Raw genomic sequence first — 88,843 nt, 5'->3', positions numbered from 1 at the left:
GTCCTCGGGTCGGGGGGGGGGGGGGGGTGGGGGCCCCCCCGGCAGCGTCCCCCCACCCCGCTCCGATCAGTGGGCGGCGCTGGTGTTCACTTCGCCGTTGACGCCCTTCGGGAAGAACCCGCCGGACTTGGCGGCCTTGTTCGTCAGGTAGACGATGTTAAGCACCTGACCCGGCGAACGGCTGTATGCGATGCCGTTGGCGTCCGTGGGGACGATGTTGGCGTTGCCGTGGCTGTCGATGACACCCTGGTCGTCGTCGGTGGGGCCGTCAAGGCTGTCGCGGGCGGCCGAGAGCTTGAGCGTGGCCTTGCCGTCACCGCGCTGGTAGAGCGCGCTGCGGATGTTGGCCGCGTGGTAGGCCTCCACCGCGAGGATCCCCGCCGCCGCTTCGAGGTACGTCTTGTTCGTGATCAGCGGCGCGGCGCCCTTGTAAGCGGTGACGCCGACGTCTTCGAAGAGGAACGCGGCGAGCAGGAAGTTCTCCTCGCAGGAGAACGCGTCGAAAGTCTGGCCGGGCTTGACGAGCCCGGCGGCCTGTGCGGCGGCGGTGAAGCTCGACTGCAGGTCGATGGCCGGGCGGCTGACCGCGGCGGAGCCCAACGCGGACCGCAGGAACTGGACGTGCGCCTTCTCGTCGCCGGCGATTTCCTGGGCGTACTGCTTGGCGGCCTTGGTCTGGAACCGGACGGCGCGGCCGCCGGTGACACCGCCGCGGGTGCCGGTCCCGGTGGTCATCGAGTCGGCGAGGCCCTTGCCGGTGACGGCGTGCAGGTAGAACTCGGCTTCGAGGTACTCGAGGTTGAGGGCGAAGTTCAGGACGGCACCGTCACTGACCTCAGCCGACGCGGCGGCGGCCGCAGCCGTGGGCCGGGCGGTCGCGGCGGACGCGGTCCCGGTGGCGAGGCCGCCGAGCGCGCCCGCGCCGACCACCCCGAGCCCGGTCATCCCGGCCGCCTTGAGGAAACGGCGGCGGTCCTGGTCGTTTTCGGCGCTCCGGTTGATCATCGAAGCGGCATAACGCTTGCCAAACACGGATGAGCTCCTCCCCGCCCGCGCGCGTACGGCGGGCGTCACCCGACGCCGGCTCCCGGCGCTGGGGCGGATCTGTCGCGGACAGTCCACTTTCGAGGCTGGGCACGGAGCGGATGGGTTGATGCCCTGACCGGGTGACGATCCGGGTGCCCACCGTGCGAAATTAGGCGTTTTGTGCCGTTCGCTGCCGAAAAGCGCGAGGAATACCCGTTACTGAGCGGTAGAAAACTCGTTCGGCGGAAATCTTTGATCTACCCCAATCCGGTGAAGTTCATCGTCCCGAAATACGACTTTCCTGGTTCAGGCTTCGAAACCCGCCAGCGGCCGCACCTCGATCGGCACGCCGATCGCCGCCGTCACCCGGCCGGCCCACCCCAGGGCGGCGTCGAGGTCCGCGGCCTCGACGAGGTAGAAGCCGCCGAGGTGCTCCCTGCCCTCGGCGAACGGACCATCGGTGATCAGCACCTCGCCGCCGGACTCCCGCACCACCCGCGCCGCGCCGGGCTCGCTCAGGCGGGCGCTGAAGAGCCAGGTCCCAGTCGACTTCAGATCCTTCTCGACCTCGCCGAGCAGCTGCATCGACCGCCGCATCTCCTCTTCGGTGGGCGGTTCACGAACATCGCCGTCGACGCTGTGCACGGACAACAAGAACTGGGCCATGACTTCACTCCTCCGGCGGACGTCCGCCGCCGCTCACCGTCGATACGAACGAGCATGCCCTGGATCGACAGGTTTCCGTGAACGACTGGATTGGGCAACTGCTCGTCCGGCTCCCGCGTCCGAAGGGGATACAAGACATGGCGGTGGATCCCCGCGGCGAAGCCGAGCAAGGCCAGGACTGGGACGCCGTCCTCCAGGCGACAACACCTTGGCCGCCTGCTGGGGCTTGACACCACACCGGCCGGCAGGCCGTCGAGGCGATCGTGGGACACATGACCGACCGCAGGGTCGCCGATTCGGAAAGCTCGGACCGGGCTGTCGAGTTACGGTCGATCCGTTCGTCATCCTCTTCGACGACAGCACCACGGCTCGAGCTGGAGGACCTGTGCAGTACATGCTACTGATCTACAACTGCCACCGCCCCGAACCCGGCGACCCGGCCTTCCCCGACGCGCTGGCCAGGGTGAACGCCTTCGCCGAGGAGTGCCGCCGGCGGGGCGCGTTCGTCTCCGGCCACCCCCTCCAGGGTGAGCACACCGCCACCACCGTCAGCGTCCGTGACGGCAAGACGCTGATCACCGACGGCCCGTTCCCCGAGACCCACGAGCACCTCGGCGGCACCTACGTCCTGGACTGCCGCACCCTCGACGAAGCCCTCGAGCTGGCCGCGCTCTGTCCCATGGCCGCGGACGGCACGATCGAGGTCCGCCCGATCGCCGGGGTCCCGGACCTCGACCACCGCGCGTCGACGGGCGTATGACGGCCGCGCCCGTCCTGCAGGAGGCCTATCGCGAACACCGGACGAAGATGCTCGCCGCCCTGGTCCGCGTGCTGGGCGACTTCGAACTCGCCGAAGACGCGCTGCAGGACGCGTGCGCGCTCGCCCTGCGCAAGTGGGACCAGCCGCCCGACGACCCGGTCGCCTGGCTGCTGACCGCCGCCCGCAACGCCGCGATCGACCGGCTCCGGCGCGCCCGCCGAGGTCGCGAAAAGCTCGCGCAGCTCGGAGAACCACCGGAGGTGGCGACCGTGGACTTCGACGAAGATCGCCTGCTCAGCGTCGGCGACGAGCGGCTCAGCCTCATCTTCACCTGCTGCCACCCGGCCTTGGCCGAAGAGGCGCGAGTCGCGCTCACGCTACAAGCCGTGGCCGGGCTGACCGCCGGCCAGATCGCCCGGACCTTTCTGGTCGCCGAACCGGCCCTGGCCCAGCGGCTCGTGCGGGCCAAACGCAAGATCCGCGACGCGGGAATCAGCCTCGAAGTCCCCGCCGACCGCCTCCTGCCCGAGCGGCTCTCCGGCGTCCTCGCCGTGATCTACCTGATCTTCACCCGCGGCTACACCGCCGGCGGCGACCAGCCGGAGTACCGCGAGCTGCAACAGGAGGCGATCCGCCTCGCCAAGCTCGTCGCCACCCTCATGCCCGACGAGCCGGAAGCCCTCGCCCTGGTCGCGCTGCTGCTGGTCCACCACTCGCGCTCGGCCGCCCGGTACGCGCCGACCGGCGACCTGGTCCTGCTCGACGACCAGGACCGCTCACGCTGGGACCACGCCGAGATCGCCGAAGCCGTCGGCCTGCTGGACCGGGCCCTGCGCCTCGGAACGCCCGGGCCGTACGTGCTGCAGGCGACCATCGCGGTCCTGCACGCCCAGGCGCCGACGGCCGCCGACACGAACTGGGCCGCGATCGCCGCGGTGTACGAGCAGCTGCTCGGGTTGACGCCGTCGCCGGTGGTCGCCCTCAACCACGCCGTGGCCGTCGCGATGGCCACCACCCCGGCCGAGGGGCTGGCCTTGATCGACCGGATCGGGGGTCTTGACGGCTACCACCTGCTGCACGCGGCTCGCGCCGATCTCCTGCGTCGCCTCGGCCGCGCGGACGAAGCAGCCGCGGCGTACCGGCGTGCCCACGACCTCGCCACCACCCCCGCCGACCGGCGTTATCTCGCCGGCCGAATCCAGGAAACTTGACGGACGAAGCTGTCGAGAAGCCGAGCGGCCGCTCGTCCTCTGGTGAGTCAACCGACGACTCGCCGAAAGGACACACCCGTGAGCAGCACGTCACCGGCCGCCACCTCGGTTCGGGCCGACATCGTCGTCGAGCTTCCCCTCGAGCAGGCCTTCCGCGTGTTCACCGAGCGGTTCGACGAGGTCAAGCCGCGCGAGCACAACCTGCTCGCGGTGCCGATCGAGCGGACCGTTCTCGAGCCCCAGGCCGGCGGCAGCGTGTACGACGTGGGCACCGACGGCAGCCGGTGCGCCTGGGCGCGGGTGCTCGCCTTCGAGCCGTCGGAGCGGCTGGTCCTCAGCTGGGACATCAGCCCGCGCTGGCAGCTGGAGTCCGATCCCGGCCACACCAGCGAGGTGGAGATCCGGTTCATCGCCGAAGGCGCCGGCCGCACCCGGGTCGCCCTCGAACACCACCACCTCGACCGGCACGGCGAAGGCTGGGAAAGCTTCACGAGCCTCGGCTCCGGCTCGGGCTGGCCGCTGTATCTCGACCGGTTCCGCGCGGCGACGCAACGGGATGCCGCGGAGGCGTGAAGCGGATACCGTCCCCTGATCCTGGCAACAACGGAGAGGCCACATGAGCACACACCGCGATCGAGCGGAAGAACTGCGCGCGGCGGTGGGCGGCACCACCGGAGTCACCGATTCCGCGCTCCGGACCGCGGTGGCGGCCCGGGCGGCGGGCGGGCCGCCGGTGGCCGAACCGTACGACGAGCTGGCCCGGCAGATCGGTGCCGCCTCCTACCGGGTGACCGACGACGAGGTCGCCGCGGTCCGGCAGGCTTCCGGCAGCGACAAAGCTGCGTTCGAGGTCGTCATGTCCGCCTGCATCGGAGCGGGCCTGGCTCGCTGGGACACCGCGACCCGGATCATCGAGGAGGCGACCGATGCGCCTGCCTGAGGTCGAACGCGGTGACGGTCTCCGCAGCAAGCTGCTGATCCGGGTCATCTCCCTGGCACTGGGTGCGCGTCTCCCGGACGCGGCCCGGGTTGCCTTCTACCACAAGGGTTTCGTCGGCACGGCCCTCGGCGCGTGGACGCAGGACGTGATGCGCGGGCCGAGCGAGTGGTCGGTGGCGGAACGGGAACTGATGGCCGCGATGGTCGCCCAGTGGAACTCGTGTCCCTTCTGCATCGGGGCGCATCGGGCCATCGCTGTGCACGGGATGGACAAGGCGGTCGCCGACGCAGCCCTCGCCGACTACCACACCGCGCCCATCTCGGATCCCTTGCGCGCCACGCTCGCCGTCCTGGAAACCATCACCGTGCGCCCCGATGACCTGCAGGGCGACCAAGTCCGGGCGGCGCTGGCCGCGGGTGCCACCCGGGGACAACTCGAGGATGCGGCAGCGGTCGCGGCCGTGTTCAACATCGTCACCCGCTACGCCAACGCGCTGGGCTTCGCCATCCCGACCGACGCCGAGTTCGACAAGGCCGCCGGCATGATGCTCAAACGCGGCTACGCCTGAGCAGCTGTCTACATGTTCCGGGCCCCCGCCTGGATCGCCTCCCGGATCCTGGCGTAGGTCCCGCACCGGCAGATGTTGCGGATCTCGTCGAGGTCGGCGTCGGTGATCGCGTGGCCCGCGGCGGTCGCCTGCTTCACCTTCGCCACCGCGGCCATGATCTGGCCCGGCTGGCAGTAGCCGCACTGGGCGACGTCCAGCTGCAGCCACGCCTCCTGCATCGGGTGCAGGTCCTTCCCGACGGTCGCGGGCAGGCCTTCGATCGTGGTGATCTCGTCGGTGTCCTTGATGTCGGCAACCCGCACCGAGCACGGGTTGAACGCCTTGCCGTTGATGTGGCTGGTGCACGCCTTGCAGACGTCGAGCCCGCAGCCGTACTTCGGGCCGGTGATGCCGAGCAGGTCGCGCAGGACCCAGAGGAGGCGGAGGTCGTCGTCGGCGTCGACGGTGACCTGCCGGCCGTTGACCTTGAACGTGTGTTGCGGCACGGCTGGCTCCTAGTAGGCGTGGTCGAGGCCGTCGGTGGGCGACGGCGGCGTGGACGGCTGCAGCGGCAACGGCTCGAAGCTCAGCGTGCCGTGGTTGATCGGGAACGACGTCGGCATCTTGCCCACCGCCCGGGCGTAGGCGCAGGCGACCGCGGCGAACGACGGCGCGACCGCGAGCTCACCGGCGCCGCTCGGGCTGGTCGACGTGTTCGGCATGACGACGACCTGCGTCTCGGGCGGGGTGTTCCACTCCCGGGTGTAGAAGTAGTTGTCCCAGCTGCCTTCCAGCGGAATGCCGTCCTTGATGTGCACGCTCGAGGTCAGGCACATCGCGATGCCGTCGTTGAGCCCGCCGATCATCTGCGCTTCCAGGCCGCGCGGGTTGATCGCGAACCCGGGGTCGACCACGACGAGCGCCTTCGTCACCCGCGGACCGGTGACGGCGTCCGGGATCTTGCGGTTGACTGTCTCGGGGCGGCAGTCGATCTCGACCAGCACGGCGATCGCGCCGCGGTACTCGGAGTGCACCGCGATTCCCTGTGCGGTGCCGGCCGGCATCGCCCGGCCCCAGTTCCCGACCTGCGCGGCCTTGTCGAGGACCGCGCGCAGCCGGGTGTCCTTGAGGAACTCCCGGCGGAACACGACCGGGTCCTTGCCGAACTTCTTCGCCAGCTGGTCGACGACGAGCTCCTCGGCGGTGACCACGTTGGGCGAGTAGATGTTGCGCATGCTGCCGGTGTTGAACTTCAGCGGGATCTCGTTGAGCAGCTGGGTGGTCACGCCGAAGTTGTAGGGCGAGGACTGGGTCAGCAGGAAGATCGACTCGGCGAAGCTCAGGTTCCCGGCGATCGGCAGCCGCGACGCGAAGGCCGTCAGCATCTCGCCGAGCCCGTGGCTGAACTCGGTCTGCACGCTGGTGTGCCGCTGTTCGAAGCTGATCACGTTGCCCAGCAGGTAGGTGGCCCGTACCCGCGACACGCACATCGGGTGGATGCGGCCCTGGCGGAAGTCGTCGGTGCGCGACCACATCAGCTTGACCGGCTTGCCCATCTTCTGCGACGCCTCCGCCGCTTCGGCGGCCGCGTCGTGGAACAGGTGCCGGCCGAACGAGCCGCCGCCCTGGGTCACGTGCACCTTCACCGCGTCCTGCGGCAGGCCCAGCTGCTTGGCGATGTCCTCCTGCGCGACGATCGGCACCTTCAGGCACGACCAGATCTCCGCGCGGTCCGGCCGGACGTCGGCGATCGCGGCGCCGGTCTCCAGCGGGCTGTTGCTGGCGGCGGCGAAGGTGAACTCCGCGTCGATGTACTGGTCGAGCAGGCCGGGCACGACCATCGGCAGCTGCGCGGCCTTGAGCTTCTTGAGCACGGTCGCGTCGGACTCACCGTCCACCGTGCCCGGTCCCCAGGTGACCTTCAGCGCGCGGATCGCGTCGATGCACTGGCCGAACGTGCGGCCGCGCACCGCGACGCCGTGCGAGATCGCGGCGACGTCGGTGATCCCGGGCATCGCCTTGACCTCCGCGGCGTTGGCGATCGTCCGCGGTGTGCCGTTGATCGTCGGTGGCCGCGCGACCATGGTCGGCAGCGCGTCCGGGACGTCGACGTCGAGGGTGAACTGCTTGCGGCCGGTGACCGCGGCGTGGGCGTCGACCCGGTTCTGCGGGGTGCCGAGGACCTTGAACTCCGAGCGCGCCTTCAAGGTGGCGACCACGCTGATCGTCGTGGCCGACGCAGCGGCCTTCGACAGGGAGCCGTACCCGGCCTGGCGGCCGCTGGGGTGCCGGACCGTCCCGGCCGACGTCGTCAGCTGCGACACCGGGACGCCCCACTGCGCGGCGGCCGCGGCGAGCAGCCGCTGCCGGGCGATCGAGGCGGCGGTGCGGACCGGGGTGTAGATGCTGCGCATCGAGTTCGACCCGCCGGTGAGCTGGTTCATCAGCAGTTCGGGCCGCGCGTCGGCGAGGGTGACGTCGATCCGGTCCAGCGGCAGGTCGAGCTCCTCGGCGATCATCATCGCGACCGCGGTGGTCATCCCCTGCCCGACCTCGGCCCGCGGGACGGCGAAGGACGCGCGTCCGTCGGTGCCGATCCCGACGGTGACCAGGCCCGAGGTCGGGAGGGCGGCGAGGTTCTGCAGGTCGCCGAGGTCGAAGATGTCCTCCGGCTGCGGCAGGGACGGGATCGACGCCTCGGCCCGCCCCGGCGCGAGTTCGGCGGCGCCCAGCTGCGCGGCGACCGCGAGCGTCGGCGCGGCGAGCACGAAGCCGAGGAAGCGGCGACGGCCCAAGCTGCGTGGTTCGGGTTCGGGTGGCTGCGCGGCGGGGACGTGGTGGGCCATGAGCGGCTGGTTCCTCTCGAACAACGGTGTCGGAGAAGTGCGGGGCTGGGACGCCGCCGGCCGGAGTGTTACACAGATCACGCCGCCGAAAGAATGCCCCGAGTGCCTACGTTTGGCCTAGTGCCGTTGTGCACCGTGCACAGCCCGCGCCCGTCAGGGCACGCGCGGTGGCGGGAGGAACGGGAGCGCGCGGACGATCAGCGCCAGCTCCAGCGGCACTTCCCCGCCGGTGAGCCGCTGCTCGATCAGTCCCTCGATCCGGTGGATCCGGTTCAGCACCGTGTTGCGGTGGCAGTGCAGCGCCTGCCCCGAGCGTGTCGCCGACCCGCCGGTGCCCACCCAGGTCGCGAGGGTCTCCAGCAGGAGACCGCGTTCGTCCCCGCCCAGGTCCAGCAGGCCACCCAGCCGGGTCTGCAGCAGCGAATCGGTCAATTCCGGCGAGCTGAGCAGCAAGGCTTCGGGCAGGCGTTCAGCCAGGCAGACGACGCTCGTCCGCCCCGGCGGCACGGTCCGCATCGCCAGGACCGCTTGGCGGTAGGCGATGTGCACGGTGGCGAGCCCGTCGACGACCAGTGAGACGCCGGCCGCGGTGGCCAGCACGGACCCGACGGCCGTCGTGGCCTTCGCGACGTCGCGGCCGGGCAGCGAAACCAGGCCGACGAGCACGTCGGCGCGCAACTGCCAGGCCGACGCCGAGCCCAGCTTCTCGAGCGCGACACCCAGCGGTTCGACGCAGTCATCGCCCCCGGGACCCGCGGCCGCGACCACGACGTAGGGCCCGGAGATCGGCAGGCGGAGGGTACGGCCGGCCTCGTAGGCGAACCCGGCGTCGGCGGCTCGCCCCTGCAGCAGTCCCTCCCACAACGACGCACGTCGTTGCTCGTCCGCGCGCACCAGACTCCGTTCGGCCGCGTGATAGGCCTGCGCGACCTGGGCCGAGATCGCGTCGACGACCTCCCACACCCGGGTCGCGAGGTCGAGCATCGCCTCGTTGTTCACCTCTCCGGTGGCCCGAGCCTGGTCGGTCAGGGCCTGCCAGACCAGCCGCCCGCCGATCCGGAAGGACCGCAGCACGTCATCGAGCGGCAGCTGCTGCTCGGCGCGGCGGCGTCCGGTCGCGCGAGCCGCGTCGTAGAAGTCGCCGGCGTCGCCGGGGTGCCCGATGAGCTGCAGCACCCGCCGGAGGTTGTCGTGGCACGAGTGCCACAGGTCGTCCCGCGGCACGACGTCGACCAGGCGGTAGCCGGGGTTCTGGTCGCCGATCACGGAGACCAGGAGGTCGGTCAGCTCGTCGAGCCCGCGCAGCACGCTGGCCGCGAGCGACCGCGCCGTGTCGCCGCTGTCCTCCCGCACCTCGGTCATTCTCACCCACCGTCGCCGCCCGCGCAGGGGTTCGGAGCCGGCGGCCGCGCGGATCGGTCCTCGATCACGTGAGCCGGATGATCACCCTACGTCGGATGAAGGCGCTCGGCTGCTCGCCGTGGATCCACAATGGAATACGACTGGCATCACCGCTGGCGCAGCCATCGCGTTCGACCACACGGGGCTGGCGAACTCGGGCTCCGACCGCGACGGTCACCCGCCGGGTCGACGTCGGCGAGCAGAGCCGTCGTCGCCGCGCTCGACAGTCATCAGCCGGGAGCTCGCGCAAGTCCTGGCCGTCGGGGTACCAGCAGTACCTCCCTTCGCCCGCCGACAGGGCCTACCGTGACGAGATGGCCAAGATCGACCTGCGCACCGAGATCAAGGAGTTCCTGCGCTCGCGTCGCGCGCGGATCGCGCCTGAGCGGGCCGGGCTGCCTGCCTATGGGGGCAACCGGCGGGTTGAAGGGCTGCGTCGTGAAGAGGTGGCCCTCCTGGCCGGGGTGTCGGTCGACTACTACGTGCGGATGGAGCGCGGCAGCCTCGCCGGTGCCTCCGACGGGGTGCTCGACGCCCTGGCCTCGGCCCTGCAACTCGACGAGGCCGAGCGCGATCACCTGTTCCACCTCGCCCGGCAGTCCAGGGCGCCGAGCGCTCGCCGGCGGGCCAGCGTGACGGTGCGTCCGGCGCTTCAGCGGGTGCTCGACGCCGTCACCGATGCGCCGGCGTGGATTTGTAATGGGCGTTATGACGTGCTGGCCATGAATCACCTTTCTCGCGCGCTGTATTCACCGATGCTGGCCGACACACGACGGCCGGCGAACACCGCGCGGTTCGTCTATCTGGATCCCGAAGCGGCCAAACAATTCTTCGTCGACTATGACGAAATCACCAGCATTGTGGCCGCGAAGCTCCGCATGGAAGCCGGGCGCGATCCGCACGATGAGGAACTGATCGCCCTGGTCGGTGAGTTGTCGACGCGCAGTGAACTGTTTCGGCGGCGGTGGGCGACTCAGGATGTTCAGCTCCACCGGTCCGGACGCAAGCGTGTGCACCATCCGGTGGTCGGCCGGCTCGACTTGGACGTCGAGACGATGGAGCTGCCCACCGACCCCGGCTTGCACCTGAACGTCTACACCGCACCCGCGGGCACGGCAACCGCCGACGGTCTGGCCCTACTGGCGTCGTGGGTGGCCGGCTAGGTCCCTGTTGCGGTGGTGGCGATGCCGCCGTCGCTCGGGATGATCGTGCCCGTGGCCTGACTTGGCTCAAGATCGCTGATCTTGGGTAGGGTGCTGGCTGTTGAGCTGCGGTTTCGTCGTGTGAACGGCGAAATCTGCGACAAGCCGACCGCGCCGGGGTGGGGATCGAGCGGATATCCGACGCGTGGTGCGAGCTGATGGCCCGGCTCGGCTACCGGCGGTTCGGCGGCCAGGGCAGCGACTGGGGCGCGAGCATCGGTCAACGGCAACCCGATCGGGTCGCCGGCATCCATCTCATGCCGCCGCTCGCACCGCCCGATCCGGCCACGTTGGACGACCTCACCGGTGCCGAGCGGGCGGCGCTCGCGACACTGCGGGAGGCGGACGAATGGGGCTCCGGATACCCGGCGCAGCAGCCGACCCGGCCGCAGACGGCCGGCTACGGGCTGGTCGACTCGCCGGCCGCCCTCTGCGCCTGGATCGTCGAGAAGTTCTGGTCGTGGACCGACTCCGGTGGCGACCTGCATCGGGTCATTACCCGGGATGAGCTGCCCGACAACCTGATGCTCTACTGGCTGCCCGGCACCGGTGCCTCATCCGCCCGGCTGTACTGGGAAAGCCTCCGGCAGGTCAACGAATGGATCTCCGGGTCGGCCGGCGCGCCGGTGACCGTACCCACCGGCTGTTCGGTCTTCCCCAAGGAGCTGCAGCGCCCGTCTCGGCGGTGGGCGGAGCGCCGGTTCCCGAACATCCGGTACTGGAACGACGAGGTCCGGTCATTCTTCCGGCTGGTCCGCTGATGGTCACCCGGACTCGGTAAGCGGCTGGCTAAAGATCAACAAGTGCCCATCGGGTGTCCGTACGTTGAAGTCGCGCATCCCGTAGGGCCGGTCAGCCGGTGGCTCGACGATGTCGGCGCCGCGGGCGCGCAGCTCGTCGTGGCAGGAATCGACGTCGTCGACGATAACTGTCACCCTGGCCGGGCCGACGCTGCTTTCGGCGTACAGGTGGAACTCGGCGGTGTCGCGGATCACGGCCGCGTAGCTAGGTGGGGTCTCCCAGGTGAATATGGTGTCGAATCCGAGCACGTCCGTGAAGTACGACCGCGCTGCCTGCACATCTCGGCACGGCAGCACGGGAATCGCCACCCGCATGACCATCCCGTCACCTTACCCGACTTTGGCTCAAGATCGCTGATCTTGGGTAGGCTAGGTCCCTGTTGCGGTGGTGGCGATGCCGCCGTCGCTCGGGATGATCGTGCCCGTGAGGTAGGACCCCGCCCGGCTGGCCAGGAACACGGCGATGCCTGCCATGTCGTCGTCGCGGCCGAGCCGGCGCAGCGGGGCCTTCGCCGCGATCGTGTCGCCGATTGCGTCGAGCGTGGACGCCATCATGTGCGACCGGAACGGGCCTGGGGCCACCGCGTTCACCGTGACGTGCTGCGGGCCCAGTTCCCTGGCCAGCACCCTGGTGAGCTGGTGGAGTCCCGCTTTGCTGCTGGCGTACGAATAGTTCGGCGACTCGGCGACGTGGATGCCGGCGATACTCCCGATGTTGATGACCCGCGCGGGATCGTCGGCGGTGCCCGCCTTGCGAAGTGCGGGCAGCAGCGCCTGCACCAGCCAGAACGGCGACTTGAGGTTGAGGTCGAGCACCGTGTCCCAGGCCTCGGCCGGGAACGTCTCCAGCGGCTCGCGCCACATCGCTCCCGCGTTGTTGACGAGGATGTCCAGGCGTCCCGAGTCGGCCTGGACGAGATCAGCGAGGCGCTGACACTCGTCGTAGCTGGACAGGTCGGCGGGAATTGCCCGGACGTCGCCGAGTTCGGACAGCAGGTGCTGCGCCTCCGCGCACGTTTCCGCGTTGCGTGAGCTGATCACGACGCGCGCGCCCGCCTGAAGAAGACCGCGCGCTATCATCATCCCGATGCCCTTGGTGCCACCAGTGACAAGTGCGTATTTCCCGCTCAGATCGAAAAGCTCTTCGTGAGTGGTGGACTTGTTGTCCGCCATTGGTATTTGTCCTCTCTCTTTCCCAGTGCCGCTGAATTACAGACTGACAGGCGTGCTGGACGTCCGGGAGATCCTGGTGATACAGGTACCGGGAGGGCCACCTTGACCGGGCCGAGGGGACCCGGGCCGGGACCGCCGGGAATCATCTACCCATGCCGACCTCATCACCCCGGGCGCGAGTCCAGCGGACCGAACGCTGGTTCCTCCGGCGCGGGACCCCGACGATGATCGCCGGGTACGGCTTCACCGAGCACGTCCTCCCCCGGATGCTGCCCGTGCTCGTCTTCGTCACGCTGGCCAGCCTCGCCTGGCTCGTCCCGCTGAAGACGGCCGGCTCGGGCCGGTGGGTGCTGCTCGGCGTCGTCGTGGCGGTGACCCTCGCGGCATGGGTGACGATCTCCCTGTTCGTCCGGCGCCTCCCCCGCTTCTCCCGCGCCACGACCGTCGTCATCCTGGTCACCTACGCCGCGATGCCGGTCGCCGTCCCGCTGCTGCAGTTCGCCTTCGACGGCGCCATCACCCTCCCCGGCGCCCGCGCGCTGGGCGTTCTGGCCTTCCTCCTGTTCTTCGCCGTCGTCTTCGCGGCCACCTGGGTCGCCACCGTCTACGGCTTCGGCACCCTCGTGCGCCAGGGCATCAAGCAGGCGGTCACGGACCTCCGCAACAGCGTGCAGGTCCTCGGCCGGGCCTTGCCGGTCCTGCTCTTCGTCACCCTGTTCCTCTTCTTCACCGGCGAGCTGTGGCAGCTGATGAACCAGCTCGCGTGGTGGCGCCTCGCCCTGGTCGTCGCCCTCTTCGGCGCGGTCACCGTCCTCGCCGCGGCCGCCCGCCTCCGCGAAGAGATCGGCCGGGTCGAACAGGACTTCAGCCCGGCCATGCTGACCGCCGCCTGCGCCGGGACCCCGCTCGCCGCCGTCACCATCGACGGGCCCGTCCGCGCGGTCAGCCTCAACGGACGTCAGAAGCGCAACCTGCTGTTGATGCTCGCCACCCGCCAGCTCGTCCAGGCCGCGGTGATCGGTCTCGCCCTGTTCGCCTTCTTCGTCCTGCTTGGCGTGATCATCGTGACCCCGCCGCGGCCGAACAGTGGATCGGCACGACACCGGCGATCTCGCCGCTGCTGCCCGGTGTCCCGGTCGCCCTGCTCCGCAACGCCACCCTGCTCGCCGGGTTCGGCAGCATGTACTTCGCGGTCACGTCGATGAGCGACAGCGAGCACCGCAAGCAGTTCTTCGCCCCGATCATCGACGAGATCGAGCGCACCCTGGCCGTCCGGGCCGTCTACCTCACCCTCCAGGCGAACACCGCGAGCTCCTGACGCTACCCGGCGGTGATGCTCTCCGTGCCCAGCACGTTCAACAGCGCCAGCGCTTCGGCGTCGCGGGAGCCCGCCGCCGCGGTGTAGAGCACCAGGTGCTGGTCACGGTCGGTGAGCGCGAGCGAGTCGCAGTCGACGGTGACGTCCCCGACGACCGGGTGGTGGAAGGTCTTCGTGAGCATCGGCGCGGCCTGCACGTCGTGGCGCTCCCACAGGCGGGCGAACTCGGGGCTGCCGTCGCGGAGCTCCTCGACCAGGCCGGTCACCGCTGGGTCCGCCGGGTAGCGCGCGAGCGTGGCCCGCAGCGCCATGACGACGTGGTGGCGGAACTCGGCGGCGTCGGAAACGCCGTAGAGCGTGGTCGCCGGGCGCAGGAACGCGCGGCGGGCGAGGTTGCGCTCCGCCACGGGCAGCTTGCCGAAGTCCTCCATGAGCGCGGCCGCGAGGTCGTTCCACGCGAGCACCTCGAACGTCGCCGACGTCACGAACCCGGCGGTCTGCGGAAGCCGCTCGAGGAGCGTGAGGATGCTCGGCCGGACGTCGCGGCGGTGCAGCCCGGTGCGGTTGGGTGAGGTGCCCGCGAGGACGTGCAGGTGGTCCGATTCGGCGTCGGTGAGCAGCAGGGCGGCCGCGATCCCGGCGAGGACCTCGCCCGACGGCCGCGGCGCGCGGCCCTGTTCGAGGCGGACGTAGTACTCGGTGGAGATGTGCGCGAGGACGGCGACCTCCTCGCGGCGCAGCCCGGGCGTCCGGCGGCGCGGGCCCGACGGCAGCCCCGCGTCCTCCGGCCGGAGCCGCTCCCGACGGCTGCGGAGGAACGTGCCGAGCTCACGCTTGTCCATACTCCGAGTATGCGCGCCGCGCGGGGGCGCAGCCTGGTACACCCTGTGCCTGTCTCGGGCCGGCGACCGCTCCGAAACTGGAGCCATGACCACGAACACCACTGCTCTCGGCCTGCTCACGGGCAAGGTCGTCTTCATCACCGGCGCTTCCCGCGGGATCGGCGCGGCCGCGGCCCGGCTCTTCGCCCGCGAGGGCGCCGCCGTCGTGCTCGCCTCCCGCGGCGCCGACGCCCTCGACGGGATCGTCACCGAGATCCGCGGCGACGGCGGCACCGCCGACGCCGTCACCATGGACCTCGCCGACCGGGCGAGCGTGCGCGCGGCGGTCGCCCGCGTCGAGGAGCTCCACGGCCGGCTCGACGGCGCGTTCAACAACGGCGCGGCCATCCAGCGCCGGCCCGGTCCGCTCGACACGACCGACGACGAGGACGTGGACGAGCAGTTCGCGGTGAACTTCCGCGCGCACTGGACCGCGATGAACGCCGAGGCCGAGCTCATGCGCCGCACCGGCGGCGGCGCGATCGTCAACACCTCGAGTATCGGCAGCCGCCGCGCGAACCCCGCGTTGCCTGCCTACGGCGCGATGAAGCGGGCGCTCAACAGCCTCACCGAAACCGCGGCGGTGTCCTGGGCGCCGGAGGGGATCCGCGTCAACGGCATCACCCCGGGCGGCACGGCCACGGAGATGATCGACGCCTGGGAGGCCGCGACGCCCGGCGTCGTGGCGCGGATCAGCTCGTCGACCCCGCTCGGCCGGATGGCCGACCCGCACGAGATCGCCGAGGCGGCGGCGTGGCTGTTGTCGGACCGCGCGTCGTTCGTGACGGGCGCGATTCTGCCGGTTGATGGAGGCGCTGGGGCCTGAGGCGGAGGGTGCAGTGCGGCCTTCGGCGCGGGCCGGCTTGGGATCAGGCGCGTTTTTGCGGACCGGCCGCCACGGCTGGGACTCGAACGGGCCCGGCTCGATCGCGCGCCTGATCTCAGCGGTCAAATACCCATCACCTGTCCACAGTGGACGGGAAGCGGCAGATCATGATCGTCGCTCTCCGGTATCTGGGCACCTTCGTGAAGGTCCTAGCCCGCCGTGCCGGGTTTGCTGTTCAGGGACTCCTGATAGATCTCCGCGTAAGTGCGGGAATCCCTGATCAGGTCGTCACAAAAGGCAGCGACGTCGTTGCCGGTGAGTTCCAGGACTCCCTTGCCCGCCGCGACACCCTCCTCGAAGAAATCGACGATCCCGGAAAGCAGCTGCCCCTCGGACAGGTCGACCGGTCCGACCTTGAAGAAGTACTTCTGCATCTCCTTGTAGACGATCTGGTAATCCGACGGGAGCGCCTTCACCCGCGCCAGGCGCGCCCGCCATTGCTTCTTGCCCTCGATGATGTCCTGGATTCCCACGTCAGCCTCCCAGCCGGCCCAGTTTCCGCGCCACGTTCCTGTTCACCTGCTCGCGCCACCGGTCGCGGTAGCTCCGGGCCTCTTTTCCGCCGGCCAGTGCCACGCAGAAACCCTTGACGTCATCACCCAGCACGTCCTGGATGCGCTGCCCGTCCGCCGCGGTCTCTTCGAGCAGTCCCAGTGCGCCGTCGAGGATCGGCATCAGGTTGCGGCCCGTGAAGCTCCCGTACGGGAACAGATGAACCGTGATCTCCCCCCCACGCCGCCCGGAATTCGGCGGGCAGGGCTTCGGCCCTGGCCTCGAACTCCTTCCATTCCCGGGTCAGGTCACTGCCGGTCATGGTCTCCCACAGGTTCATCTGCCGCCCTCCTTGAGCTTGTCGATCCGCGAGGAGAGGTACTCCCACTTCGCCCAGAACCTCCCGAGCTCTTCGCGTCCCGCGTCGTTGAGCGCGTAGAACTTCCGCGGCGGGCCCAGTTCGGACGGTCGCTTCGTCACCTGGACGAATCCACCCTTCTCCAGTCGCAGCAAGATGGTGTAGACCGTCCCCTCGACGACGTCGGCGAAGCCGAGGTCGTTCAGCCGGCGCGTGATGGCGTACCCGTAGGTCTCCTCGTTGCCGATGATTTCCAGCACGCAGCCCTCGAGCGTGCCCTTCAGCATCTCCCTCAGGTCGTCCACCACAAGCTCCTCGGGTCTTGCCAGTACTACGTAGTACCGAGTACTACTAGATAGTATCACCGAGTAGTGGCCCCCTCAACCAGACCTCAGGAGCATCGATGACTGCACCGGCGATCCGGGTGCGCGGACTGCGGAAGTCCTACAAGACGCTCGAAGTCCTGCGCGGAGTGGACTTCGACGTGGCGCGGGGCAGCATCTTCGCCCTGCTCGGCTCCAACGGGGCCGGCAAGACCACCGTCGTGAAGATCCTCTCCACCCTGCTCAAGGCGGACGCGGGAACAGCCGGCGTCACCGGCTTCGACGTCGTCACCCACGCGGCGGACGTGCGCGCGGCGATCAGTCTCACCGGGCAATTCGCCGCCGTCGACGAGATCCTCACCGGGCGGGAGAACCTCGTGCTCATCGCGAAGCTGCGGCACCGGAAGCGTCCGGGCGAGATCGCCGACGACCTGCTCGCGCGCTTCTCGCTGACCGACGCCGCCTCGCGGAAGGTCTCGACGTACTCCGGTGGCATGCGCCGCCGCCTGGACATCGCCATGAGCCTGCTCGGCGAGCCCGCGGTGATCTTCCTCGACGAGCCGACCACCGGGCTCGACCCCGAAGCCCGCCTCGAGGTGTGGGACGCGGTGAAGGGCCTCGCCGCGCGCGGGACGACCGTGCTGCTCACCACCCAGCACCTGGACGAGGCCGAGCAACTCGCCGACCGGATCGCGATCCTGCACGAGGGCCGGATCATCGTGAACGGCACGCTCGCCGAGCTCAAGCAGCTGCTCCCACCCGCCGAGGTCGAATACGTCGAGAAGCAGCCGACCCTCGAGGACGTCTTCTTCGCCGTCGTCGGCTCTCGCCAGGAAAAGTGAGGAGACCACGATGAGCACGCACGTCCTCGGCGACACCACCGTCCTGCTCGGGCGGTCCCTGCGCCACATCACCCGCAGCCTGGACACCATCATCACCACCGCGGTCATGCCGATCGCGATGATGCTGATGTTCGTCTACGTGTTCGGCGGCGCCATCACCACCGGGTCAGGCTCGTACGTGAGCTACCTGCTGCCCGGCATCCTGCTGATCACGATCGCCTCGGGCATCGCCTACACCGCGCTGCGGCTCTTCACCGACCTGAAGAGCGGGATCTTCGAGCGGTTCCACTCCATGCCGATCGCCCGGTCGGCCGTGCTGTGGGCGCACGTGCTGACCTGGCCGGCCGCCAACCTGATCTCGCTCGTGATCGTGGTGGGTGTCGCCCTGCTCATGGGCTTCCGCTCGGACGCCGGCCCGGCGGCCTGGCTCGCGGTCACCGGCATCCTGCTGCTGTTCACCCTCGCGCTGACGTGGATCGCGGTGCTCGCCGGCCTCACCGCGAAGACGGCCGAAGGCGGGAGCGCGTTCTCCTACCCGCTCATCTTCCTGCCGTTCCTCAGCTCGGCGTTCGTGCCCACCACGACGATGCCCGGCCCGGTCCGCGCCTTCGCCGAGCACCAGCCGGTGACCTCCATCGTCAACACCGTCCGGGACCTGTTCACCGGGCACCCGATCGGCAGCGACATCTGGACCGCCCTCGCCTGGTGCGCGGGAATCCTCGTTGTCGCGTACGTCTTCGCCACCGCCGCCTACCGCCGGCGGATTTCCTAACCTCGCCTGCCGAGCAACGTCGGCACCCCCGTGGACGTCTTCACGTCGTGGGAGACGGAGATGCGCCCGTGCCGCACCGGCGGCGTCGTCGTGTTGTGGTCGTTTTGCTCGTGGCGCTCGTGGCGATGGGCGCTCTTGTCGGCATCGCGTTCCTCCCCGTGGTGGCGAACCACTTCGGCTATGCGCTGCCGGGCGAGGACGGGCTGCCCTACCGCGTGCACCACGACGGGCGTGACTACCGCAGCCACCTCACCTGTGCGGGCGCGGACTGGTGCGAGGCGGAGAAGACCGCCGCCGATCGGGCGAGGCCGTTCTGTTCGTCGCGAGCCGAACTGCGGGTGGGTCCGGACGAGTCGCTGGCCGAAGTCGACGAGGTCGGCACGTTGTTCGGGCCCTCGCACGGGGTTTACGTCATCCGGAACAACGTCACCGGCCAGGCGCCCATGGCGATCCTGGTCGAAGCGTCCGCCGGTTGTTATGTGTCGTACTCGTTGATGGGCGGGCCTTGACCGGCCACCGGATGCCGGACGCGCACCCGGTGGCCGGCGGGAGTGCTCAGATACCCATGCTGGTGCCGAGGCTGTCCAACGCCTTCTGCACCAAGGCCTGGGCGTTGGCGTTCAGGGCGGAGTTCGCGCCGTTCACGACCCAGGACGAGCCCGAGAAGATCACCACCGTCACGCCGTTGTCGACGCCGCCGGTGGTGCCGCTGCTGGGAATGCCGAGCGACGAGGCCGCCTTCACCGACGCCTCCCCCAGTTCGCGGGAGTCGTTGTCCGAAGTGGTCTGGTCGTTGCCGGTCTGGGTGTCGCCGAAGATCGCGCCGATCACCTTGCTCTTGTAGAACATCAGCGCGAACTGGCGGCCCTTGATCCCGTGCTCCTTGTAGAAGAAGTGCGGGCACGGGCTCTTGCGGTCGTAGCAGTCGTCGCCCAGCACGTAGAACGGGACGTGGTGCGCGGCCAGCTGCTTGCCGTTGCTGTCCTGGAAAGTCGTCTCGTCCTGGTGGTCGGGGTCGGAGTCGGGGTCACTGCCGTCGTCGTCGACGGCCAGGCCCGAGCTGTACGCGTACACACCCGACGACACCTGGAACACGTTGACGTTCTGGGACCGCGTCATGGTGTTGATGTGGGGCTTGGAGTTGACCTTGTTCGCGGTGGTGCTGTTCTTCTTGACGCCGGCCAGCACCTCGGCCGCCGTGTACGTCTTGTCTGCCGTGGCCGGGGAAGCCGTGGTCGTGGCCGCGTCGGCGGCCTTCACACCGAGCGGCGGCGCGATGAGCGTCAGAGCCGCGGCGGCTACCACGGCGAAGCGCTTGCGGGATGACATGGGCGGGGGCCCTCCGTCGTTAGTTAGGAAAGTTACCTAACAGAGGGAACCACTTGTGACACCGGTCACGTGAAAATTTTACCAACATTTTGGAGAAATGTTCCGCTCGCCGGGGCATGCCCGGGCAAAAACCCCTTGCCCGACCGGAAAAGGTGGATGCTCAGCCCAGCGACGCACTCGCCGCGCGCAGCTCGTCGAGCGCCCGGAGGAGGTGGACGGCGAACCCGTCTTCGGAGACCCGGTCGCCGTCGGCCCACTCGACGTACCCCCGCTTGAAGGCGAGGACGCCGAGCTCGCCGGCCAGCGCGGCGGTTGCGTCGGGCACCCCCCGGGCGACGAGGGCGGCGGTCATGGCGGCCGCCAGGCTGACGCTCTTCAGGGCGTCACGCTCCTGGAGCTCGGCGCTGGCGGCGACGGCCGCCTTCAGCCGCGGGGCGATCTCGCGGTTCATCGGGCCCATCGCGGTCGACGCGCGGACGAGGCCGGCGGCGACCGCGTCCAGCGGGCTCGCGTCGCCGGGCGCTTCGGCGATGCCCTCGCTCAGCAGCCGGCTCAGCGTCTCCTGGCCGGCGACCAGCAGCTCACGCTTGTCGGGGAAGTGCCGGAAGAACGTGCTCTTGGTGAGCCCGGCGCGCTCGGCGATCTGCGCGACCGTAGTGGCGTCGTAGCCCTGCTCGGCGAACAGGTCGACGGCCGCCATGACGAGGCGTTCGCGCGCTCCCGGTTCCCATCGGCCCATGCGTCCATCTTAAGCGATAAGACTCTTGTCCCATCACTCTGGTACCGTGACGAGACAAGAGTCCCATCACTCGCGGGAGCGTTCCATGCACGTGTTCATCACCGGCGGCACCGGCCTGATCGGCTCCGCCGTCGTCGCCGAACTCCTCGGCAACGGCCACACCGTCCTCGCCCTCGCACGCTCCGACGCCTCGGCACAGGCCGCCGAAGCGGCCGGCGCCGAGCCCATCCGGGGCGGCCTCGCCGACCTCGACGTCCTGCGCGCCGGCGCCGGCCAGGCCGACGGGGTGATCCACCTGGCCTTCGCCAACGACTTCAGCAGCCCCGAGGCGCTGGCGAACGCCGTCGCCGAGGAAAGCGCCGCCCTCGCCACCCTCGGCGAGGCCCTCGCCGGCAGTGACCGCCCCTTCGTCACCTGCTCGGGGACGCCCGCCGCCCCGGGCCGCGCCGCCACCGAAGCCGACCCGATTCCCACCGACGGACCGGTCGGGGGCCGCGGCCGTGCAGTGCAGGGAGTGCTCGACCTGGCTTCGCGCGGGGTCCGGAGCTCGGCCGTGCGCCTCCCCCGGACGGTCCACAACAACGGCGCCGGCGGGTTCGCCGGCGTGCTGACCGGGATCGCGCGGCAGAGCGGGGTGTCCGGCTACCCGGGCGACGGAACGCAGCGCTGGCCGGCCGTGCACGCGCTCGACGCCGCGGTCCTGTTCCGGCTCGCGCTGGAGGGGGCGGAAGCCGGCACGTCCTGGCACGCCGTGGACGACGAGGGCGACCAGGTGCGTGACATCGCCGCCGTCATCGGCCGACGGCTGGGGGTGCCCGTCGAGTCCGTGCCCGCGGAGAGCTTCGGCGCCCTCGGCGTGATCTTCGCGGCCGACCAGCCCGCGTCGAGCGCCCACACGCGGCAGGCGCTCGGCTGGGAGCCGAAGCACCCGAACCTGCTGGCGGATCTGGAGAACATCCGGCCCTGAAAGTGGCCCGTCCCCGTTGCGCGAAAAGAAATTTCGTGTCCTCTGTGGAGGGCCGCTAGCTTCAAATCATGGAATGGAGCTATCGGACGGCCGAAGAACTCGTTGCCGCGATGCGTGCCGGTGAAGTGTCCTCGGCGGAGCTGACCGACGAGGCGATCACCCGCATCGAGCGGGACGACGAGGTGACCAACACGATCTGCGTGCCGGACTTCGACCGCGCGCGGGCCGCCGCACAGCAGGCGGACCAGGCCCGCGCCCGCGGTGAGGACCGGCCGCTGCTCGGCGTTCCGATGACGGTCAAGGAGTCCTACGACATGGCCGGGCTGCCCACGACCTGGGGCATGCCCCAGCATCGGGACTACCTGCCGGCCGAGGACGCGGTGCAGGTGTCGCGAATCAAGGCCGCGGGCGCGGTGGTGCTGGGCAAGACCAACGTTCCGTTGGGGCTGCAGGACATCCAGAGCTTCAACGAGATCTACGGCACCACCGCCAACCCGTGGGACCACGACCGCACGGCGGGCGGCTCCTCCGGCGGGTCGGCGGCGGCCCTGGCGTCCGGGTTCGGCGCACTGTCGATCGGCTCCGACCTCGCCGGGTCGCTGCGCACCCCCGCGCACTTCTGCGGCGTCTACGCGCACAAGCCGACGCTCGGGCTGGCGGCGCCGCGCGGCATGGTCGCGCCGCCGGCACCGGCGTTGCCGGTCGACCTCGACCTCGCCGTTGTCGGTCCGATGGCACGGTCGGCCCGCGACCTGACGCTCCTGCTCGACGTCATGGCCGGACCGGACCCGCTGACGCTGGGCGTGGCGCACCGGCTGGCGCTGCCGCCGGCCCGCCACGAGCGGCTGTCCGGCTTCCGGGTCCTCGTCATCGACGACCATCCGCTCATCCCGACCGGGTCCGCCGTGCGGGCGGGCGTCAACCGGGTGGCCGAGGCGCTCGCCGGCGGCGGCGCCCGCGTCGAACGGCACAGTCCGCTGCTGCCCGATCTGACCGAGGCAGCGACGCTCTACATGCAGCTGCTGATTTCGGGCGCCACCGCGCGGTTTCCCATCGCATCGCTCGAGCGGTTGCGGGCCCGCGCGACCGGGCTCGACGCCGTGCGGCTGCGCGCCATGGAGTTCAGCCACGCCGACTGGCTCGAGGCCAACCACCGCCGCGAAGTCCACCGCCACGGCTGGCGGCAGCTGTTCGCCGAGTTCGACGTCGTGGTGTGCCCGATCACGCCGACCCCCGCGTTCCCGCACGACCACCACCCGAACCCGATGGAACGGCGGATCGACGTCGACGGCGTCGAGTACCCGTACTTCGACCAGCTCGTCTGGGCCGGGCTGGCGACCATGCCCGGCCTGCCCGCCACCGCCGTGCCCGCGGGCCGCTCCCCCGAGGGCCTGCCGGTCGGGGTCCAGCTCATCGGCCCTATGTCCGAGGACCGGACGCCGTTGCGGCTGGCCGAGCTGCTCGAGCGGGAGATCGGCGGCTTCCGGCCGCCTGCGGCTCGCGACCGTCAGGACGCGAACCCCGTGAGATAGTCGGCCAGCAGCCGGGGTTTCCGGCCCGTGAGGTGTTCGAAGCGGCCGGGCTCGACGGCCATCGTCGGGCCCGCCGCGGCCACCAGCGCGCCGACCGCCGGGATGTGGGCCGCCATCTCGCGGGTGATCAGCGGGTGGTCGGCACCCTCCAGCTCGCGTCGCCACGTCGGCGCGTCCACCGGCTCGAAGCGCACCGGCCGCCCCAGGACCGAGGTCAGGGCCGAGGCGATCTCCGGGTGGCTCACCGTTTCCGTGCCGCCGACCGGCACCACCGGGCCGTCGAACACAACGGGCCGCAGCAACGCGGTCAGGGCCAGCTCGGCCGCGTCCGCGCCGCTGATCCACGTCACCGGACCGGGGCCGAACGAGTTGCGGATGACGCCGTCGGCGGCGACCGTGCCGCCGTGCAGCAGGCCGAGATTCTCGTGGAACAGCGCCATCACCTTCAGCACCAGCAGGTCGATCCCGGCCCACTGCAGGACCTGCTCGGCGAGCCACTGGCTGCGGCCGACCGGGCTCGGGCTGCCCGGCTGCGCGGGCGCCATCGACATCATCACCGTCCGAAGTGGACCGGAGCGGCTCCGGGCCGCCTGTGCCCAGCTCGCCGCGGCCGTGATCACGCTCGCTTCGAGCGGGTAGGTGAAGTAGGCCTGGGTGACACCGTCGAGCGCGGGCACGAGGGTCCGGAAGTCGAGCAGGTCGCCGACGACCACCTCCACGCCCGCGGCCGCGAACTGCCGCGTCGTCTCGGATTCGCGTCGGACCAGGATGCGGACGGGGACGTCGTGCGCAAGCAGGCCGCGGACGAGGTGTGCGCCGGTGCCGCCGTGCCGGCCGCCGGCGCCGGTCACCAGGATCGGGCCGGTCACTTCGCCGCCACGAAGTGGGGCCCGCTGGTCTCGAAGTCCGCGCGGCGGTCCCGGACGAACTCTTCGACCGACAGCGGCACCCGGCCGCCGATCTTCTCGACGACGGTGTTGGTGCCGGCGAAGATCCCGTTCCGGTAGTCGACGGCGACGTTGCTCAGGTGCTGCACCAGGTGCGCGGGCAGCCCGCGCGCGCTCATGGCCGACGCGAACTCCTCGACGCTGATCGGCTCGTAGTGCACCGGGATGCCGAGCGTCTCAGCCATGGCGGCCGCGATGGCGTGGTGGTCGAGCTCGACCGGGCCGTGCAGGGTGTAAGCCGCGCGGTCGTGCGGTTCCGGCTCGCGCAGGACGGCCGCGATGACGTGGGCCTGGTCGCTCGCCGCGATGGGGGCGTGCCGGCCGTCGCCGAACGGGAGGCGCAGGTAACCCTCGCCGTCGCGGCGTTCCCACCACGTCGTGAGCCACTCGGCGAAGAACGTCGGCCGCAGGTGCGTGGTGAGCAGGCCGGTGCGGTCCAGGACCCGTTCGGCGAGCCAGTGCTGGCGGGCGGCGTTGCTGCCGGCGTCGCGGCGTGCGGAGATCTGCGACATCGTCACCACCGACCGGACGCCGGTCTCGGTCGCTGCCTGCGCGAAAGTCACGGTCGCGTCGAGCAGGCCGGGCCGGATCGGGTAGCAGAAGTACGCGCCGCTCACTCCGGTCAGCGCGGTGGTGACGGCGTCGAGGTCGAGGAGGTCGCCCACCACCACCTCGGCCCCGGCTGCGGCCAGGGCGCGGGAGCGTTCGTCCTCGCGGTGGACCAGCGCGCGCACGCGGTGCCCCTGGGCCAGCAGCTGCTCGACCGTGCCGCGGCCGGTCTTGCCCGCCGCCGCGGTGACCAGGAAGAGCCGGGTCATTTCGCCACTCCCGCCGGGTCGCCGACGAGAGTGCCCTTCATCAACCACGTCGGTCCTTCGGCGTAGGCGCCGGCCTCGGCGAAGAACGTGGCGAAGGAGGGACCTTCGGCGTGGGCGGCGAACGCCTCGGCGTCGGCGTAGACCTCGTTGAGGTAGTAGACGTCGGGGTTCTCCGCGTCCGCGATGACCTCGAACCGGAGTGAGCCCGGCTCGTGCGCGAGCGAGTCGCGCGCGACGGTCCGGGCCGCCCGGACGAAGTCGTCGTGGTGCTCCGGCGGGACGGTGAACGACACCAGGAACTGGTACATCGCAGTGGCCTCCACAGGGGGTAGTTCATTCACTGAACCGACCGTAGCACAGCCAGTTCACTGAACGAACTACCGAGGTAGACTGGCCGCATGGCCCTCCCCAGCACCTACGCCGAGCGCAACTGCTCGATCGCCCGCTCCCTGGAGGTGATCGGCGAGCGGTGGACGCTGCTGATCATCCGCGACGCCTTCTTCGGCGTCCGCCGGTTCGGCGACTTCGCGACCCAGCTCGGCATCCCCCGCGCCGTGCTGACCAGCCGTCTGAAGTCCCTGGTGCAGGAGGGCGTGTTCGTGCGCGAAGACGACGGCGCCGGCGTGGTCGAGTACCGGCTGAGCGACCGCGGCGTCGCGCTCTGGCCGGTGGTGCGCGCGCTGATGCACTGGGGCGACGAGGCGTATTCGCCGTCCGGCGCGAAGCGCGTCCTGCGCCACGAAGCCGACGGCGGGCTGATCGACGGGCAGAGCCGGTGCGGCGCCTGCGGCGCGGACGTCCCGGTGGCGGAGACGGTGATCGAGCCGGGCCCGGGGTACGACCCGGCGGCCGGGGTCCCGGACCCCGTGTCCACCGCGATGAACCGGCCGCGACGGCTGCTCGAACCGATCACCATCGCCGGGCGGTGACCGGGGCCGGGGCGGGGTGGCCGCCCCGGCCCGGAGCGCTCACCGCACCAGGGCGTCGTGCCCCAGGAGGTCGCCGAACACCGAGACCGCGCGGTCCACCGCGTCGTCGTCGACGCCCGCGTGGGTCACCGCGCGGATCTTGTCCGTGCCCAGCTCCTCCACCCGGATCCCCCGCCGCCGGGCCGCCTCGATCAGCGTCCGGGTCGTGTAGCGGTCGTCGCGGACCTTGAAGAACACCATGTTCGTCAGCGGCGGCCCCGGGTCGAGGCGGACGCCAGGGATGCGCGACAGGCCGCGGGCCAGGCGCGCCGCGCGGGCGTGGTCGTCGGCCAGGCGCTCGGTCATGTCCGTCAGCGCGACGATGCCGCAGGCCGCGATCATCCCGGCCTGGCGCATGCCGCCTCCGAGCATCTTGCGCATCCGCCGCGCCGCCGCGATCGTCACGCGGTCGCCGACCAGCACCGACCCGATCGGCGCGCACAGGCCCTTGGACAGGCAGATCTGCACGGTGTCCGCGTGCTTGGCCACCTCCGCCGCGCTGACGCCGAGCGCCACGGCGGCGTTGAACAGCCGGGCGCCGTCGAGGTGCAGGGCGACGCCGTGCGAGCGGATCAGCCGGGACACCTCGCTGAGGTAGTCCAGCTGCAGGGGCAGGCCGCCACACCGGTTCTGCGGCGTCTCCAGGCTGAGCACGGCCGGCGGCGCGATCTGCGGGTCGCTGCGGTCGACCGCGCACGCCTCCGCGATCGCGGCCGGGTCGATCGTGCCGTCGGGCAGGTTCGGCAGCGGGTCGTAGACGATGCCGCCGCACAGGGACGCGCCGCCGGCTTCGTAGACGTACACGTCGGACTCGTGCCCGACGATCGCCTTGCCGCCGCGCGGGCAGTGCGCGAGCAGCGCGGTCAGGTTCGCCATGGTGCCGCTCGGCATCAGGCAGCCGGCCTGCTTGCCGAGCAGCTCGGCGGCGAGCTGTTCGAGGCGGTCCACGGTGGGGTCCTCGCCGTAGACGTCGTCGCCGAGCGGGGCGCGCGCGGCGGCCTCCAGCATCGTCGGCGTGGGCAGGGTGAAGGTGTCACTGCGGAGTTCGACGTAGGTGTCCTGGGTGGACGCGCTCTCCGGGCGGAGGGTCGCGAGGTCGTCGGCGAACGTGGTCACAGGAGGCTCCTCGAGGTCAGCGGGTGGCCATGCGTTCGCGGAGGCTCCGCGGGCGCATGTCGGTCCAGACGGTGTCGATGTGCGCGAGGCACTCCTCGCGGCTGCCGGTGACGCCGGCGCTCAGCCAGCCCGGCGGCAGGTCCCGGCCGGCGGGCCAGATCGAGTACTGGTCTTCGTCGTTGCGGACGACGGTGAAGGTCATGGGAGGCTCCGGGGGTCGGCGAGGGATCGGACGGCGTCGTCGAGGCCGACTTCGGCCTGGCTCCAGCGCCAGCGGCGTTCCTCGGCCGCGGCGCGGATCCGGGCGAACCCCGTCTCGGCTTCGGTGACGGCGGCGAGCACGGACGCCCGCGCCGGGCCGCCGCCGTGGGCCGCGTGCTGGGCGACCTCGGCGGGGTCGAGCGCGGCGAGGACGTGCGCGGGCTGCCCGGCCAGCCGGACGCGGGCGACGTCGTGCAGCGGGACGCCCTCGGCCAGCGCTTCCTTCGCGATGGCCCCGACCTCGTGGTGGGCCTGCCGGAACGGGACGCCGGCGTCGACGAGCCGTTCGGCCAGGTGGGTGGCCGCGGTCTGGCCGTCGACCGCGCGCTCGTACATCCGCTCCGGCACCGGCTCGGCGCCCTCGACCACCAGCCGCAGCAGGACAACGGCGTCGGTCGCCGCCTCGAGCGCCGACCACGCCGGGGCGACGGCTTCGGTGCCGACGGCGATGGCGTTGGTGAAGCGGGCGGTGGCCATGGCGCTCGCCGACGCGGTGAACGCGCCGAGCGGGGCCAGCGCCCGGCCCTGGACGTGTTCGAGCAGGAACGGGTTGCGCTTCTGCGGCATCATCGAGCTGGACCCGACGACGTCGTCGGCGAGCCGCAGCAGCCCGGCCTCGGCGCTGGTCCACGCCTGCAGGTCGTGCGAGACGCGGCAGAGCAGCACCCCGAGGACCGTGGCCGCGGAAAGCTGGCGCAGCACCAGGTCCCGCGACGCGACGGCGTGCAGCGAGTTCGGGATCGCCGTGGCGAAGCCGAGCAGCGCGGTGGTGCGCTGCGGGTCGACCGGCAGCGACGTGCCGCCGACCGCGCCCGCGCCGAGCGGGTTCTGGTCGATCTCGGCGCCGGCCTGCCAGACACCTTCGACGTCGCGCACGAGCGCGCCCGCGACGCCCGCGAGGTAGTGGCCGTAGGTGATCGGGACGGCGGGCTGGTGGTGGGTGTAGGCGGGCATGGTGACCCCGGCCCAGCGCCGGGCCCGCTCCAGCAGGGCGCGGCCGAGCGCGTCGGACTCGGCGAGCAGGCGCTCGTGCGGCTCACGCAGCCGCAGCCGCACGACGGTGGCGTTGAGGTCGTTGCGGGAACGTCCACTGTGGAGGATCCCGCCGACCTCGGCGCCGAGGGTGCCGATGAGGTGGGACTCGTAGGCGAGGTAACGGCCGCGGGGCGCGGGGACGTCGTGCAGCGGCGCGAAGCCTTGCCGCCGAAGGCTTTCGATGCCGCGCAGCAGTTCACCGGCCCGTGCCCGGTCGACGATGCCGCGTTCGGCGAGCATGACGACGTGGGCGCGGTCGACCTGGCTGATGAGCCCGAGCTCGGCCGCGACCGGGTCGGGCGCGGGGGCGGTGTCGCGGTCGAAGAGGATCTCCCGGGCCGCGGCGGAGACGGGGCTGGTGAGCCGGCCGGTTCCGCCTGGGGCGATGGTCATCGAGGTGCTCCTTCCGGGGTGTCCGGGTGGGGTTCGGGGCGGTCTTCGTCCCGTTCTTCGTGGGCGCGGTCGGTCTGCGCCACGGTGGCGATGAGGAACCGCAGGGTCATCGGGTCTCTCCTCTCGACGCGGGCACCAACGCCGCGCGCAGCCGGTCCAGCCCGGCCACCGCCGCCGCACGGGCGCCGCGAGGGCGATCGGCCACGGCCAGGACGTGCCCCGCGCGGTCGCGGTAGTCGCGGGCCGGCCGCACGAGCGTGCCGTCGGGCCGGTACAGCCGGGCTTCGACGACTCCCGGCACGGTGGCTGCCTTCGCCACCGCGTCACCGGCCGAAAGCACCGAGGTCGCTGTGGCCGTGAGGAAGCGCAGCGACGCGCAGGCCCGCCGCGTCGGGCGCAGGTTCGGCGGCAGCCCGAGCACTGCGGCGAGCTGAGCCGCGACCAGGTCGACACCCGTGGCCGCGCGGACCAGCTCCGGGATCATGCCGCCCGCCGGGCGCGGGTTGACCTCCATCAGCCGCGGCCCGCCGGGGGTCAGCCGGATCTCGACGTGCGCCGCGCCGAAGCCGAGGCCCAGCGCGGTCACCGCCGCCCGGGCCGTGTCCGCCAGCTCAGCCTCGTCCGACGGCGGCAGCGCGGCCGGGACGTCGTGGCCGACCTCGACGAAGAACGGCGCCGGCCCGAGGTGCTTGCGCACCACCGCCACCACGACCTCGCCGAACAGCTCCACGGAGTACTCCGGCCCGCTGGCGTACGGCTCGACCAGCACCTGCGGTGGCACCGGCAGCCCGCGTTCGTTGTGGGTCACCGAAAGCAGCGCCGCCGCCTGGGACGCGACGGCGTCGGGCGTCTCGCACCGCAGCACTCCGACGCTGCCCGAGCCCTCGGCCGGCTTGAGCACCACCGGGAACTCGACCGCCGCCGCGACGGCCGCCTCGACCGACGTCGCCACCGTGCACGGAGCCCCGAGGACCGCGCGCTGGTGCGCCTTGTTCCGTGACTCCGTCACGGCCACCGGATCCGGCCCCGGCAAGCCGAGCTTCGCCGCGATCCGCGCCGCGACCGGGATGAAGTACTCCGAGCTGCTCGTCACCCCGGCCGGCTCGCCGATGTCCGAATCCAGCACCGCGCACGCGTCCGCGGTGTCGCACCGGACGACGCGGACGCCGTCCTCGGCCGCGTACGGGTAGCGCGCCGGGTCGGCCGCGGCCAGCACCGGCTCGAACCCGAGCGAACGGGCCTGCCGCGCGAACAACCGCCCGGTGCCGGTCGTGTTGCTCTCCACGAGCAGCAGCGTGGGCGTCACGACGCGTCGGCCAGCGAGCGCCGGCCCCAGTTCAGCCACGTCCACGAGCCGCCCGGCTCGGCGGGCGCGACGACCTCGTACGGCTCGGCCGCACCGGCGTGCGCCAGCCCCTGCGCACGCAGCCACTCGTCGGAGTAGACCGTGTCCTGGTAGCGGTAGCCCTCGTCCGGCAGGAGCGCGACGACCGTGGCGTCCGGGTTCCGGCGCGAGAACCAGTCGGCGACCTTGAACGACGCGCCGCTGGTCGGGCCCATGAACAGGCAGTGCCGGGCGTACAGGTCGCGCGTCGCGGCGAACGCTTCGGCCGCGCCGATCCAGTGCACCTGGTCGTAGCTTTCGTGGGAGACGTTGGGCGGCACCAGGCTGTTGCCGAGCCCGCGCAGCACCCGCGGCCCGTCTTCCTGGCCGAAGATGGCGCTGCGCTGGGTGTCGACGCCGACGAGCGTCATCTCCGGCACCAGCATCCGCAGGAACGAGCTCGTCCCGGACGTCGAGCCGCCGGAGCCGACCGCGCCGACCAGGCAGTCCGGGACGCCGATCGTCTCGGCGAGCTGCTCGGCCACCAGCGCGTACGAGCGCGGGTTGTCGGGATTGCTGTACTGGCCGGGTACCCAGTGGTTCGGGTACTCGGCACGCAGCTCTTCGAGACGGTCCAAGCGGGCGCGCTGGTAGCCGCCGACCGGGCTGGGCGTCGGGCAGATCTCGACGCGGGCACCGAGGTGTTCGAGACGGCGCTTGAGCGGTGCGTCGATCGCCGGGTCGCCGACGATCGTGAGCGGGTAGCCGCGCAGCCGGCAGACCATCGCGAGGCCGAGGCCGAAGGTGCCCGACGACGTCTCGAGCACGGTCGTGCCGGGACCGACTTCACCGCGTTCTTCGGCGCGGTCGAGCATGAACCGGGCGGGCAGCAGCTTCATCAGGCCGAAGGCGGCGACGTGGAAGTTGGGCCGGATGCGGATGATCCGGGGCAGCTCGGTCGCCTCCACGACGGACCGGCTGACGGGTGCGGCAAGGGTCATCGGACTCACCTCTCGGTTTCGAACTGCCAGGTCTCGGTCACGTCGAGCCGCGTCGCGGCGAACTCCAGCCGCGCCGGGGTTTCGGCGTCGGTAGCGTCGAAGAGCAGGCCGGCGACGTCGCCGCTGTGGGCGACCTGCACGCCGGCGGCCCCGGCGGCGCGGGCGACCGCGAGGATGTCGTCCAGCCCGGGGACGGGCAGGTGCCGCTGGTTGAGCAGGGTGCTGGCGGTGGCGACGCGGCCGAGCAGGCCCGCGTCGCCGTCGCGCACGGCCCGCCGGAGCAGGCCGCGCAACGGCCGGAACGCCTCGATCTCCCACGACGTGTAGCGCGCCGGGGTGAGTTCGAGGGTGTCGACGCCGCGGCCGCCCGGGCTGGTCCCGAACCCCAGCACGGCCAACGGCATCAGCTCGCCGAGGTCTTCGATGGGCTCGCCTTCGCGGTGGGCGAAGACGACCGCCCGGCCGCCGTACATCAGCGAGTCAGACGCGGTTTCGGCTTCGACGGCCAGCGCGCCGACCTCGGCCGGGGACAGCCGCCGGCCGGTCGCGGCGAGGACCGCGCCGATCGCCGACGTGACGTCCGCGGTCGAGGAGCCGAAGCCGCGGCACAGCGGGATGTCGCTGGTGATGTCGAGCAGGCCGCCGGGGACCGGGTGCCCGAGCCGGGCCAGGGTGAGGTCCGCGGCGCGGCGGGCCTTGGTGCGCCACGCGGGACGCACCGTCGTGCCGTCGTCGTCGGTGGGCAGGAAGGTGGCGCGGGTGCTGTAGAGCGGGCACGGCAGCGTCACCAGGCCGCGGCGCAGCCGGCCGCCGGCGACGAAGACCCCTTGCAGGATTTCGCCGTGGTGGGCGTCGACGCGGAAGCTGCCCGCCCGCGGGTCGGTGACGGTGGCGGGGGCCGGTGCGGCGACCGCGAGGTCTTCGGTCATGGCGTTCTCCTTCACTCGTCGGCGGTCACGGCGAGCCCGGCCAGCACGGCCCGGGCCAGCTCCGCCACGTGCGGCGGTTCGACCATGTCCCAGTGGTGTCCCGGCACCGGCGTCACCGTGAGCTCGCCGCGCGTGCGGGTGCGCCAGCTCTCCGGCCGCACCTCCGGGCGGCCCTTCACCGGGTGGGTGCCGGTGGAGGTGATGAGGTGGATGCCGGTGTCGACGACCGCGCGGCACCGGTAGGCCTCGACGGCGTCCTTGCCGGCCAGGTAGACCCGGGCCATCTGCTCGACGACGGCGTTGCCCGCCACCTCCGAGACCATGCCGCGGTCGCGGGCCTCGGCGAGCATCTCGTCGAGCGTGTCGACGGCCCCCGGGGCCAGCTTCAGCACGGCCTCGCCGAACCACGCGAGGGGGTCGCTGGTGTCGACCTCCGGGAGCGGGTTGCCGTAGTCGTCGACACCGAGGACGGTCGCGTCGATGACACACAGGTGCTCGACCGCGCGGCCTGCTTTTTCCAGCTGGGCGGCCATTTCGAACGCCACCGACCCGCCCTGGGACCAGCCCGCGAGCCGGATGGGCCGGTCGCCGGCGACCGGCAGCAGGTCGGCCACGAACGCCGCGGCCAGCTCCTCGATGGTGTGCACCGGGTCCTCGCCGGGGGCGAACCCGGGCGCCTGCAGGCCGAACACCGGCAGCGCCGGGTCGAGCTCGGCCACGAGCTGCAGGTACGGGAACGGGCTCCCGGCCGTCGGCGGCAGCAGGAACAGCGGCGCGACACCCGCGCGGCCCGGCGAGAGCGGGACGACCAGTCCCCCGCCGCTGTCACCGGCGCGGATGAGGTCGGCCAGCGCCCGGATCGTCGGGGCGCGGAAGACCTCGGCCAGCCCGACGGTCGCGCCCAGCTCGGCCTTGATCCGGTCGACCAGCACCACGGCCAGCAGCGAGTGGCCGCCGACGTCGAAGAAGCCGTCTGTGACGCCGACGCGCCGGCCGAGCAGGTCCTCCCAGAGCTTCGCGATCGCCATCTCCAGCTCGTCGCGCGGCAGCACTCCGGACGCCGACACCGGCGCGGCCTCCGGGGCGGGCAGCGCGACGCGGTCGATCTTGCCGTTCGAGGTGAGCGGCAAGGTGTCCAAAGTGGTCAGGGTCGACGGGACCATGTACTCCGGCAGCCGCTCGGCCAGGTGCGCCCGCAGCTCCTCGGCGTCCACAGTGGACGGCGCGACGTAGCCGGCGAGCGCGCCGTCGCGGACCACGGCGACCGCCTCGGTGACGCCGGGGCCGCCGACCAGCGCGGCCTCGATCTCACCCAGCTCGATGCGGTAACCGCGCACCTTGACCTGGTGGTCGGTGCGGCCGACGAACTCCAGCCGGCCGTCCGGCAGGTACCGGGCGAGGTCGCCGCTGCGGTAGAGGCGGCCGGTGCCGAACGGGTTGGGCACGTACTTGGCCGCGGTCAGGCCCGGGCTGCCCGCGAAGCCGCGCGCGACTCCCGCGCCGCCCGCGTACAGCTCACCGGTGACCCCGGCCGGGACGGGCCGCAGGTGCTCGTCGAGGAGGTAGACCTCGGTGTTCCAGATCGGCCGGCCGACCGAGATCGGCGTGGTGACGCACTCGGCGGCGGGCAGCAGGTTGATCACGTTCGCCACGGACGTCTCGGTGTGGCCGTACTCGTTGGCCACGACGACGTCGGGGGCGTTCTCGCGCCAGAACTCCAGGGCCTCGGCGGTGAGCTGCTCGCCGCCGACGACCAGGTGCGCGGCCGCGCCCGCCGCTGCGGGCTCCAGACAGCGGCGCAGCGGTTCGAGGTGGGCCGGGGTGAGCTTGACGAAGCTGAACTTCCGGCCGCTCGACAGCACGTCCGCGAGGCCCGCCACCGGGTGCTCGTCCTCCGGCACCAGCGTCACGGTCGTGCCGCACAGCAGCGGCAGGAACAGCCCGGTGACGGTCAGGTCGAAGGCGAGCGACGAGTGCACGGGCGCGCCGTCGCCCTCGTCGGCGCGGTAGGCCTGGCGGCACCAGTCCAGGTAGTGCAGCACCCCGCGGTGGCTGATCATCACGCCCTTGGGCCGCCCGGTCGAGCCGGAGGTGTAGATGACGTAGGCGAGGTTCTCCGGGTCGACCACCGGGTCCTGCCACGGCGCCGGGTCGTCGGCGACCGGCTCGTCGGCGTAGACGACGACCTCACCGAGGTCCTCGCCGGCGTACCGGCGGGTGGTGACGAGGACGCGGGCGCCGGCCTGGCGCAGCATGTACTCCTTGCGGTCCTGCGGGTAGGCCGGGTCGAGGGGGATGTAGTGGCCCCCGGTCTTGAGGATCGCCAGCAGGACCGGCAGCAGCAGCGGGCCGCGTTCGCAGAGCACGCCGACCGGGGTTTCGACGCCGACGCCGTGGGCGCGCAGCCGCTGGGCGAGCCGGGTCGCCCGGGTTTCGAGATCGGCGTAGGTCAGCTCGGCCGCGCCGCAGCGGACGGCGATCGCGTCCGGGTTCGACGCGGTCTGCTCGGCGATCCGGCCGTGCAGCGTGCCGCGCAGGTAGGGCTCGGCGGTGGCGTTCCAGGTGTCGAGGAGCAGCGTCCGCTCGTCCGCGCCGAGGACGTCCACTTCGGACAGCCGGGCGCCGGGCTTCTCGGCGAGCTCGGTGAAGAGCCGGACGAAGTGCTCGCCCATGCGGTCCATCCGGGCCTGGTCGAACAGCGCCGTCGCGTACTCGAGGACACCTTCGACGGATCCGTCGGCCTGGCGGACGAAGGAGATCATCAGGTCGAACTTGGCGGTGCTCGAAGCCAGGTCCACCGGCGAGACGGCGAGGTCGCCCAGGGAGGCCTCCCCCGACGACGAGTCGTACACGGCGAACATCACCTGGACGACCGGGGTGTGCGCGAGGTCGCGTTCCGGGGCCAGCTCCTGGACGAGGCGCTCGAACGGCAGGTCTTCGTGGGCCTGGTCGGCCAGCCGGGCCACGCGGACGCGGTCGGCGAGGGTGCCGAAGTCCGGTTCGCCGGAGAGGTCGCCGCGGGCGACGACGGTGTTCACGAAGAACCCGACCATGTGCTCCAGCTCGGCCCGGCCACGGCCCGCGACCGGGGTGCCGACGGCGATGTCCTCCCGCCCGGTGTGCCGCCCGAGCACGACGTACGCGGCGGCGAGCAGTGTCACGAACGGCGTCGCACCCGTGCTCTTTCCCTGGTTCAGCACCGCTTCGGCGGCGGCCGCCGGAATGGTGAAACGGGCCGACGCGCCGTGGGGGTCACGCTGGGCCGGCCGCGGGCGGTCGGCGGGCAGCTCCAAGGTCTCCAGGCCGGCGAGCCGCTCCTTCCAGTAGGCGAGATCCGCGTCGTGAGCGTCCACCCGGGACTGCTCCCAGACGGCGAAGTCCGCATAGGACAGTTCGATCGGCAGCAGGTCGGCGCCGGTGTAGAGCTTGCGCAGGTCCTCGAGCAGGATCGGCAGCGACCAGCCGTCACAGGCGATGTGGTGGACGTTCAGCGCCAGCACGTGCCGTTCGGGCGCCTCGCGGACCAGCAGAGCGCGGAACACCGGCCCGGCGGCAAGGTCGAACGGCCGGCCGACGTACTCCGCCAGCACGGTGTCCAGGTCACCCTCGACCACCGGCAGCTCGACCGGTTCCGGCGCCCCGATCACCTGCCGCGGCTTGGTGTCCTCCGCGAGGTAGGTCGTGCGCAGGATCTCGTGCCGGGCCACGAGGGCGTCGAGCGCGTGCTGGAGCGCGCCGACGTCGAGGGCGCCGTCCAGCCGGAGCAGGAGCGGGACCGCGTACTCGGCGCTGTCCGGGTCGAGGCGGTCGAGGAACCACAGGCGCTGCTGCCCGGCCGACAGCGGGAGCGGGACGTCGCGGTCGGCGCGGCCGAAGGTGCGGACCGGCGCGGTGGCGCGTCCGCGCAGCCGCTTCGCGAGCACCGCGGCCCGCAGCCGGGCCGCCCGATCGGCGTCGGCGGGGCGGGTGTCGAACGTGGTCATGCGCTGGCCTCCTCGGTGAGGGAGTCGAGGAGCTCCTGCTCGGACATGCCGGCGAGCTCGGCCTCGATCTCGGTGTGGACCACGGCGGCGAGCGCGGCGACCGTGGTGGTCTGGAACAGCACGGGCAGGGGCAGGTCCACGCCGAAGGCGGCCTGCAGCCGCATGCGGACCTTGGCGGCGAGCACGGAATGCCCGCCCAGTGCGAAGAAGTCGTCACCGAGCCCGACGCGGGGCACGCCGAGCACCTCGGCCCAGATGTCGGCGATCAGCTGCTCCTCGGGACTGCCGGGAGCGACGTAGTCCGCCGTCTCCTCGGCCGGTTCGGGCAGCGCGGCCCGGTCGAGCTTGCCGCTGGCGTTGACCGGCATCGCGTCCAGCACGACGAAGGCCGACGGCACCAGGTGGTCCGGCAGGCGCCGGGCCAGGAAGGTCCGCAGATCGGCGGCGGTGACGTCACCGACGGTGTAGGCGACCAGGCGTTTCTGCCCGGCCGGATCCGGTTTGGCGAGCACGACCGCCGCGGTGAGCGCCGGGTGGGCCCGCAGCGCGGACTCGACTTCGCCGAGCTCGATGCGGAAGCCGCGGATCTTGACCTGGTCGTCGGTCCGCCCGAGGAACTCCAGGTTCCCGGCGCGGGTGCGGCGGACGAGGTCGCCGGTCCGGTACATCCGGCCGCCGGCCGGGTTCGCGACGAACCGCTGGGCCGTCAGTCCCGGCCGCCCGAGGTAACCGCGGGCCAGGCCCGGGCTCGCGACGTACAGCTCCCCCGCCACGCCCGGCGGCACCGGCTGGAGCCGGTCGTCGAGGACGTAGGCGCGGGTGTATCGCAGCGCGCTGCCGATGGTGACCTGCTCCCCCGGCACCAGCGGCTCGCTGACCGTCGAGACGACCGTAGCTTCCGTCGGGCCGTACATGTTGAGCATCCGGCGACCCGGCGCCCACTTCGCGACCAGCTCCGGCGGGCAGACGTCGCCGCCGACCACGACCGTGCGGAAGTCCGGCAGGTCCGGGTCCTCGACCGTGGCCAGGGCCGCGGGCGGGATCAGCGCGTGGGTCACGCGGCCCTCGGCGAGGACGTCCCGCAGCTGGTCGCCCAGCAGCGGGCCCGGCGGGGTGACGACCAGCGCGGCACCGGTCATCAGCGACGCGCACAGCTCGAGGATCGACGCGTCGAAGCTCGGGGACACGTACTGCAGCACCCGGTCGCCGGGGCCGACCCGGTAGGCGTCGACGGTGTTGGCGACGAGCGTGGCGAGTCCGGCGTGGCTGACGACGACACCCTTCGGCCGTCCCGTCGAACCCGACGTGTAGATCACGTACGCCGCGTTCTCCGGCTCGACTTCGACGTCCAGCGGACCGTCGTCCATTGTGGACTCCGGCAGCTCCCGAAGCGTGAGCACTGGGTTCGCGTCCTCGAGCATGTAGCGGATGCGCTCTTCCGGGTAACTCGGGTCGACCGGCAGGAAGGCCGCGCCGGTCTTGACGACCGCCAGCTGGGCGACGACCAGGTCGGCCGAGCGCGGCAGCAGCAGCGCGACCACCGTCTCCGGAGCAGCACCGCGGCTCTGCAGGACGCGGGCCACGCGGTTGGCGGCCTTGTCCAGTTCGCCGTAGGTGAGGGAGTCCGGTCCGGCCACCACGGCCGGGGCGTCCGGATCCCGTCGCACCTGGGCTTCCACCAGTTCCGCGAAAGTCCCGCCCGGAGCGTTGCCGTCGAGCGGAGTGATCTCGGCCGCGTCGAGCATCCGGACCCCGTCCACCCGCCGGTCCGGCTCGGCGGCGAAGCCGGTCAGGAGCCGGACGTACCGGTCGGCGAACGCGGCGACCGTCTCCTCGTCGAACAGCGCGACCGGATATTCGAGGACGCCGTCGACCGCGCCGGTGGGCTGCTCGCGCAGCACCATGGCGAGGTCGAACTTGGCCGCGCCCGTCTCGACACCGAGCGGCTCGCAGTCCAGGTCGCCGAGCTCCCAGCCACCCTCGGACACCGTCTGCAAAGCGAACATCAGCTGCACCAAAGGGTTGCGGCTCGGGTCACGCTCGGGCCGCAGCTCGGCGACGACCCGGTCGAACGGGACCTCCTGGTGGCTGAAGGAGTTCAGCGCGGTTTCCCGCACGCGTCCCAGCAGTTCGGTGAAGCCGGGCGAGCCGGTCAGGTCCGCGCGCAGGGCGAGCGTGTTGACGAACTGGCCGATCAGCCGCTCGGTGTCCGGGTGGTCGCGGCCGGCGACCGGGCTGCCGACGGCGAACTCGCGGAGCCCGGTGTGGCGGGAGACGAGGACCTGGAACCCGGCGAGCAGTGTCATGAACAGGCTGGCCCGGGCTTCCGCGCCCAGCTCGCCGAGCCGGTTCGCCAGCTCCGCGGGAACGCTGAACTCGTACCGCGCGCCCCGCGGGTCCCGGACCGGCGGCCGGGGCCGGTCCGTGGGCAGCTGCACGACCTGCGGCACCCCGGCGAGCTGCGTCCGCCAGAACTCGACGTCCGCTTCGGTCGGCTGGGACCAGGCCGCGACGTCGGCGTACTGCACCGGCAACGGCGGCAGGGTGACGCCCGCGTAGAGGTCGCGCAGCTCCTCGGCGAGGAGGCCTTCGGACCAGCCGTCGAGCACGATGTGGTGGGCCGACAGCACGAGGACGTGGTCGTTCTCGGCCAGCCGGCCGAGCGCCGCCGAGAACACCGGTCCGGTGGCGAGGTCGACGGGCCGCGCCTCCAGGACCTGCGCCACCTCGTCGATGTCGGTCACCGGCAACGGAACCGGGCCGGCGGGGTCGACGACCTGCTTGGGCTCGCCGTCCAGCTCGACGAACCGGGTCCGCAGGATCTCGTGCCGCTCGACCAGCTTCGTCAGGGCGGCCGCCAGCGCGTCGACGTCCAGGGTGCCGCGAAGGCGGACCGCGTTGGGCACCAGGTACTCCGCGCTCGACGGCGCCATCCGGTCGGCCAGCCACATGCCCACCTGGACCCCCGCGAGGGGCGCGGGACCGTCGGGCCGCTTCGGGATCGCTTCGAAGTCGCGCTCGCTCGCGCGGCCGACGGCGTCGGCCAGCTCCGCGACCGTGGGCGAGTCGAAGATGAGCCGGATCGGGATGTCCGCCGAGAGCCGTTTGCGCAGCTCGGCGACCACTCGGACACCCAGCAGGGAGTGCCCGCCCAGGTCGAAGAAGTTGTCGTCGGCCCCGACCCGCTCGACCCCGAGAACGTTCTGCAGCACCTCGGCGACCAGCTCCGCGACCGGGCCTTCCGGCGTGCGGTACTCGGCTCCGGCCGCGGCGGGCGCGGGCAGCGCCTTGCGGTCGATTTTGCCGCTCGTCGTGGTCGGGAACTCGGGCAGCACGCTCAGCGCGGTCGGCACGAGGTAGACGGGCAGGCGCTCGCGCAGCTGCTCGCGGATCGTGGTCTCGGTGAGCGTGACGCCGGCCTGCGCGGTGACATACCCGGCGAGGCGCTTGTCACCCGGCGACGGCTGCCACACCGTGACGGCCGCTTCGCGCACGCCCGGCAGCTCCAGCAGCACCTGCTCGACCTCGCCGGGTTCGACGCGGATGCCGCGGATCTTGACCTGCGAATCCTGGCGGCCGAGGAAGGTCAGCGCGCCGTCGGGGGTGCGCAGGCCGCGGTCGCCGGTGCGGTAGAGCCGCTCGCCGGGGTGGAACGGGCTGGGCAGGAACGCCGCCGCCGTCTTGCCCGGGTCGCCGAGGTAACCCCGGGCCAGGCCGACACCGCCGATGTAGAGGTCACCGGGGACGCCGACCGGGACCGGCCGGAAGTGCTCGTCCAGGACGTGGATCTGGTTGTTCGCGATCGGCGAGCCGACGCTGACCGAGCCCGCGCCGTCGAGGTCGGACCGGAGGCACTCGCGCATGGTCGAGTCGATCGACACCTCGGTGGCGCCCCACTGGTTGTGCAGGGTGGCGTGCTCGCCCAGCCGGTCGAAGAACAGCTTGAGCAGTTCCGGCTGGAGCGCCTCGCCGCTGGTGATGACGTTGCGCAGCGGCTTGAGGGCCGCGCGGTCGGCCGGGGTCAGCTGCTCCAGGAACAGCGTCAGCATGCTCGGCACGAACTGCAGGTTCGACACCTGGTGCTTGATCGCTCCGGCCAGGATCGCGGCCGGGTCACGGTGCAGGCCCGGCGGGATCAGCGCGACGCGGCCGCCGACGATGAGCGGCCACAGGCATTCCACGGCCGCGTCGTCGAAGACCAGCGTCGTCTTCTGCAGGACGCCTTCGCCCGGCTGGAGGCGGTAGGTGTCCTGGTGCCAGCGCAGCCGGTTGACCCAGCCGCGGTGGGTGCTCGCGACGCCCTTCGGCTTCCCGGTGGAGCCGGAGGTGTAGTAGATCGACACCAGGTTGTCCGGGTGGGTGGTGTCGTCCGACTCTGGCGCTTCCCCGTCCAAATCGGACACTTCGAGGAAGGTGATTCGGCTGTCGGCCGGGGTCTTCGCGCCTTCGTCGACCAAGCAGACGGGCGAGTTCGCGTCGCCGAGGATGCCGAGGACCCGGGGTTCGGGCGCGTCGGTCTCGATCGGGACGAACGCGCCGCCGGCCTTGAGGATCGCGACGAGGCCGACGATCAGGTCGATCGAGCGGTCCATCCGCAGGCCGACCGGGACGTCCGGGCCGACGCCGTGCTCGGTCAGCCGGGCGGCGAGGACTCCGGCCCGGCGTTCCAGCCCGGCGTAGTCGAGGTGGTCGTCCAGGTACTCGACGGCGACGGCGTGCGGGGTCTTCGCCGCCTGCCGGGTGATGAGGTGGTGCAGGCAGACGCTCTCGTCGTAGGCGACGCCGGTGCTGTTGACGCCCTGCACCAGGTGCGTTCGCTCGGCGTCGCCGAGCAGGTCCAGCTCGCCGACCGGGGTTTCGGGGGCGTCGGCGATCCTCGTGAGCAGGGTGGTGAAGTGGCCGGCCAGCCGCTCGATCGTGGTGGTGTCGAACAGCGCGGTCGGGTACTCGAAGATGCCGGTCAGGGCGCCGTCGGCGTCTTGGGCGAGAGCGAGTTCGAGGTCGAACTTGCTCACCCGGGTGTCGACGGCGAGCTGTTCGACGTCGAGGCCCGATAGCGCCCAGCCGGCCTTCTCGTTGTTCTGCAGGGCGAACACGATCTGCACCAGCGGGGTGCGGGTGAGGTCGCGCTGCGGGCGCAGGAGCTCCACGATCCGGTCGAACGGGACGTCGTCGTGGTCGAACGCGGCGAGGGTGCCGGCACGGACCCGGCGCAGCAGCTCGGTGAACGCCGGGTCGCCGGTGAGGTCGGCGCGCAGGGGGACGGTGTTGACGAAGTGGCCGACGAGCGGCTCGGTCTGCGGATGGCTGCGGCCGGACACGGGAGTGCCGATCGCGAAGTCCCGCATCGCGGTGTAGCGGCTGATCAGGACCTCGAAGGCGGCGAGGACCGTCATGAAGAGGCTCGCGTCGTGCTCGGCGCCCAGCGCGGCCAGCTTGCCTACTGTTGCCGCGGGCACGTGCACCGGGGTCTTGGCCCCGGCGATGTCCCGGGTGAGCGGCCGAGGCCGGTCGGCGGGCAGTTCCGCGACGTGCGGCATGCCGTCGAGGGCCTCCTGCCAGAACGCGAGCCCGGCTTCGTCGGAGGTGGCGGCTTGCCACGCCGCGACGTCGCCGAACTGCACCGGCAGCGCCGCGGGGCGGATCCCGGCGAAGTGGTCGCGGAGCTCGGCGGCCAGGACGCCCATGGACCACCCGTCGGCGACGATGTGGTGCAGGAGCAGGACGAGAACGTGCTCGGTGCCGGAGATCCGGCCCAGGGCGGCCCGGAAGACGGGGCCGTGTTCGAGGTCGAGCGGGGTGTCGACCCGGGACCGGAGGAAGGCTTCGACGTCGCTCACCTCGGTGACCGGGAGCGGCACCGGCCGGACCGGGTCGACCACCTGGGCCGGCTCGCCGTCCACCTCGACAAACCGGCTGCGCAGGATTTCGTGCCGGGCCACCACCGCCGACAGCGCGCCGGCCAAGGCCTCCTCGTCCAGGTCGCCGTTGATGCGCAGGGCGAGGGGTACCAGGTACTCCGCGGACCCGGGCGCGAGCCGCTCGGCGAACCAGAGTCCGCGCTGCACCGGCGAAAGCGGTGTCCGGACCCCGTGCCCGCGAGCCGGGATCGGCTCGACGTCCACAGTGGACGCCTCCGGCACGAGCCGGGCCAGGGCGGCGATCGTCGGGGCCTCGAACAGCGCCCGGACGCCCAGCCGCACGCCGAGCTCCGTGCGCATCCGGCCGGTCACCTTCGCCGCCAGCAGCGAGTGGCCGCCCAGCGCGAAGAAGTTGTCCTCCACTCCGGGCTCCGGAACGCCGAGGACGTCGGCCCAGATCGCGGCCAGTGCGACCTCCACCGGGTTCCGCGGTGCGACGTGCCCGGTGACGACCCGCTGCGGCGCGGGCAACGCGGCCCGGTCGAGCTTGCCGTTCGCGGTCCGCGGCAGTTCCGCCAGCGGCACGATCACCGACGGCACCAGGTACTCCGGCAGCCGCGCGGCGGCGAGATCGGTGAGCACCGCCGGGTCCGCCGTGCCCACGACGTAGGCGACCAGAAGCCCGTCCCGGACCACGACAGCGGCCTGCGTGACCCCCTCGAAGCCGGCCAGGACGGCCTGCACCTCGCCGGGCTCGACGCGGAAGCCGCGGATCTTCGCCTGGTCGTCGGCTCGGCCCGCGTACTCGAGGACGCCAAGAGTGTTCCACCGGGCGAGGTCACCGGTGCGATACATCCGCTCCCCCGCCCCGAACGGTGAAGCCACGAACCGCTCCGCGGAAAGCCCGGGCTGCCCGAGGTAGCCGTGCGCGGTGCCGACCCCCGACAGGTACAGCTCGCCCACCACCCCGGCGGGCACCGGCCGCAGCCGCGCGTCGAGGACGTACGCGTGCTTCCCGATCACCGGCCGCCCGATCGGGACCGGCCCGTCGACCGCCGTCACCGCGTGGACCGTGCTGAAGCCCATCGTCTCGGCCGGCCCGTACCCGTTGACCACCGCGACGTGCGGGTACGACCGCAGCACCTTCGCCAGGTGCGCGGGCGAAGCCGCCTCGCCGCCGGTCATCGCGCGGCGGACCGTCGCGAACACCGCCGGGTGCTCGTCGACCAGGAAGTTGAACAGGCTCGCCGAGACGTCCAGGACCGTGACGCCGTGCGCCACGACCAGGTCCTCGATCAGGGCGGGCTCCGGACGCTGGCCGGGCTGGAGCACAACCGTGCCCCCGGCCAGCAGCGGCCCGAGCAGCTGAGTGCCGAACGCGTCCCACGACACCGGCGCGCACTGCAGCCAGACGTCGTCCGGCCCGAACCCGGCGTAGTCCTGGCCGGTCAGCGTGCCGACGACCGCGCGGTGCGGGGCCGCGACCGCCTTCGGCACGCCGGTCGACCCGGAGGTGAACATGACGACGGCGAGGTCGTCCGGGCTGCCGGGCAGACCGAGGACACCACCGTCGCGGACGGCGATCGCGGCCGCGTCGGCGACGACGTCGATCCGCTTCCAGGGCAGCTCGCGTCCATCGGTCAGGACGACCGCCGCCGACGTCCGCCGCAGGGCGCCGACCAGGCGTTCGGCCGGGAAGTCCGTGTCCAGCACGGTGTAGGCGGCCCCGGCCTTGAGCACGGCGAGCAGCGCGACGGCCAGTCGCGGCGACCGTCCGATGTGGACTCCGACCAGGTCCCCGCGCCGGACGCCCTCGGCGACGAGGTGCCGGGCGAGCCGGTTGGCCTCGGTGTCGAGCTGTCCGTAGGTGAGCGACGAGCCCTCGAAGACCAGCGCGGTCGCGTCCGGCGCCCAGGCCGCCTGCCGCTCGACGAGTTCGTGCAGCCGCATCGCCGGGGCCGTGGCCGCCGTGGTCCCGAAGGCCAGCAGCTCGGCCCGTTCCGCGGTGGCGAGCAGGTCCAGGTCGGCCAGCGGAACGTCCGGAGCGGACACAGCCGCGGTGAGGAACCGCGCGAACCGCGCCGCGATCGACTCCGCGGTCGCCGCGTCGAACAGGTCGGCGGCGTACTCCAGCTGCCCGGTCAGCCCGGCCGGGGTGCCATCCGGACCGTGGTTCTCCTCGATACCCGCGGTCAGGTCGAACTTGGCGACGTCACGGCGGACCGTGACGCCCTCGGTGACCAGACCGGGCAGGCCGAGCTGCGCGGTGGCGTTGTTCTGCAGCACCAGCATCACCTGGAACAACGGGTGCCGGGAGGCCGACCGCGCCGGGTTGAGCTCTTCCACGACCCGCTCGAACGGGACGTCGGCGTGCGCCAGCGCGGCCAGCCCGGCGTCGCGGACACGGGCCAGGAGCTGCCGGAACGTCGGCTGCCCGGAGACGTCGGTGCGCAGGACGAGGGTGTTGACGAAGAACCCGGCGAGGTCGTCGAGGGCGGTGTCGCCGCGGCCGGCGACGGCGGTCCCGAGCGGGACGTCGTCGCCTGCGCCGAGTCGCGACAGGAGGGCCGCGAACCCGGCCTGCAGCGCCATGAACAGCGTCGCACCCCCGGAGCGGGCCAGCTCGACGAGCGCGGTGTGGACGTCCGCGCCGAGCGCGAACTCCACCGAGCCACCGCGGTGGCTCGCCACGGCCGGGCGGACCCGGTCGGCGGGCAGCGCCAGTTCCTCGGGCGCCCCGGCGAGTGCGTCGCGCCAGAACGCGAGCTGGCCGGCGATCTCCGCTTCGTCGAGGACTTCGCGCTGCCACAGCGTGTAGTCCGCGTACTGCACCGGCAGGGGCGTCCACTTCGGAGCGTCGCCATCGAGGCGGGCCGCGTAGGCGGTGGCCAAGTCACGCCACAGCGGCGCGGCCGACCAGCCGTCGGACGCGATGTGGTGCAGCACCAGCAGCAGCACGTGGTCATCGGCGGCGACCTGGACCAGGTGCGCCCGGATCGGCAGCTCGGTCCGCAGGTCGAACACGTGCGCGGCGGCTTCCGCGAGCACCTTCGGCAACGAGTCCTCAGTGGACTGGGTGAGCGTCCACGGCACCGCGGGCGCGGTCAGGATCTCCTGCCACGGCTCGCCTTCGTGGGCCGGGAACACCGTCCGCAGCGACTCGTGCCGCTCCACGACATCGGCCAACGCGGCTTGCAGAGCGGCCACATCCAGGGAGCCGCGCAAGCGCAACGCACGCGGGACGTCGTAGCCGGCGTTGGCCTCCTCGGCCTGGTCGACGAACCACAGCCGCTGCTGCGCGAACGACAGCGGCAGCCGCTCGGGCCGGTCGCGGCGGGTCACCGGCGGCCGCGCCGGGGCGGCGTCACCGAGCACCTCGGCGAGCCCGGCGACGGCCGGGGTGCGGAACAGGTCGCGGATGCCGAGCTCGACCCCGAGCACGGCGCGGACGCGGCCGATCAGCCGGGCGGCCAGCAGTGAATGCCCGCCCAGCTCGAAGAAGCCGTCGTCGAGACCGACCTCGGGCAGCCCGAGCACCTCCGCGAAGAGTCCACAGAGGACGTTCTCGGTGACGGTCCGCGGCCGCCGTCGCGAACCCGCGGCGAAGTCCGGTGCGGGCAGCGCGCGGCGGTCCAGCTTGCCGTTCGCCGTCCGGGGCAGCTCGGCCAGCGGCACGATCGCCGACGGCACGAGGTAGTCCGGCAGCCGGTCGGCCAGATAGGCCCGCAGCTCAGCCGGTTCGGCCGCACCGACGACGTAGCCGATCAGCCGTCCGTCGCGGACGACGACCGCGGCCTGCTCGATCCCGTCGTGGCGGGCCAGCACCGCCCGGACCTCACCGGGTTCGACGCGGAAGCCACGGACCTTGACCTGGTCGTCGGCGCGGCCGACGTACTCGAGGACGCCGTCGGCGTTCCACCGGACCAGGTCGCCGGTGCGGTACATCCGCTCCCCCGCCACGAACGGCGACGCGACGAACCGCTCGGCGGTGGCGCCGGGCAGGCCGCGGTAGCCGTCGGCGAGGCCGTGGCCCGCGAGGTACAGCTCACCCGTGACACCGGGCGCGGCGAGGGCGAGGTGCGCGTCGAGGACGTAGGCGCGCTTGCTCGCCACCGGCCGGCCGATCGGGATCGCGGTCCCGCCGAGGTCGGCGGCGGTGATCGGGTGGAACGTCGTGTAGCCCATGCTCTCGGCCGGGCCGTAGCCGTTGATCAGCGCGACGTCCGGGTATTCGCGCAGCGCCTTGGTGACGTGCTCGACGGACGCCGGCTCGCCGCCGGTCATGGCGCGGCGCAGCACGGTGAAGACCTGCGGTTCCTGGTCGAGGAGGTAGTTGAACAGGCTCGCCGAGGCGTGCAGGACGGTCACGCCGTGCTCGACGACCAGCGCGGCGATGCGGTCCGGCTCGGGGTTCTGGCCGGGCTGCAGGACCGTCCGGCCGCCGTAGAGCAGCGCGCCGAACAGCTGGAGCGCGAAGCCGTCCCACGACACCGGCGCGCACTGCAGCCACACCTGGTCCGCGTCGAAGGTGGCGTAGCCCTGGCCCATGGTCGCGACGACACCGCGGTGCGACGTGGCGACGCCCTTGGGCACGCCGGTGGAGCCCGAGGTGAACATGACGCAGGCCAGGTCGGCCGGGGTCAGCTCGACGTGTGGGTTCGTCGTGTCCGGGTGGTCGGGAATCGCCGTCAGGACCCGCCGCACGCCGGCCTGTTCGGTGACGGCGGCCAGGCGCTCGGCCGGGTAGCTCGGGTCCAGCAGGGTGTACGCGGCCCCGGACTTGAGCACGCCGAGCACGGCGGCGGCGAAGTCGAGGCCGCGGTCGAACAAGACTCCGACGACCTCGCCGCGGCGGATGCCGTCGTCCAGCAGGTGGTGGGCGACCCGGTTGGCGCGGGCGTTCAGCTCGCCGTAGGTCAGCGCTTCGCCCTCGAACAGGATCGCGACGGCGTCGGGGTCCTGGCGCTCGACGATCGTGTGCAGGCACTCCTCCGGCGCGGCGCTCACCTGGACCGCGTGGCCCGAGGTCAGCACAAGGTCGCGTTCGGCGGCGGTGAGCACGTCGAACGCCGCGACCGATGTGGTGGGCGCGTCGGCGATCTGCCCCAGCAGCCGGACGAACGCGGTGGCCAGGCGCTCCGCGGTGGCGGCGTCGAACAAGGCAGTCGCGTACTCGAAGGCGCCGGTGATTCCGTCGCCGTGGTCCTCCAGCGCGACGGTGAGATCGAACTTGGCGACCGAGCGGGTCACCTCGTACGGCTCGGTGTCCACACCGGACAGTGCGACGGGCGGGTTCTCCTGCTGCAGCACCAGCATCACCTGGAGCAGCGGGTGCCGCGACGCCGAGCGGGCCGGGTTCAGCTCCTCGACCAGGCGCTCGAACGGGACGTCGTCGTGCTCGAACGCGCTCAAGTCGGCTTCCCGGACGCGGGCCAGCAGCTCGGTGAACGCCGGGGCGCCGCTGAGGTCCGTGCGCAGGACAAGGGTGTTGACGAAGAAACCGACCAGGTTGTCGAGAACCGGGTCCGGACGGCCCGCGACGGGGGTGCCGATCGGGATGTCGTCGCCGGCGCCGAACCGCGCGAGCAGGGTCGCGAGCGCGGCCTGCAGGACCATGAACAGCGTCGCGCGCTGCCCGGCGGCCAGTTCCAGCAGCCGGGCGTGCAGCTCGGCCGGGATCTCGATCGCCGCCGAGCCGCCGGTGTGGTCCGCGGTGGCGGGCCGGACGCGGTCGTACGGCAGTGCCAGCTCCTCGGGCACCCCGGCGAGCGCGGCCGTCCAGTACGCGACGTCGCTGTCGAGTTCTCGTTGCCACAGCGTGTAGTCCGCGTACTGGACCGGCAGCGGCGCCCACTCCGGCGCGCGGCCGTCGAGACGGGCCGCGTAGGCGTCGGCCAGGTCGCGCAGCAGGACCGGGATCGACCAGCCGTCCCCGGCGATGTGGTGGGTCAGCACGAGCAGGACGTGCTCGTCACCCTCGCCGAACAGCCACGACCGGACCGGCGGCGCGGCGGCCAGGTCGAACGGCGTCCGAGCGGCGTCGGCGACCGAGCCGGTGCCGACCTCGAACGGAACCTCGTAGGAGTCGAGGACGACCTGGTACGGGCCGGATTCGTCCTCGGCGTAGTACGTGCGCAGGGCTTCGTGCCGTCCGGCCACATCGGACAGTGCGGTTGCCAGCGCCGCAGCGTCGACGTTTCCTCGCAGCCGCAGGGCGATCGGCATGTGGTACGCGGTGTCGTCACGGTCCATCCGGGCCAGGAACCACAGCCGTTCCTGGCCGGACGTCAGCGGAAGGCGGTCCGGCCGCTCGCGAGGGGTGATCGCCGGGCGCGCCGCGACGGCGTCGCCGAGGCTTTCGCTCAGTCCGGCGACCGTCGGGTTCGCGAACAGCGCCCGCACGGTGACGTCGAGGCCCAGCACCGCGCGGATCCGCCCGGCGAGCCGGGTGGCCAGCAGCGAGTGGCCGCCCAGGTCGAAGAAGCCGTCGTCGATGCCGACCTCGGGCGCGCCGAGGACCTCGGCGAACAGTTCGCACAGTGCGTGCTCACGAGCGGTGCGCGGAACCCGGCCGGCAGCGGTTTCGAACGCCGGCGCGGGGAGGGCCTTGCGGTCGAGCTTGCCGTTCGGCGTCCGTGGCAGCTCGTCGAGCAGCACGAACGCCGAGGGCACCATGTACCCGGGCAGCGCGGCGGCCAGGTGCCGGCGCAGCTCCTCGGCCTCGACCGGCTCGCTGGGCAGGACATAGGCGACCAGGCGCTTGTCGCCGGGCCGGTCTTCGCGGACGACGACCGCGCGCAGCGCGACGGCCGGGTGCGTGGCCAGCACCGCTTCGATCTCGCCCAGCTCGATGCGGAAGCCGCGGATCTTGACCTGGTGGTCGACGCGGCCGAGGAACCGGATCTCGCCGTCGCGACGGCGGGCGACCAGGTCGCCGGTGCGGTACATCCGCTCCCCCACCGCGAACGGCGAGGCGACGAACCGGTCCGCGGTCAGGTCGGGGCGGCCGAGGTAGCCGCGCACGACGCCGTCACCGGCGATGTACAGCTCACCCGGCACGCCCGCCGGGACCGGCCGCAGCGCGCGGTCCAGCACGTGGACCTGGGTGTTCGCGATCGGCGTGCCGATGGTCGGCGCGCCTTCGCCGACGCGGGCGGTGGTCGACCAGATGGTCGTCTCGGTCGGGCCGTACATGTTGGTCACCGACGCGGCCCGGGCCCGCAGCGCGACGGCCAGGTCGTCCGGCAGGGCTTCGCCGCCGACCAGGACGTGCACGCTCGTGAGGTCGACCGGCTCGGCCAGCAGCGCGTGGAAGAGGCTCGGCGTGGCTTGCAGCAGCGTGACGCCGTCCTCGGCCAGCGCGGCCAGGGCGCGGGTGTCGCGGACGTCGTCGCGGCTCGCGAGGACGACGGTGGCCCCGGCCAGCAGCGGCGCGAAGATCTCCAGGCCGGCGATGTCGAAGCCGACGGTCGTGACGGCCAGCAGCCGGTCGCCCGGGCTCATGGCGAAGCGGTCGACCATGTCCAGCAGGAAGTTCAGCAGCGGCCGCCGCGGGACGACCACGCCTTTGGGGCGGCCGGTCGACCCCGACGTGAAGATCACGTACGCCGGGCTGTCCGGCGACGCGGTGTGCGGCAGGTTCTCGGCCGATCCGTCGAAGACGAGGTCGTCGCGGCTCAGGACCAGGGCCGGGGCGGCGTCCTCCAGCATCATCGCCAGCCGGTCCGCCGGGTACTCCAGGTCGAGCGCGAGGTAGCCGGCGCCGGTCTTGAGCACAGCGAACATGGCGACGATCAGCTGTTCGTCGCGGGGCAGGGCGAGGGCGACGTACTGCTCGGGCCCGGCGCCGCGGGCGACCAGGTGGTGGGCGAGCCGGTTGGCTCGGGTGTTCAGTTCGGCGTAGGTCAGGGTCGTGCCGCCGAACTGCAGGGCGGGCGCGTCCGGGGTGGCCGCGGCCTGCGTCTCGAACAGCTCGATCACCGAAGTGTCCGGCAGCGACCGGGCCGTCTCGCTGTTCGCCGTCTCGATGGCCACGCGCTCGCCGTCCGACAGCAGGTCCACAGTGGACAGCGCGACGTCCGGGGCGGCGACCGCGGCGGTGAGCAGGCGGACGAACCGGTCGGCCAGGTCGGCCGCGGTACCCGGGTCCAGGAGGTCGGTCGCGTACTCGAGGTACCCCCCGATCCCGGCGGTGGTCTCCTCCAGGTTCAGCGTCAGGTCGAACTTCGCCGTCGCGGTGGCCACCGGCACGTCGGCCACGGCCACGCCGGGCAGGGCCAGGTTCGCCGCGACGTTGTTCTGCAGCGCCAGCATCACCTGGAACAGTGGGTGCCGCGCGGTCGAGCGGGCCGGGTTGAGCCGCTCGACGACCCGCTCGAACGGGACGTCGGCGTGGTCGAACGCCTTGAGCGAGCTCTCCCGGACCCGGCGCACGAGCTCGGTGAAGCTCGGGTCGCCGCTGAGGTCGGTCCGCAGCACCAGGGTCGTGACGAAGAAGCCGACGAGGTCGTCGAGCGCGGCGTCCGGCCGACCCGCTGACGGGGTGCCGACGGCGACGTCGTCCCCGGCGCCGAGCCGGGACAGCAGGGCCGCGAACCCGGCCTGCAGCACCATGAACAGCGTCGCGTGCTCGCCGCGGGCGAGCTGCAGGAGCCGGGCGTGCAGGTCCGCGTCGAGGGTCACCGGAACGGTCGCGCCGCGGTGGCTCGCGACCGGCGGCCGTGGGTGGTCGAAGGGCAGGGAGATCTCGTCGGGCAGCCCGGCGAGCGCGTCGGCCCAGTAGTCGAGGGAGTCGTCGGTGAGGTCCTGTTGCCACAGCGCGTAGTCCGCGTACTGGACCGGCAGCGGTGTCCACTTCGGACATTCGCCGACGAGGCGGGCTGTGTACGCGGCCGACAGGTCGCGCAGCAGCGGGCCGAACGACCAGCCGTCGCCGGCGATGTGGTGGGTGACGAGCACCAGCACGTGGTCGTCGCCGTCGGGGATCAGCGCGGCGCGGATCGGCAGGTCGGCGGCCAGGTCGAACTCGCGGGCGGCGAAGCCGGCGACGTCCACCGCGGCTTCGGTCCACGGCAGCTCGGTGAGCGGGCGGATCTCCTGGCGGGGCACACCGTCGGTGTCCGGGAAGACCGTCCGCAGCGCCTCGTGGCGCTCGACGACGTCGGCGAACGCCTGGCGCAGCGCCGCGACGTCGAGGGCGCCGGTCAGCCGCACCGCGCGCGGGACATTGTAGGTGGCGCCGGCCTGGTCGAGCTGCTCGACGAACCACAGGCTGCGCTGCGCCGACGAGAGCGGCAGGACGTCCGGGCGCGGCCGGGCCACGACAGCCGAGCGGGCCGCGCGGGCGGTGTCGAGCACCGCGGCCAGCCCGGCGACGGTCGGGGCGCGGAAGACGTCCGCGACGCCGATCCGGACCCCGAGCACCGCGCCGACGCGGGCGACGAGCCGGGCGGCGAGCAGCGAGTGTCCGCCGAGGGCGAAGAACCCGTCGTCGACACCGACCGTCTCGACGCCGAGGACGTCGGCGAAGAGTCCACAGAGGACTTCTTCCCGCGGGGTGCGCGGCCCACGGCCGGTGGCCGTGCGCTCGGGCGCGGGCAGGGCCCGGCGGTCGAGCTTGCCGTTGGGCGTCAGGGGAAGCGCGTCGAGCAGGACGAACGCGCTCGGCACCAGGTGTTCCGGCAGCCGCTCGGCGAGATGGGCGCGGAAGTCGGCCGGCTCGCCGACGACGTAGGCGACCAGCAGCTGCTGACCGGGCCGGTCCTCGCGGACGACGACGGCGGACTCGGTGACGGCCGGGTGGGTGCCCAGCGCGGTCCGGATCTCGCCCGGCTCGACGCGGAACCCGCGGATCTTGACCTGGTCGTCGGCGCGGCCGGCGTACTCGAGGACACCGTCGGCGCGGCGGCGCACCAGGTCGCCGGTGCGGTACATCCGCTCTCCCGGCTCGAACGGCGACGCGACGAACCGGACGGCGGTCAGGTCGGGACGGCCGGCGTAACCGTCCGCGATGCCGCCGCCCGCCGCATACAGCTCGCCGACGACGCCGGGCGCGACCGGCCGCAGCCGCTCGTCCAGGACGTACGCGCGCTTGCCGTTGAGCGGCGTGCCGATCGGGATGGGCGCGCCGGTGAGGTCGGCCGCCGTGACGCGGTGGCAGCTGACGAAGATCATGTTCTCCACCGGCCCGTAAGCATTGTGGAACGCCACCGCCGGGTGGCTTTCGAGAGCCTTCGTCAGGTGCGCGACCGAGGCGACCTCACCGCCGGTGTAGACGTCGCTGACCTGTGAGAACACTGCCGGGTACTCGTCGAGGAGGAAGTTCAGCAGGCTGGCCGAGGCGAACATCGTCGTGACGCCGTGCCGCTCGACCAGGTCGGCGATGAGCGCGGGCTCGGGCTTCGGGCCGGGCTGCAGGACGCAGGTCGCGCCGGTGAGCAGCGCGCCGAACAGCTCGAACGCGAACGCGTCCCAGGAGACCGGCGCGGTCTGCAGCCAGACGTCGCCGGTGTAGCCCTGGCCGAGGATGGTCGTCACGACGGCTTCGTGGGAGGCGACAACACCCTTCGGCGTGCCGGTCGAGCCGGAGGTGAACATGACGCAGGCGGGCCCGGCCGGGTCGGTGTGCCGCACCGGCGCGGTCGCGACGGCGTCCACAGTGGACAAGTCGTCGAGGACCAGCGGAGTGCCGACCTGGTCGGCCAGCAGCTGCCGCCGCTCGGCCGGGAACGACGGGTCCAAGAGTGTGTAGCCGCAGCCGGCCTTGAGCACACCGAGGATCGCGGCGACCAGCTCGGGACCGCGGTCGAGGCAGATCGCGACGATCCGCCCGGCCGGGACGCCGGCCAGGTGGGCGGCCACGCCGTTCGCGCGCGTGTCCAGCTCGGCGTAGGTGACGGCCTCGTTTTCGAACAGCAACGCGGTGCGGTCCGGGGTGCGGCGAGCGTGGCTTCCGACCAGCTCGTGCAGGGTGGCGGCGGGCGCGGCGGGGGCGGGCATGCCGCCGGTGACGGCCTGGGCGTGTTCGGCGGCGTCGAGGAGGTCGAGGTCGCCGAGGCGCGTGTCCGGGTTCGCGGCGACGGCGGTGAGGACGCGCACCAGCCGGCCGGCCAGCGTGGCGGCGGTGGCGCGGTCGAACAGGTCGCTCGCGTACTCCAGCAGGCCGGTCAGCTCGCCGTCACGCTCCTCGAAGATCGCGGCCAGGTCGAACTTCGCGTAACCGATGTCGACGCGCTCGCCGGTGGACCGGACGCCGGTGACGGCGAGCTCGGCGGCGAGGTTGTTCTGCAGGACGAGCAGCACCTGGAACAGCGGGTGGCGGCCCAGCGAGCGGGCCGGGTTCAGCTCTTCGACGACCCGCTCGAACGGCACCTCGGAGTGCTCGAACGCGGCCAGGCACGTCTCGCGGGCGCGGTCGAGGAGCTCGCGGAACGTCGGGTCGCCGCCGGTGGCGGTGCGCAGGACGACGGTGTTGACGAAGAACCCGACGAGGTCGTCGAGGGCGGCGTCGGTCCGGCCCGCGACCGGCGAGCCGACCGGGACGTCGTCGCCGGCGCCGAGGCGGGTGAGCAGCGCGGCGAACGCGGCCTGCAGGACCATGAACAGCGTCGCGCCTTCGGCCGCGGCCAGGTCCGCGAGGCTGCGGTGGACGTCCGCGGGCACGTCCACCGGGACGACGCCGCCGCGGTGGCTCGCGACGGCCGGGCGCGGGCGGTCGGCGGGCAGCGGCAGCTCTTCGGGGAGTCCGGCGAGGGCCTCGCGCCAGTAGGCGAGGTCGCGCTCGACGGGGAGTTCCTGTTGCCACAACGTGTAGTCCGCGTACTGGACCGGCAGCGGTGTCCATTTCGGACGTTCCTTGGCCACCCGGGCGGCGTAGGCGGTCGAGACGTCGCGCAGGAGCGGGGCGAACGACCAGCCGTCGCTCGCGATGTGGTGCACGACCAGCAGCAGCACGGCGGTGCCGTCGGCGAGGCCGAAGAGCGTGGCGCGGATCGGGAGTTCGCGGGCGAGGTCGAACTCGGCCTCGGTGGCGGCGGTCAGGTCGGCGGCGAGAGTGTCCTCGGTGGACTCTTCCTCGGTCCAGGAGACCTCGCCGGCGTCCAGGATGTGCTGCACCGGCTCGTCGCCGTCGCGGGTGAAGATCGTGCGAAGGGTTTCGTGGCGGGCGACGACGTCTTCGACGGCGCTCCGCAGCGCCTCGGCGTCGATCGGGCCGTCGAGGCGGATCGCCTGCGGGATGTGGTAGCCGGAGTTCCGGGTGTCGGCCTGGTCGAGGAACCAGAGCCGGCGCTGCGCGAACGACAGCGGCATCGGTTCGGGACGCGGGCGCGGGGTCAGAGCCGGGCGCGCTTCCGGGGCGTCTTCGAGCAGTTCGGCCAGGCCGGCCGGGGTCGGCGCGCGGAAGACGTCACCGATGCCGGCCTCGACGCCGAGCGTCGCGCGGATGCGGGAGACGAGCTTGGCCGCGAGGAGGGAGTGGCCGCCGAGGGTGAGGAAGCCGTCGTCGATGCCGACGCCGTCGACACCGAGGATCTCGGAGAACAGCTCGCAGAGCGCCGCTTCACGCGGGGTACGCGGGGCGCGGCCGGTGCGGGCGGCGGACCAGTCCGGCGCCGGGAGGGCCTTGCGGTCGAGCTTGCCGCTCGGGGTCAGCGGCAGCGCGTCGAGCACGACGAACGCCGCGGGCACCATGTACTCCGGCAGGTTCTCCGCCAGCGCCGCACGCAGGGCTTCGACGTCCGGGGTGCCGTCCGGGACGACGTAGCCGACCAGGCGCTGGTCACCCGCGCGGTCCTCACGGGCCAGCACGCACGAGCCGCCGACACCGGGCTGCCGGTCCAGGACGGCCTCGATCTCGCCCAGCTCGACGCGCAGGCCGCGGATCTTCACCTGGTGGTCGGTGCGGCCGAGGTACTCCAGGGCGCCGTCTTCCGTCCAGCGCGCGAGGTCGCCGGTGCGGTACATCCGCTCCCCCGGCTCGAACCGCGACGCGACGAACTGCTCCGACGTCAGACCCGGGCGGCCGTGGTAACCGCGAGCCAGCTGGATCCCGGCGATATACAGCTCTCCCGCGACACCGGGCGCGACCGGGTTCAACTGGGCGTCCAGGACGTAGGTGCGGGTGTTCCACACCGGACGTCCGATGGGGACTGTCCTTTGCGCCGGGTCGCACGCCCAGTACGTCACGTCGACGGAGGCTTCGGTGGGGCCGTAGAGGTTGTGCAGCTCGACAGCCGGGAGCGTCTCGAAGAACCGGGCCTGCAGCTCGGCGGGCAGCGCTTCACCACTGCAGAGCACGCGACGCAGGCCGGTGCAGGTGGCGGCGGCCGGGTCGAGCAGGAACGCCTGCAACATCGACGGGACGAAGTGGACGGTCGTCACCCGCTCGGCGCGGATCAGCCCGGCCAGGTAGGCGGGGTCACGGTGGCCGCCGGGGCGTGCGATGACCAGCGTGGCGCCGGTCAGCAGCGGCCAGAAGAACTCCCAGACGGAGACGTCGAAGCTGGACGGCGTCTTCTGCAGCACGCGGTCGGTCTCGTCGAGACGGTACTCGGCCTGGGTCCAGGCGAGCCGGTTGACGATGCCTTCGTGCGGCACCAGCACACCCTTGGGACGGCCGGTGGAGCCGGAGGTGTAGATGGCGTAGGCAAGGTCCTTTGTGGACGTCTCGACGGTGGTGGCCGGGCCGGTCGTCAGGTCGAGCTCGTCGAGGCAGAGCGTCTCGGCGTCGAAGAGGCTTCTGTGCCGGGTCTGGGTGAGGACGACCGGCGCGGCGCTGTCGGCGACCATGTAGGCCAGCCGGTCGGCCGGGTAGTCCGGGTCGAGCGGGACGTAGGCGCCGCCGGCCTTGAGCACCCCCAGCAGGGCGATGACGAGCTCAAGGGAGCGGTCGGCGCAGACGCCGGTGAGGACGCCGGGGCCCACGCCCCGCTCGACCAGGAGGTGCGCGAGCCGGCCGGCTCGCTCGTGCAGGGCGCGGTAGGTCAGGGTCGCGCCTTCGAACACCAGCGCCGTCGCGTCCGGGGTGCGGGCCGCCTGCTCGGTGAGCAGCCGGGCGAGCGTGCGGCCCGCCTCCGGGACGTCGGTGGTGGTGTCGTTCCAGGCCGCCAGCAGCTGCCGGGTGTCGTCGTTCACGTAGATCAGCTCCAGTTCGGGTCTGCCGGCGGGTGGGTGGTCAGCGCATCGAGGCGACGAGGCTCGCCGGACGCAGGTCGGTCCAGTGCGTCTCGACGTACTCCAGGCACGCGGCGCGGGTGTCCTCGCCGTGGACCTTCGTCCAGCCGGCCGGGACGTCCACGGTGGACGGCCAGAGCGAGTGCTGGTTCTCGGCGTTCACCAGGACCAGGAAGGTGCCGTTCTCGTCTTCGAAGGGATTGGTCATGACTGCTTCTCCTCTGTGAGTGCGGCCCGGCCGAGTGCCGGGGTGGCGACGAGCAGGGCGAGCGCGACGAGCGCGACCGCGGCGTGGGCGAACATGGTGAGCGGGACGCCGATGGCCTCGGTCAGGACGCCGATCAGCAGGTTCCCGACGGGAGTGGCGGCGAGGGTGAACAGCGCCAGGATCGACATGACGCGGCCGCGCATCTCCGGCGTCGCCCACCGCTGGGCGAGGCTGACGAGCACGAGCGCGGTGAGCCCGGCGACCAGCCCGAGGGTGAAGAAGGCGGCGATGCCGACAACGAGGTTTCCGGTGGCCAGCAGGGCGAGGCAGCCGACCTGCGCGGCGAGCCCGCCGGTCGCCAGCCGCCCGGCCTTCCCGCGCGGCGGCCACTTGACCGAGACGACGAAGGCGAGGGACGCCCCGAGCGTCATGGCGGTGAGCAGCCAGCCGGCGCCCCGGGTGCCACCGAGCAGCACCAGGCCGAGGTTGATCGGGCCGGCGCCGCTGAGCTCGAGGAGACCGGTGACGATCATGGCCGTCCGCAGGGCGGGCCGCCGGGCGACGTACCTCGCGCCTTCCGCGATTTCCTTGCCGAGTTCCCGGAGCTTGACGCGCTGCCGGGGTTCGTTGCCGGCCAGGGTCTTGGTCTTGCCGGCGGCGAGCGCGGAGATCCCGAAGCTGACCCCGTTGACGACGGCGACGGTGACCAGCCCGCCGAGCCCGGCCAGCCAGGACCCGAGTGCCCCACCGGCGGCTTGGCCGCCCCGCACGGCCGCGAGGTAGACGGCGTTGCCGCGAACGAGGTGTTCGGGCGGGAGGAGGTTCGGCCGGAGAGCGTCGGAGGCCGGGATGAAGAAGGCACTGGCGACGGCCATGACGACGATGAGCCCGGCGAGGAGAGGCAGCACCGGTCCGACGAGCAGGACGGCCGCCGCCCCGGCGAGCATGGCCCCGGCCCGGACGAGGTCGGTGGTGACGAGGACGCGCCGCGGACCGCTCCGATCGGCGACGGCGCCGCCGACGAGCAGGGTGAGGACCTTGGGGAGGGAGCCGAGGGCGAGGACGAGGCCGGCGAGGGCCGGTCCGGCCGTGCCGACGAGGGTGACGGAGAGGGCGATGAGCCAGACCGCGTCGCCGAGGGAGGACAGGCCCATGGCGAGGACCAGGCCGAGGAAAGGCGCGGGAAGGCCCTTGCCGGTGGTGGCGACGGGCTCGCCGGCCTTGCCCTGCCCGGCCGCAGCGGCAGTGGGCCCGGCCGCGCCCGGCTCGGCCGGCGCGGTGGCGTGCTGGGCGGCGGCACCGCCCAGCGCCCCCGTGACCTCCGCCGGTCCGGGCGCCACGTGCGGCCCGGTCGGCGGGTCGAGGTCCGTGGGGGTTCGCTCGGCCGCCGCCGTCATGACAGCACCTGCTCGCGGACCTGCTCCGGCGTCGCCGGGAACCACACGTCCTCGGGTGTCAGCGCATCCGCCCGGTACTGGCCCAGCGCGCTCAGCAGCATCCGCAGCTCCAACGCCAGCGCTTCGGCGAACCGGACCAGCCCGTCGATCGGGTCCGTGTCCACCGCCAGCAGCGCCGCCCGGCCCAGACCCGCCGCCGACGCGCCCAGTGCCAGGACCTTCGCCACCCGCGTGCCCTCCCACATGCGGCCGGACGCCAGCAGGCACCCCGCCGGTGATCCGATGCGGGACAGGCACTCCGCCAGCGGCAGCCCGACCGAGGCGAACGCGGTGGGCGCCCAGCCGGATCCGCCCTCGGCGCCGTCGACCGTCACAGCCGACGCTCCCGCCGCCCATGCCACCGAAGCCGCGGCCGCGACATCACGGCCCGGCGGGAGCTTCACCCACACCCCGGCCCGCGGGAAGTTGTTGCGCATCAAGCGGATCTGCTGCCGGAGGATCTCGTCGGTGAACGTCCCCGGTGAGCTGCTCCGCACCACCGAAGCGCCCAGCGGAACGTCCACTGTGTACAAGTCCGCCAGGGAAGCGGCAACGGAAGGCGAGACCAGCGTCATCCCGCCGAGCCCGGGCTTCGCACCCTGCCCGACCTTCAGCTCGAACGCCAGCCGCCCGGACTCCAGCAACGAGGCCGCCGACGGGTCCGAGTACACGAGGTTCCAGACCTCCGCGTCCGCGTCCTCGGTGCTCTGCTGGACGACCACCCCGCCGAGCCCGTCGGGCACCGCGTCCGCGTACGCCCGCATGCGCTCCAGCAGCGTCCCGTCCGACGCGCCGCCCGCACGGCCGTGCCCGTGCACCGGGACGACGTTCTCGCCGATCACCATCGGGATCCCGAGCCGCGCGGCCTGTGCCGACGCCGCCGCGCCCAGCCCGGCCCCCGCGACCTGCGTCGACCCGAAGGCCGACAGGTACAACGGCAGTGAAGACCCGAACCCGCCGATCGACGCCGACAGCGAGACGTCGCCGTACAACGGCTCGCGGCCCAGCTCGATCAGCTTCTCCAGCCTTCGCGGCACGAACACCGGCGGCACCAGCCGCGCCGACTCCAAGACGTCGCCCGAAGCCGAAGAAGATGCGCCGAACAAGGAAGTCCCGTAGGAAGAGGCGGCGGGAAACACCGCCGCGGCACCGTGCAGTGCCCGCTCCCGGACGAGGTCCTCCGGGAACCCGCCGGCGTGCACCGCGGTCACGGCGAGACCACCCCCGGCAGCTTCGGGAACGCCGTCGCCTGCCACACCGCGTCCAGCCCGGCCACGTACCGGGTGAACCGCTGCACGCCCAGGCCGAACCCGGCGCTCGCGGGAATGCCCGTGCGGACCAGGTCGAGGTACCACGCGTACTTCGCCGGGTTCTCCCCCGTCTCCCGCATCCGCGTGACGATCCGGCCGTAGTCGTGCTCACGCTCGCTGCCGCTGCACAGCTCGCCGTACCCCTCCGGCGCGATGAGGTCGAAGTTGCGCAGGACACCGGCGACAGAAGTGCTTTCGCGGTCGTAGAACCCGCGCGACCCCTTCGGGTAGTCGACCAGGAAGAACGGCCGCGCGTGCTTCTCCGACAGGATCGCCTCGCCCGCCCAGTCGATCTCGGCGTCCGCGCTCTGCGGGTGCCCGAGCTCGCGCAACGTCTCGACGGCGGTGGCGTGCGACAGCCGGCCGAACGCGCCGCCGAGCAGGTCGGTGAACGCGCCCGAGTCGCGGCCGAGCGCCTCCAGCACGTCACCGGCGTCCTCGACGACCCGGCGCACCACGTGCGCCACCAGGTCCTGCAGCAGGTCGAGCACGTCGTCGCGGGACGCCCCGGCGACCTCGACGTCGAGCTGGTGGAACTCGGCCAGGTGCCGGCTCGTGTTCGCCGTCTCCAGGGGCTCCAGCCGCACGTTCGGCGCGACGTAGAAGATCTTCGAGAAGCCCAGCAGCGACGCCTGCTTGTACAGGATCGCGCTGGTCATCAGCTTGTAGCGGTGGCCGTAGAAGTCGACGTCCACCTGCTTCGCGCCGCGGCCGCCCGGGTCGGTGACCGGGCCGATCACCGGCGGCAGCAGCTCGGTGAAGCCGCGCGCGCCGAGGAACGCGCGCGCCTCGGTGAGCAGCTTGTGCTGGAGGCCCAGCACGAGCCGTGTGGTCTCCGAGGTCAGGTGCGTGCGCGGGTCCGGCGGATCGGTGTGCTCCATGGCGTTTTCACTCCCAGCTGGTCGGGCGGTTCAGGACAGGACCGGGTCGAGCCTTCGGCGGTGGTAGGACAGGTCGGCGAGCAGCCGGGTCGCGCTGACCCGGTCGTGACCGCGGCGGCCACCCAGCTCGGGCGGCAACGGCATCCGGCCGGTGTGCCACCACTGCAGGCGGCCTTCGTCGTCGAGCACGCACCGGGTTTCGCCGCCGTTGTCGGGGTGCAGGCAGTACGGGACGTCGAGCAGCCCGCGTTCGAACGCCGCCGGCAGCGCCGCGGTCAGCGTCGGGGCGAGCGAGCGGACCTCGTCGACGAGCCGCCGCGCCTGCGCGTACACCTCGGTGTCCCCGGCGGGCGGCGGCCCGGGCGAAGGAGCGTCCAGAGCGGTGGCGTGGGCCAGCCGCAGGGCCTCGACGTTCTCTTCGACGGTCGGGATCCGGTGCGCTTCGGCGGTGGTCTTGACGATCAGCCGCTCGGTGCCGGTGCGCACGGCCAGCCGCACGCTCTCGGCGACCAGCTCCCGCGCCCCGGCCGCGGACTCCGGGAACAGGCCCATGTAGGTGTAGAGCACCACATGGTGGTCCACAGTGGACAGTTCCTCGGCGCAGAGCCGCCGCATCGCCCACAGCGCTTCGGCGTCCTGCTCCGGGCTGGTCTGCTGCGCGTAGCTGGCCGACACGCTGCGCACGCCGTGTTCGGCGAAGAACAGGCACTCCAGCACCGACAGCGCGACGAGCAGGCCCGGCGGGCACAGCTGGCCGAGCATGCAGCCGCCGAAGCTCTCCAGGTGGCAGTCCACACCCCGGTCGGCCTGCCCGGCCAGCAGCGACGCCGAGCGCGACCACGACTTCGCCGCCGTGCGCAGCGGCACGCTGCTGTAGGGCAGGCAGTAGGACACCGGCCCGCCTTCGGAGGCGTCGAGCCCGGCTTCGAGCATCACGGCGAAGATGTCTTCCGGCTGCGCCGAACCGTGCCGCACCTGGACCGGGAACCGCGGGCCGTACAGGCCGTCCACCAGCTCGGCGGTGACGGCCGCGCCCAGCGCCACCAGCGGGTAGCCGTTGAGCTGGACGCCGGAGGCGATCGACATGGCGGCGAGGTCGTGCTGCCCGGTGCGGGTGTAGCTGTCCAGGGTCACGGTGCCGATGGCGGGCACCCGGGCCCCGGCGACCGCGCGCAGCCCGCGGCGCATCGCGGCGGGGTCGGAGAACCCCATGCGCGGCTGGACGAGCAGCGTCCGGCGGCGCCGGTGCTCGGCCACGAAGCTGCTGAACACCGACCGGGCAGGGGTCACCGCAAGGTCCGGACGTTCGCCGCGACGAACTCGCGGAACGACTCGATCGCCTGGCCGGAGTCGCCGGCGCCGACGTGGAACACCGCGTCGTAGCCCAGCGCCAGCAGCTCGGTCTCCAGCTCGGCGTTGGCGTCGCCCTGCACGCCGAGCTTGCCGCCGATGACGGCGGGCAGGCCGGCCAGGCCGGGGTCGGCGCGCAGCGCGGAGATCACCCGGGCGCCGTCGACGTGGCCGTGGCCGTTGATGGTGCTGATCACCAGGCAGTCCGGCCGCTCGGCGCGGCAGGCGGCCAGCAGCCGCTCGACCGGGACGCAGGCGCCGAGGTTGACCACCTCGTGCCCCATCTCCTCCATGATCAGCTGGAGGGCGACGAGGTTCCACATGTGCGAGTCGGACTGGACGCTGGACAGGACGAACTTGAGCGGGGGCCCGGCGGCCACACCGGGCCCGTCGGGGGTCTGCTCGATCTGGAACGTGGTCATCGTGCGTCGCTCCCTGTGCGTTCGGGGAACGTCCGCGGGGCGAGCCGCGAACTTCTCACGACGAATCGTCATCGCCGCGGGGCTCGCGCACATGGGTGCGGCGGCCCCGCATTCCGGCGCCGGGGTCCGCCTCGCGCGCGGGCGACGCGGCCGCGCGCGCGAGGCGCGGAGTCGGGTGTGCCGGCGCTGCCCCGCATGGGGGATCAGGGCCGCGCGCGCCTTCGCCGGGCCCGCTTCCACCCGCCCGCCGAACGGAGCAACCGCCGAGTCCGTTCGGCGTAGTCGCGTGAATGATGACCAGGCGTTTCGCCGCCGACGCCCCCATGCGCCCCCAGGACGCCCCCATGCCGCGCGGGAATGCGGGCGTAGCACCCCCATGTAACCCACGTCACCCGCTGGCATGCTCGATCCCGTGATTCCCCCGCAGCCGAACCCGGCGACCACGACGCTCCCGCCCACCTGGTGGGCGGCGGCGCTGACCGCGCGGGAACGCCGTCCCGGCGCCCCGCTCCCCGAGTGGGCCGCCTTCGCCGAGACGGCGCTCGCGTCGGCCCGGCCGGAGCTTCCCCGGGAAAGCTCGCACTGGCGCACCGCGTTCGCCGCGGTGTTCCACCCCTTCACCGACGCGGCCCGCGCCGCGATCGCCGGTGCCGCAGCGGCTTCGCCCGCCGTCGACGCCGACGCGGTCGCCGACGGGTGCGCCGCGCGGCTGGGTCACCAGCTCGCCGGGCTCGCCGCCCGCACGCTGGTGCTGGAGCTGGGCCGGGCGCGCCGCGCGGAGGACCTGGCGGGCGAAACGCCGGAAGAGCGCTTTGCCGGCTTCGTGCGGCGGACCGGCACGCCGGCCGGGCTCACCGACCTGCTGCACCGCTACCCGGTGCTCGCCCGGCTGGCCGCGCAGACGGCGCTGCACACGATCGCGGCGGTCACCGAGCTGCTCGGCCGCTTCACCGCCGACCGCGCCGCCCTGACCGCGTTCCTCGGCGCCGACCCCGGTCTCCTCACCGAGATCAGCGGCGGCACCGGCGACGCTCACCAGCGCGGCCGTTCGGTCCGCGAGCTGCGGTTCGCCGGCGGCGCGCGCGTCATCTACAAGCCTCGTCCGCTCGACCTGCACGCGGCGTTCACCGGCCTGGTGGACTGGCTCAACCCGCGGGTGCCCGGTCTCGAGCTGCGCACGGTCGACGTCCTCGTGCGCCCTGGTTACGGCTGGCTGCGCTTCGTCGAGCACCGGCCGTGCGCCGACCTCACCGAGGTCGACCGGTTCTACCGCCGTCAGGGTGTGCTGCTCGCCCTGCTGCACGCCCTCGACGGCACCGACGTGCACTTCGAGAACATCATCGCCGCCGGCGACCAGCCCGTGCTGATCGACATCGAGACGCTCTTCCAGCCGGTGCTGCCGGCTGAAGAAACCGAAGCCGACCCCGCGACCGAGCTGCTCGCGCGGTCGGTGCACCGGACCATGCTGCTGCCGCAGATGATCGTCGGCGAGCACGGCGCGGTCGACATCTCGGGCCTCGGCGGCGGCCGCGCGGCGGCCCCGGCGCTGACCCGCGTCGACTGGCTCGACGCCGGCACCGACCGGATGCGGCTGACCCGGGTGCCCGGCGGCGTCGGCACCGGCGTCAACCGGCCCACCCTCGGCGGGTTCGACGTCGAACCGGCGGAGCACGGCGCCGCGCTGCTCGCCGGGTTCCGCGCGGGCTACGACACGATCGTCGCCGGCGCGGCGGAGTTCACCGCGCTGCTGGACCGCTGCGCCGGCGCGGGGATCCGTGTCCTGGTCCGCCCGACCAGCTTCTACACGCGGCTGCTCGACGAGACCACGCACCCGTCGCTGCTGGCCGAAGCCGACGAACGCGACGCGGCGTTCGGGCTGCTGGACGACGACAGCACCGACGACGTCCGCCGCGGGCTCGTCGCCGCCGAGCTCACCGACCTGTGGGCGGGCGACGTCCCGATGTTCACCGGCAGGCCCGGGTCCACGGACCTCTGGGACGCCGAGGGCAACCGCCTGCCCGGGCTGCTCGGCGAACCGCCGCTGACGACGGTCCGCACGAAGGTCGCCGGGATGACCACGATCGACCGGCGCGACCAGGAGTGGCTGATCTCCGCCGCGCTGGCCACCCGGCCGGCCGCCGAGACCCACGCCGGCACCGGCGTCACCGACACCGTGTTGCCGAGCAAGAGCCCCGAACCCGCGCACCTGCTCTCGGCCGCGTGCGGGGTCGCCGACGCGATCATCGCGCGCGCGTCGTCGGCCGGTGGCCGCGTGAACTGGGTCGGCCTCGAGCTCGTCGACGAAAAGTACTGGACCGTGCTGCCGATGGGCGCCGGGCTCGGTGAGGGGTACACCGGCGTGGCGCTGTTCCTGGCGCAGCTGGCCGAGCTGACCGGCATCGACCGCTACCGCGATCTGGCCGCGAAGGCCGTCTCCGGGCTGCCGTGGCTGGTGTCGGCGCTGGAGGACGACCCGGAGCTCGCCGCCGCGGCCGGTCCCGGCGGGCTGCTCGGGCTCGGCGGCGTCGCCTACGCGGCGGCCCGGCTGTCCCGGCTGCTCGACCGGCCGGAGCTGCTCGACCTGACCGCCCGCACCGTCGCCGTCATGCCGGCGCCGACACCCGAGACCTCGCCGCGGTACACCACCGGCCTGGCCGGCGGCCTGGTGGCGCTGCGCTCGGTGGCCACCCAGACCGGGTTCGCCGAAGCCACGCTGCTGGCCGACGCCTACGCGGCCGAGCTCGCCGTCCGCTCGCTCGACCCCGACCTCGCCGACCCCGGCTTCGCACACGGCGCGGCCGGCGTCGACTGGGCCCTCACCGGGTACCCGCGGGAGACCCCGACCCTGCCGCCCGCCGAGGCCGCCACCGGGCACGGCTGGTGCTCCGGCCTGGCCGGGCAGGTGCTGGCCTACGCCGGGCAGCCCGCGGTGCTCGGCCTCGACGAGCAGGTCGCGGCGCTCGCCGCCCAGGACCCGCTGCGCGACCTGAGCCTCTGCCACGGCGAAACCGGCATCACCGACGTGCTCGGTGTCCTCGCCGAAGCCGGGCACGAGGGCGCGGCCGCCGCGGTCGCCACCCGCACCGGGCAGCTGCTCACCGCCGTCGAGCAGGACGGCGCGCGCTGCGGCACCCCGGACGCCGTCCCGTCCCCCGGCCTGCTGACCGGCCTGGCCGGCATCGGCTACGGCCTGCTGCGCCTCGGCTTCGGCCGCCGTGTCCCGTCCGCCCTGCTCCTGCAACCCCCGACCCGCTGAGCACAACCGTCCCCACTCACGAGGAGAGAACGCACGATGCCCGAACCCACCGCCGAGACCGTCGAAGCCACCATCGGTGCCCTGGCGCTCCCCCGCGCGAACCGCTGCGGGGCCCGCAACCAGGCGCTGGCCGGCGCCCGGCCCCGGTTGTCCGGGATCACCCTGGAGACGCTCGGCGACCCGACCGTCGTCACCAACGGCACCTTCGCCCTCTGACGTCACTTTGAGTGCCGGCTTCGCCGATCAGCCCGTTTTCCGCCCAGCACGACCGAGAACCACCGAGAACTACCGAGAGTGGAGCCACCCGCATGACCGAGCACGACTTCGCCGCCACGGACAACCCGATCGGCGACTTGACCCTCCCCCGCACCTCCCGCACCGGCGCCCGCAACCACGCGCTGTCCGGCAAGGCGGCGCGGGTGAGCCAGAACTCCTTGACCACGATGGACATCACGGTCGTCACGGGCGGTTTCGCCGAACAGTGAGACACCCGGACGTCGGCAATTCGACCTACGTCCGGAGGGCGCGCATCCGGTTATAGTGACCGCGATGGGCATCCGGTCGACGCGTCTCATCGGACGCGACAGGGAGCTCGGCGCACTGTCGGAGGCTCTGGAGAAGGCCCGCACCGACCACGGTGGGGCCTTCTTCCTTGTCGGCGAAGGCGGGATCGGGAAGTCCCGGCTCGCCGCCGACATCGCCTCGCGGGCACTGGCGACCGGGCTCCCGGTGCTACGCGGACGAGCCAGCTCGATCGGCCCGATGGTGCCGTTCCGGCCCTTGGCCGAAGCGCTGCTTTCGCACTTCCGCGGCGGCCTGCCGCCCGCCGCGCCCGAGCTCGACCCGCTCGTGCCGGTGCTCGCCCGGCTCGTGCCCGACTGGTACCGCGGCGACCGGCCGCACGACAACGGCAACCTGCTCGTGCTGGCCGAAGCCGTGTTCCGGCTGCTGTCGGTGGCCGGCCGCGACGGCGGCTGCCTGATCGTGCTGGAGGACCTGCACAACGCCGACGCCGAGACGCTGTTCATCGTCGAGTACCTCGTCGACAACCTGGCCTCCAGCCAGGTCATGCTGATCGGCACCCTGCGCGGCGAGCCGGGCGAGGCGCTGCGGCTGGCGACCGCGGCGGCGCAGCGCTCGTCCAGCCACACCTTCGAACTGGCCCGGCTCGACGCCGAGCGCACCCGCGAGTTCGCGGCCGCCTGCCTGGAGACCGAACCGGCCGCCGTCCCCGCCGCCGTCGCGAACCTGTTGTGGCAGAACAGCGAGGGCGTGCCGTTCGTCGTCGAGGAGCTGCTGCACGGCATGCTCGGCGACGGCCTGCTCGTCGGCGGGGCGAACGGCTGGCAGGTCGTCGGCGAGCTGCAGGCCCGCGTGCCCGAGGCGCTGATCAGCAGCATCGCCGCCCGCGTCGACGCACTCGGCCCGGACGGCGAGACGCTGCTTTCGGTGGCTGCCGTGCTGGGCCGGCGGTTCCCGCTTTCGGTGGTGCAGGCGGTCACCGACATGGACGACCGCATGTTGCACAACCACATCAGCGCGAGTGTCGCCGCGCACCTGGTCACCACCGACGAGACCACGCCCGGCTGGTACGCCTTCCGGCACCCGCTCACCGCCGAAGCCCTGCTGGCCCGGCTCGTGCCGTCGACGAAGGCGAACCTGGCGCGCCGGGCCGCCGACGCCGTCGAGCTGCTGCACCCCGGCCTGCCGGGCGAGCTGTGCGCGCTGGCCGCGGCGCTGCGGCTGACGGCGATGGACCACCCCGGCGCCGGGCGGTTGTTCGCCGAGGCCGGCCGCCGCGCCCTGGACGGCGGCGCGGCCGACACGGCGGTGACCATGCTGACCCGCGCCGTCGAGCTGCTGGCCACCGCGAGCCCCGACGACCGGGCCGACGCGCTGGAGACCCTGCTGCACGCGCTCGGGCAGACCGGGCAGTTCGACCGGGCCGTCGGGTTCTCCGCCCGCTTCGCCGAGATCGGCCGCCTGGAGCGGGCGGTCGACCTGCACATCCAGCTGGCGTGGGCGGCCTACATCGGCGGGCGCCACGACGAGTGCCTCAACCAGATCGAGCAGGCCCGCACGCCGCTCGGCGGCGAGATCACCGAAGAGCAGAAGGCAGGCCTGGACGCCGTCGAGGCGACGCTCTGGCTGGACATCCCCGGCCCGTCCCACACCGAGCGGGCGCGCAAGCTCGCCGAGCAGGCGTGGGACGTCGCCGAGCGCGCGGGTGTGCCGTTCGTGTCGTGCCAGGCGCTGCAGGTCCTCGGCATGGTGGCGCTGGAGACCGACCTCGCCGAGGCCGAGCGCTTCCTGCAGCTGGCGCGGCGGCTGGCCGAGCAGCACCAGCTGACCCACCTGCGCACCCAGGTGCTGGTCCGCCTGGGCGGGCACCGGATGCTGGCCGAGGGCGACGTCCGCACGTTCGACCTGGCCCGCGCGGAAGCCCAGCGCACCGGCGCGATCACGCTGACCTGCGCCGTCGACGCGAGCCGCGCGGTGCACGCGGCGATGCGCGGCGAGTTCGCGCAGGCCGACACGATCCTCGAGGAGAACCTCGCGGTGCTCGGCCGGCTCGGCCTGGTCGCGTTGCTGCAGTACACGCACATGACCCGCGCGATGGTGGCCGCGCACCAGGCGGACCGCCCGCGGATGGAACGCGCGCTCGAGGACTTCCGCGAGGCGGGCGGCGCGAGCGCGCAGGAGCTCGTGCTGAGCGTCGGGCTGGCGCAGGTGTTCTGCTCCCTGCTCGAAGAGGACGCCGAACGGGCCCGCCGCGAGCTGGACCAGGTCCTGGCCCTGGAGGAACGGCAGCCGAGCCGGTTCCACCTGGCCGGCCAGCACGGCCTGCGGCTGCTGGTCGAAGCGCTCGACGGGACGGAGCCGGACCCGGCCCGGCCCCCGGCGGCGGTCAGCGGGATGCGCTGGAACCGCCAGTTCGTCCTGCTGGGCGACGCGGTCCGCCACGGCCGCGCGGGCGCGCCGGAGCTGGCCGACTCCGCCGTGGCCGCGGCGATCGAGGCGGCCGCGCCGTTCCCGATGAGCCGCCACCTGGGCCTGCGCATGGTGGCCGAGTCCGCGTCGGCCGACGGCTGGGGCGACCCGGTGACCTGGCTCAAGGAGGCCGAGGAGTACTTCCACCAGGCCGAGGTGAGCGCGGTGGCGAGCGCGTGCCGCGGCCTGCTGCGCAAGATCGGCGCCCCGGTGGGCCAGCGCCGCACGGGTTCCGAGCGCCTCCCGGCCATCCTGCGGACCGTGGGTGTGACGGTCCGCGAGTACGAGGTGCTGCAGCTGCTGGCGGACAACATGGGCAACAAGGACATCGCCCGCCGGCTCCACATCTCCCCGCGCACGGTGGAAAAGCACGTGGCGAGCCTGCTGGCGAAGGCGAACCTGCAGAACCGGGGCGAGCTGACGGAGTACGCCCGCAACACACCCCACTGACGCCGGGCGGGAAAGGGCACCCATCCGGCCGCCGTCCCGCTCCGAACCACCGGGACGACCGACACAAAGGGCTGCCCGATGGACGACCTGGAAGACCTCTCCCGCACCAGGGCCTGGTTGACGCGGTTCCTCGCCGAGCACGCGCCCCACGCCCCGCGGCACCGGGTCGTGGACGTCGTCATGGTGCTGGACGAGCTCCTCTCCCAGGCCCTCGCCGACGGCGGCGCGGCGGAGGACGTCGCGCTGACCCTGCAGCCGGGAAGCGTCCGGCTCGAAGTGACCGATCCCCGGCCCTCCTCGCCCGACCACGTCCTGCCCGTGCTGTCCTTCGCCTGCTCGCGCTGGGGTCGCCGGGCACGCTCCCGCGGCACGACGGTCTGGGCCGAGGTACCACTCACCTGAGGAGGCGGAACCCGCGTCATGAAGCTCCGGGACCGGATCACGGCGATGGTGATGCACGGCTCGGCGCGGTGGACCGTGCGCTACGGCGAGGGGTTGCGCTTCGCCGGCAGTGAGCTGCCCGGCCCCGCGGTCGTCCGCGTCCCGACCCGGCACGGGCCGGTCCGGGTCCACGTCTACCGACCGCCGGGCGCGGTCCGCGGTGGCGCGTACGTGCACTTCCACGGCGGCGCCTGGCTGATGCGGCACCCGGCGATGGACGACTGGTGGTGCCGCTACGTCGCCGCCGAGGCCCGGGTGACGGTGTACAACGTCGACTTCCGGTGCGGCCCCTACGTCGCGTTCCCGGTGGCGCAGCACCAGTGTTCCGACGTCGCCACCTGGGTGGCCACCGGCGACGCGGCCGCCGAGCGCGTGGTGGTCGGCGGCTTCTCCTCCGGCGGCGGGCTCGCCGCCGCCGTCTGCCTGCAGGCCCGGGACGCGGGAGCGTGGCGGCCGGCGCTGCAGGTGCTCGGGGTGCCCGCGCTGGACCTGGCGGCCGCCCCCGCCCCGGCGGCGGCCGGGATGATCTCGCCCGGCCTGCGCGAGCTGGTCCGCCGGGTCTACTTCCCCGACCCGGCGACCCGGTCGCACCCGTACGCGTCACCGTTGCTGGCGCCCGACCTGACCGGACTGCCGAGGGCCGTGGTCCTCACCGCCGAGCACGACGTCCTGCGCGAGGACGGCGAACGGTACGCGGCCCGGCTGCGCGCGGCGGGCGTCGACGTCGTGCACGACCGGACGCCCGGTGTGGACCACTACTTCCTCACCGAGGACCCGGTCCGGGCGCGCACCACGATGGCGCTGGTGGCCGCCGAGATCCGCCGGGCCGTCTCGGCGTGACGCGGTGGCCCGCACCGGCCTCTGTCGAACCGCCGGGCACCGCCCACAGCGACCGGCTCACGCGGCCCGGCGCCGGACGGCCGCGCACAGCGCCACTCCGACCAGGAGCAGCACGCTCGACTCGGCGAGCAGCCTGCCTACGTCCACACCGGTTTCGGCCAGCTCGTGCGGACGCCCGGGCGTCGGCCGCGCGGCGACGACCGGAACCTCGGCGACCGCGGGCCCGGCGGCGACCGGCGATCCGCCGGGTCCGGCGCCGGTCACCGTGGCGACGTTGCGCACCCGGCCGGCGGCCACGTCCGCGGCGGTGACCGGGTGCGCCGGCACCGTGCACGTCATCGCCTGCCCCGGCGCCAGCGCGGACGCCGGGCAGGTCACGGTGCCCGCGGCGGGATCGTCGACCCGGATCTCCCGGACGGTGACCGCACCGGTGTTGGTGACCGTGACGGTCCACTCGATCCGGTCGCCGGCGCCGGTCGAGCCGTCGCCGTCCACGTCGACCGGGTGGGCCGCCTTGGTGATCGCGAGCGCCGCGGCCGCGGTGACCCGCACGGTCGCGCTCGCGGGCGCCGAGTCCACCGGTGGTCCGCCCGCCGGCGGAGTTCCCGACGCGACGGCGGTGTTGTCGATCCGCCCGGAGTCCACATCGGACTGGGTGACGCGGTAGGCCGCCGTGCACGTCACGTGCCGGCCCGGCGCGAGCGAACCGGCCGGGCACACCGGAGCCGGTGGCTCCCCACTGCCGGTGAAGCGCGTTTCGCGCACCGACAGCGCGGTGAGCGTGACGTTGCCGGTGTTGGTGACCACGAACGAGTAGGTGACCTCCTGCCCGGCGGCGGAAACCGTTCCCGGCGAGACCGTCTTCACCAGGGTGAGCGCGGCGTCCGGCGGGGTCGGCACGACAACCGTCGACGGATCCGAGACCGGCGGCTCGCCCTGGGGCGGGGTGCCGGTGGCGACGGCCGTGTTGACCACCTTCCCGGCGTCCACATCGGACTGCGTGAGCACGTAGGCGGCGGTGCAGACCACCTGCTCCCCCGGCGCCAGCGCGGCCACCGTCGCGCCACCGCCCGGACAGGACGGCTCGGCCGGCCGGCCGGTGCCCGAGAACGCCGTCTCGCGCACCGTCACCGCGGTCAGCGTCCGGTTCCCGGTGTTGGTGACCACGAAGGAGTAGGTGACCGTCTGCCCGGCGCGGAAGTGCCCGTCGTCGGCCGGGTCCGCCGACTTGACCAGCGACAGCCCCGGGTTCCCGGGCACGGTCACCTTCGCCCGTGACGGCCCGGAGGTGACCGGCTCACCGCCGGGGCCGGTGCCGGTCGCCTCGGCGGTGTTGGTCACGGCCCCGGCGTCGGCGTCCGCCTGGGTCAGGGTGTAGGTGGCGGTGCAGGTCTGCGCCTGCCCCGGCGCCAACGTCCGCGCCGGGCACTCGACGACCGGCGCCGGGCCGGTGCCGCTGAACGCCGTTTCGCGCACGGACACGGCGGTCAGCGTGCGGTTGCCGGTGTTGGTCACGGCGAAGCGGTAGGTCACGGTCTCCCCCGCGCCGCCCACGGTCGCCGGTTCGACGGACTTGACCAGCGAGAGCGCGACGCCCCCACCCGCGGTGACGACCGCCGTCGCCGGTGGGGTGGTCACCTTCGGCAGATTCGCGGGCGGGGTGCCCTCCGCGGTCGCGCTGTTGGTGATCCGGCCCGCGTCGAGGTCGGCCTGGGTCACCGCGTAGTCCGCCGTGCAGGTGACGACCTGGCCGGGGACCAGCGTCCCGCTCCCGGCGGGACAGTCGAGGGCCGACAGCGGCCCGCTGCCGCTGAACGCGCCCTCGGTGATCGCCACCCCGGTCAGCGTCACGGTGCCGGTGTTCTTCATCGCGAACGAGTACCGGACCCGCTCCCCCACGGCCGTGACGGTGGCCGGGTCGGCGGTCTTCGCCAGGGTCAAGGCGGCCGAGCGGGTGGCGGTCACCTTCGCCGACGACGGCGCCGACGTGGTCGGTTCCGTCGCGCGAGGCGCCGTGCCGTGCGCGACGGCGGTGTTCTCGACCGCGCCCGCGTCGATGTCGGCCTGCGTGACCGGGTAGGTCGCGCGGCACGTCTGCGCGGCGCCGGGGGCGAGCACGGTGTCCGGACAGGTGATGACGGGCGCCGGCCCGGAGCCGGTGAAGCGGGTCTCCGCGACCCCGACGTCGCGCAACGTCACATCGCCGGTGTTGGTGACGACGAACGTGTATCCGACGGACTGGCCGGCGTGGTCCACGGTCGTCGGATCCGCGGTCTTGACCAGGGTGATCGCCGGGTGCGCGGGCGTCGGGACCGAGACGCTCGACGGGTTCGACATCGTCGGGTCCGGCGAGCCGGGCTGCTTGCCGTGCGCGGTGGCGGTGTTGTCCAGCCGGCCGGAATCGACGTCGGCCTGGGTCAGCACGTAGGTGGTGGTGCAGTTCGTGCTCGCGCCGGGGGCGAGCGTGGCGACCGGGCACGTCGCGGCGGGCAGGACACCGCTGCCGGAGAACGCGGTCTCGTCGACGCCGACCTCGGTCAGCGGCACGTTCCCGGTGTTGGTGACCCGGAAGGAGTAGGTGATCGGCCGGCCGGCCGTGTAGGCGTCAGGGTTGTCGGGCGAGGCCGACTTCTTCAGCGTTAGCGCCGGGGCCGCCTTCTCGGTCGGCGTGCGGGTCGACGACGGGTCCGACGTCACGCGCTTCGTGCCGCCCGGCGGGAGCGCCGAGGCCGTGGCGGTGTTGACCGCCGCTCCGGCGTTCTCGTCGGCCGGGGTGATGACGTACGGGGTCCGCGCGGTGCAGGTCTGCGACTCCCCCGGCGCGAGGCTCGGCCGAGGGCAGGTGACCGGTCCGGCCTTGGCGTCGGACACGGTGACGTCGTGCAGCGCCAGCGCGCCGGTGTTGGTGACGGTGAAGGTGTACGCGACGGTGTCGCCCGCGTCGGTGATCCCGTTGCCGTTCACGTCGACCGGCACGGCCGCGTGCTTTTCGAGCTTCAGCGTCGCGGGTTTCGCCGTGTTCGTGACCGTGCAGGACACGAAGTCGCCGATGTCGACGTGCACCCGCGCCGAGCCGCCGGCGTCGCCGTCGGGCAGCTCCGCGTCCGGTTTTCCGTTGCGGGTGCAGGACCACGCTCTGTCGTAGTTGGACTCCAGGCCCGAGGTCGCCGTCTCACGCAGGGTGTAGTCACCACCCCGGGCGCCGGCCAGCACGGTGACCTCGCCGGTGCTCGCCGAGGCGCCGCCGCCGGTGTCGGCGGCGCCGAGCACGCTCCCACCCGGCGCCGCGACCGAAACCGCGAAGGAGTCGCCGGGGAAGCCCCGCACGACCTTCTTCGTCAGCTGCAGGCTGGAGACCAGCACGCCGAACCCGACCGCCTGCCGGCCACCGCCCACCATGCGCTGGCTGAACGACGTGGGGTCCTCGGCGGAGATGATCGCGGTGCCGGTCTTGTTCGCGCCCGTCCGCCCGGCGCACCGCACCGTCCGGGTGCCGACGCCGGTGTACCCACCGCCGCAGGCGTTCCCGATCCCCGGGTCGGACCCGGTCGCGGTCAGCGATTCCAGCGGCGAGGACGAGGTCCACTCGATCGACTCGCCGGCGTCGGTCGACTCGGCGTCGGCGCCCACCAGCCCGTACCCCCGCACCACGGCCCCGGCGCTGTCGGTGGCCACGATGTCGCTCAGCGCGGCGACGGTCGTCGTGCCGAAGGCGGTCTGGTAGAGCGCCGGGCGTCCCGGCACTCCGGTGTAGTGCCCGGAGTTGCCCAGGTAGGCCGCCGAGTACGTCGGCAGCGGGTTCGCGGCGACCGGACCGCCGGACACCTTGAGCGTGACTGCGAGCCGGTACCCCCCGGGCAGCGCGAAGGTCAGCCGCTGGCCCGCCGCGGAGCCGGCCGCCGCGGCGTCGTACCCGGAGAGGTCGAACCAGCACAGCGTCCGCGCGTAGGTGCCGGTGCCCGCCGAGGCGAACCCGCAGCCTTCGGTCGCCGCGGTGGCGCGGGCGACCGGCCCGAAGGCGGCCACGCACAGCGCGAGCAGCGTCGCCACCACCAGGAGCGCCGGCCCCTTCCGCCCCGACACGCCACTCATCGACCGGCACCTCCGCCTCGGCTGCTGTTCCGGTCATCGTGCGCGAAGGGCCGGGAAACAGCTGGCGGAAAGATGATCATTCAATCGATCGTGGCGGCCGGGACGAATGCGTCCGTTCGGGGGACTTCACATTCGACGCCGGACCGTGGTGATATTTTCCGGTTCGAAGTGCCGCACCCGCCGAAAGGAACCCACTGTGCCGGAGCCCGACCCGGCACCGGACGCCGAGGAGATCGGGAACCGGCTCGCCGTCGCCGAAGAACGGTTCGCGGTGTTCTACCAGCATTGCCCGATCGGCGTTGTGCTCGCCGCGCCCGACGGCGTGGTCGGAGCCGCCAACCCGGCATTTCTTCGGCTGCTCCGAATCGACGAGGAAACCGAGCTGGTCGGCACCCGGGTCGAGGACCTGGGAGCCGGTGAGCACGACCGATCCACGCTGGCGAAGGCGATCGCGGACAGCGAAGTGGTGGCCGGCGAGGTCGTGATCCGGTCCGGGGCGGACGTCACCCGGCTCGTCCGGCTGACCGTCACGACCCTGCCGGGCAACCGCGGCCGCTACCCGATCCTCATGGTCGAGGACGTCGACGAGCTGCGTCAGCTGCAGGAGACGTTCCAGCACCAAGGCCTGCACGATCCGCTGACCGGCCTGCCGAACGCGGCTCACTTCCGCGCGCGGCTGGAGGCGCTGTGCGCCGCGGATGACCCGATCACCCTGTTCTACGTGGACATCGACGGGTTCAAGGTCGTCGACGACGCACTCGGCCCCGAAGTCGCGGACCTCGTGCTGCGCGGCGCGGCAGGCACCCTGCGCGCGGTGTTCGGCAGCCGGGGAACGTTCATCGCGCGGCTGTTCGGCGACAGCTTCGCCGTCGTGATGCCCGGCGAGCCGGACCGGGCCGCCCTCGTCGAGCGGGCCGAGCAGGCGATCCGCGAACTGGCCAAACCGGTTTACGCGGCCGACATCGGCATCGGCGTGAGCGCCAGCATCGGCATCGCCACCGCCGGTGCGGGCAGCGCCGCCCACGAGAAGCTGATGCGCTCGGCCCAGATCGCCCTGCACCAGGCGAAGTCGCTGGGCAAGGCGCGATGGGTGCTGTTCGACCCCGAGACCGGGGACGCCGACCGTGAGCGCTACCGGCTGGCGGCCGCCATCGCCGGGGCGATCGAGCTCGGCGAGATCACCGTGGCCTACCAGCCGCACGTCGTCCTGCCCGACGCGCACATCGTGACGTCGCTCAACGCCGCGCTGGTGTGGAACCACCCGGCCCGCGGCCGGCTCCGGTCGGCGGAGTTCCTCCCGCTCGCGGAGCTGACCGGGATGTCGGTGCCGCTGGGCCGGCACCTGCTGGCGCAGGCGCTGCGGACCAAAGCGGAGTGGCAGCTGCGTTTCGGCGACGGCGCGCCGGTCGTCTGCCTCACCCTGCCGCGCCGGATGGCCATCGACGCCGACCTGGTCGGCATCGTGCGCGCGGAGCTGGCCGAGAACGGCTTGGAGCCGCGGCACCTGATGCTGTGCGCGGAGGCGGAGTCCCTCGTCGACCCACGGGGCGACCTGCTCGACTCCCTCGGCCGGCTCGCCCGGCTCGGGGTGATCTTCGTCGTCACCATCACCGGCCTGCCGGACCTGGAGCTGCTGGCGGCCCACGAGGTCCCGGCGCCGGGCGTGATGCTGGCCGGGCCGATCGTCGAAGCCGTCGCGGCCGAAGACGCGCCGGCCTGGACCCGCCGCAACATCCGCCAGCTGGTCGAGCGGGCGGAGGAGCTGGGCATCAAGGTCGGGGCGTACGACGTGGCGTCGCAGAAGCAGGCGGAACTGCTCTACGGCCTGGGAGTCGTCGTGGCGGCGGGGAGCTACCAGCCCGAGTACCTGACCCGCACCGAGGCGGAGGTCTGGGCGGGCCGGACCTTTCCGATGGGCTGACCGCCGCCGCGGAGGTCAGTTGCCGGACTCTCCGGCGAGCGCCTCGTACACCGGCCGGAGCAGCTCGGTGACGTCTTCGCCGCCCGCCGTGACCGCGAACGGCGGGGCCTGGTCCAGGAGGGCGTCGAACGGCGTCCGCGGCACGTGCAGCGGCGCCGCGCCGCCCAGGCCGGGGGCCGGACCGCAGTCGAAGAAGGTGTCCATGACCTCGGTCAGCGCGGGCGACCGGTCGTCCGGGTCGAGCGGTTCGGCGGAGATGAGCCGGTTCTTCAGCTCCTCCAGCAGCGTTTCGCGGTCCCGGCCGCGCAGCGCGAGGAGGGTGAACGGATCTTTGGCCACCCGCGCCACGAGCGCCGAGAACACGGCGTTCAGGTGGCCGCACGGCACCTCGGCGTCCGGGCAGGTGCAGTCGAGCGACACCTCCCGCGCCGAAGACGGGAACAACGGCAGCCGGACCGCTTTGAAGATCTGTTCGACGTCCCGGGGCAGCTCACCGCTGAGCAGCTGGACGGTGACCGACGCTTTTGCCGCCAGGGCATGGGTGATCGCCGCCCAGTCCGCCTTCCCGAACGCCGTCAGGCCGATGCGCACCCGGTAAGGGACGCCATCCGCCACTTCGGCGTCGATGCGCCCGGCGCCGACCTCCACGGACACGACGCGCCCGCGGCCGTGCGCCGGGAGGAGGACGCCGAGCGCGGTCAACGCCCGGATGAACCGGGTCGCCCACCACGGGAGTGGCTCAGTCATCGATCGCCTCCTCCCCCAGGGTGAACGTCTCGCGCAGCGCGTCGGTGGACAGTTCGGTGAGCCAGCTTTCGCCCTCGCCGACGACCATTCCGGCGAGCGCGCGTTTTTTCGTGATCAGGGTGTCGATGCGTTCCTCGATCGTGCCCGGACAGACGAACTTCCGGACCTGGACGGTCCTTCCCTGCCCGATCCGGAACGCCCGGTCGGTGGCCTGGTTCTCCACGGCCGGGTTCCACCAGCGGTCCAGGTGCAGGACCTGGCTGGCGGCGGTCAGCGTGAGCCCGGAGCCGCCCGCTTTGAGCGAGAGCAACAGGATCCGCGGTCCGTCGCCGGACTGGAAGCGTTCGACGATCGTGTCTCGCGCCCCCTTTGCCAAGCCGCCGTGGAGAAACGCGACGTCGGCGCCGAGCCGGTCCGACAAATGGGGCACCAGCATGTGCCCGAACTCCGTGTACTGCGTGAAGCACAGGACCCGGTCACCCGACGCCAGGATTTCGGCCAGGATCTCTTCGAGGCGGCTGACCTTGCCGGAACGCTGCCCGATCGGGGAACCGTCGTGCAGCAGGTGCGCGGGGTGGTTGCAGACCTGCTTGAGTTTGGTGATCGCGGCAAGGACGTTGCCACGGCGTTTGATGCCGTGGCTGTTCTCGATCTTCTTCATCATCTCGTCGACGATCGCGCTGTAGAGCGTGCCCTGCTCGCGGGTGAGCCGGTATTCCTGCCGGATTTCGATCTTTTCCGGGAGCTCGGGGACGATCGCGGGGTCCGTTTTCACCCGGCGCAGCAGGTACGGCTGCGTGAGCCGGCGCAGCTCGGCGGCCACGGCGGTGTCGCCGCCGCGCTCGATCGGGGCCGCGAACCGTTGCCGGAACTCGAACCTGGTGCCGAGCAGCCCGGGGTTGAGCAGGTCCAACACGGACCAGAGATCCGCCAGCCGGTTCTCCACCGGGGTGCCGGTCAGCGCGAGCCGGTGCCCGGCGGGGAACCGCCGGACCGCCTTGGCCGTCGCGGTGTCGGCGTTCTTGATGGCGTGCGCTTCGTCGAGCACCAGACGCCGCCAAGCGAACGTCTCGAGCTCGTCGGCGTCACGGGCGGCGGTGGTGTAGGTCGTGACGACGAGGTCCGCCGCGGCGACCTGCTCGGCGAGCGCGTCCCCGTGCGCGCGTTCGCTGCCGTGGTGGGCGAGGACACGCAGGCCGGGGGCGAAGTTCGCCGCCTCCCGCTGCCACATGCCGACCAGCGACATCGGGCACAGCACCAGCGTCGGCCCGCGATCGTCGTCAGCCCGCTCGACCGCCTCGAGCGCCAGCGTCTGGACGGTCTTGCCGAGGCCCATGTCGTCGGCCAGGCACGCACCGAGCCCCAGCTCCGCCATGAACACGAGCCAGGCGACCCCCCGCTGCTGGTAGGGGCGCAGCGTGGCGCGGAACGACGGCGGCAGCTCGACCGGCCGCAGGCGCTGATGCACCTGCTCGGCCAGGACGTCGCCGACCCAGCCGTCGGCGCTGACGTCGACGACCGGCAGCGGCGCCGCCGACCCGAGGTGGACGAGCTCCAGCAGCTCGGCCGCGGTGGGGCGAAGGCTCTGCCGGTGCGGGTCGCGGCGCAGGTACTCGAGACCGGCGCGCAGGCGGTCGGCGTCGACGCTGATCCACCGGCCCCGCAGCCGCACCAGCGGCGACTTCGCCGCGACGAGCCGGGCCAGCTCTTCCTCGCCGATCTCCTCGTCGCCGACCGCGATCGACCAGCGGAACGCGCCCAGCTCGTCGCGGCCCACCCGGCTGCGGGCCACGACCTGCTCGGACGGCGTGCTGTGGACGGAGAGCCGCAGCCCGAGCCGGCGCCGGCCGTCCCAGGTGGCCGGCAGCTGCACTTCGAAGCCGGCCTCGACCAGCCGGGTCGCGCCGGACGTCAAGAACTGTTCGGCCTCTTCGACGCTCAGGTCGTACTCGGACGGCTGGGTGCGGCGCAGGGCCGGCGCCAGCATCGGCTCCACCAGCGCGGCCCGGCCCAGTTCGGCGACGAACAGCCCCTTCGGGTCCCGGACCAGCCCGGTCGCCTCGCCCGACCAGATCTGCCCCGCCGAAAGCAGCAGGCTGGAGTCGGCGGTCGCCCGCAGGAGGAACTGCAGCTGCCACTTGGTGCTGTCGCCGGTCTGGTCGTCGGGATCGTCCGGGTCCTGCTGCCGCAGGGTGCCGACCTCGGCCAGCCGGAAGCACGCCCGGCCGTCGACGACATCGGTGTCGGCGACCTCGTCCCACTTCGCGACGGCGTCGGCCAGGACGCGGAGCTCGTCCAGCGGCAGCTCGACCCGGGCGGCGCCGCCCTGCAAGGCGGACAGCCACACCCCGGCCGCGCCCCGGCTCGTGCGCAGGTCGACGGGCGGATCCGCGCGTCCCAGCCGGTCCCGGACCGCCGTGTCGACCAGCGTGTGGAGGGCATCGGTGACCAGCGCACGCGGCGAGCCCCCGATGAGCGGCGCGACCTGCTCGGCCCGCCCGACCGGCGGCATGGCCGCGACCAGGGCGTCGAACGCGACGAAGTCGACGCCCTGCAGCACCGGGCGCCACCGCGCCTCGGCCGCGTCGCCCTGGCGGACCAGCGTGGGCAGCACTCGCCCGCGCCGCACGAGATCCGCGGCCAGGCGGGCCACCGCGCGTAGGTAGGTGACCGAGGCGCCGTAGGAGGCCGAGTCGTCGAGGTCGTCCAGCTCGGCCGCGTCCACGACCAACGCGGGCACCGACCACGGCCGCAGCACCGGCGCCGGGCCACGCCGCTTGCCGCCCGCCGTCGCCTCGGCGGAGGCGAGCGGCCGGTTCGCCCGCGACGGCAGCAGCAAGGTCGCCGAGGTGGGCTTGCCGGGGTGCAGGGCGGTCAGGTTCGCGCTGGAGACGGCGAACGGATGCGGCAGCGCGATGTGCGCCGACCGGCTCGACGTCCCGGCCGGGCCCCGGTCGTGTTCCGCCCAGAGCAGCAGCCCCCGGCCCGGGGACCACAGAGCGTGCACCAAGGGCAAGGTCAGGCGCTCCTTCGTCCGGTCCGGGTTCCCCCCGATCGTCGCACGCGGCGGCTCACTCCGGTGACTTGGCGTTCTTGCGCTGGTTGGCGGTGAAGCGGGCTTTCTTCTGCCGGTTCCCGCACGTGTTCATGTCGCACCACCGGCGGGTGCGGCTCTGGCTGGTGTCGAAGAACGCGGCCCGGCAGGTCGGTGACGCGCACAGGGCCAGCTTCCCGTCCCGTTCGCCCGAGACGATGCTGATCGCGTCCGCGGCGATCACGCCCAGGGCGTCCTCCACACAGGACGCCGAGCTGAGCCGCCAGCGCCGCTCGCCTTCGGGCGTCAGGATCGCAGCGGCGCGGCCCTGCACGCTGCGGTCGTTGACGACCTGCACGGCGGACGCGGGAAGCGGGTCCTGGACCGCGGCCGCGGTCGCGACGGCGTGCACCGCCTCCCGCAGCTCCCGGGCGAGGGCGAACTGGGCGTCGGTGCAGGAGTCCACCGCGAGACCGCTCACCGCCAGCCAGTCGACCAGCCGCTGCGGCACGGGAATGCGCTCCACGGCGTCGCCACACCGCTCCGTCAACGTCGCCGTGAAGCTGGTCGCCAGCACGCTGCCGAGGCGAAAGTCGGGGAACTCACCACGCATGGAACCACCTTAGCCGGTTGCGTCACGCCGTGTCGGCCTGCTAGAACCGTCTAAGCCGGTTCACCGATGGCCGAGGAGGTCTCATGCCCAACAACGTCGAAGTTTTCGCAGCCCACACCCCCGATGCCGACCTCGAGGATCTGCGCGCGCGGCTGGCCGCCGCGCGGCTGCCGGAAGCCGAGACCGTCCGCGGCCCCGGCCGGTGGGACCAGGGCGTCCCGCTCGCCGACCTCGCCGAGGTCGTGGACTACTGGCGCACCAACTACGACTGGCGGTCGTTCGAAGAGCGTCTCGACCGGATCGGCCAGTTCCGCACGACGATCGACGGCCTGGGAATCCACTTCCTGCACCGCCGGTCGCCGCAGGCGGACGCCACTCCCCTGCTCATGACGCACGGCTGGCCGGGCAGCGTCGCCGAGTTCGTCGACGTCGTGGACGACCTGGCGGATCCGCGAGACGCCGGCGCGCCCGCGTTCCACGTCGTGGCGCCGTCGCTCCCCGGCTTCGGCTACAGCGACAAGCCGGCCACCACCGGATGGGGAACCGAAAAGATCGCGGCCGCCTGGGTGGAGCTGATGCGGCGGCTCGGCTACGACCGGTTCGCGGCCCACGGCGGCGACTGGGGCGGCAACATCACCACCGTGCTCGGCGGCCGGTTCCCGGACCACGTCCTCGGCATCCACACCACGTTCGCGGAAGGACCGCCTGGGCTGACCACGGACGGGCTGACCGCGGCCGAGCGCCGGTGGACCGAGGAGACGCACGACTTCTGGCACCACCGCGCGGCGTACGCGAAGCAGCAGGCGACCCGGCCGCAGACCATCGGCTACTCGCTCGTCGACTCACCGGTCGGGCTGCTCGCCTGGATCCTCGACAAGTTCGCCGAGTGGTCCGACACGCGGGACAGCCCGTTCGAGACGATCTCCCGGGACCGCGTCCTCGACGACGTCACGCTGTACTGGCTGACGCGGACCGGCGCGTCGGCGGCCCGCATCTACTACGAAAGCCACAACTCGCTCGACCCCGAGCTCCGGGTCGACGTCCCGGCGGCGATCACCGTGTACCCCCGCGACATCGAGAAGTACCCGCGCCCGTGGGCGCGGGAACGGTACCGGCAGATCGTCCGGTGGCGGGCACCCGAAGCCGGCGGGCACTTCCCGTCGCTGGAGGTTCCCGGGTACTTCGTCGACGACCTGCGCGAAGGCCTCGCGGCCGTGCTCGCCGCCCAACGGTGAGCCGCTAGGAGGTGACCCGCGCCCCGGAGTCCGGCACGTCGGCGTAGTCGGGCAGCTCGACGCCGTTGATCGCGCGTTCGGCGAGCGCCATCATCGCCTCCATGTCGGGTTCCGCGGCCGGCTCGGCCACCGGGTCCGGGCCGGGCGCGCCGCGCATGGCCGCGTGCAGCCGCCCGATCTCCTGGTTGGCTTCGACGAACGGGCGCATCCGCTCCTCGAACGCCGCGAACGCGGGCTCGGGGTCCCACCCGGCGGTGGCCAGCTCGCCGGCCAGCAGGTAGGCGCCGACCAGGGCCAGGCCGGTGCCCTGCCCGGACAGCGGCGACGAGCTGAACGCCGCGTCGCCGAACAGGCCCACCCGGCCGCTCGACCAGCGGTCCATCAGGACCTGGGCGACCTGGTCGAGGTAGAAGTCCGGGGTGTCGTCCAGGTGCTCGAGGATGCGCGGGGTCAGCCAGCCCAGGCCGGCCACCCGCTCGCGCAGCAGCGTCTTCTGGCCCTCGATGTCGCGGTAGTCGACGGCGAAGTCGGGCGAAACGAACGAGAACATGGCCATCGCCCGCGTCGCGTCGCCGATGGGCCGCAGCATGGCGGAGCGCCCGGGCTCCTGGTGCTCGAGCAGCCAGCGGTCCAGCCCGAACTCGTTGGGCACGCTGTAGAAGGCCAGCACGTGCCCGAGGTGGCGGACGAACTGCTCGTGCGGCCCGAAGACCATCGCCCGCAGCGCCGAGTGCAGCCCGTCGGCGCCGAACACGAGGTCGAAGCGGCGCCGGTCGCCGCTCGCGAAGACCACGTCGACGCCGTCCGAGTCCTGGGTGAGCTCGGCGATCCGGTCGCCGAAGACGTACTCGACACCGTCGCGGGTGTCGTCGTAGAGCACCTGGGACAGGTCGCCGCGCAGGATCTCGATCTCGGAGATGTAGCCGTCGCCGCCGTCGTCCTCGGCGCTGAAGGTCTCCAGCACGTTCCCATCCGCGTCGACGTTGTGCGCGCCGGCGGTCTCGGTCCGGGCGGCGCGGATCGCCGCGTCCAGGCCCATCCGCCGGATGACCTCCCTGGTCACGCCGCGCGCGTCCACCGCCTGCCCGCCGGGACGCAGCTCGGGCGCCCGCTCCACCACGGTCACCTCGGCCCCGCGCCGGCGCAGCCAGTGGGCCAACGCGGGCCCCGCGATGCTCGCGCCCGCCACCAACACCTTGACTTCGCTCACTGCGCCCCCAGGTCACCCGGTCCGGATCTCGGTCGGATTCTAGGGTGACTCACCCGGTTCAGGGGGTCGCCGCGTCGAGAAACCACTCCAGTTCGGACCGGAGGCCGGGCTCGCACGGCTGTCCGGAGTGGACCGTGAGGTGCCGCCGCTCGGTCGGTTCAGGGCAGGCCGGCGTGCGGAACCTCGACGTCGACCGCGAGCAGCTGGGCCTCCCGGACCGGACGGCGTTCGTGCTCCGGAAAGGACGGCGCCGCGCAGAGGAAGAGCGTGCGGCCGTCGCCGCCGCCGAGCATGCAGGCGAAGACCCCCGTACCGGCGTTGATCTCGTCGAGGATCCGGCCGCCCTCCTCGACCCGGAGGACGCGGTTGTGGACGGCGTCGGCGACCCAGATCGCGCCCTCGGCGTCGGCGCAGATGCCGTCGGGGGCCACTTCGAGCTGCTGCACCGCCTCCTCGACGTTGTCGGTCCGCGGAGTCTCGCCGAACTGCGCCCAGACGCGGCGCCCGCTCAGCTCGCCGTCCTCGCCGATGTCGAAGGCGGTCAGCCGGCCGGCGAAGGTCTCGGCGACGACCAGCACCCCGCCGGGCAGGATCACCATGCCGTTGGGGAACCCGAGGTCTTCGGCGGCGACACTGACACTCCCGTCGGCGTCGACGCGGGTCAGCGTGGTGTAGCGCAAAGGTGCGCCGCCCATCAGGTCGAAGCCGAAGTTGCCCACCCAGGCGCGGCCCCGGTCGTCGACGACCATGTCGTTGAGCGCGCCGGTCACCACACCCGAGAGGTCGGCGTGTTCGTCCAGCCGGCCCGACGCGTCACGCACGAGGAGGCGGTGGTCCCGCATCGACACGATGAGCAGGCGGCCGTCGGGCAGGAACCCGAGGCCCGACGGCTGTCCGGGGACTTCCGCGATGACTTCGGTGCCACCCGAGCTGTCGACCGCGACGACCTTTTCGGTGTAGAAGTCCGAAACCCACAACCGGCCGTCGTGCCATCTCGGGCACTCGAGGTAGGAGAAGCCTTCGACCACCACGGCCGGCTGCCTGGTCGCGGGCTGTCCCATCGCGACCCTCCTCACGTCCTCGTCGACAGGTTCGCAGGGTTCTCGGAAGAGCGTACTTCGAGTGCGTCCAGCACCGCATCGCCGTTCGCCCGGGCCCACTCCGTCAGCATGTGGATCGGGTCGATCAGCGTTGCCCCGAGCGGGGTGAGCTCGTACTCGACGCGGGGCGGCGCCTCGGCGTAGGCGTGGCGGCTGATGAGCCCGTGCGCCTCGAGCCGCCGGAGCGTCTGGGTGAGCACCTTGCGGGAGATGCCGCCGATCAGCCCGGCCAGCTCGCCGTGACGCACCGGGCCTTCGCTGAGGCCGTAGAGCACCACCGCCGTCCACTTGTCGGCGATCAGCTCGATCGCCAGCCGCGCCGGGCAGTCGGCGAGGAAGGTGTCACCGCTCATGGCCGCCAAGGTTACCTGCGGGTTCCCATCGGAAACCTAGCCTCGGAGACATGCGAATGATCACCCAGCAGACACTCGGCGGTCCCGGCGTGCTCACCGTCGTGGCCGCGCCCGAACCCCGGCCCCTCCCCACCGAAGTGCTCGTCCGCGTCCGCGCGATCGGGCTGAACCCCTTGGAGGCGCGCCTGCGCGCCGGCGAGTTCCCGCTGCTCGGCACCCCGCCGTTCGTCCTCGGCTGGGACATCAGCGGAGTGGTCGAGGACGCGCCGCGGACGTGGCGGTTCCGGCCCGGCGACGAGGTTTTCGGGATGCCGCTGTTCCCGCGGGCGGCGAACGCGTACGCCGAAGTCGTCGCGGCTCCGGCGTTGCACCTGGCCCGCAAGCCGGCGTCGCTCTCGCACACCGAGGCGGCGGCGCTGCCGATCGCCGGGCTGACGGCCTGGCAGGGCCTCGTCGACCTCGGCGGCGTGACCGCGGGCGACCGCGTCCTGGTCCACGGCGGCGGTGGCGGGGTCGGCCACGTCGCGATCCAGATCGCGAAAGCGCTGGGCGCGTACGTGATCACGACCGCAGGGCCGGGCAAACGGGAGTTCGTCGAGAGCCTCGGCGCGGACGAAGTGGTCGACTACACGGCGGTCGACTTCGCCGAGGTGGTCCGCGACGTCGACCTCGTGCTCGACACGATCGGCGGGGACGCCGTCGAGCGGTCGCTCGGGGTGCTGCGGCCCGGCGGGCACCTGGTGACGGCGGTCGCCGAGGAGGAGACCGAGCTGGCCGCCGAGTTCGAGGCGGCCGGGAAGCGCTTCAGCGGCATCGCGGTCGACCCGGACCCGGTCGCCCTGCGCGGTCTCGCCGGCCTGGCCGAGCAGGGCCGGTTGCGGGTCCACGTGCAGGAGACGTTCCCGTTCGACCGCGTCGCCGACGCGCACCGGCTGCTCGACGGCGGTCACCTCCAGGGCAAGCTCGTCCTCACCGTCTGATCCGGAATCGGCCGGGAAACAGCGTGCACTCACTGCATTTCTATACCGAGGAAACCAATGTCTGTGTAGCTCTTCCGGTTGCTGAAGCGGCCATACCGGTGAACTAGTCATCGCCTGCTTTCCGTGACCATTTCACAGCGTGACTCACTGAATCAGCCCAGTAACCGCCTGTCTCTTTCACGCGATTTTCACACTGCATCATCCCCCAGTGAAAGAGTGGAAAACGCATGAGACCCAGACTATGGGCGGCCGCCGGGCTGACGGGAATCGCGGGTTTGCTCGCGAGCACCGTTCCGGCGAACGCCGTTGACGGAAACCTCCCGGGCGGGACGAGCATCTCGGTGGACGTCACCGGGCCCGCCGAAAACACCGTTCTCCCGCCCGGCCCGGCGACGGTCACCGGAACGGCGGCGATCGGGACCGGCGTCGCGGTCAAGGACACCGCGCTGACCTACGTGCTGGACGTCTCCGGCAGCACGGCGTCGAGCTGCTCGACCACCAATGTGCTCGGCTGCGAAATCATCGCGGGCAAGAACCTCAACACCAATGCCGCGAGCCCGAACACGGTCGTCGGGCACGTCGGCGCCGCCGTGTTCGGCTCGAACGCGGCCGCCGCGGACGTCGGTCCCGCCGCCGGCGAGCAGCTGCTCACCGGCCCGGCCACCGACGCCAACACGAACGGCACCCGGGACGTCGACGAGGTGCTGAACTCGGCGGCCATCGGCAGTGTCGGGCAGTTCACCCCGAAGAGCGTCGGCACCGGCACGAACTACATCGCGGGCATCGGCTCCGCGACCACGGTCACCAACGCCCAGACCGAAGCCCGCAAGATCGTGGTGTTCATGTCGGACGGTGTCGCCACCGGCGACGTGCGGCCGGCCGCGGGCGCGGTCCCGGCGGACGTCACCTACTACACCTTCGCCGTGGGCGCGGGTTCGAGCTGCGCCGGCACCAGCTACAACGCCAGCCTGCAGGCGATCGCCGACCTCACCCACGGCACCTGCACCGAGGTGCCCGACCCGGCGAACCTGCCGAACGTGGTGCCCGGCCTCATCAGCGCGAAGCTGACCGGTCTCACCCTGAAGGTCGACGGCGGCGGCGCGATCCCGGTCACCAACGTGACACCCGGCCTGCCGCAGACCGGCCCGGCGTCGGTGAACTTCACCGTCGCCACCCCGGCGCTCGGCGCGGGACGGCACGAGCTGTGCGTCACCGCGGCCGGCACCGATGGCGGCGGCGCGGGCGCGGTCACCGACTGCACCCACGTCGTCATCAACGGACCGCCGGTGGTCTCCGCGGGCGGCCCGTACACCGGCAACGAGGGCTCGGCCGTGCCGATCGCGGGCACCGCGACCGACCCGGACACCCCCGGCGTCGGCACAACCTGGACCATCGCGCCGTCCACCGGTGTCGACCCGGGCACCGTGTGCGCCTTCGGCAACGCGAACGCGCTGTCCACCACGGTGACCTGCAACGACGACGGCGGCTTCACCCTGACGCTGACGGCGGACGACGGCGTCAACCCGCCGGTCGTGAAGACGACCACGGTGACATTGGCCAACGTCGCCCCGGCCGTCACGATCACCGCGCCGGCCGACGGCACCAAGGTGAGCCCCGGGACCCCGGTCGCGGTCACCGCGCCGTTCTCGGACGCGGGCGCCCACGACACGCACACCTGCGCCGTCGACTTCGGTGACGGCGGCCCGCCGGTGCCCGGCACGATCACCGGCGCCACCTGCCAGGCGAGCCACAGTTACCCGGCTTCGGGCACCCGCACCATCACCGCGCGGGTCACCGACGACGACGGCGCGACCGGCACCGCCGTGACCCACGTCGTGGTCAACGCCGCGCCGGTGGTCACCGCGGGCGGCCCGTACTCCGGCCAGGAGGGCACCGCGGTCGAGATCGCGGGCACCGTCACCGACCCCGACGGACCGAGCCTGACGACGCACTGGACGATCGCCCCGGACTCGGGCGTCGATCCGGGCGCGGCCTGCACGCTCGGCAACGCCGACGCGCTGTCCACCACCGTCACCTGCGACGACGACGGCGTCTGGACACTCACCCTGACGGCGTCCGACGGCATCGCCGCGCCGGTCGTCAAGACGACGACGCTCACGTTGAGCAACGTCGCCCCGCACGTGACGATCTCCGCACCGGCGGACAACACGGTCTTCGCCCACAACGCTCCGGTGGGCGTCACCGCGCCGTTCACGGACGTCTCGACGCACGACACGCACACCTGCACGGTGGACTACGCCGACGGCAGCCCGATCGTCACCGGCACGGTCGCGCAGGGCCCGGGCTCGGGCACCTGCACCGCTTCGCACGGCTACCCGGTTTCCGGCACGTACAACGTGCTGGTGAAGGTCACCGACGATGATGGCGGTTCCGCGACCGCCGTGGCCAAGATCATCGTCAACGACCCGCCCGTGGTGGTGCCCGGCGGTCCGTACACCGGCAACGAGGGCGCCGCGGTGGCGATCGGCGGGACGATCGTCGATCCCGACGGCCCGCCGTCCGCGACGCACTGGAGCATCGCCCCGCAGTCCGGAGTGGACAGTGGGACGGCGTGCGTCTTCGGCAATGCCGACGCGCTCGCCACCACGGTGACGTGTGACGACGACGGCGTTTTCACGCTCACCCTGAGCGGGAACGACGGCCTGCACCCGGCGGTCCTCCAGACGACCACGCTCACCTTGGGCAACGTCGCGCCGGTCGTGGGCATCACCGCGCCCACGACCGACAAGGTGTTCGGGCACGACGCTCCGGTGGCCGTCACCGCGCCGTTCACCGACGCGGGCAAGCACGACACGCACACCTGCACGGTGGACTACGCGGACGGCAGCCCGGTCGGCACTGGCACGATCGCGCAGGGCGCCTGCACGGCGTCGCACGCCTACACCGTTTCGGGGACGTACACGATCACGGTCAAGGTGACCGACGACGACGGCGGGGTCGGCACAGCGACCGTGCGGATCATCGTCAACGACCCGCCGGTCGTCGGCACCGGCGGACCGTACACCGGCAACGAGGGCGGCGCGGTGGCGCTCACCGGCGTGGTCACCGACCCCGACGGCCCGCCGTCCACGACGCACTGGAGCATCGCCCCGCAGTCCGGTGTGGACAGTGGGACGACGTGCGCGTTCGGCAACCCGGCCGCGCTGACGACAACGGTCACCTGTGACGACGACGGGGTCTTCACGCTCACCCTGAGCGCGAACGACGGCCTCCACCCGGACGTCGTCAAGACCACGACGCTCACCCTCGCCAACGTCGCACCGGTCGTGACGATCACCGCGCCGGCCGACGGGGCGAACGTCACCCGGGGCACGCCGGTGACCTTCACGGCGCCGTTCACCGACGCCGGGAAGCACGACACGCACACCTGCACGGTCGACTTCGGCGACGGCAGCCCCGTCGCCGCGGGGACGGTCGCGCAGGGCGCGGGTTCGGGCACCTGCACCGCGTCGCACGCCTACACCGGCATCGGCGCGCACCCGGTCACGGTGAAGGTCACCGATGACGACGGCGGGATCGGGACGGCCACGGTCAAGGTCGTCACGTTCGTCAACGCGGAGGCGTGGGCGCTCAGCGCGTCCGGGCTGGTCACCGTCGCGAAGACGCCGCTGGCCGGCTGCCCGCCGAGCTCGGACAAGACCACGGCGTCGGTGAACGTGCTCGGCCTCGCGAGCGTGAACGCGCTGCACGCGCAGTGCTCGCTGGACGTGAACACCGGGCGTACCAACGCTTCGGCGACGGTGTCCGGGGCCAGCCTGCTCGGCGGGCTGATCAGCGTCACGGACATCGAGACGAGCTGCGTCGCGAACGAGCAGGGCCTGTCCGGCTCGTCGCGGGTCGGCAAGATCAACGGCCAGGTCATCGGCACCGCGCCGATCACCATCGGGATCCCCGGGGTGGCCACGGTCTACGCCAACCAGACGGTCGTGGGTCCGAACGGTCAGCTCGCGCAGTACTCGGTCCGCGTGGTGACGCTCCTGGGCCAGGAGATCATCCTGTCCGGGTGCCGCATGGGCTTCTGACGCAAGCCTGAGCCCGGACCTGGGGGGGGGGGGGGGGGGGGGGGGGGGGGGGGGGGTGTGGGTTTGTGGGTTTTTCGCCCACGGCACGATCCCAGACGCCAAGCAAACCTT

General features: G+C 72.6%; 62 protein-coding genes. 25 read left to right on the top strand and 37 right to left on the bottom strand.

The features are described from left to right. Positions 1–66 precede the first annotated feature (66 nt). Together ACZ63J_RS38620 and ACZ63J_RS38615 are read right to left on the bottom strand one after the other, a co-directional pair. Positions 67–1,032 carry a ferritin-like domain-containing protein gene (locus tag ACZ63J_RS38620; protein WP_465439837.1) on the bottom strand — a complete coding sequence of 322 codons (966 nt, stop codon included), beginning with the start codon at positions 1,030–1,032 and terminating at the stop codon, positions 67–69. A gap of 300 nt (positions 1,033–1,332) precedes the next feature. Beyond that, complete coding sequence (locus tag ACZ63J_RS38615; RefSeq protein WP_465407076.1) at positions 1,333–1,692, bottom strand: YciI family protein; 360 nt, start codon at positions 1,690–1,692, stop codon at positions 1,333–1,335. Between the two features lie 394 nt (positions 1,693–2,086). Here ACZ63J_RS38615 and ACZ63J_RS38610 point away from each other — a divergent pair, with 394 nt between their 5' ends. From ACZ63J_RS38610 to ACZ63J_RS38590, 5 genes are all read left to right on the top strand, one after another. Beyond that, positions 2,087–2,452: a YciI family protein gene (locus ACZ63J_RS38610; RefSeq protein ID WP_465337469.1), complete on the top strand. Its 366-nt coding sequence runs from the start codon at positions 2,087–2,089 to the stop codon at positions 2,450–2,452. Then, positions 2,449–3,663: an RNA polymerase sigma factor gene (locus tag ACZ63J_RS38605; protein ID WP_465407078.1), complete on the top strand. Its 1,215-nt coding sequence runs from the start codon at positions 2,449–2,451 to the stop codon at positions 3,661–3,663. Before ACZ63J_RS38610 ends, ACZ63J_RS38605 begins: the two co-directional genes overlap by 4 nt. 78 nt (positions 3,664–3,741) lie before the next feature. Continuing rightward, entirely contained in the window at positions 3,742–4,236 is a 495-nt protein-coding gene (locus ACZ63J_RS38600; protein ID WP_465407079.1) for an SRPBCC family protein, read from the top strand. A gap of 43 nt (positions 4,237–4,279) precedes the next feature. After that, positions 4,280–4,603: a hypothetical protein gene (locus ACZ63J_RS38595; protein ID WP_465407081.1), complete on the top strand. Its 324-nt coding sequence runs from the start codon at positions 4,280–4,282 to the stop codon at positions 4,601–4,603. Next, positions 4,590–5,171 carry a carboxymuconolactone decarboxylase family protein gene (locus tag ACZ63J_RS38590; RefSeq protein ID WP_465407083.1) on the top strand — a complete coding sequence of 194 codons (582 nt, stop codon included), beginning with the start codon at positions 4,590–4,592 and terminating at the stop codon, positions 5,169–5,171. The genes ACZ63J_RS38595 and ACZ63J_RS38590 overlap by 14 nt, the downstream gene beginning before the upstream one ends. 8 nt (positions 5,172–5,179) lie before the next feature. Here the strand turns inward: ACZ63J_RS38590 and ACZ63J_RS38585 are convergent, their stop codons facing one another. The 3 genes from ACZ63J_RS38585 to ACZ63J_RS38575 all read right to left on the bottom strand — a co-directional run bounded on the left by ACZ63J_RS38585 (position 5,180) and on the right by ACZ63J_RS38575 (position 9,358). Then, positions 5,180–5,656 carry a (2Fe-2S)-binding protein gene (locus ACZ63J_RS38585; protein WP_465312557.1) on the bottom strand — a complete coding sequence of 159 codons (477 nt, stop codon included), beginning with the start codon at positions 5,654–5,656 and terminating at the stop codon, positions 5,180–5,182. Between the two features lie 9 nt (positions 5,657–5,665). Then, complete coding sequence (locus ACZ63J_RS38580; protein WP_465407085.1) at positions 5,666–7,996, bottom strand: molybdopterin cofactor-binding domain-containing protein; 2,331 nt, start codon at positions 7,994–7,996, stop codon at positions 5,666–5,668. Positions 7,997–8,149: 153 nt separating this feature from the next. Next, positions 8,150–9,358: a PucR family transcriptional regulator gene (locus ACZ63J_RS38575; RefSeq protein ID WP_465407087.1), complete on the bottom strand. Its 1,209-nt coding sequence runs from the start codon at positions 9,356–9,358 to the stop codon at positions 8,150–8,152. Between the two features lie 353 nt (positions 9,359–9,711). Here ACZ63J_RS38575 and ACZ63J_RS38570 point away from each other — a divergent pair, with 353 nt between their 5' ends. Both ACZ63J_RS38570 and ACZ63J_RS38565 read left to right on the top strand, forming a co-directional pair. Beyond that, positions 9,712–10,560: a helix-turn-helix transcriptional regulator gene (locus ACZ63J_RS38570; RefSeq protein ID WP_465407089.1), complete on the top strand. Its 849-nt coding sequence runs from the start codon at positions 9,712–9,714 to the stop codon at positions 10,558–10,560. A gap of 158 nt (positions 10,561–10,718) precedes the next feature. After that, positions 10,719–11,360: an alpha/beta fold hydrolase gene (locus ACZ63J_RS38565; RefSeq protein ID WP_465407091.1), complete on the top strand. Its 642-nt coding sequence runs from the start codon at positions 10,719–10,721 to the stop codon at positions 11,358–11,360. Between the two features lie 3 nt (positions 11,361–11,363). Here the strand turns inward: ACZ63J_RS38565 and ACZ63J_RS38560 are convergent, their stop codons facing one another. Then, positions 11,364–11,720: a bleomycin resistance protein gene (locus ACZ63J_RS38560; protein ID WP_465407093.1), complete on the bottom strand. Its 357-nt coding sequence runs from the start codon at positions 11,718–11,720 to the stop codon at positions 11,364–11,366. Between the two features lie 48 nt (positions 11,721–11,768). Then, positions 11,769–12,572, bottom strand: a complete 804-nt coding sequence (locus ACZ63J_RS38555) for an SDR family oxidoreductase (RefSeq protein WP_465407095.1) — start codon at positions 12,570–12,572, stop codon at positions 11,769–11,771. 152 nt (positions 12,573–12,724) lie between these two features. Between ACZ63J_RS38555 and ACZ63J_RS38550 the strand changes: the two genes are divergently transcribed. Continuing rightward, a complete protein-coding gene (locus tag ACZ63J_RS38550; protein WP_465407097.1) occupies positions 12,725–13,777 on the top strand; it encodes a hypothetical protein in 1,053 nt (350 codons plus the stop codon). Positions 13,778–13,892: 115 nt separating this feature from the next. On the opposite strand, the gene ACZ63J_RS38545 is transcribed toward ACZ63J_RS38550, so the two are convergent. Beyond that, positions 13,893–14,732 carry a helix-turn-helix transcriptional regulator gene (locus ACZ63J_RS38545; RefSeq protein WP_465407098.1) on the bottom strand — a complete coding sequence of 280 codons (840 nt, stop codon included), beginning with the start codon at positions 14,730–14,732 and terminating at the stop codon, positions 13,893–13,895. A gap of 85 nt (positions 14,733–14,817) precedes the next feature. Between ACZ63J_RS38545 and ACZ63J_RS38540 the strand changes: the two genes are divergently transcribed. Further along, positions 14,818–15,597 (top strand): SDR family NAD(P)-dependent oxidoreductase, encoded by a 780-nt coding sequence (locus ACZ63J_RS38540; RefSeq protein ID WP_465407100.1) that lies wholly within the window; start codon positions 14,818–14,820, stop codon positions 15,595–15,597. A gap of 209 nt (positions 15,598–15,806) precedes the next feature. On the opposite strand, the gene ACZ63J_RS38535 is transcribed toward ACZ63J_RS38540, so the two are convergent. The 3 genes from ACZ63J_RS38535 to ACZ63J_RS38525 all read right to left on the bottom strand — a co-directional run bounded on the left by ACZ63J_RS38535 (position 15,807) and on the right by ACZ63J_RS38525 (position 16,812). Then, positions 15,807–16,130, bottom strand: coding sequence for a DUF1048 domain-containing protein (locus ACZ63J_RS38535; protein WP_465407102.1), 324 nt, complete (start codon positions 16,128–16,130; stop codon positions 15,807–15,809). Between the two features lies 1 nt (position 16,131). Then, positions 16,132–16,332: a DUF1048 domain-containing protein gene (locus ACZ63J_RS38530; protein ID WP_465407104.1), complete on the bottom strand. Its 201-nt coding sequence runs from the start codon at positions 16,330–16,332 to the stop codon at positions 16,132–16,134. A gap of 153 nt (positions 16,333–16,485) precedes the next feature. Further along, complete coding sequence (locus ACZ63J_RS38525) at positions 16,486–16,812, bottom strand: PadR family transcriptional regulator (RefSeq protein WP_465407106.1); 327 nt, start codon at positions 16,810–16,812, stop codon at positions 16,486–16,488. A 98-nt stretch (positions 16,813–16,910) separates the two neighbouring features. Here ACZ63J_RS38525 and ACZ63J_RS38520 point away from each other — a divergent pair, with 98 nt between their 5' ends. From ACZ63J_RS38520 to ACZ63J_RS38510, 3 genes are all read left to right on the top strand, one after another. Then, entirely contained in the window at positions 16,911–17,672 is a 762-nt protein-coding gene (locus tag ACZ63J_RS38520) for an ABC transporter ATP-binding protein (protein WP_465407108.1), read from the top strand. 10 nt (positions 17,673–17,682) lie between these two features. After that, positions 17,683–18,444, top strand: a complete 762-nt coding sequence (locus tag ACZ63J_RS38515; protein ID WP_465407110.1) for an ABC transporter permease — start codon at positions 17,683–17,685, stop codon at positions 18,442–18,444. A 95-nt stretch (positions 18,445–18,539) separates the two neighbouring features. Next, positions 18,540–18,953 carry a hypothetical protein gene (locus ACZ63J_RS38510; RefSeq protein WP_465407112.1) on the top strand — a complete coding sequence of 138 codons (414 nt, stop codon included), beginning with the start codon at positions 18,540–18,542 and terminating at the stop codon, positions 18,951–18,953. A 46-nt stretch (positions 18,954–18,999) separates the two neighbouring features. Here the strand turns inward: ACZ63J_RS38510 and ACZ63J_RS38505 are convergent, their stop codons facing one another. Both ACZ63J_RS38505 and ACZ63J_RS38500 read right to left on the bottom strand, forming a co-directional pair. Further along, entirely contained in the window at positions 19,000–19,773 is a 774-nt protein-coding gene (locus tag ACZ63J_RS38505; RefSeq protein WP_465407114.1) for a glycoside hydrolase family 75 protein, read from the bottom strand. Between the two features lie 160 nt (positions 19,774–19,933). Then, positions 19,934–20,512, bottom strand: a complete 579-nt coding sequence (locus ACZ63J_RS38500) for a TetR/AcrR family transcriptional regulator (protein WP_465407116.1) — start codon at positions 20,510–20,512, stop codon at positions 19,934–19,936. An 85-nt stretch (positions 20,513–20,597) separates the two neighbouring features. Between ACZ63J_RS38500 and ACZ63J_RS38495 the strand changes: the two genes are divergently transcribed. Further along, positions 20,598–21,479 carry an SDR family oxidoreductase gene (locus ACZ63J_RS38495; RefSeq protein ID WP_465407118.1) on the top strand — a complete coding sequence of 294 codons (882 nt, stop codon included), beginning with the start codon at positions 20,598–20,600 and terminating at the stop codon, positions 21,477–21,479. 68 nt (positions 21,480–21,547) lie between these two features. Beyond that, positions 21,548–23,011, top strand: a complete 1,464-nt coding sequence (locus ACZ63J_RS38490) for an amidase (protein WP_465407120.1) — start codon at positions 21,548–21,550, stop codon at positions 23,009–23,011. On the opposite strand, the gene ACZ63J_RS38485 is transcribed toward ACZ63J_RS38490, so the two are convergent. Genes ACZ63J_RS38485 through ACZ63J_RS38475 form a run of 3 tightly spaced genes read right to left on the bottom strand, consistent with a single transcriptional unit; the run spans position 22,987 to position 25,099 of the window. Continuing rightward, entirely contained in the window at positions 22,987–23,880 is an 894-nt protein-coding gene (locus ACZ63J_RS38485) for an NmrA family NAD(P)-binding protein (protein ID WP_465407122.1), read from the bottom strand. The genes ACZ63J_RS38490 and ACZ63J_RS38485 overlap by 25 nt on opposite strands. Continuing rightward, a complete protein-coding gene (locus ACZ63J_RS38480; RefSeq protein WP_465407124.1) occupies positions 23,877–24,776 on the bottom strand; it encodes an NAD(P)H-binding protein in 900 nt (299 codons plus the stop codon). The genes ACZ63J_RS38485 and ACZ63J_RS38480 overlap by 4 nt, the downstream gene beginning before the upstream one ends. Next, positions 24,773–25,099, bottom strand: coding sequence for a putative quinol monooxygenase (locus tag ACZ63J_RS38475; RefSeq protein ID WP_465407126.1), 327 nt, complete (start codon positions 25,097–25,099; stop codon positions 24,773–24,775). Before ACZ63J_RS38475 ends, ACZ63J_RS38480 begins: the two co-directional genes overlap by 4 nt. A 75-nt stretch (positions 25,100–25,174) precedes the next feature. Here ACZ63J_RS38475 and ACZ63J_RS38470 point away from each other — a divergent pair, with 75 nt between their 5' ends. Next, positions 25,175–25,705: a winged helix-turn-helix transcriptional regulator gene (locus ACZ63J_RS38470; RefSeq protein ID WP_465407128.1), complete on the top strand. Its 531-nt coding sequence runs from the start codon at positions 25,175–25,177 to the stop codon at positions 25,703–25,705. Between the two features lie 39 nt (positions 25,706–25,744). Here ACZ63J_RS38470 and ACZ63J_RS38465 read toward each other — a convergent pair whose 3' ends face one another. The 14 genes from ACZ63J_RS38465 to ACZ63J_RS38400 form a co-directional block, all read right to left on the bottom strand. Further along, positions 25,745–26,860 carry a GntG family PLP-dependent aldolase gene (locus ACZ63J_RS38465; protein WP_465312574.1) on the bottom strand — a complete coding sequence of 372 codons (1,116 nt, stop codon included), beginning with the start codon at positions 26,858–26,860 and terminating at the stop codon, positions 25,745–25,747. Between the two features lie 16 nt (positions 26,861–26,876). After that, entirely contained in the window at positions 26,877–27,062 is a 186-nt protein-coding gene (locus ACZ63J_RS38460; RefSeq protein WP_364522041.1) for an MbtH family protein, read from the bottom strand. Continuing rightward, positions 27,059–28,549 (bottom strand): argininosuccinate lyase, encoded by a 1,491-nt coding sequence (locus ACZ63J_RS38455; protein WP_465407130.1) that lies wholly within the window; start codon positions 28,547–28,549, stop codon positions 27,059–27,061. The genes ACZ63J_RS38460 and ACZ63J_RS38455 overlap by 4 nt, the downstream gene beginning before the upstream one ends. 106 nt (positions 28,550–28,655) lie before the next feature. After that, positions 28,656–29,855, bottom strand: a complete 1,200-nt coding sequence (locus ACZ63J_RS38450) for an ATP-grasp domain-containing protein (protein WP_465407132.1) — start codon at positions 29,853–29,855, stop codon at positions 28,656–28,658. Continuing rightward, positions 29,852–30,874 carry a pyridoxal-phosphate dependent enzyme gene (locus tag ACZ63J_RS38445; protein ID WP_465407134.1) on the bottom strand — a complete coding sequence of 341 codons (1,023 nt, stop codon included), beginning with the start codon at positions 30,872–30,874 and terminating at the stop codon, positions 29,852–29,854. The genes ACZ63J_RS38450 and ACZ63J_RS38445 overlap by 4 nt, the downstream gene beginning before the upstream one ends. Positions 30,875–30,879: 5 nt before the next feature. Next, complete coding sequence (locus tag ACZ63J_RS38440) at positions 30,880–31,803, bottom strand: GHMP family kinase ATP-binding protein (protein ID WP_465407136.1); 924 nt, start codon at positions 31,801–31,803, stop codon at positions 30,880–30,882. A gap of 11 nt (positions 31,804–31,814) precedes the next feature. Continuing rightward, on the bottom strand, positions 31,815–35,786 hold the full coding sequence (locus ACZ63J_RS38435) for a non-ribosomal peptide synthetase (RefSeq protein ID WP_465407138.1): 3,972 nt from the start codon (positions 35,784–35,786) through the stop codon (positions 31,815–31,817). Further along, positions 35,783–55,780, bottom strand: a complete 19,998-nt coding sequence (locus ACZ63J_RS38430; RefSeq protein ID WP_465407140.1) for a non-ribosomal peptide synthetase — start codon at positions 55,778–55,780, stop codon at positions 35,783–35,785. Before ACZ63J_RS38430 ends, ACZ63J_RS38435 begins: the two co-directional genes overlap by 4 nt. A 40-nt stretch (positions 55,781–55,820) precedes the next feature. Then, positions 55,821–56,027, bottom strand: a complete 207-nt coding sequence (locus tag ACZ63J_RS38425) for an MbtH family protein (RefSeq protein WP_465312580.1) — start codon at positions 56,025–56,027, stop codon at positions 55,821–55,823. Continuing rightward, complete coding sequence (locus tag ACZ63J_RS38420; protein ID WP_465407142.1) at positions 56,024–57,424, bottom strand: MFS transporter; 1,401 nt, start codon at positions 57,422–57,424, stop codon at positions 56,024–56,026. The genes ACZ63J_RS38425 and ACZ63J_RS38420 overlap by 4 nt, the downstream gene beginning before the upstream one ends. Then, positions 57,421–58,674: a glutamate synthase-related protein gene (locus ACZ63J_RS38415; RefSeq protein ID WP_465407144.1), complete on the bottom strand. Its 1,254-nt coding sequence runs from the start codon at positions 58,672–58,674 to the stop codon at positions 57,421–57,423. The genes ACZ63J_RS38420 and ACZ63J_RS38415 overlap by 4 nt, the downstream gene beginning before the upstream one ends. After that, positions 58,671–59,654, bottom strand: coding sequence for an asparagine synthetase A (locus tag ACZ63J_RS38410; protein WP_465407146.1), 984 nt, complete (start codon positions 59,652–59,654; stop codon positions 58,671–58,673). The genes ACZ63J_RS38415 and ACZ63J_RS38410 overlap by 4 nt, the downstream gene beginning before the upstream one ends. Positions 59,655–59,684: 30 nt before the next feature. Next, a complete protein-coding gene (locus tag ACZ63J_RS38405; RefSeq protein WP_465407148.1) occupies positions 59,685–60,944 on the bottom strand; it encodes a methylaspartate mutase in 1,260 nt (419 codons plus the stop codon). After that, positions 60,941–61,426, bottom strand: a complete 486-nt coding sequence (locus ACZ63J_RS38400; protein ID WP_465337042.1) for a cobalamin B12-binding domain-containing protein — start codon at positions 61,424–61,426, stop codon at positions 60,941–60,943. The genes ACZ63J_RS38405 and ACZ63J_RS38400 overlap by 4 nt, the downstream gene beginning before the upstream one ends. Positions 61,427–61,838: 412 nt before the next feature. Between ACZ63J_RS38400 and ACZ63J_RS38395 the strand changes: the two genes are divergently transcribed. The 6 genes from ACZ63J_RS38395 (at position 61,839) to ACZ63J_RS38370 (ending at position 69,404) form a co-directional block, all read left to right on the top strand. Beyond that, positions 61,839–64,682 (top strand): type 2 lanthipeptide synthetase LanM family protein, encoded by a 2,844-nt coding sequence (locus ACZ63J_RS38395; protein WP_465407150.1) that lies wholly within the window; start codon positions 61,839–61,841, stop codon positions 64,680–64,682. 36 nt (positions 64,683–64,718) lie between these two features. Continuing rightward, the gene (locus ACZ63J_RS38390; protein WP_465312587.1) at positions 64,719–64,898 is read left to right on the top strand and encodes a hypothetical protein; all 180 of its coding nucleotides are present in this window, start codon (positions 64,719–64,721) and stop codon (positions 64,896–64,898) included. 92 nt (positions 64,899–64,990) lie between these two features. Further along, complete coding sequence (locus ACZ63J_RS38385) at positions 64,991–65,167, top strand: hypothetical protein (RefSeq protein ID WP_465312588.1); 177 nt, start codon at positions 64,991–64,993, stop codon at positions 65,165–65,167. 64 nt (positions 65,168–65,231) lie between these two features. Beyond that, positions 65,232–68,123 carry a helix-turn-helix transcriptional regulator gene (locus ACZ63J_RS38380; RefSeq protein ID WP_465407152.1) on the top strand — a complete coding sequence of 964 codons (2,892 nt, stop codon included), beginning with the start codon at positions 65,232–65,234 and terminating at the stop codon, positions 68,121–68,123. Positions 68,124–68,201: 78 nt separating this feature from the next. Then, positions 68,202–68,525, top strand: a complete 324-nt coding sequence (locus tag ACZ63J_RS38375) for a hypothetical protein (RefSeq protein WP_465407154.1) — start codon at positions 68,202–68,204, stop codon at positions 68,523–68,525. An 18-nt stretch (positions 68,526–68,543) separates the two neighbouring features. Continuing rightward, positions 68,544–69,404, top strand: a complete 861-nt coding sequence (locus ACZ63J_RS38370; protein WP_465407156.1) for an alpha/beta hydrolase fold domain-containing protein — start codon at positions 68,544–68,546, stop codon at positions 69,402–69,404. 57 nt (positions 69,405–69,461) lie between these two features. Here ACZ63J_RS38370 and ACZ63J_RS38365 read toward each other — a convergent pair whose 3' ends face one another. Further along, on the bottom strand, positions 69,462–73,496 hold the full coding sequence (locus ACZ63J_RS38365) for a CshA/CshB family fibrillar adhesin-related protein (protein WP_465407158.1): 4,035 nt from the start codon (positions 73,494–73,496) through the stop codon (positions 69,462–69,464). Positions 73,497–73,692: 196 nt separating this feature from the next. Between ACZ63J_RS38365 and ACZ63J_RS38360 the strand changes: the two genes are divergently transcribed. After that, positions 73,693–75,417 (top strand): diguanylate cyclase domain-containing protein, encoded by a 1,725-nt coding sequence (locus ACZ63J_RS38360; RefSeq protein WP_465407160.1) that lies wholly within the window; start codon positions 73,693–73,695, stop codon positions 75,415–75,417. A 15-nt stretch (positions 75,418–75,432) separates the two neighbouring features. On the opposite strand, the gene ACZ63J_RS38355 is transcribed toward ACZ63J_RS38360, so the two are convergent. From ACZ63J_RS38355 to ACZ63J_RS38345, 3 genes are read right to left on the bottom strand one after another with little or no spacing between them, the layout of a single operon-like run. Then, positions 75,433–76,164 carry an SWIM zinc finger family protein gene (locus tag ACZ63J_RS38355; RefSeq protein WP_465407162.1) on the bottom strand — a complete coding sequence of 244 codons (732 nt, stop codon included), beginning with the start codon at positions 76,162–76,164 and terminating at the stop codon, positions 75,433–75,435. Next, positions 76,157–79,180: a DEAD/DEAH box helicase gene (locus tag ACZ63J_RS38350; RefSeq protein WP_465407164.1), complete on the bottom strand. Its 3,024-nt coding sequence runs from the start codon at positions 79,178–79,180 to the stop codon at positions 76,157–76,159. Before ACZ63J_RS38350 ends, ACZ63J_RS38355 begins: the two co-directional genes overlap by 8 nt. 55 nt (positions 79,181–79,235) lie before the next feature. Next, on the bottom strand, positions 79,236–79,811 hold the full coding sequence (locus tag ACZ63J_RS38345) for a CGNR zinc finger domain-containing protein (RefSeq protein WP_465407166.1): 576 nt from the start codon (positions 79,809–79,811) through the stop codon (positions 79,236–79,238). 83 nt (positions 79,812–79,894) lie between these two features. On the opposite strand from ACZ63J_RS38345, the gene ACZ63J_RS38340 reads away from it, so the two are divergent. After that, complete coding sequence (locus ACZ63J_RS38340) at positions 79,895–81,046, top strand: epoxide hydrolase family protein (protein WP_465407168.1); 1,152 nt, start codon at positions 79,895–79,897, stop codon at positions 81,044–81,046. 4 nt (positions 81,047–81,050) lie between these two features. Here ACZ63J_RS38340 and ACZ63J_RS38335 read toward each other — a convergent pair whose 3' ends face one another. The 3 genes from ACZ63J_RS38335 to ACZ63J_RS38325 form a co-directional block, all read right to left on the bottom strand. Beyond that, the gene (locus ACZ63J_RS38335) at positions 81,051–82,256 is read right to left on the bottom strand and encodes an FAD-dependent monooxygenase (RefSeq protein ID WP_465407170.1); all 1,206 of its coding nucleotides are present in this window, start codon (positions 82,254–82,256) and stop codon (positions 81,051–81,053) included. 158 nt (positions 82,257–82,414) lie between these two features. Next, positions 82,415–83,317 (bottom strand): SMP-30/gluconolactonase/LRE family protein, encoded by a 903-nt coding sequence (locus ACZ63J_RS38330; protein ID WP_465407172.1) that lies wholly within the window; start codon positions 83,315–83,317, stop codon positions 82,415–82,417. An 11-nt stretch (positions 83,318–83,328) separates the two neighbouring features. After that, entirely contained in the window at positions 83,329–83,709 is a 381-nt protein-coding gene (locus ACZ63J_RS38325; RefSeq protein ID WP_465407174.1) for a winged helix-turn-helix transcriptional regulator, read from the bottom strand. 50 nt (positions 83,710–83,759) lie between these two features. Between ACZ63J_RS38325 and ACZ63J_RS38320 the strand changes: the two genes are divergently transcribed. Then, complete coding sequence (locus ACZ63J_RS38320; RefSeq protein ID WP_465407176.1) at positions 83,760–84,689, top strand: NADP-dependent oxidoreductase; 930 nt, start codon at positions 83,760–83,762, stop codon at positions 84,687–84,689. Positions 84,690–84,916: 227 nt separating this feature from the next. Next, positions 84,917–88,732 carry a PKD domain-containing protein gene (locus tag ACZ63J_RS38315; protein ID WP_465407178.1) on the top strand — a complete coding sequence of 1,272 codons (3,816 nt, stop codon included), beginning with the start codon at positions 84,917–84,919 and terminating at the stop codon, positions 88,730–88,732. Positions 88,733–88,843: the final 111 nt, after the last annotated feature.

The organism is Amycolatopsis sp. NPDC104863 (assembly GCF_055582965.1).
This window is presented reverse-complemented; position numbering and strand designations above follow the sequence as displayed.

What these genes read in the sequence shown, in the direction of transcription:
- ACZ63J_RS38615 (WP_465407076.1), bottom strand. Translation starts at nt 1,692, where the DNA reads ATGGCCCAGTTCTTGTTGTCCGTGCACAGCGTCGACGGCGATGTTCGT.
- ACZ63J_RS38610 (WP_465337469.1), top strand. Translation starts at nt 2,087, where the DNA reads ATGCTACTGATCTACAACTGCCACCGCCCCGAACCCGGCGACCCGGCC.
- ACZ63J_RS38605 (WP_465407078.1), top strand. Translation starts at nt 2,449, where the DNA reads ATGACGGCCGCGCCCGTCCTGCAGGAGGCCTATCGCGAACACCGGACG.
- ACZ63J_RS38595 (WP_465407081.1), top strand. Translation starts at nt 4,280, where the DNA reads ATGAGCACACACCGCGATCGAGCGGAAGAACTGCGCGCGGCGGTGGGC.
- ACZ63J_RS38590 (WP_465407083.1), top strand. Translation starts at nt 4,590, where the DNA reads ATGCGCCTGCCTGAGGTCGAACGCGGTGACGGTCTCCGCAGCAAGCTG.
- ACZ63J_RS38580 (WP_465407085.1), bottom strand. Translation starts at nt 7,996, where the DNA reads ATGGCCCACCACGTCCCCGCCGCGCAGCCACCCGAACCCGAACCACGC.
- ACZ63J_RS38575 (WP_465407087.1), bottom strand. Translation starts at nt 9,358, where the DNA reads ATGACCGAGGTGCGGGAGGACAGCGGCGACACGGCGCGGTCGCTCGCG.
- ACZ63J_RS38570 (WP_465407089.1), top strand. Translation starts at nt 9,712, where the DNA reads ATGGCCAAGATCGACCTGCGCACCGAGATCAAGGAGTTCCTGCGCTCG.
- ACZ63J_RS38560 (WP_465407093.1), bottom strand. Translation starts at nt 11,720, where the DNA reads ATGGTCATGCGGGTGGCGATTCCCGTGCTGCCGTGCCGAGATGTGCAG.
- ACZ63J_RS38555 (WP_465407095.1), bottom strand. Translation starts at nt 12,572, where the DNA reads ATGGCGGACAACAAGTCCACCACTCACGAAGAGCTTTTCGATCTGAGC.
- ACZ63J_RS38550 (WP_465407097.1), top strand. Translation starts at nt 12,725, where the DNA reads ATGCCGACCTCATCACCCCGGGCGCGAGTCCAGCGGACCGAACGCTGG.
- ACZ63J_RS38545 (WP_465407098.1), bottom strand. Translation starts at nt 14,732, where the DNA reads ATGGACAAGCGTGAGCTCGGCACGTTCCTCCGCAGCCGTCGGGAGCGG.
- ACZ63J_RS38540 (WP_465407100.1), top strand. Translation starts at nt 14,818, where the DNA reads ATGACCACGAACACCACTGCTCTCGGCCTGCTCACGGGCAAGGTCGTC.
- ACZ63J_RS38530 (WP_465407104.1), bottom strand. Translation starts at nt 16,332, where the DNA reads ATGCCGATCCTCGACGGCGCACTGGGACTGCTCGAAGAGACCGCGGCG.
- ACZ63J_RS38520 (WP_465407108.1), top strand. Translation starts at nt 16,911, where the DNA reads ATGACTGCACCGGCGATCCGGGTGCGCGGACTGCGGAAGTCCTACAAG.
- ACZ63J_RS38515 (WP_465407110.1), top strand. Translation starts at nt 17,683, where the DNA reads ATGAGCACGCACGTCCTCGGCGACACCACCGTCCTGCTCGGGCGGTCC.
- ACZ63J_RS38505 (WP_465407114.1), bottom strand. Translation starts at nt 19,773, where the DNA reads ATGTCATCCCGCAAGCGCTTCGCCGTGGTAGCCGCCGCGGCTCTGACG.
- ACZ63J_RS38500 (WP_465407116.1), bottom strand. Translation starts at nt 20,512, where the DNA reads ATGGGCCGATGGGAACCGGGAGCGCGCGAACGCCTCGTCATGGCGGCC.
- ACZ63J_RS38495 (WP_465407118.1), top strand. Translation starts at nt 20,598, where the DNA reads ATGCACGTGTTCATCACCGGCGGCACCGGCCTGATCGGCTCCGCCGTC.
- ACZ63J_RS38490 (WP_465407120.1), top strand. Translation starts at nt 21,548, where the DNA reads ATGGAATGGAGCTATCGGACGGCCGAAGAACTCGTTGCCGCGATGCGT.
- ACZ63J_RS38480 (WP_465407124.1), bottom strand. Translation starts at nt 24,776, where the DNA reads ATGACCCGGCTCTTCCTGGTCACCGCGGCGGCGGGCAAGACCGGCCGC.
- ACZ63J_RS38470 (WP_465407128.1), top strand. Translation starts at nt 25,175, where the DNA reads ATGGCCCTCCCCAGCACCTACGCCGAGCGCAACTGCTCGATCGCCCGC.
- ACZ63J_RS38460 (WP_364522041.1), bottom strand. Translation starts at nt 27,062, where the DNA reads ATGACCTTCACCGTCGTCCGCAACGACGAAGACCAGTACTCGATCTGG.
- ACZ63J_RS38455 (WP_465407130.1), bottom strand. Translation starts at nt 28,549, where the DNA reads ATGACCATCGCCCCAGGCGGAACCGGCCGGCTCACCAGCCCCGTCTCC.
- ACZ63J_RS38445 (WP_465407134.1), bottom strand. Translation starts at nt 30,874, where the DNA reads ATGACCCTTGCCGCACCCGTCAGCCGGTCCGTCGTGGAGGCGACCGAG.
- ACZ63J_RS38440 (WP_465407136.1), bottom strand. Translation starts at nt 31,803, where the DNA reads ATGACCGAAGACCTCGCGGTCGCCGCACCGGCCCCCGCCACCGTCACC.
- ACZ63J_RS38435 (WP_465407138.1), bottom strand. Translation starts at nt 35,786, where the DNA reads ATGACCACGTTCGACACCCGCCCCGCCGACGCCGATCGGGCGGCCCGG.
- ACZ63J_RS38425 (WP_465312580.1), bottom strand. Translation starts at nt 56,027, where the DNA reads ATGACCAATCCCTTCGAAGACGAGAACGGCACCTTCCTGGTCCTGGTG.
- ACZ63J_RS38420 (WP_465407142.1), bottom strand. Translation starts at nt 57,424, where the DNA reads ATGACGGCGGCGGCCGAGCGAACCCCCACGGACCTCGACCCGCCGACC.
- ACZ63J_RS38410 (WP_465407146.1), bottom strand. Translation starts at nt 59,654, where the DNA reads ATGGAGCACACCGATCCGCCGGACCCGCGCACGCACCTGACCTCGGAG.
- ACZ63J_RS38400 (WP_465337042.1), bottom strand. Translation starts at nt 61,426, where the DNA reads ATGACCACGTTCCAGATCGAGCAGACCCCCGACGGGCCCGGTGTGGCC.
- ACZ63J_RS38390 (WP_465312587.1), top strand. Translation starts at nt 64,719, where the DNA reads ATGCCCGAACCCACCGCCGAGACCGTCGAAGCCACCATCGGTGCCCTG.
- ACZ63J_RS38385 (WP_465312588.1), top strand. Translation starts at nt 64,991, where the DNA reads ATGACCGAGCACGACTTCGCCGCCACGGACAACCCGATCGGCGACTTG.
- ACZ63J_RS38380 (WP_465407152.1), top strand. Translation starts at nt 65,232, where the DNA reads ATGGGCATCCGGTCGACGCGTCTCATCGGACGCGACAGGGAGCTCGGC.
- ACZ63J_RS38375 (WP_465407154.1), top strand. Translation starts at nt 68,202, where the DNA reads ATGGACGACCTGGAAGACCTCTCCCGCACCAGGGCCTGGTTGACGCGG.
- ACZ63J_RS38370 (WP_465407156.1), top strand. Translation starts at nt 68,544, where the DNA reads ATGAAGCTCCGGGACCGGATCACGGCGATGGTGATGCACGGCTCGGCG.
- ACZ63J_RS38365 (WP_465407158.1), bottom strand. Translation starts at nt 73,496, where the DNA reads ATGAGTGGCGTGTCGGGGCGGAAGGGGCCGGCGCTCCTGGTGGTGGCG.
- ACZ63J_RS38355 (WP_465407162.1), bottom strand. Translation starts at nt 76,164, where the DNA reads ATGACTGAGCCACTCCCGTGGTGGGCGACCCGGTTCATCCGGGCGTTG.
- ACZ63J_RS38345 (WP_465407166.1), bottom strand. Translation starts at nt 79,811, where the DNA reads ATGCGTGGTGAGTTCCCCGACTTTCGCCTCGGCAGCGTGCTGGCGACC.
- ACZ63J_RS38340 (WP_465407168.1), top strand. Translation starts at nt 79,895, where the DNA reads ATGCCCAACAACGTCGAAGTTTTCGCAGCCCACACCCCCGATGCCGAC.
- ACZ63J_RS38330 (WP_465407172.1), bottom strand. Translation starts at nt 83,317, where the DNA reads ATGGGACAGCCCGCGACCAGGCAGCCGGCCGTGGTGGTCGAAGGCTTC.
- ACZ63J_RS38325 (WP_465407174.1), bottom strand. Translation starts at nt 83,709, where the DNA reads ATGAGCGGTGACACCTTCCTCGCCGACTGCCCGGCGCGGCTGGCGATC.
- ACZ63J_RS38320 (WP_465407176.1), top strand. Translation starts at nt 83,760, where the DNA reads ATGCGAATGATCACCCAGCAGACACTCGGCGGTCCCGGCGTGCTCACC.
- ACZ63J_RS38315 (WP_465407178.1), top strand. Translation starts at nt 84,917, where the DNA reads ATGAGACCCAGACTATGGGCGGCCGCCGGGCTGACGGGAATCGCGGGT.